The following is a 98,426-nucleotide window of genomic DNA, read 5'->3' as shown; positions in this document are numbered from 1 at the left end:
TTTATTAAAGAGGGTTTAGAGCAGGAAATCATCCAGAGATTTACCTTGTTCTTCAATGGCCTTTTTGATTACCGCTGGAGTGCGGCCTTGACCGGTCCAGGTTTTCAACTCGCCATTTTCATCGGTGTATTGGTATTTTGCCGGGCGCGCAGCACGTTTGGCTTTACCCGTAACCTTGGCTGAACCTAACGATTGAAGTAATTCGTTAGGATCAATACCATCGGCAATTAACATATCGCGATATTGCTGTAATTTGCGTGCACGTTCTTCGATTTCTGCCTGAGCCTGGTTTTCTTCTTCGCGGCGTTCATTTACCACGACTTCCAGTTTCTCCAGCATTTCTTCCAAAGTCTCCAGACTACATTCCCTTGCCTGGGCGCGCAGAGTACGGATGTTGTTTAGAATCTTCAGTGCTTCGCTCATTGTATTAATCTCGAAATAAATATTTATCGGTGATAGTACGCAGATAATAGAGTGCCATTTTCTTTTCTGCAATAGGCAGAATTGTAATATTGTTAAAATTTGGCTGATTTAAAACAGTAATCACGTTACTGCTGCAATATAAAAATGTTCTGTGCGGGTAATTGATTATGTTATCGAGAGTGGAGATAAATAGAGGCCAATCTATACCTGCGAACACACTCTAAAACATTATGGGCGTTTTTATATAACAAAATTGCTGAACATTTATTGGACATAACTTTGGGTTTCAGGCCATGCCAGCAGCTCAACATCATTGCCTGTGTTACAATAATTTTCAACGATTACAAACCGATGTCCAGGATACGAGGAGGGCCGAAATGGCTCAACTTTATTTTTATTATTCGGCAATGAATGCAGGAAAATCGACAGCGCTGCTGCAATCTTCATATAACTATCAAGAGCGCGGTATGCGTACTATGGTGTTTACGGCTGAAATAGATGACCGGTCGGGTCTCGGCAATGTCAGTTCCCGTATCGGCCTTTCCTCGCCGGCATTATTGTTTAATGAACATACGGATTTATTCCTGACCCTGGAGCAAGAACATCGGCAGCAAACTATTCATTGCGTACTTATTGATGAAAGTCAGTTTTTGAGTCGAGAACAGGTAGGTCAACTGTGCGATGTGGTCGATCAACTGGATATCCCGGTTTTATGTTATGGCCTCAGAACGGATTTTCGCGGTGAATTGTTTAGCGGAAGTCATTATTTATTGGCATGGGCCGACAAATTGATAGAGCTTAAGACGGTCTGTCATTGCGGGCGTAAAGCCAACCATGTATTGCGGCTTGATCAGAATGGAAAACCTGTCATTGAGGGGGCCCAGGTGGTTATAGGCGGGAATGAGAGTTATGTCTCCGTGTGCCGAAAACATTATAAAATTGCACTGGGGCTGACACGTAAAGAGAACGAGTAGTTGTTTCTTATGGCGGGGGATTTATATCCTCAATAATCCGAATTGCAGGCAAGCGACAAGTCAGTGAATCCCGATGCGCTTATTCCGATAAGTTATTTGGGTGAGTGACAAGTCTGCCGGGAGCAGATTAAACCCTGCTTGCTGCGTCCCCTACGGGGAGAGGCCCAGGGATGGGCGAATAATAAAGCCAATGCACCTGCAACTAAATCTGACGGTTATAGCTGTATTTACGCATATTAATAATCTGATAATGATTCCATCCGGTGATGGTCGGTGTGATGGCATGATTCCCGACGATGGTTAAGCGATGTTGAATTAAAGAAGATAACAATCTATCCGTGTTGTTTCTCAGGATAATGCGTGCGACATGAAATTGTATCTATCTCTTTCCATCCGTATTTTCTTTTACGCTTTGGTTAATGATTATTTCGAATATGGTATCAGGTCATCGTGTTGATACACGGTTATCTGGCACCGCAGGCCCATTAATCGTGTAGGGATTCCTGTCGATAGCGTCATGTTGCATAAATTAAGTTGCCGGAAGGCGACACGTGAGTGAATCCCGGTGAGTTGATCCGGTAGTGGCTTGGGTGAATGAACGCCGTCAGCGTCTTAGCACCGGATGTATGACGGGGATATATCTCTATATGCTTTGCCTTCTCCTGCTTGTTGTCGTGAATAAGCCGGTCGCGCGCGCAGGCGTGCAATACACGTTGTGGCACTCGTCTCTGATACACCGATGGGCGAGGGTTGTAGAACGTGTTGAGGCGTTATGGCGCCCGGTAGCAGGTTTATCATCGAGTGAACCGGCCAACCGCGAATGGGCTGCGTAAGCGGGGAATATTTCAGTCACTGGGGCATCAAGGTTGCCTGTTAGAGCGCCGCATAAAAAAATCCGCAACCTCGTTGAGATTACGGATTTTACTGTTCTGCCGGGGCAAGCGACCGGCTAGATTTGATTAACCGCTCACCTTACCGCATGGGCCATTTTTAGCATGACCGAGAAGAAAGATTAATTAACGGCTTTTTTTTCTTTCTTTTCTGCTTTTGCCGGTGCCGGTGCCGGTGCCGGTGCAGGTACCGCTTTGGCTTCAGTGACAGCATGCTCGGTAAACGGACGGCCGTAGAATGTGTCCAACAGAATCTGCTTCAATTCTGAGATCAGCGGATAACGCGGGTTGGCGCCGGTACACTGATCGTCGAACGCATCTTCAGACAGTTTGTCCACCTTGGACAGGAAATCCGCCTCCTGCACGCCGGCCTCACGAATAGAGGTGGGGATACCCAGTTCCTTCTTCATGCCTTCCAGCCACAACAGCAATTTTTCGATTTTCTGCGCGGTACGATCGCCAGGAGCGCTCAAGCCCAAATGGTCTGCCACTTCGGCATAACGACGGCGTGCCTGAGGACGGTCATACTGGCTGAATGCCGTCTGCTTGGTCGGGTTGTCGTTGGCGTTATAACGGATCACGTTAGCGATTAGCAGGGCATTGGCCAGCCCGTGCGGAATATGAAACTCGGAACCCAGTTTGTGAGCCATGGAGTGACAGACGCCGAGGAAGGCGTTGGCAAACGCGATACCGGCTATCGTGGCGGCGTTGTGAACACGCTCGCGTGCCACCGGGTTCTTGGCACCCTCGTTATAGCTTGCCGGCAGGTTTTCTTTCAGCAGTTTCAACGCCTGCAACGCCTGGCCGTCAGAGTATTCATTGGCCAGTACGGAGACGTAGGCTTCCAATGCATGGGTAACAGCATCGAGACCACCGAATGCGCACAGGGATTTCGGCATGTTCATTACCAGATTGGCATCGACGATAGCCATATCGGGTGTCAGCGCATAGTCGGCCAATGGATATTTCTGTCCGGTGGCGTCATCGGTCACTACGGCGAATGGCGTGACTTCTGAACCGGTGCCGGATGTCGTGGTAATGGCGATCATCTTCGCCTTGACGCCCATTTTCGGGAATTTATAGATACGCTTGCGGATATCCATGAAGCGCAAAGCCAGCTCTTCGAAGTGAGTATCCGGGTGTTCGTACATGACCCACATGATCTTGGCGGCATCCATTGGGGAACCACCACCCAGTGCGATAATGATGTCCGGTTTGAACGCATTAATTTGTTCGGCGCCTTTGCGCACGATGCTGAGTGTCGGATCCGCCTCTACTTCGAAGAACACGTCTGTTTCCAGGCCGTTTTGTTTCAGTACGGAAGTGATCTGATCAACATAGCCGTTATTAAACAGGAAACGGTCAGTGACGATGAAAGCACGTTTGGCGCCATCGCTGGCGACTTCTTCCAGCGCAATCGGTAATGAGCCGCGGCGGAAGTAGATCGATTTGGGAAGCTTGTGCCACAACATATTTTCCGCCCGTTTGGCTACGGTTTTACGGTTGATCAAGTGTTTCGGCCCGACGTTTTCCGAAATGGAGTTACCGCCCCAAGAGCCGCAACCCAGCGTCAGGGAAGGGGCCAGTTTGAAGTTGTACAGATCGCCGATACCGCCTTGCGATGCCGGGGTGTTGATCAAAATACGCGCGGTCTTCATCTTATCGCCAAAATAGCTGATGCGGCTGGACTGGTTGTCCTGATCGGTATAAAGGCAGGAGGTATGGCCGATACCGCCCATGGCGACCAGTTTTTCCGCTTTTTCAACTGCGTCTTCAAAATCTTTGGCCCGGTACATGGCCAGCGTCGGGGACAGTTTTTCATGGGCGAACGGTTCGGATTCGTCGGTTTTGCTGACTTCGCCGATCAGCACTTTGGTGCTGGCCGGAACGGTGAGTCCCGCCAGTTCGGCAATACGAGGCGCCGGTTGACCGACGATTGCGGCATTCAGCGCGCCGTTTTTCAACAGTACGCCTTGTACGGCGGTCAGTTCTTTATCTTTCAGCAGATAACCACCGTGGGTGGCAAAGCGTTCACGCACGGCATCATACGCAGAATCCACCACGATCACTGATTGTTCCGACGCACAGATAACGCCATTGTCGAAGGTTTTCGACATCAGGATGGAGGCGACAGCGCGTTTGATATCCGCCGTTTCATCGATAACGACCGGTGTATTGCCCGCGCCCACGCCGATGGCCGGTTTACCGGAGCTGTATGCCGCTTTCACCATCCCCGGGCCGCCTGTCGCCAGGATCAGGTTGATGTCGGGGTGATGCATCAATTGGTTGGAAAGCTCCACGGAAGGTTCGTCGATCCAGCCAATAATGTCTTTCGGCGCGCCAGCGGCAATCGCGGCTTGTAACACGAGATCCGCGGCTTTGTTCGTGGCGTTTTTCGCGCGAGGGTGTGGGGAGAAGATGATGCCATTGCGGGTTTTAAGGCTAATCAATGCCTTGAAGATTGCGGTGGAGGTTGGGTTGGTCGTTGGGACGATACCGCAAATAATACCGATGGGTTCTGCGATAGTGATGGTGCCAAAGGTATCATCCTCAGACAAGACGCCGCAGGTTTGTTCGTCTTTATAAGCGTTATAGATGTATTCGGAAGCAAAGTGATTCTTGATCACTTTATCTTCGATAATCCCCATGCCGGATTCCGCTACCGCCATTTTGGCCAACGGAATTCGGGCATCAGCAGCAGCTAATGCAGCCGCACGGAAGATTTTATCTACCTGCTCCTGCGTATAATTAGCAAATATATGCTGTGCTTTCTTCACTCGTTCGACCAAGGCGTTGAGTTCAGCAACGTTTGTTACGGCCATAATACTCTCCTGTAATGTTAAGCTCTTTCAGTCAATGGGCCGGATTACAGGCGAGTAACTCTCTCAATTACCTCGACGGGCGAAACGTCTCTGACGTCGGGTAATGTGAGGTTATCTCCATTGACTCAAAGCGCTTACTATGACACCTATAGCTGACAATTCATGTTATCTATACGGGTTTCTCAATGATTCCTAAAAATACGATCGACAACGTATATTAATTATTGTCTGTTTCAGTATGAATCCAGAATACTCGTTTGCTTACCCCGATTTTGTGATCGATATCTACAAATCTTCAAGCTGACTCCATTCAGCATCGCGTTTTCAATGATCAAATCCACAGGCATTCGTTGTTATTTGAATAAAATAATCGATTATTAAATCCATGTTATCTGTGTGTTTATCCCGTTATTTTAATAAAACATGGTTGATGATCACGTTAAATTCAGTGGAAAGAAGCGCGGAACATCATCACTAAAGCGATCAGAATTCCTAATGTTACCCATACATCGTCATGCTGTGGCGGAAATCGACAATATGACGTGGTGGCGAATCCCCAATGGGTTCCCCAGGATGAGGCTGCTCTGCATGAACCGGAACCGCCCCGGTGTTTCTCCTGATTGAATGGCGTCAGCTCAGCGGGGCCAATTTCATCCGGTAGGGGGGGGCCCGGAGGAAAAAGTCCGGCGACTACCAGGTTCCACCCAGACTTATCGCGTCTATGTATGCCATAACATCATTCAATTTATTAAATATATTTATGTTTATGTGCGAAATAAGCTCATCGAATATACCCGCTCAATCTATACTTTCTGTTTTACACATCAACGCTTGATTGCTTTTTTGTTGTTAATTTCGTCACATTGTCTGTTTCTTATGTTGAGAAAATGCCATGGAATGCCACGGTATTTTATCGTTCATTTTTGGGTCTTGGTTGGGATTAATTTTATAAAATTTGCTGATATATAAAAAAAATACTGTATATACCGCCACATTGTCCCCATGTATCCAGTTGTTTATGTATTCGGCTTGTTGTTTTGAAAAACACGTTTTGGCGCATATAAACGTAATAAAGAAATTTAAGTAACATTCTGCAAAACCTATTGGCGAATACAGATTCTTCTGATACGTTCGGCATCACATTATTACTCGTGATTGTTATGCATAAGTTAAATTTATTGCTTTTGCATATTGATTTGTGGCGGAGCAAATATTTTTAACGAAATATTTGGGTTTTGAGACAGTCGTGAACGCCTGCATTCACGCAGAGATATCAATGCAGATGATGATGTGTCTTTACCTTGTCTGACCCACATGTCGATCAATGAGTAAACGGGGAGAACCACTGTCGTAGACAACGCTGGCAGAGGTGTTTTGGGGTGCCGGAAAACCAGTGGTTTATCCCGACTAAGCGTCATTCGGTATGCAGGGTGCGTTGTCAGCTGGGGAAAGCGATAAAGGTTTTCTATGCTTAGGTGGGTTCTCTATTGCATAGCGCTGTTCTCGGCGGGCTGTAATAGCAGTCGTCAGCCTGAATCGCCGTCTCGCTGAAGTCGTTCCTTCAGTGACGCGATCGGCATGATGGGTAATCGCATGGGAAAAGGGTTACACGCGAAAAGCGTGATGACGGAAAAACAGGAGCAAGGTAACTAATGGTGACTAAAACAATTAAAAAGCGTTTGGCGATGGGAATTGTCGCCGCATTGACTGCGTCAGCAGGCGTCAACGCCTGGGCGGCTACCGTACCCGCCGGTGTGCAACTGGCAGAGAAGCAGGAGCTGGTACGTAATAACGGCTCGGAAGTGGCTTCACTGGATCCGCATAAAATCGAAGGCGTGCCCGAGTCCAACATTGCTCGTGATCTGCTGGAAGGGCTGTTGATGGTGACGCCAGACGGTCAGGTTGGGCCTGGCGTAGCGGAAAGCTGGGATAATAAAGACTACAAGGTCTGGACGTTCCATTTGCGTAAAAATGCCAAATGGTCAAACGGCGATCCGGTGACGGCACAAGATTTCGTCTACAGCTGGCAGCGCATTTCCGATCCGAAGACCGCCTCGCCTTATGCCAGTTACCTGCAATTCGGCCATATCGTGAATATCGATGATGTGGTTGCCGGCAAAAAATCCCCCGATACATTAGGCCTGAAAGCCATTGATGACCACACGCTGGAAGTCACACTGAGTGAAGCGGTGCCTTATTTCTATAAGCTGCTGGTGCATCCGTCTACCTATCCGGTCAACAAGAACGTTGTCGAGAAATTCGGCGATAAATGGACCCAACCCGAACACTGGGTCGGTAATGGCGCGTATAAACTGAAAGAGTGGGTCGTCAACGAAAAGCTGGTGGTGGAACGCAACCCGAATTACTGGGATAACGCGCATACGGTGATCAATCAGGTCACTTTCCTGCCGATTTCCTCTGAAGTGACGGATGTTAACCGTTACCGCAGCGGTGAAATCGATATGAGCTATACCAACCTGCCGATTGAGCTGTTCCAGAAGCTGAAAAAAGAGATCCCGAATGAAGTTAAGGTCAATCCTTACCTTTGCACCTACTATTACGAGATCAACAACCAGAAACCGCCGTTTACCGATGCGCGAGTCCGTCAGGCTCTGATTCTGGGGTTGGATCAGGATATTTTGACCAACAAGGTTAAAGGCCAGGGCGATACGCCGGCGTTTGGTTTCACTCCGCCGTATATCGATGGTTTGGACGGCAAACTGGCCGCGCCGGAGTGGGTAAGCTGGTCGCGTGAAAAACGCAATGCGGAAGCGAAGAAATTGCTGGCTGAAGCGGGTTTCACCGCAGAGAAACCGCTGACCCTCAATTTGCTGTACAACACCTCTGATCTGCACAAGAAACTGGCGATTGCGGCTTCATCCATTTGGAAAAACAATATCGGTGTGGATGTCAAACTGGAAAACCAGGAGTGGAAAACCTTCCTGGACAGTCGTCATCAGGGAACCTTTGACATCGCGCGGGCCGGTTGGTGTGCTGACTATAACGAGCCGTCAACCTTCCTGAACATCATGATTTCCGACAGCAGCAGCAACACTGCGCACTATAAAAGCCCGGCTTTCGATCAACTGATGGCCAACGCGTTGGTGGCGAAGACCGATGCCGAACGTTCCGATGCCTACAAACAGGCGGAAACCCTGCTGGAGAAAGAGGGGGCGATCGTTCCGGTTTACTATTATGCCAACACCCGTCTGGTGAAACCTTATGTCGGCGGTTTAACCGGCAAAGATCCGCTGGATAATCTCAAAGATAAAGATCTCTATATTATCAAGCATTAATGATAACGGGCCGCGTATTGTCGCGCGGCCCAATGTTGCCTGAATAATATACCCTACATCATTCGAGTTGCAGGCCAACACGTTAGTGTTGAACAACGCAATGTGGTGGCCCGTCAGGGCAAGGCTCATGATGAGCTTGGTCACGCGGCAAGTGGAGTGAATCCCGATGTGCTTACTCGGGTAAGTGATCCCGGTGAGCGACAACGCTGCCGGCCGGGTAATAAAGCCAACACACCTGCGACTTGAAGCATGACGGGTATGGAAGAGAATGTCAGACCGGTGTTATAGGTAAGGTCAATGTTAAAATTTATTTTCCGTCGTTGTCTGGAAGCCATCCCGACGCTGTTTATCCTGATCACCATTTCGTTCTTTATGATGCGTTTGGCGCCGGGAAGCCCGTTTACCGGAGAGCGTACCCTCCCGCCGGAAGTGCTGGCGAATATTGAAGCTAAGTATCATCTCAACGATCCCATGATGAAACAGTACGGCAACTATCTGGTTCAGTTGCTGCAGGGTGATTTTGGGCCTTCGTTTAAATACAAAGATTACTCGGTTAACGAACTGGTATCCCGGTCGTTTCCGGTCTCCGCCAAACTCGGGGCTGCCGCGTTTCTGCTGGCGGTGATTCTGGGTGTGACGTCCGGCGTAGTCGCCGCGTTGAATCAAAACAGCAAGTGGGACTATACGGTGATGGGGTTTGCCATGACCGGCGTGGTGATCCCAAGCTTTGTGGTCGCGCCGTTGCTGGTGCTGGTCTTTGCCATTACGTTGCGCTGGTTGCCGGGCGGCGGCTGGAATGGCGGCGCACCGAAATACATCATTTTGCCGATGGTGGCGTTGTCGCTGTCCTATATCGCCAGCATTGCGCGTATTACCCGCGGTTCCATGATTGAGGTGCTGCATTCGAACTTCATTCGCACCGCGCGGGCAAAAGGGCTGCCTCTGCGCCGCATTATTCTGCGACACGCGCTGAAACCGACGTTGCTGCCTGTACTGTCTTATATGGGGCCCGCATTTGTCGGCATTATCACCGGCTCTATGGTGATCGAAACGATTTTTGGCCTGCCCGGTATTGGTCAATTGTTTGTGAATGGTGCGCTGAACCGTGATTACTCGCTGGTGCTGAGCCTGACTATTCTGGTCGGGGCGCTGACTATTCTGTTCAATGCGGTCGTTGATGTGTTGTATGCCGTCATCGATCCGAAGATCCGTTACTGAGGTAGTGGCCTGATGTTTTTGAATAAACGCAACCGCGAAGCGCTGGATAATTTCGGCGAAAAACTGGAAGTCGAAGGGCGCAGCCTGTGGCAGGACGCGCGCCGTCGCTTTATGCATAACCGTGCGGCGCTGGCCAGCCTGTGCGTGCTGGCTCTGATTACGCTATTTGTCGTCTTCGGCCCGATGCTGGCGCCTTTCAACTATGCCGATACTGATTTCGGCATGATGTCTAATGCCCCTGATATGGCGTCCAAACACTATTTTGGCACTGATTCTTCCGGTCGCGACCTGCTGGTTCGAGTGGCGATTGGCGGCCGAATCTCTTTGATGGTCGGGGTGGCGGCGGCGTTGGTCGCCGTCGTCGTCGGTACGCTGTACGGGGCGTTATCCGGTTATATCGGGGGAAAAACAGACTCCGTCATGATGCGTCTGCTGGAGATCCTGAACTCTTTTCCGTTCATGTTTTTCGTCATCCTGCTGGTCACTCTGTTCGGCCAGAATATTCTGCTGATTTTCGTGGCTATCGGTATGGTGTCCTGGCTGGATATGGCCCGTATTGTGCGTGGCCAGACGCTGAGTCTCAAACGCAAGGAGTTCATTGAAGCGGCGCTGGTGTGCGGCGTATCTACCCGTAATATCGTGTTGCGACATATCGTGCCCAATGTGCTGGGCGTGGTGGTGGTCTACGCTTCATTGCTGGTGCCGAGCATGATTCTGTTTGAATCGTTCCTCAGTTTTCTGGGATTGGGAACCCAGGAGCCCTTAAGTAGCTGGGGGGCATTGCTGAATGACGGCGCCAACTCGATGGAAGTTTCTCCCTGGCTGTTGTTGTTTCCCGCTGTTTTTCTGGTGGTAACGCTGTTCTGTTTCAACTTTATCGGCGATGGCTTGCGTGATGCCCTCGACCCGAAAGATCGCTAAGGAGACGCTTCAACCATGATGAATATGTCAGAAAATCGCGAAGCGCTGCTTAACGTCAATGATTTACGAGTCACCTTTGCTACGCCGGACGGTGATGTCACCGCGGTCAACGACCTGAACTTTTCACTGAGCGCCGGCGAAACGCTGGGGATTGTCGGCGAATCCGGGTCGGGTAAGTCGCAAACGGCATTTGCGCTGATGGGGCTGCTGGCGGCCAATGGCCGGATTGGCGGATCGGCGCGCTTCAATGGGCGTGAAATCCTGAATCTGCCGGAGCGCGAGCTCAACCTGCTGCGGGCAGAAGAAATCGCAATGATTTTTCAGGATCCGATGACTTCGCTCAACCCTTATATGCGGGTCGGCGAGCAGCTGATGGAAGTGTTGATGCTGCACAAAAAGCTCGGCAAAGCGGAAGCATTCGAAGAGTCGGTGCGCATGTTGGATGCGGTGAAAATGCCGGAAGCCAGAAAGCGGATGCGTATGTATCCCCATGAATTTTCAGGCGGTATGCGGCAGCGTGTGATGATAGCGATGGCATTGTTGTGCCGTCCGAAGTTGCTGATTGCTGATGAGCCCACCACGGCACTGGATGTGACGGTTCAGGCGCAGATTATGACGCTGCTTAACGAACTGAAGCGCGAATTCAATACCGCCATCATCATGATCACCCATGATTTGGGCGTTGTTGCCGGTATCTGCGACAAAGTGCTGGTGATGTATGCCGGGCGAACGATGGAATACGGCTCCGCGCAGGAGATCTTCTACCAGCCGACCCACCCTTACTCCATCGGCCTGCTCAAAGCGGTGCCGCGACTGGATGAAGAAAACGAGGAACTGGCGACGATCCCAGGCAATCCGCCGAACCTGCTGCGTTTGCCCGCCGGATGTCCGTTCCAGCCGCGTTGCCCGTATGCCCAGGAACAATGCCATCAGGCGCCTACATTGACGCCGTTTGGTCAGGGGCGCCTGCGCGCCTGTTTCCGCAGCGTGGAGGAATTGGCATGAGTCAGCAGGAAAATACGAAGGTATTGCTGGAAGTCGACGAGCTTAAAGTGCATTTCGACATTCGCGACGACAAACAGTGGTTTTGGCAACCGGCCAAAAAACTCAAAGCGGTGGATGGCGTCACGCTGCGTCTGTACGAAGGGGAAACGCTGGGCGTCGTCGGTGAATCCGGCTGCGGCAAATCCACGCTGGCCCGCGCCATTATCGGTCTGGTTAAGGCAACCAGCGGGCGTATCAGCTGGCTGGGGAAAGACCTGCTCGGCATGAGTGATGCACAGTGGCGCGATGTTCGCAGTGATATTCAGATGATTTTCCAGGATCCGCTGGCGTCGCTGAACCCACGCATGACGATAGGCGAAATCATCGCTGAACCGTTGCGTACTTACCATCCGCAGATGTCGCGTCAGGATGTGAAGGATAAAGTCAAAGCGATGATGATGAAGGTGGGGCTGTTGCCGAACCTGATCAACCGCTATCCGCATGAGTTTTCCGGCGGGCAGTGCCAACGCATCGGTATCGCGCGTGCGCTGATTCTGGAGCCTAAGCTGATTATTTGCGACGAACCGGTATCGGCGCTGGATGTGTCCATTCAGGCTCAGGTGGTGAATTTGTTGCAGCAGTTACAGCGGGAGATGGGGCTATCGTTGATTTTTATTGCACATGATCTGTCTGTAGTGAAACACATTTCCGATCGCGTGCTGGTGATGTATCTGGGCCATGCGGTGGAACTGGGAACCTATGACGAGCTGTACCATAATCCCCAACATCCTTACACCAAAGCACTGATGTCGGCGGTTCCCATTCCCGATCCGGATAAGGAGCGCGATAAGCAGATTCAGTTGCTGGAGGGGGATTTGCCGTCGCCGATCAATCCGCCCAGCGGTTGTGTCTTCTGCACGCGCTGCCCGGTCGTCGGGCCTGAATGTGTGAAAACCCGGCCGGTGCTGGAGGGCAGTTTCCGCCATGCGGTGTCCTGCCTGAAGGTTGAGCCGATGGCGTAACACCATGATTGCCCGTCGAAAAAACACAAACGCCCCAAAAGGGGCGCTTGTGTCGTCAGGGCGGGAAGGCATTAAGTGACGGAGGAGTCACTCTTTCCACAGGATATGGCAAAGTTTGTGGTCTTTCTCGCGGCAAATCAGCACGCGGGCAAAGATATCGGTAATTTCATCGCCGTCTTTCTCCGCCAGGCCAATCACCACTTCAGCGAAAAAGTCAGGATTGAGGTCAAAATCAACGTGTTCCGCCCAATCTTCGGCCGGGTCGAACAGCTCTGCGCCGCCGCGTTCTTCAAACTGCAGATTGAACAGCAGGATGTCCGCAGGATCCAGGTTATCCGGCGCCAGTTCCAGAAAAATGTCATAGGCCTGTTCCAGCGTTTCGTCTTCGGTCAGGCGATTATTCAAATCCATAACGATGTCCCTGTTAAAACATGATGCGGTATTAGAGCATGAAGGTGGAAAGGATTACAGCAGCGGGCTGAAAAAGTAGAACAATCGCTCCACGATCAACTGCCAATACGGGCGTTTTTGCCATTTTCCCGCCTGTAAACGCTCGGAACGGAGCATGTAGTCCTCCTGTATACAGGCCAGATCACGGCCAAAACCGGCATCATCGATCAGCAGCGTGATTTCGAAGTTCAACCACAGGCTGCGCATGTCGAGATTGACGGTACCGACCAGGCTAAGTTGACCGTCAACCAGCACGCTTTTGGTATGCAGCAAGCCGTCTTTGAACAGATAAATATGTGCGCCTGCCGCCAGTAATTCACTGAAGAAGGCTTTGCAGGCCCATCCCACCATCATGGAGTCGTTTTTGTACGGCACGATAATGTTGACATCCACGCCGCGCTGGGCGGCAGTGCAGATAGCATGCAGCAAGTCATCGCTGGGGACGAAGTACGGGGTGGTCATGATCAACTGCTGGCGGGCGGAGTAAACCGCCGTCAGCAGCGCTTGATGGATCATATCTTCAGGATAACCCGGGCCGGAGGCGATGACCTGAATGGTATGGCCGCTTTCCTGCTCGAACGGCATGATGTTTACATCCGGAGCCGGGGGGAGCCGGCGTTGACCGGTTTCCATCTCCCAGTCCTGGCTGTAGATGATGCCCATCGTGGTTGCGACCGGGCCTTCGGTGCGAACCATCAGATCAATCCACTGGCCGACGCCGGACTCTTGTTTGAAATGGCGCGGGTCAACCATATTCATGCTGCCGGTATAGGCGATGCGATTATCGATCAGTATGACCTTGCGATGCTGGCGCAAATCCATACGTCGCAGAAAGGCACGCAAGATATTGACCTGCAGGGCTTCCACCACTTCAATACCCGCATTGCGCATAAGTGTCGGCTGAGTGCTGTGAAAAAAGTTTACGCTGCCGGCAGAATCCAGCAGGATCCGACACTTAACGCCGCGCTGCGCAGCGGACAGCAGGGCCGCCTGAATCTGCTCAACCAGCCCGCCTGACTGCCAGATATAAAACACCATCTCGATATTGTTGCGTGCCAGTTCGATATCCCGGAGCAGGGTTTTTATCGTGTCATCGAACGAGGTCAGCAACTGCAACTGATTGCCTTTGACCCCGGCAACCCCTTGACGGCGCTCACATAGCTGGAACAGCGAACGGGCCACTTCGCTATGTTCAGTGGCGAAAATGCGCTGGAATCCTTTTAGTTCGCGCAGCCATTGCGCCGTTGCCGGCCACATCTGACGAGCACGCTCGGCGCGCTGTTTACCGAGATGCAGTTCGCCAAGTAAGAGGTACGCAATAATGCCGACCAGCGGCAGAATATAAATGACCAGCAACCAGGCCATGGCCGAGGGAACTGCACGTCGTTTCATCAGAATTCGCAGTGTGATGCCGGCAATCAGCAGCCAGTAGCTGAAAACCAGCAAGCCACTCAACACGGTATAAAATGCTGTCATAGTCGCGATGTGCAGTTCCCTTTGGCTAAATAGTTCTTTTCAAAGTGTATGCATAGATTGTCAAAAGGTGAAAGTCCTTCTGGCTGAATAAAATAGCGACGTCTATCGAGAGAAATTCCGCTTTGGATGGTTTGGCGGTCAGAAGCAAGGGGATATAATGGCGGCGCACGTCGTTATAATCACGATTTTAATCACAAGAGTCAGCTATGAAACGCAGTCGCAATGAAGTCAGCCGTTGGCGTATGTTGCGCCAGGTTCAGCGCCGTCGGGCCCGTTGGTTGGAAGCGCAATCCCGCAGTTATCGCCATATCCGTCATATCCGTTTGTTGCAGGAAAAACTGCATCGTCGTTCCCATCTCTATGCGGTTGTCTACGAGTGGTGATGGTACCCGCGGGGGCCATCTCGCTGTTAATACGATGAATGGCAACCCCGCCCAGGCCTAAAACAATTAACTTGCCACTTCTACCTGTGGTGCGGAAACCGACACCCAGCGAGAACCTTGGTAGGATGCCGGTTTGCCGTAATCGCCGGCGTCAGCCGGTAACGGCGTGACATCGGATAGTGAGGGCTGGTCTGTATCACCGTCCTGCAGTTGTTTCGGCAATCTGAATTGTGCGACCGATATGTTCAATTGCTCCGCCTGTGCCAGCAAATGGTTAAAGGTCTCGGCGGACGCTTCTACCTGTAGCGCATTCTGCATAACGGTTTCATTCAGTGTGCGTATCCGGCCGGTGACTTCATGGATGCTGTCGTTCTGCTGCAGTGAAATATCGGTAATCTCATTCAGGAAGGTACTGGTACCTCGGGATGCCTGAATGATTTCCTGCAGACTGTCATTGAGGCGTTCTACCAGCCGGGAGCCCGTCGTCACGCTGTTATTGGATTCACGTATCAGCGTATTGATGTTTTGGGCGGAATGGCTGCTTTGTGAAGCCAGAGAGCCCACTTCCCGTGCTACAACCGCGAATCCACGGCCAAGTTCGCCGGCCCGAGCCGCTTCAATAGAAGCATTCAACGACAAAATGTGCGTCTGGAATGCCACGTTTTCGATCAGAGTGATGACTTCAGTCATCTCTTTACTGCGCCCGGAGATGGCGGTCATCGCCTGGCGAACGTCGTTCATCATGGTTTCGCCCTGTTCGGCGATATGGCTGGTTTCACCGGCATGATGGCCAGCTTGCTGGGTATAGCGAGCGTTCTGTTCCAGATGCTGGCTGAGCTGCATGATGTGCTCGGTGGTGACTTTCAGTTCCTGAGATTGCTTCTGCGCCTGTAATGACAGGGTCTGGTTATCGGTCGCCACATCATTGACGTTGTTCATCATGGTTTCCATTCCCCGGCGTACCTGGCTTATCAGCGCGACCAGACCGCCTTGCATCTGAATGACGCTTTGATTCAACTGATCTATCTCGCGGGTGGTGCGCTTTTCGACGCCGATATCGTGAGACAAATCGCCTGCGGCAATCAGTTGTAAATGTTCAGTGATGCGTTTGAGGGGACGAATAATCACTCGACTGACGCCAATCCAGACGATCAGCGAGATACACAGCAATAACCCCAGAATAGTAATGAACATGGTCTGGGTGGCATCGAGCCGACTAATCAGGCTTTGGGTATGTTGTGTCAAGCGGGCATCATTTTCCTGCAGATAACGGGCGTACTTTTGCGTGAACAGCGTTTGATACGCCTGAATGGGAATGGCGAAAAAAATATCGGTATCGTTGGTTTTTTAATGCCGTCCGCCAATTCCGCCAAACCGTTGTACAACTGTTGGTAGCTGTTGCGCAGTTCGGTGAAAGCGGGAGAGGCGGTATCCGCAGCCGAAAGACCGCCGAGCCGTTGGTAATACTCTTGCGAGCGTTTCAGCGATGCTTCGGCTTCGCTCATCAAACTGTTCCAACTGCCGACGGAGCCGGTAGTTTTATCAAACATCAGATAGATGCCGGCGCGGTTAAGTTTGTCACTGGCATTCATGGCTTCCATGCGAGCCTGATCCATCAATGCTTGTTGTTGCCTCAGTATTTCATTGGCGGCATTGTCCTGCCGCAGTTCGATCATGGTTCTTGAGATCATCCCTACCGATAGTAATTGCAGCAGGGAAAAGAGCCCGATAATCAGTAGCAAACCGGACAGAAAACTCAGACGGTACTGACGGCATCGGCGAAGAAAATGGGGACGTATCGACATAATAATGACCCTCTGAAGCGAAATTGCGGCCAACATAACACTGACAAATGACTGAAATATTTCAGTGGAAGTCATCTGATGGGAAACCCGCCGATTCCTTGACGGCGCGATGGATGACGGTGCCATCATTTGGGATACCGCGGATGATCTTGAGGGGAAAATACGGACGGCGATTTGAGGGTAGGAGTGAAGGACACCATTGATGATGTGTCCTTTTTATTTATGCTTGTTGGGTCTATGTGATGCTGAAAGTTTCTTTAAAACAAGGTATTAAAATACCTTTTTGAACGGTTTGATCACAACAGACGCATATACTCCAGCGGCAATGTAAGGATCAGCGTCAGCCCAACGTTGAGCTTCCGGCAGCGAAGCGAATTCAGCGATGACCACGGAGCCAGTGAAACCGGCAGAACCTGGATCCTCGCTGTCAACGGCGGGTAGCGGGCCGGCGGTCAGTAAACGGCCCTGATCGCGCAGGGTTTGCAGGCGGGCAAGGTGCGCGGGCCTGGCTTCAAGGCGCTGAGCCAGTGTGTCCGGCACATCAGTGGCATAAATAACGTACAGCATGCTAAACCTCATACTAGGAAGAATAATGAATGGTACGACCGTTTCATCATACTCAGTGGTCATGGAAGCACAATCCCTGATGCGCCATTACCTTGATCTGGCTAGGGAATCATGATCTTGTGAGCGGGTTAATCGCCAATTTGGTATTGAATATGATTGCTATTTGCATTTAAAATCGCGGCGAGAGAGGACACTATACCACTATGCCGCAAAAAACTTTTTTCCTGACTCGGCGTTATTCATGGCCATTGCTGGTTTCCGTGGGTATTCACGGTTCGCTGATTGCCGGGCTGTTATACGCATCATTCCTGAATTCTGTACAAATTCCGGCGGAAACGCCGCCAATGAAGGTGATGATGGTCAATGTCGCGCCGGAAGAGGCCGCGCCGGCGCCGCAACCGGTGCCGGAAAAAGTACCCGAGCCGCCGCCGGAGCTGGAGCCGGAGGTTAAGCCGGAACCGCCGCCGTTGCCAAAACCTGTGCCTGTACCACTACCGGAGCCCAAACCTCAACCTAAGCCAAAACCGAAGCCGGTTAAAAAAGTCGAGCCACCCAAAGAAACGCCCCAAACGTCGACACCGGCGCCGACGCAACCCGTCGTGCAGAATACGGCGCCGGTTCATCAGGCGCCGCCGCCTAATCCTCAGCCTTCCGGGCCGCGTCCGTTAAGCCGTGCGCAACCGGAGTATCCGGCGCGGGCGTTTGCATTGCGCATTGAGGGTAAAGTCAGAGTTCAGTTTGATGTGGATTCGAGCGGTCGCGTTGATAATGTTCAAATTTTGTCTGCCGAACCACGAAATATGTTCGAACGCGATATCAAACAGGCGATGCGCAAGTGGCGTTATGAAGAAAATAAACCCGCGACCGGGCTGGTGGTGACGATCGTTTTCAGAATCAACGGCGGCGCTGCGATGGAATAGCGCGCCGGTTCAACAACCTAAAAAGGCGCCCACAGGCGCCTTTTTCGTCTAAAAGGGAGCCATTATCACAGCGGTGTAAAATGACTTTTACCTTCGGGCAGTTCCCGTGGTTTCCCGTCCTCATCTATCGCGACATACGTAAACAGTGCTTCTGTTGCACGATAACGATGCCCGATGGGGTCGGATGACACCTTTTTTACCCACACTTCCACATTGACACTCATTGATGTCCGCCCGGTACGGACGCAACGGGCGTAGCAGCAGACGACATCACCCACCGCAACAGGTTTGAGAAAAGTCATTTCGTCTACTTTGACGGTCACTACCCGGCCTTCAGCAATCTCTTTCGCCAGTATGGCGCCGCCGATGTCCATCTGAGACATCAGCCATCCGCCAAAAATATCGCCGTTCGCATTGGTATCTGCTGGCATCGCCAACGTGCGCAACACCAGCTCTCCATGAGGGAATACGTCTTGTTTGCTCATAAGATTAATGAACCTGGTTGTGAGTAAAAAAATCCCATGTCAAAACAGGGTGGTTATTTATCGCTTTCACTTTTCGCCTTTTCCTGTTCGACAGGGAGGTGGCGATAAATGTAGATACCACACAGTAGAGTAAATACCAGCGTCATACCAGTCAGGCCAAATACTTTGAAATCGACCCAGATACTTTGCGGTAGCCAGAAAGCGATATAGATATTGGCCATTCCGCAAAGCAGGAAGAACATCGCCCAGGAGACGTTCAGCCGGGACCAGACCTGCAGCGGGAGCATGAGCTCCTTGCCAAGCATTTGCTGGATCAAGGGTTTTTTCATAATGAACTGGCTGAATAACAACGCGGCGGAAAACAGCGTGTAAATAATAGTCACCTTCCATTTAATGAACTGATCGTTATGGAAAATCAGCGTCAGGCTGCCAAAAATGGCCACCATGATGAAGGTGAGCAGCATCATTTTCTCGATTTTGCGATAGATCGCCCAGCTCAGGATTAACGCGACTGCTGTCGCCGCCACCAGAGCACCAGAGGCGACATAGATGTCGTAGAGTTTATAAACAACAAAAAACACGACAAGTGGAATAAAATCAATAAGTTGCTTCATTACATCTATCCGTTGCCTGATCTTGCATCATTATCTCGCCACCGGTGTGGCGGCGAGCGATCTCAGTAAGCGCTGATTATCGCTGTTTATACCGTCGGATTCCCGATTAATCATAACAATTTGCAGAAAATTACCTTGGTCAACAGATTGTCACCACCTGTCAGGCCTGGGTATGCGCTATTTATGACCGGATCAGCATATAAAGACGAAATAAATAAACCAGCAGCATCGCGGATAACAGGTTACTTATGCCGTTCAGGATAATCGCCATGGCTGTCGGCGACATCGTTGGCAATCTGGCTATCAACATCAGCACAGCCACTTTAACCAGCAACCACAGAATGATCGCCGGCGTGGTCAGACGGAAGTGCGCGAAAGCCAGTTTGCTACTGGCGCGCATTGACGCGAAGACCCCACTTTTTTCCGTGACGGCGATGATGGGCGACAGGCTGAATGCGATGGCTAACAGGATGCCAGGAACCACCAGCAACAACATACCCAACTGTATCAACAGCGTGCAGACCAGCATCAGGCCGAAAAGGCGGGGCAGAAACGGAACGGATGCGCTAATGGCTCGCAGCGCGCTGGTGTGTTGTCCGGCGGAAACAATATGCAGCAGGATCAGCATGGCGCCCGTCAAAACGGCGTTACCCAGCAAGGAGGAAAATGTTCCCGCAGCGGAAGCCCGGAGCAACACCCACTGTTGTTCCGGGGACATCTGCTGAATGATGTCGCCGATATCCGGACGTTCAATCGCCGAAAGATCGATATTGCTGTTGCTGAGCATCTGCAACTGTTCGCTACCGGGCATAAACGCATATCCGAGAAAAACGGCGATGAAGGCGGTCAACAAAGACAACAGAAGAATGCTGAGAAACTGGTTACGGGTAAAGTTCAGGGTGTCACGGTACAACCTGCTGGCCGTGATAGGCATGAAGACTCCTTGGAGGGTTGGCAACAAAATACCGCGCTATTGTAACCTGTTCGTCCATGTGTGGCACCCCGCCAGTGATGATCGATATCTGGCTATTTTTACTCTGTTTTATGTCATGGCATCCGGTAATGTTTCCTGCGTTAACGGTGGTAGGCCGTAATACGCTCGGGCGCGATCGCAGGCCGGGTAGGCCCGGCCTTGCTCACCAGACTGACTGAATTCGCGACACGGGCTCGGGCGCTGTTCATAAATGCGGCAGCGGACGGCGTGACCGATCTCCCCCTCCAGAGCGATGCAATGCGGTTGCCGGCAGTGGGTACCTTCCATACAGCGTAGAAACGGGGGAACTTGCTGCGTCAATTCGACAGGAACGCACCCGCCGCCATCAGTGGCTTCCGACCAGTAAAACGAAACACGAAAATAACCGCAGCAAGCGCCACATTGCATACAGGGATTTACGCTTCTACTCATGATTGGTTAATCCATCATCCATTATTGGTTTGCATCACGTGTAAATAAAAAATGTACTCCCGAATGCGCCGTCATGCCGTTATGGGTGAATGATATGCGCACATAATGCCTATTGGCACCGATTTTGATCTGAATCAATTATTTGTTTTTTGAAGAGTTATTGTGATTTGAGTAATGCCATAAATGGGTAAAAATTGTGTCGCTCTGTGATCTTGCTTCAAATAAAAATACCCCTGGGTGGGTATAGTTCGCCGGAACATTAACCTTATAAAAGGAGTGGGTAATGAAAAAGACCTCTTTGGTACTGATGGCGGCAGCTTTACTGCCAACTCTGGCGCAGGCTCATCAGGCTGGGGATGTAATTGTTCGTGCGGGGACGGCAACGGTACATCCGATGGAAAGCTCAGATAATGTGTTAGGGCTGGGATCCTTCAATGTTAACGACAATACCCAATTAGGGCTGACGCTCGGTTATATGGCTACCGATAATATCGGGGTTGAATTACTGGCGGCGACACCTTTCAAACACAAGGTCGGTGTGGGAAGTGTTGGCACTATCGCCGAAGTCAAACATCTGCCGCCGACGCTGATGGCTCAGTATTATTTCGGACAGAGCGCGGATAAGCTGCGTCCTTATTTGGGGCTTGGCGTTAACTACACCACATTCTTTGGTGAGAAATTTAATCAGACCGGGGAGAATGCCGGGTTGAGCGACCTGAGTCTGAAAAGCTCGTGGGGGGTAGCAGCCCAGGCTGGGTTGGATTACAACCTGAATAAAAACTGGTTGTTGAATATGTCAGTATGGTGGATGGATATCGACACCACCGTTAAATTCAAAGCGGGTGATTCGGAGCAGAGTATTAAAACACGTCTGGATCCCTGGGTATTTATGTTTGGATTCGGTTATAAATTCTGATCGTCAGATCATGGGGTAAAGAGATAAGCTATTTTCGCTGTTAGCAAGCAGTGTTGATAACTTGTTATGCTAATGGCGAACCGATTGTGATCGTAATAATAAATGCGGTGTCGACATCGGTGAATTTAAATAGCAAAAAGGCGGAATGATTATTCCGCCTTTTCTTTTACACGGGTCTTTCTTTTACCGATATCTTTTACCGATAGTATCCGGCTAAATATGCCGGGTATTATCAGAAGTTATATTGTACACCGACACGATAGCGGGTCTGGCGATGATCGCTGGTACCATCTTGCGCCACATTGCCCACTTCCATGTAAGGCTTCCAGTTTTTATCCCATTTGTAAGACAGCTTCACGTTATGGTCGAAGTTATCGCTGTCATTGTCGTAACGGTAATAGCTCACGCCTGCCTTGTTTGTCTTGGCATATTCCAGCTCATAGCCAATGGTGTAATCCTTCAGGAAGGTGTAATCGATGTTTCCGGTAATCGCATACCCGGATTCACTGGTGTCCTTTCCACTAACACCAATATTGCTGCTATAACGCTTAAAGTACGGGCGATAACGCAGAGACATGGTCAGGTCGCTGATGACATTCGCTTTCGCACGAACATAAGGACGGTAATTGGCGCTGGTAGAACTGGTTACATAAGACAAACCAGATTCCAGCGAAAAGGTCTTGTTAACGTTGTACAGGTAGCTGGCAATGACTTCAGTTTCATTGCTGACCATCTCATTATAGGGTTTGTTGGGGGTAGTTTGGCTTGTAGACGCGCCATTCTTCCATGAAGCTTCGGAAGACAAGCCGAAGCCATTGTCAAAACGATGAGAAATTAGCAAACGATCCCTGTGATCAGCTTTAGGGGTATCCTTCATTTCATGGCGGTAATCGATTGTTACAGCCATTGAACTCATGCTGACCAGAGAAGCTACCATCATCGTCAAAATTTTAAATTTCATTGTTATAACCCTCAGTGACACTCATTTATTTTTTAAGATTGCGTGACCTCAGAACCGTCACACAATTCAATTTTATTTGTATTCACTTACAAATATGTGCACAAGATCTCCATATTTAAAAAATGAAAAACCATTTCATTTATGTGATTTGTGTCTATTTACCATAGTAAAAATATATGCTTAGCATTAAAACACCGTTTCAATTATGTGGTGATTTAATTTTGTGTCTTTGTTGATAAATTGAAATTTAAAATTACAAATATTTTATATTTTAATATCAAAAAAATTGATTTATTTATTTTGTATTTAATTTTGTTGATTTTTCATTTTTCTTAAAAAAATCACAATTGTGAATTTTAATTTCTTTGAAACAAAAATGAAAGATATGGACAATCAGAAATGGACAGAACTCATCACGAGGCATGATGAAAGTACCTTGATAAAAGTACCTTGGTGAAAGGACATCGATGAACGTAGATAAAGCGGAAATTCCCGGCCGAATGGCCGGGATGAGAAAGATCTGGATGAATGAGAGGAACCGGGTCTAGCGAGGAAGCGTGGCGGCTTTCATCTGGCTGACGAAATCAGCCAGGCGCTGCAGCATATCTTCCGGTTGGGCATGATACTGCTCAATGATGTTGACAATGGCCGAACCGGAAATCGCCCCTGCGGCGCCAGCGTCCAGCACCTGACGAACCTGCCCAGGTTCAGAGATGCCAAAGCCTTGCAACGGCGGTGCTGCATGGTATTCCTGCAGTTTTTCCAGCAGATGATGTAATGGCAATTGCGCCCGTGTTTCCGTGCCGGTTACACCGGCTCGGGAGAGCAGATAGGTGTAGCCGCGCCCGTGAGAGGCGAGTTCTCGCAGTAAATCGTCATCGGCATTCGGCGGGCAGATGAAGATCGGCGCGATGCCGTGGCGCATCGCCGCGTGACGAAACGGCGCTGATTCTTCAATCGGCACGTCGGCCACGAGAACGGAATCTACGCCGGTGGCCGCGCAGCGTTGATAAAACGCATCAATGCCATTGCTGAACACTAAATTAGCGTACATCAGCAGCCCAATCGGCAGATCAGGGTATTTCTGTCGAATGGCGGCCAGCATTTCAAAACAGACGCCAGGCGTGACACCCGCAGCAAAGGCCCGCAGAGTCGCATTCTGGATCGTCGGGCCATCCGCCAGCGGATCGGAAAACGGGATCCCCAGTTCCAGCGCGTCGGCACCGGCAGCCACCAGTGTGTCAACAATGCGTAATGAAAGTTCAGGGGAGGGGTCGCCCAGCGTTACGAAGGGGACAAAAGCGCCTTCCTGTTTGTCCGCCAGACGTTTGAACAGCGCGTGGTAACGTTCCATTAGATTTCTCCCCGGGATTTCAGAATATCGTGAACCGTAAAAATGTCTTTATCACCGCGGCCAGACAGGTTAACCACCAGAATTTGTTCTTTCTCCGGTTCAGCCTTAATCATTTTCAGTGCGTGAGCCAGCGCGTGCGATGATTCCAGCGCAGGGATGATCCCTTCATGGCGGGAGAGTTCGCGAAAAGCGCTCAACGCTTCATCGTCGGTAATAGATACATAATCCGCCCGGCCAATGCTGTTCAGATAAGCGTGTTGCGGCCCTACGGAGGGGAAATCCAGCCCGGCGGAGATGGAGTAGGACTCTTCGATCTGGCCGTCTTCCGTCTGCATCATGGGCGACTTCATACCAAAGTAGATGCCGACCCGGCCATGCTTCAAAGGGGCGCCATGTTGACCGGTTTCAATGCCCAGCCCGGCAGGTTCCACACCTATTAAACGCACGGAGGGTTCATCGATAAAGTCGGCGAACATACCGATGGCATTGGAGCCGCCGCCTACACAGGCCAGCACGGCATCCGGCAACCGGCCTTCTTTTTCACGCACTTGCGCTTTGGTCTCTTCGCCAATCATGCGTTGGAATTCACGCACAATAGTTGGAAAGGGATGCGGGCCGGCCGCAGTACCCAGCAGATAATGAGCCTGTTCATAGCTGCCGGACCAGTCGCGTAACGCTTCGTTGCAGGCATCTTTCAATGTGGAAGAACCGCTATGCACCGGTATGACTTCGGCCCCCATCAGCCGCATGCGAAACACGTTCGGCGATTGCCGCTCCACGTCTTTGGCGCCCATGTAAATCCGACATTTCAGGCCCATCAGCGCACAGGCCAGTGCTGTTGCAACCCCATGCTGACCTGCGCCGGTTTCCGCGATGATTTCGGTTTTGCCCATGCGTTTCGCCAGCAACGCCTGACCGAGTACCTGGTTGGTTTTATGCGCGCCGCCGTGCAGCAAATCTTCTCGTTTCAGGTAGAGCCGGGTGCGGGTGCCGGCGGTCAGGTTCTTACAGAGCGTGAGCGCGGTGGGGCGGCCCGCATAATTTTTCAATAAGTCATTAAATTCTTGCTGGAATGCCGGGTCGCGACGGGCGCTGACAAAGGCTTCTTCCAACTGACGCAGGGCGGGCATCAGGATTTGTGGTACGTACTGACCACCAAACTCGCCAAAATAAGGATTAAGTAATGTCATGATCAACCTGTTCTCGTTATATCAGTGAAGTACGGTGCCGCTGCGCCTGGCGCAACGTGCGAAATACTGCGGCGATTTTTTGTGGATCCTTGACTCCGGGTTGCTGTTCTACGCCGGAATTAAAATCCAGCCCCGCGGCACCCAGCAGTGCTGCCGCTGGCGTATTTTCCGGTGAGAGACCGCCTGCCACCATCACGCGATCCAGCGAATGGCCGTCAAGCAGTGACCAGTCGAAAGTGCGTCCGCTGCCGCCTTGCGCATTATCGAGTAGAACGCGATCTACGTGTGGCATCGTCAACGGCGGCAACCCGGCGCCGACGCTCAATGCCTTCCAAATTCGGCACCGTTCGGGCAGTTGCTGACGCAGCGCGGCGATGAATGCCGCATCTTCGTCGCCATGCAGCTGTACGACGTCAAGCTGCAGGTCGGTGGCGGTGGTGACGATGTCGGTCACGGTCGCCTGGCGGAAAACGCCGACGTAGCGCAGAGGCGCCGCCGCCATGATGCTTTGCGCTTGTGACGTTGTCACATGACGTGGCGAGCCGGCGACAAAAATCAGCCCGCCGTATACCGCGCCAGCCTGAAAGGCCGTTGCCGCATCTTCCGGGCGCGTTAGCCCGCAGACCTTGTTGTCGCCCAGCACGACGCGGCGTACCGCCAATGTCAGGTCATCTTCCGCCATCAGGGAACTGCCGATCAAAAAGCCGTTCGCATACTGACTGAGTGCTTGTATCTGGGCGTACCGGCTGATACCGGACTCGCTGATGACGGTGACATCGGCAGGCAACTGCGGCGCCAGCGTGCGGGTGCGGTTGAGGTCGATGGAGAGATCGCGCAAATCGCGGTTATTGATACCCACCACACGCGCCTCCAGTGCAATGGCGCGCGCCAGTTCCTCCTCGTTGCTGACCTCTGTCAAAATCCCCATGTTCAGACTGTGCGCGACGGCGGCGAGCTGGCGGTAGCTATTGTCATCCAGCACGGACAGCATCAGCAGGATGGCATCGGCCTGGTAATAACGCGCCAGATAAATCTGGTAGGGCGAAATAATGAAATCTTTGCACAGTACCGGTTGCGGCACAGCCGCGCTGACCTTGGGCAGAAACGCGAAATCGCCTTGAAAATATTTTTCGTCCGTCAGTACGGAAATGGCGGAGGCGTAGTCCTGGTAAAACCTGGCGATGGCGACCGGATCAAAATCAGCACGGATCAACCCTTTGGAAGGCGACGCCTTTTTACATTCCAGAATGAATGCCGGGCTGGTCTGCCGCAACGCCTGATAAAAGTTGCGCGTGCTGGGAACAATCTGTGACTGAATGCTTTCCAGCGGCTGCTTTTGCTGCCGCTCGGCGAGCCATTGCGCTTTATCGCGCACGATTCTGGTGAGTACGGTTTCCTGCATTTCTCGCTTATCCTCTGGCGGCCAGATCCAATACTCGCTGATAGGCCCGGCCGCTGTGAATGACTTCTAACGCCTGCTGCGCGTTATGCTGCAGGTTCTCGTTGCCGAACAGTTTTAGCAGCAGTGCGACGTTGGCGGCGACTGCGGCGTTGTGGGCCGGTTGACCCTTACCCTGCAGCAAGCGCGCCAGAATATCACGGTTTTCTTCCGGAGCGCCGCCGCGCAGTGCATCCAGCGAGAAGCTGTCCAGCCCGAAATCACGATGTGTCAGGGTGTAGTTTTCAATGTGACCGTCGCGCAGTTCGGCCACCTGGGTCGGCGCATGAATGGCCACCTCATCCATACCGCCGCCGTGTACCACGGCCGCACGCTGATACCCCAGTACACGCAGCGTTTCGGCGATCGGTTGCACCAGCGTCGGGCTATAAACGCCGATCAGCGCCAGCGGTGGACGAGCCGGGTTAATCAACGGGCCCAGTACGTTGAAAACAGTGCGGGTTTTCAACTGCTGGCGAACCGGCATGGCATGGCGGAACCCCGTGTGGTACTGCGGGGCGAACAGAAAGCAGACCCCAAGGTCATCCAGCGCCTGACGCGCTGTTTCGGCCGGCATATCCAGTTTGATGCCGAAAGCCGCCAATAGATCCGACGAGCCGGAACGGCTTGAGACGCCGCGATTGCCGTGCTTGGCGACGTTGAGACCGCAGGCTGCCGCAACGAACGCGCTGGCCGTTGAGATGTTGATGCTGTTGGAGCCGTCGCCGCCGGTGCCGACAATATCGGCAAACGGATAGTCCGGACGCGGAAACGGTTTGGCGTCTTCCAACAGCGCGCTGGCGGCACCGGCGATTTCGTCCGGGTGTTCACCGCGCACCTTCATGCTGATCAGCGCAGCGGCTAACTGTGTGGGCTCCAGTTCGCCATGAATGATCGCGCTGAACAAGTGGTGGCTTTCTTGTTTGCTGAGCGTTTCGGCGCGATACAGCTTTTCCAGGGTATTTTGCATAAGAGCGTCCTTATTTAAGCCAGCGCCCAGGCCAGCGTTTGGTCGAGCAGGCGTGCACCGTGGGTCGTCAGAATGGATTCCGGGTGGAACTGGAAACCGCATACCCGATGTTCGTCATGACGAACTGCCATCACCATGCCATTGAAACTGGCATTGATGGTCAGTTCAGCGGGGATGTCGCTGCCGACCAGTGAATGGTAACGGGCGACCGGTAGCGGATTGGGCAGACCATCGAACATCCCCTGGCCGTCATGCTGAATGCTGGATGCCTTGCCGTGCAGAATTTCTCCTGCCTGGCCGACATGCCCGCCGTAGGTTTCCACGATGGCCTGATGCCCGAGGCAGATGCCGATGATCGGCAACTGTCCGCGCAGGCGGCGCAGCAACTCGGGCATGCACCCGGCTTCAGACGGCGTTCCCGGGCCGGGGGAGAGCATCAGCACCGGATTTTCCATGTGCTGCAGCCGCGCGATGATGGTGTCGGTCGGCAACTGGTTGCGGTATACCACGACACGGTGCCCGCTGGCGCGTAACTGATCGACCAGGTTATAGGTAAAGGAGTCGATATTATCGAGTAACAGAATGTCGGCCATCAGAAGACCTCCCTGGCATGGTGGGCACTGGCGATGGCGCGCAGTACCGCACGGGCTTTATTGCGGGTTTCATCGGCTTCCGCCTGCGGGTTGGAGTCCAATACCACGCCAGCGCCGGCCTGAACCGTGGCGATGCCATCCTCGACATAGGCGGAGCGGATAACGATGCAGGTGTCGAGATCGCCGCGGGCGGTGAAGTAGCCGACCGCGCCGCCGTAGCTGCCGCGTCGGGTTTTTTCACTGTCGGCGATGAGCTGCATGGCGCGAACCTTGGGCGCGCCGCTCAGGGTGCCCATATTCATGCAGGCGCGATAAGCGTGCAGGACGTCCAGATCGGCACGTAAGGTACCCACCACGCGCGACACCAGATGCATCACGAATGAGTAACGGTCGACTTTGGTCAGATCTGCCACATAGCGGCTGCCCGGCTCACAAATACGCGCCAGATCGTTACGCGCCAGATCGACCAGCATCAGATGCTCCGCCAGTTCTTTATGGTCGGTGCGCATTTCCAACTCGATGCGGCTATCCAGATCGCGATCCAGCGAGCCATCCGCCCGCCGACCGCGCGGCCGGGTTCCTGCAATGGGATAGATTTCGATCTGGCGGTTTTGCGCATCGTATTTGAGCGAGCTCTCCGGCGATGCGCCGAACAGCGTGAAATCCTGATCCTGCATGTAGAACATGTAAGGACTGGGATTGTTGTCTTTGAGCGTTTGATAGGCGGAAAGCGGCGACGGGCACGGTAACGAGAAGCGGCGTGACGGCACGACCTGGAAAATTTCGCCGATGCGGATGGCTTGTTGCATCTGGCGGACGACGGCGCCGTAATCTTCGTCGCTTTGATTACAGCTCAGCGACATGCTGGCTACGGTCTGGCTGGGCAGCGCCGGTGCCGGCTGGCGTAGCTGATGTTGTAATTGTTCTATCCGTTGCTGCAGACGCTGACGCTCGGCGGCGTCTTGTGTAAACAGGCTGGCTTGCAGGTGAGTGGCGCGCTGTTGATGGTCGACCACCAGCAGGATTTCCGCCAGATAAAAACAGTAATCCGGGCAACGTTGCTGTTGCGTCAGCGCAGGCAGGTTTTCAAAACCGGCGACCAAATCGTAGGCGAACAGTCCGCCGAAAAACATGGCTTCCCGTTCGCTGCCCGGGCATTTCACCAGCGTCAGTAATTGGCGCAGTGCGTCGAATACTGACAGTGAGCGCAGGCGGCTGTCTTCGTCCTGCAAGCTATCCACCGGAGGGAAAGTCAGCTCGCGGCTATTAGGGCGGGCTTCGACGATGGTCTCTGGCGGCAATGCCTGATCCAGCAGCGGCAACAGCGCGGCGCCATTGGCGGTCAACGCCTGAATGGACACCTGTTGCCCCAGCGCGGTGATACGCAAAGCGCTGTCGACAATCAGCAGGCTTTGCAGGTTTTGTTTGCTGTCGATTTCTGCGGATTCCAGCAACAGCGTGGCGGGTCGCGATCCGCAAAGCTGGTGGAACGTGGCGCTGGGGTCGTTGCGGTACTCCGCCTCGGCGCGCAGCAATTCAAGTTCAGGTTGTGGTGTTTGCATGGTGTTTATCCGTTTTTTACCCATAAAAAAACCCGCTCTTGGCGGGCTTGGGATGTTTGGCATGTCAGTCAATGGCTATGCGTAATCACTCCGCCCGCGATAGGGAGAAGCGCCACCAACCTGCGTTTTTCTTTGCTATGAAGCTGTCAGCGTACATTGCCATGTGAATGCTCATCCGTTGTGTTGAACTTGCGTACTAGTTAACTGGAACGGTGGATCGAAGTCAAGAGTCAATCCCGGTATTTATTTTCTGATGGTTTTTGAGGGCGATGATGCGCGGATGTTGACATCTGTTGACATCGCACCGGCAGTGGAACGATGCAACAGGATTGCATGACCGGGTTATCTTTTTGTTAACGTTGGTGGCATGATGCCGGCCTGCTTCAGTGAAATCACCTGCTAATGGAAAACGCCGTGTCAGAACATGCAACGCCTTCTCTCTCTTTTCCCGTCTATGATTTGCACAGCCATACCACAGCGTCTGACGGCGTATTGACACCTGCCGAGCTGGTGCGGCGGGCCGTGGATATGCGGGTCGGCGTGTTGGCGATTACCGATCACGATACTATCGCCGGCCTGCAGGAAGCGGAGGAAACCATTCGGCAGTCGTCATTACCGTTGAGACTGATATCAGGTGTAGAGATCTCGACCCTGTGGGAACACCACGAAATTCATATCGTTGGGCTCGGGGTTCAGTGCGGTCATCCAGCCTTGATGGGGTTGCTGCAAGAACAGGTCGTATGCCGTCGCGCTCGGGCTGAGGAGATTGCGCAACGTCTGGAAAAAGCGCATATAGTTGGTGCGCTGGCAGGCGCCTCCCGACTGGCTGCTGGCGGTATGGTGACACGGGCGCATTTTGCGCGTTATCTGGTGGAGCAGGGTAAAGCGGACACCCTCTCTCAGGTGTTCAAAAAGTACCTGGCCAAAGGAAAAACCGGTTATGTTCCTCCCCGGTGGTGTACAATAGCGCAGGCAGTCGACGCGATTCGCCAGTCCGGCGGTGTGGCGGTGCTGGCGCACCCAGGGCGTTACGATCTTAGTCCTAAGTGGTTGAAACGGCTGCTGGATCAGTTTGCTGGATGCGGCGGTGAGGCGATGGAAGTCGCTCAGTGTCAACAGGCGCCGGATGAACGAACTCAACTGGCGCGTTATGCGCTCGATTACCGCTTGCTCGGGTCTCAAGGATCGGATTTTCATCAGCCCTGCGCCTGGATTGAACTGGGCCGTAAACTATGGCTGCCTGGCGGGGTTGAACCGGTCTGGTCGCACCCGGCGCTAACCGGGGCAAGCATTTGAGATCCCCTTCCGGCGGTTTTACTCCCAACCCGTTGTGGTCTTGCCCAGCGGGTTGTGTGTTTATGGCGATATGAGGGAGAGTCATGAGTCAGTTTTTTTATATTCATCCGCAGAATCCACAGCCGCGGCTTATCGGCCAAAGCGTGGATATTCTGCGTAAAGGCGGCGTGATCGTCTATCCCACGGATTCCGGTTATGCATTGGGGTGCATGCTGGAAGATAAAACGGCGATGGAACGTATCTGCCGTATTCGCAACCTGGATCAACACCATAATTTTACGTTGATGTGCCGGGATCTGTCGGAATTGTCGTCCTATGCCTATGTCGATAACGCGGCATTCCGTCTGATCAAAAACAATACGCCGGGGAATTACACCTTTATCCTGAAAGCCACCAAGGAAGTCCCTCGCCGTCTGATGAACGATAAACGCAAGACCATTGGCATGCGCGTGCCGTCCAATCCGATCGCGCTGGAGCTACTGGCGGCGCTCAATGCACCGATGATGTCGACCACGCTGATGTTGCCGGGGAATGATTTTGCCGAATCTGATCCGGAAGAAATCCAGGAGCATCTGGGCAAACAGGTGGATTTGGTGATTCACGGCGGATTCCTTGGGCAGCAGCCAACGACCGTGATCGATTTGACCGAGCCGGCACCGCAGGTGGTGCGAGACGGTAGCGGCGACGTGACGCCGTTCCTGTAACTGACGGTGGGTATCAATCCGGTCGATACGAGAGATATTGAGGCGGCTTGTGCCAGGAATAACGTGCGATACAGCATCGTAGTGTAATGTTTTGCGACGACATAGGCAGTGTCTGACGGGATTGTCATGTTGCCGTTGATGTGCGACGAGCGGTACGACAAATGAGGTTACAGAGTAGACAAAACGCTGTATAATAGCCTGCAAAATAAATTTAAGTTATTGAATTTAAAGATATTTATCCATTCGACGCCTGTGAAGGCGACACTCAGAGGTTGCTCAATGAGCGAAAAACTACAGAAGGTGCTGGCGCGTTCCGGTCATGGTTCGCGCCGCGAAATTGAATCTATTATCCAGCAGGGCCGCGTCAGTGTGGATGGCAAAATCGCCACGCTGGGCGACCGTGTGGACGTCACCCGTGCAACGAAAATTCGTATTGACGGTCATGTCGTTACGGTACGCGAGACGGAAGAAACCGTATGCCGGGTGTTGATGTATTACAAACCGGAAGGTGAACTTTGTACCCGCAGCGATCCGGAGGGGCGTCCGACGGTGTTCGACCGTTTACCGCGCATTCAGGGGGCTCGCTGGATCGCTGTTGGTCGTCTGGATGTTAATACGTCTGGATTGTTGTTGTTCACCACCGATGGCGAACTGGCGAACCGACTGATGCACCCCAGCCGTGAAGTGGAGCGCGAATATGCCGTGCGTGTCTTTGGCGAGGTGGGGGATGACAAAATCCGTCAGTTGAGCAAAGGCGTTCAACTGGATGATGGGCCAGCGGCATTTCGCTCCATTCGCCATCAGGGCGGCGAGGGGCTGAATCAGTGGTATAACGTCACGCTGACTGAAGGCCGCAATCGCGAAGTTCGCCGCTTGTGGGAAGCTGTCGGGGTGCAGGTCAGCCGCCTGATTCGAGTCCGCTATGGCGATATCCAACTGCCGAAGGGGTTGCCTCGCGGCGGCTGGTCGGAAATGAGTCTGGAGGATGTCAACTACCTGCGCGAGTTGGTGCAGCTGTCGCCGGAAACCGTCAGTAAACTGCCGGTGGAGCGTGAGCGCCGTCGTCTTAAAGCCAACCAGATTCGTCGTGCGGTTAAACGTCACAGCTTGGTTGGAGCCCGCCGTAACGCACCGAAACGTAACGGGTAACTTGCCTGTCTCTGTCGCCGGCTCAGCCTTACGCTGTGCCGGCTGTTCTGCTCACCAGTCGATACCTTGCTGAGCCTGTATCCCAGCGTCAAACGCATGTTTCACCGGCCGCATTTCCGTAACGGTATCCGCCATTTCCTGTAATTCACGATGACAGCCGCGGCCGGTAATGATTACGCTTTGATGCGAAGGGCGCTGGCGCAGCGCGGCGATGATCGCCTCCAGCGGTAGATAATCGTAGCTGACCATATAAGTCAGTTCGTCCAGAACCACCAGATCGAGGGTTTGGTCTTTCAACATGCGATCGGCATGTTGCCAAACCTGTTGTGCGGCCCGTGTATCTGTTTGTCTGCTCTGTGTTTCCCAGGTAAAACCGGTAGACATGACCTGAAATTCCACGCCGTGTTGCTGCAACAGATTGCGTTCACCATTCGGCCATTCACCTTTGATGAACTGGATTATACCGGCGCGCAGACCGTGACCGACGGCGCGCGTGACAGTGCCGAATGCTGCGGTGGTTTTGCCTTTACCATTACCGGTAAACACCATGATGACTCCCCGAACATCGGTCGCCGCGGCGATTCGGGCGTCGACTTTTTCTTTCAGGCGCTGCTGTCGTTGTTGATGCCGTTCGTCACTCACTATTTGCCTCCTGCTGCAAAGCGTTACTGGGCCGCCCCGGGTTTTCTGCCGGGTTGGGCATCGAAGCTTATGCCGGTTTTACGGCGGCTGTCGTCACCCATCAGATACAGGTAGAGCGGCATGATATCCGCAGGTGTTTTCAGCTTATCGGGGTCTTCTGCAGGGAAGGCTGTCGCACGCATAGCGGTACGGGTTCCGCCTGGGTTGATGCAATTGACGCGCAGATGGCTATGGCGATATTCCTCCGCCAACACCTGCATCATGCCTTCCGTGGCGAATTTCGATACGGCATAGGCGCCCCAGTTGGCGCGGCCCTCACGACCAACGCTGGAACTGGTGAAAACCAGGGAGGGCGATGCGGCTTTCAGCAACAACGGCAGCAAGGCCTGAGTCAGCATGAAGGTCGCATTAACGTTGACTTGCATGACCTGATGCCAACTGTCGACTGATTGTTCCGGCATCGGGGCGACTTCTCCCAGTAACCCGGCATTGTGCAGTACGCCGTCCAGGTAGGGCTCATCCTGCTCAATCTGTCGGGCGATTTGCATGAAGTCTTCGTGGGACGCCGTCAACATATCGCAGGGGATGATCGTGCTGTGTACGCCCTGTTCCCGCAGGATCTGCCGCCCGACATCGTGCAGTTTGCTTTCCGTGCGCCCCAGCAAAAGAAGTCGCGCGCCGTAACGGGCATAGGTCAGCGCCGCTTCGCGTCCAATGCCGTCCCCGGCGCCAGTGACCAGGATAATGCGTTGTTTCAGCAAATCATTGGGAGGTTGATAATGCAAAATACAGTCCTCGTTATGTCGTCATCCCGTATCCGGTCCGTTGGCCATTCGGATGATGAAAAAAGGCGGAAGCGATTTTATGCCTGATGGAATAGGCATTTTCAATCAGATATCTGGCCTGTTGTGTCATCGATGCGGTAAAAAGCGGCACAAAGCGCAATTTCTATATGAAGATCATCGCTATTGCCGCCGTCATCAGTTAGGTTAGAGACTTAACGCGCGGTGTGTAAGCGCAATTGTTGATGATTAATCAACACCCTATCTTATATTGGTCAATGAAGGCGGTATTTGTGGAATTACTTTCTCAGTATGGTTTATTCCTGGCAAAAGTCGTCACCCTGGTGGTTGCGATTGGCGCATTAGTAGTCCTGACGGTGGGTGTGACGCAGCGCAAGCGCCACCGTAAAGGTGAGCTACAGGTGATTAATCTGGGCGAACAGTACCGGGAGATGCAGCAGGAAATGCAGTCCGCCGCCATGAGTGACGCCGAGCGCAAATTGCTGGAAAAGAAACAGAAAAAAGAAGAGAAAGAGAGCGCTAAACGGGATAAAAAGCGCGCTAAGCGCGGAGAGGAAAAACGGTTCAAGCCCTGTCTGTACGTGCTGGATTTCAATGGCAGTATGGATGCGGGTGAGGTTAGCTCCCTGCGCGAAGAGATATCGGCGGTGTTGGCGGTCGCCAGACCTGAAGATGAAGTGTTATTGCGGCTGGAAAGCCCCGGCGGCGTGGTGCATGGGTACGGGCTGGCCGCCTCTCAGTTGCAGCGCCTGCGGCAGAAGGGTATCCGGCTTACCGTCACGGTAGATAAGGTCGCCGCCAGCGGGGGCTACATGATGGCCTGCGTGGCAGACCGGATTGTTGCCGCCCCGTTTGCTATCATCGGCTCGATTGGCGTGGTAGCCCAGATCCCCAATTTCAACCGCTTCCTGAAGAATAAAGATATTGATGTGGAGTTGCACACCGCCGGGCAGTTCAAACGGACGTTAACGCTGTTTGGCGAAAATACCGACACGGGACGCGAGAAGTTTCGCGAGGAGTTGAATGAGACGCACGAGCTGTTCAAACAGTTTGTGAGCCAGATGCGCCCATCGCTGGATATAGAGGCGGTGGCAACGGGGGAGCACTGGTTTGGCTCGCAAGCCAAAGAGTTAGGGCTGGTGGATGTGATAGGCACCAGCGACGATTTGCTGATTGCTGAAATGGACAATCACGAGGTGCTGGCCGTGCGTTATACCCGACGTAAGCGTTTTCTGGATCGACTGACCGGCAGCGCAGGGGATTCGGCTGAGCGGCTGATGTTGCGTTGGTGGCAACGGGGTAATCAACCTCTGCTATAACAAAACGGCTCCCGCGGTTTTGTTATCCGCGGGAGCCGTTTGGCAATATATCGTTTTTTGACGATAGGTGATTATGAAGGCAATGGTTAGTCGGTCAGGTAATATTTTTCCGACAAAACATGCGCCAGATGTTTAAACATATTGAAGACGGCGGTTGTCTTTGTTGTCGGCAATCCGTCGATATCCAGAAAATATTCCCCCCGGAAAATCAGTACGCCGTTTTTCTGTTCCACATCGTTGGCAAACATGCCGTTCAAATAATCCTCATGATCTTTAATCAGTGTATTGGCCTCGGCCAGCAAGGCGTCGCGGGCGATTGGCATTTTTTTATCAATTGAATTGAAATCGGACATCTGACATTTACTCCTGCAAACATGCTTTCAATTATTGTAGCGCGCAAGATAATTTCACGGCAAACAAACCAGCGGCTCCTATAATTGGTTGCCGATAACGAAAGATATTCGGCGTTGGCGAAATCCGGGGTTACATGCTAATTAGGTTGCGTGACGTTATTTATCAGGTAGAGTGTGGAACTTTGCATCTTAAGGCGGAAGATTTTCTTTACGCCGTGACAGAACGGGTTGCGCTGTGGTTACAATGCGGCAAGGGCAACAAACGACTACTCCTGAGTGATCATGAGGTTGTGACGCGGCAGCCACGTCTGCTGTGATAACAGAACGATTTTTTCCCAGCCTCAGTGACTTGGGATGCGATGGAGTCATCTTGGACTGTGTCGCTGAAGAAAATTTATTTTTAGAGAATTCAGTAGGTAACAATATATATGGGTAAAGCTCTCGTTATCGTCGAGTCCCCGGCAAAAGCCAAAACGATTAATAAGTACCTTGGCAATGACTACGTGGTGAAATCCAGCGTCGGCCATGTGCGCGATTTGCCGACCAGTGGATCTGCCAGTAAGAAGAGTGCTGAGGCCGGCGAAGAAAAAGAAAAGAAGAAAGCGGCGAAACCGGTGAAAAAGGATGAAAAGTCCGCACTGGTGAATCGCATGGGGGTCGATCCTTATAGTGGCTGGAAAGCGCACTATGAAATCCTACCCGGTAAGGAAAAAGTCGTCTCCGAGCTGAAAGCGCTGGCGCAGAATGCCGATCATGTCTATCTCGCAACCGACCTTGACCGCGAGGGAGAGGCGATTGCCTGGCACTTGCGGGAAATTATTGGCGGCGATGATAAACGCTTCAGCCGTGTGGTTTTTAACGAAATCACCAAAAATGCCATCCGTCAGGCGTTCGAGCAGCCGGGTGAATTGAATACCGCCCGGGTGAACGCGCAGCAGGCGCGTCGGTTTATGGATCGCGTCGTCGGGTATATGGTTTCTCCGCTGCTGTGGAAGAAAATTGCCCGCGGGTTGTCCGCCGGTCGTGTACAGTCGGTGGCGGTGCGTCTGGTCGTTGAGCGTGAACGCGAGATCAAAGCGTTTGTACCGGAAGAGTTCTGGGAACTGCATGCCGATCTGCTGACGGGGGATGTCGCGCTGCAAATGCAGGTGACTCATCACAACGATAAACCGTTCAAACCGGTGAATCAGGCGCAGACGCAGGCTGCGGTAAGCTTGCTGGAAAGAGCGCGTTACGTGGTTGTCGAGCGGGAAGACAAACCGACCAGCAGTAAGCCCGGCGCGCCTTTCATTACCTCGACGTTACAACAGGCAGCCAGTACCCGTCTGGGGTTCGGCGTCAAGAAAACCATGATGATGGCTCAGCGTCTGTATGAGGCGGGCTACATTACCTATATGCGTACCGATTCCACCAACCTCAGCCAGGATGCGCTGAGTATGGCGCGTGATTATATCGGTCATCAATTCGGCAAGCGCTATCTGCCGGAAACCGCCAATTTATATGCCAGCAAGGAAAACTCCCAGGAAGCGCACGAAGCGATCCGTCCTTCCGATGTCACTGTGCTGTCTGAGCAGCTGGGCGATATGGAAACCGATGCTCAAAAGCTGTACCAGTTGATCTGGCGTCAGTTCGTGGCCTGTCAGATGACACCTGCACAGTATGATTCCACCACGCTGGTGGTCGGCGCGGGTGACTACCAGCTGCGCGCCAGGGGTCGCACGTTGCGTTTTGATGGTTGGACCAGAGTGATGTCGGCACTACGCAAGAGCGACGAAGACCGTACCTTGCCCGCCATCGAAGTCGGCCAGTCGCTGGAATTGGAAAAATTGTTGCCGAGCCAGCATTTTACCAAGCCGCCTGCACGCTACAGCGAAGCATCGTTGGTGAAAGAACTGGAAAAACGCGGCATCGGCCGGCCGTCCACCTATGCGGCCATTATTTCCACAATCCAGGATCGTGGTTATGTGCGGGTGGAAAACCGTCGTTTTTATGCTGAAAAAATGGGGGAAATCGTCACCGACCGGCTGGAGGAAAACTTCCGCGAGTTGATGAGCTACGATTTCACCGCGCGTATGGAAAACAGTTTAGATCTGGTCGCCAACAACCAGGCCGAATGGAAAGCGGTGCTGGATGAGTTTTTTGCTGAATTCAGCAACCAGTTGGAAACCGCCGAACTGGAGCCGGAGTCCGGGGGGATGAAGCCTAACCAGATGGTGTTGACCAGCATCGACTGCCCGACTTGCGGCCGCAAAATGGGGATTCGTACCGCCAGTACCGGTGTGTTTTTGGGCTGTTCCGGCTATGCGCTGCCGCCGAAAGAGCGCTGCAAAACGACGATCAACCTGATACCCGAAGCAGAAGTGCTGAACGTGCTGGAAGGGGATGAGGCGGAAACCAATGCTCTGCTCGCACGCCGCCGCTGCTCCAAATGTGGAACGGCGATGGATAGCTATCTGATTGATAATCAGCGCAAGCTCCATGTCTGTGGTAATAACCCGTCCTGCGATGGCTATGAAATTGAAGCAGGAGAATTCCGTCTGAAAGGATACGACGGCCCGATCGTCGAGTGTGAGAAATGCGGTTCTGAAATGCACCTGAAAATGGGGCGTTTCGGGAAGTATATGGCCTGTACTAACGACGGTTGCGGTAATACCCGTAAGATTCTGCGTAATGGCGAAGTGGCTCCGCCCAAAGAAGATCCGGTGCCGCTGCCGGAGCTGCCGTGCGAGAAGTCTGACGCATATTTTGTGTTGCGCGACGGCGCGGCGGGTGTGTTTTTGGCGGCGAATACGTTCCCGAAATCACGCGAAACCCGGGCGCCGCTGGTGGAAGAGCTGGTTCGTTTCCATGATCGGTTGCCGGAGAAGTTACGCTATCTGGCGGAGGCGCCGGTTAGCGATCCGCAAGGAAACAAAACGCTGGTGCGTTTTAGCCGCAAAACCAAGCAGCAATATGTCGCCTCGGAAAAGGATGGCAAGGCGACGGGATGGTCGGCCTTTTTTGTTGACGGCAAGTGGGTGGAGAACGTGAAGTAATCCGTATGACGCATAGGCCGTTGCATAGCGATAATGGCCAACCAGCGAGGTCTATGCGTGGGAATATTTGTTGTGCGACCCGATAAAGATTGGAAAGGGTGATATTGAGCCGATCTGATCAGTACGTGAAAAAGCCAGCCTTTGATCCAGGCTGGCTTTTTTATCATTGGGTAATGAATCTCGCACGCCTGCGGCCGATAACAGACATTGAGGTCATTGATTTTGAGCTAAGGCCGGTTCGTCTGATTGAAAATGGTTATATAAAATATTTTTTTATGATTAAATGTCATTTTAATGATAAAGAAACCATCGTGTATCTAACCGCAGTCAGACGACAACAGATAGCCTTAAATAATGAAAAATGTCGCGCGCATTACACAATTTGGAACGGGATAACTTATGAAACTGCAACAGCTTCGTTATATCGTTGAAGTTGTTAATCACAACCTGAATGTTTCCTCTACAGCCGAAGGGCTTTATACCTCGCAACCGGGTATCAGTAAGCAGGTCAGAATGCTGGAAGACGAGTTAGGCATTCAGATTTTTGCACGCAGCGGAAAGCATCTGACACAGGTCACGCCCGCCGGGCAGGAGATTATCCGCATCGCCCGTGAGGTGTTGTCGAAAGTGGATGCCATTAAGGCCGTCGCCGGTGAGCATACCTATCCTGATAAAGGTTCTCTGTACGTAGCGACGACCCACACGCAGGCGCGTTATGCGCTGCCGGATGTCATCAAGGGGTTCATCGAGCGCTATCCACGGGTTTCTCTGCATATGCATCAAGGGTCGCCGACGCAAATTGCCGAGGCTGTGGCGAAAGGCACCGCTGATTTCGCGATTGCGACCGAAGCGCTGCATTTGTACGAGGATTTGATCATGCTGCCTTGTTACCATTGGAATCGGGCTATTGTTGTGAAGCCCGATCATCCTTTGGCAGGTAAGGCGCATGTGTCGATTGAAGAGCTGGCCGCTTATCCATTGGTCACTTATACCTTTGGCTTTACGGGGCGTTCCGAACTGGATACAGCGTTCAATCGCACGGGGTTATCGCCACGGATTGTTTTTACCGCCACCGATGCTGATGTCATCAAAACCTATGTTCGCCTTGGTTTGGGGGTCGGTGTGATCGCCAACATGGCGGTAGATCCGATAAGCGACCCCGATTTGGTGACTATCAATGCTGACAACCTGTTCAGTTATAGCACCACGAAAATCGGTTTTCGCCGCAGTACCTTCCTTCGTAGTTATATGTATGATTTTATTAGGCGTTTTGCTCCCCATTTGACTCGCGATGTCGTGGATACGGCGGTTTCGCTGCGTTCGAATGAGGAAATCGAAGCCATGTTTCGGGATATCACGCTGCCGGTTAAGTGATGCGGATATTCGCTGCCATCGGTAAGCGCTGTGCGTGGTGTGTTATTCTTTTGATATAAAAATCAGGGGCATCCTATCGGGTGCCCCTGATTCGTTGTTCGGGGCGGCTACGGTTACTCGTAGACTTTTTCCTTAAATTCGCACAGATCTTCAATCAGGCAAGAGCCGCAACGTGGCTTACGGGCGATGCAGGTGTAACGGCCATGCAGGATGAGCCAGTGATGGCAATCCACTTTGAATTCATCGGGTACGACTTTCAGCAGTTTCTCTTCCACCTGTTCGACATTTTTCCCCGGTGCAAATTGGGTGCGATTGCAAACGCGAAAAATATGCGTATCCACAGCGATAGTGGGCCAGCCAAACGCTGTATTCAGCACGACATTGGCGGTCTTACGACCGACGCCCGGCAATGCTTCCAGCGCCGTGCGGTCTTCCGGCACCTGCCCCTGATGCCGCTCCAGCAGGATATGGCAGGTCTTAATGATGTTTTCCGCTTTGGTGTTGAACAACCCGATGGTTTTGATATAGCCCTTAATCCCCTCGGCGCCGAGTTCCAGCATAGCCTGCGGCGTGTTGGCGATGGCATAAAGTGTGGCGGTGGCCTTATTGACGCTGACATCCGTTGCCTGCGCCGATAGCAACACCGAGATAAGCAGCTCAAATGGCGTGTTGTAATGCAACTCCGTAGTGGGGTGCGGATCGTTATCCCGAAGACGTGTCAAAATACCGATCCGTTTTTCTTTATTCATTGGGTTCCGCCGTTGATATGTCCAGGTATCGGCGCCGGACGCACCGTGCTGGCGCGGCGTTGCCGGATTTTTTCATCAATAACATATTTTCCCGCCAGCAACAGCCCCAGACCGATAAAAGCGCCCGGCGGCAGGATCATCAGGAGAAACGGAGAATCCAGATGGACTATCTCAATACGCAACGCGCTGGCCCAGGAACCCAGCAGCAGGTCGGCGCCGTCGAATAGCGTACCGTTACCCAAAATTTCACGCAGCGCGCCCAGAACGAACATGGCGCAGGTCGCCCCCAGGCCGGTGAACAAGCCATCCAGCGCGGAGAGTAGAACGCCATTCTGGTAGGCGAAAGCTTCAGCGCGGCCCATGACGATGCAGTTGGTGACGATGAGCGGAATGAAGATCCCCAGCGACTGATAAAGACCATAGGCCCAGGCGTTCATCAGCATCTGCACGATGGTGACGACTGATGCGATAATCATCACATAAATGGGGATTCGAATCTCGGCCGGCATCCATCGCCGTAGCGCAGAAACCGTCGCGTTGGTGCAAAACAGAACCAGCGTGGTGGCCAGCCCCAGCCCCAGTGCGTTAGTCGCCGTCGAGGTCACGGCTAGCAGTGGGCATAATCCTAATAGCTGTACCAGCGCGGAGTTATTTTTCCACAGGCCCTGAAGGATAAGTTCCCGGATTGTCATGATGGCTGTACTCCACAGGCAGGCAGGGTGGTAATACGCGGCGGCAGGCTTTCCAGATACAACGCAGCGCGTTTGACGGCATTAACGACTGCGCGGGGCGTGATGGTGGCGCCAGTGAACTGATCGAACTGGCCGCCGTCCTTTTTCACTGCCCAACTGCCGTCATCACGGCTTTGCACCGTTTTACCGGTGAAATGCCGAATCCAGTTGGAAATACGAAGATCTATTTTGTCGCCCAGCCCCGGTGTTTCATGGTGTTCCGTCACTCGAGTACCCAACACCGTGCCGTGAAAATCGGCGCCGACAAGCAATTGAATGGCGCCGGAGTAGCCATCGGGCGCGGTGATTTCCAGCGCGGCAGCTATCGGTTCCCCCTGTTTGAACGCGATAAATACCCGGTGAGGCGCGGCAGATCCGAGCTCAGGGTCGGAAACCAGATAACAGGCACTCAGCATGTCGCTATCGTAGCGATCACGAGGAACGACTTGCTCCAGCAACGCGCGCTGCTGAGCCTGTGCCTGCCCGGAAATGGTGTCACGGGTAAGGGCATTGACCAACGCGGTCAATCCGGTCGTCAGGGCGGCGAACAGCGCCAGCGTCGTGGCGTGGCGGCGCATGGTGGTAAACAGCATGTTCAATCCTCAGCGGTGGCCGTAAGCTCTGGGCTTGGTGAAGTAATCAATCAACGGCACGGTAATATTGGCCAGTAAGACCGCAAAGGCGACACCATCCGGATAACCACCGTAGGTGCGGATGGTCCAGATCAGCGCGCCAATCAGGGTGCCGAAAATAAGCCGACCGCTGTTGGTGGTTGAGGCGGTGACAGGGTCGGTGGCGATGAAGAACGCGCCCAGCATGGTAGCGCCGGAGAATAGGTGCAACAGCGGCGGCGCATTGTGCTCCGGGTGCAGCGTCCAGCCGATGAAGGCGCATCCCGCCAGAGACAACAGCAGACTGCACGGAATATGCCAGTGAATGATGCGCAGTAGCATCAGCAGGAGGCCGCCGGCCAGAAATCCGGCGTTGACCCACTGCCAGCCTTCTCCGGCCAGCGGGCCGCGAAATAGCGGCTGATGCAGGATGGCCGTTGCCTCATGCCCGGAGCGCAGCCCGGTTTTAAACGCATCAAGCGGGGTAGCCTGGCTAATACCGTCAATCCCCTGAATCAGTTGGTGTGCTGACAACCCTGAGGTGTTGTGCCCGGTCAACCCGGTCAAGATGGTCAATAACGTGTCCTCAAACCCGACTGGCCACGCCTGTAACCCTGACGGCGGCAACCAACTGGTCATCTGTACCGGGAAAGAAACCAGCAGAACGACGTAGCCGACCATGGCCGGATTGAATGGGTTTTGCCCCAGACCGCCATACAATTGTTTGGCAATAATAATGGCGAACGCGGTGCCTGATACCACCATCCACCAGGGCGCCAGCGGCGGCAGGCTGATACCGAGCAACAGCGCGGTCAGCAGCGCTGAACTGTCCCGTAGCGCATCCCCTACCGGGCGTTTTCTTAGTGACAATGTCACTCCTTCGGCCATCAGCGCAGTCAGGCAGGCCAGCGCCACCTGAATCATATTGCCATAGCCGAAGAACCAGACCTGCGCGGCTATGCCGGGGATGCAGGCCGCAATCACCCAACGCATGATGCCGTGGGTACTTTGTCGATTATGAGTGAAGGGCGATGGTGCAATTCTGAAAGCCATTTATTCCTCTTGAGCCGCAGCAGCGGCTGCCTTGCGCGCTGTAACCCGGGCGATCGCCGCCGCGACGGCGGCTTTGCGCGGGTCTTCGTTTTCCGTGGACGGAAGCTCGCCACGGGCTACCGTATCGGGGGCTGACGGTGTGGGTGAGTCTGCGTCAGCCACCTGCTCGGCTTTACGTGCATTGATACGGGCGATCGCCGCCGCGACGGCGGCTTTGCGCGGGTCGACATCCGAGGTGGCTGTGGCCGGTGTCTCCGTGGGGCCAGGCGTTGCAGGCAAGGGGGCTTGCGCACAGCGTTCGGCAGCACTCGCCTGTGCTTTGCGGGCTTTGACACGCTCGATGGCGGCAGCCACGGCTGAGCGAGCATTATCCTCCGGCATATCCGCTGTTTTTTCCGCCAGTTTTTCTCGCGCTAATGCTTTCCGGGCTTCCCGTGTGGCGATGACGGCACTGTTGTCCGGCAGTTGTCCGGGCTGAATCGCGATAATCGGTGAGGGGGCTTCCGCCTGACGCTGGCGCACGCGCTCCAGCGCAGCCGTCACTGCCGCTTTATCGGTGCCGGAAAGGGTGGCGGCCGCGTGTTGATGACGTTGCTCGCGCGCCTGTTTTTCCCGCACCAGCCGCGCCTGCCGGGCTTCATATCGGGCTTTAGCCTTATTCGCCCGATGCGTTTCGACATCTAACGCCCGAATTTCCGCTTTTTCCTGCCGGTAATACTGCACCAATGGAATATTGCTGGGACACACATAAGCGCAGGCCCCGCATTCAATGCAGTCGAACAGATGGTGTTGACGCGCTTTTTCATGCTCATCACCGCGGCTGAACCAATACAGTTGTTGCGGCAATAACCCTGCCGGACAGGCGTCGGCACATTTGCTGCAGCGGATACAGGCTTTCTCTGCTTCCGGCGGCTGCAACTCGTCGCGGGACGGGGCCAGAATGCAGTTACTGATCTTGACGATGGGGACATCCAGCGCGGGCAGGGTGAAACCCATCAACGGGCCGCCCATGACCACCATCGGCTGGGTCGTCGTGACGTGGTAGCCGGCATGGCGCAGCAGGTGACGCACCGGCGTTCCCAGCCGGGCCCAGACGTTACCGGGGTGGCGCAGTGCATCGCCGGTCAGTGTCACGACACGTTCTGTCAGCGGTTCACCGTCGAGCACCGCGCGTTTAATGGCATAAACGGTACCGATGTTCTGCATCAGTACGCCAATCGATGCGGAGTGTTTGCCGAACGGGACTTCCTTGCCGGTCAGGATTTTGGTGAGCTGTTTGGCGCCGCCGGATGGGTATTTGGTGGGGATCACCCGCATCTGTATCCGGGGCAACGGTTTTAGCGCCTGCGTTAATGCGGTAATGGCTTCCGGTTTATTGTCTTCGATCCCCAGCAGAATGCGCCCCGGTTGTAACAGGTGGTCGAGAATATCGATACCTTGCACGATCTCCGCTGCGTGCTCCTGCATCAGACGATCGTCGGCGGTAATGTAGGGTTCGCACTCTGCGGCGTTGATGATGAGCGTATCGATACCGCGCAGGCCGCCTTGCAGTTTGGCGGCGGTGGGGAATCCTGCGCCGCCGAGACCGGCGATACCGGCCTGATGGAGATGCGCGAGCAACTGGTCAGGTGTGCTCTGGCGGTAATCCGGCAGTGTTTGCCGGTCGCACCAGCGATCTTGCCCGTCCGGAACGATGATAATGCTCAGTTCGGTCAGGCCTGATGGGTGGGTAGACATATGGTGACGGATGGCGAATACCGTGCCGGATGTCGGCGCGTGTACCGGCAACATCCGGCCGATGCCGCGGGTCAGCGGTTGACCGCGCACAACCGGGTCGCCGACTTTTACGCACAGCTCGCCTTCCGGCCCCAGATGCTGTTTAAGCGGAATAATAAAATAATCCGGCAACGGCATCTGCCGCAAAGGAATGCGACTTGACTGGGTTTTCATTTCAGGCGGATGGATACCGCCCGCAAAGTCCCAGATTCTGTCTTTGCGAAATATCGACAACAAATTAAGCATGGGTTTCTACCTGAATAACGCGCACCGGAATGGTTTCCAAATCCCATTTCCAGTCGGCGATCGTCGGCGTGAGCGGCCGCAGTTCGATACAGTCGGTCGGGCAAGGCGGTATGCACAGATCGCAGCCGGTGCACAGATCGCTGATCACGGTATGGATGGCGCGGGTGCTGCCGACAATCGCATCCACCGGGCAAGCCTGAATGCATTTGGTGCAACCGATACAGTTGCTTTCATCGATCCAGGCCACCTGCCGCTGCGGCTCCGGCGGAATATCGTCCGACAACGGCTGTGGGTCAATATTCAGACGCTCGGCCAGTTTTAACATCAACGGTTCGCCGCCCGGTACGCACTTGTTGATGTGTTCGCCATTCAGTGCAATGGCTTCGGCGTAAGGGCGGCATCCTGGGTAGCCGCATTGACCGCACTGGCTTTGAGGCAGGAGCGCTTCAACTTCTTCCGCCAACGGATTACTGTCGACGCGAAAGTAACGTGAGGCAAAGCCCAGAATGAGCCCGGAAATCAGCGCCAGAGCACAGAGCGCTGCGATAGCGATCCAAATTGCATCCATCAGAATTTCACCAATCCGGTAAAGCCCATAAAGGCTAACGACATCAGCCCGGCAGTGACCAGAGCGATGGAGGAGCCGCGGAACGGCGCAGGCACATCCGCAACGGTGATGCGCTCACGCAACGAAGCGAACAACACCATAACGAGAGAGAAACCTAGCGCTGCGCTGAAACCGTATACGGTGGACTGCAGAAAATTGTGCGACTGGTTCACGTTGAGCAGTGCGACGCCGAGGACGGCACAGTTAGTCGTGATCAGCGGCAGAAAGATCCCAAGCAGGCGGTAGAGTGTTGGGCTGGTCTTCCGGACGGCCAGTTCGGTGAACTGAACCACCACCGCCAGTACCAGAATAAACGCCAGCGTGCGCAGATAAACCAGGCTCAGCGGCAGCAGAATATAGGCGTTGACCAGCCACGCGAAAACCGACGCCACGGTCATGACAAACGTGGTGGCAAACCCCATGCCGATAGCGGTCTCGAGTTTTTTGGATACGCCCATGAAAGGGCAGAGTCCCAGAAATTTCACCAGGACGAAGTTGTTGACCAGGATAGTGCCAACAAATAACAGTATGTATTCGCTCATTGCAGTGCCTAACAACCAAAAACCCGCGTATTATCCGGCATTGTCGTCGGTTCGACAACTTACCCGAAGTAGGGATATTGAGCCGTTGTTGAGGTATGAAGCCTGCATGGTGCGTTTTTCAGCGATCAACACATCGTGTGGCGGCGGTTTTTTACTCGCAGAACCACTGATCAATGCGGTTCGGCGTCCATTGCGTGCTTAGTCGACAAAGCACTTAGACGACAAAGCACTTAGACGACAAAGCACTTAGACGACAAAGCACTTAGACGACAAAGTGCCAAACTGATTTTGGTACGCAGCCGACATCAAATAATTTTCCGCCTGCCGCTAATTCAGCGCGACGGTGATCGGCCGCTCGATACATATTGATAATTTCATGACTGTCGGTCAGAGAATAATTGAGATGGTCGAACAATTTTTCGAGACTTTCTGGTGTACTGACTTTTCTGAATTTAAGTAAATATTCGTAGACGCTCATTATGCAGCAATCAATAAATAAAAGGATGAAGGGAAATCAGTATATTCTTCCTTTTAAAACTGTCCATACCCAAATTCAAAAAGAAAGGTTATGGCAGGCTGTTAGTGACGGAAAGCATAATACCCCGCACCTTGATAGGTGTGCCGAATATAATGGCAAGAATAGGGGTTGGGTTAATGCTTAGCGCTATCATCAAAAAAAGAGTGAGCTATTTCTCAATTTTTTGATATTAAATTGATTTTTCTTGATTGTGTCTATTCTCAACCCTATTTCCCCTCCCGGATTTATCATTAAAAAAGCGCTTGGTGAATCATTGCGCAATGTTATGGCCGGGGGTGTTAATATGATTTATCAGCGAGACAGTTAATGATAATTAATATCTGAAATAACATAGTCGCTCGGGGAAGATAGCCTGGATTGGCTGTTTTCAACGGCTGAGATAGTCCGTGTATGAAAAACCAACATGTCTGCAAGTTAACGATAACGGGAATATTTCTTTTCGATTAATTAACGCTGTTAATTGGGCGATTAATTCCCGTGTTACGATTTTCACGTTTAATAACTTTACGGATGTTGCTGCGATAATTGCGAATGAAATGACGGTGCGATGATGTCGACTGCGGTCGTCAGTTAACATCATTGATGCGCATTGCCATTATTGCCGGCAAACTGAAATGGCGGAGGATGTTGCCAGGAAGCGAATGGCATAGTGCGAATAGATAGGATGGGTACCGCTCGGGGGCGCAGCACGGGGCCGTGCTGCGTATCGAGGATTAGCCGTGGCTATTCAGCCGGTAGTAGAGGTCGTTCCAGCGTAGCGCATCACGCAATGCCGGCAGTGTAGTGTCCTTGTCGATAACGGTTAATTCAATCTGATTCATTTCTGCGTATAAGCGCAAATACTCAAGATCCAGCGCCTGGGTAAAGACCGTATGATGCGCGCCGCCGGCGATGATCCAGGCTTCAGCGGCAACCTCTAACGACGGTTGGGCGCGCCACAGCGCGCGCGCCACCGGCAGTTTGGGCAGCGGATGCGGCTGTTCGACGGTATCCACCTGATTTACCAACAGACGGAAGCGGTCGCCCATATCGATCAACGAGGCATTGAGCGCGGCCCCCGCCGGTGTGGAGAAAATCAGCCGGGCGGGATCGGCTTTACCGCCGATACCGAGGTATTGGGCATCCAACAGGGGTTTTTCTTCTTTCGCGATGCTGGGACACACCTCCAACATGTGCGCGCCCACCACCATTTCATTGCCGGGCTCGAAGTGGTAGGTGTAATCCTCCATAAACGAGGTGCCGCCGGATAAACCGCCAGCCATGACTTTCATGATGCGCAGCAGCGCGGCGGTTTTCCAGTCGCCTTCGGCGCCGAAGCCGTATCCTTGCTGCATCAAACGTTGAACCGCCAGACCGGGTAGCTGCTTCAAACCATAGAGATTTTCGAAATTGGTCGTGAACGCCTTGAAGTGGCCCTGTTCCAGAAAACGCCGCAGGCCGATCTCGATGCGGGCGGCATCCAGCAGGTTCTGGCGTTTAGCGCCGTTTAACCTGAGCGCATCCGTCAGGATGTAACTGGTTTCATACTCTTCCACCAGGGCGTCGATATCGCCCTGACCGACGTCGTCCACCACGCCAACCAGATCACCCAGCCCCCAGGCGCTGACGGAATAGCCGAACTGGATCTGCGCGCTGACTTTATCCCCTTCGGTGACGGCAACTTCGCGCATGTTATCGCCGAAGCGCGCGATGCGAAGCTGGCGGCTTTCCTGCTGGGCGGCCGCTACCCGCATCCATTTGGCGATGCGCGCATGGGAACGGCTATCCTGCCAGTGGCCGACCACCACCTGATGCGACAGCCGCATCCGGGCGCCGATAAACCCGAACTCACGGCCGCCGTGTGCGGTCTGATTGAGGTTCATAAAATCCATATCCATGGTTTCCCAGGGAATATCGGCATTGAACTGGGTGTGGAATTGCAGCAATGGTTTGTTGAGGATGCGTAGCCCGCCGATCCACATTTTTGATGGCGAAAAAGTATGTAGCCAAGTCAGCAGACCGATGCAACTTTCCTGATGATTAGCGTCGCGGCATAGCGCGGTGATTTCGTCGGGGGTTTTCGCCAATGGCTTCAGCACCAGACGGACGGGCAGCCCGGCATCCCGGTTCAGCCCGTTGACGACCTTTTCCGCATTTTCCTTGACCTGCCGAAGCGACTCCGGGCCGTAGAGATGCTGGCTGCCAATCACAAACCAGACTTCAAGCTGCTTGAATTGTTCCATGATAACTCCTGTGTAGGCTCCCAGGGAGAAAGTAAACGGGGTTCTTCGCTGTCAATGTGTCCGTGGTGCCGTTGCGACCGCGTCATAGGCCGGTTCGGCGATACGACACCAGGACTGATAACGTTCATACCGTTGTTGGTAACAGGCGACGCGAGCGGGATCCGGCGTCAGCGTCCGTTCGATGCGGCTGGCCATATGCTGTTGCGCTGTCGGAATATCGGCGTGCACGCCTGCCGCGACGGCGGCGAAAATCGCCGCGCCTAGCGCGCAGCACTGATCGGACGCAACGATTTGCAGCGGTCGGTTCATCACGTCGGTGCAAACCTGCATGATGGCCGGGGATTTCCGGGCGATCCCCCCCAGCGCCAGCAGATTGTCCACCGGGATATGCTGCGATTCGAAACACTCCATGATGGCGCGGGCGCCGAATGCCGTGGCGGCAATAAAGCCGCCGAACAGCGTCGGCGCATCAGTGCCGAGATTGAGATCGGTAATCACGCCCTTCAGCCGCTGGTTAGCAAACGGCGTGCGGCGGCCGTTGAACCAGTCCAGCACCACGGGCAGGTGATCCAGCGTCGGGTTGTCGGCCCAGCGCTGTGTTAATTGCGCCAGCAGCCCGCTCTGTATTGTGTCGAGGCGCGGCGCCAGTTCCGGATATGTGACGGCTGCTTGCTGCAACGGCCAACTGAGCAGGCGGCCGAACCAGGCGTACATGTCGCCGAATGCCGATTGTCCCGCCTCCAGCCCAATAAAATCCGGGACGACGCTACCATTGACCTGGCCGCAGATCCCGGCAATGGTACGGTCGCCGACACGCGCATCATCAGCGATCAGGATGTCGCAGGTTGAGGTACCGATCACCTTCACCAGGGTATAGGGCTGCGCGCCGGCGCCGACGGCCCCCATATGGCAGTCGAACGCGCCGCCGGCGATCGTCACCTGCTCGGACAGCCCCAGACGCTGCGCCCAGAGCGGCGTTAACTTGCCGACCGGATGGTCGGCGGTCCAGGTGTCGGTGAACATCGGATAACGCAACGTTTCCGTCAGGCAGGGATCCAGCGCCTGCAAAAAATTCTGCGGCGGCAGTCCGCCCCAGGAAGGATGCCACAACGATTTGTGCCCGGCGCTGCAACGACCGCGCCGCAGGGTATCCGGCGCGGTGGTGCCGGAAAGCAGGGCGGGGATCCAGTCACACAGCTCAACCCAGGCCACCGCAGCCTGACGCACCGCCTGATCCGCGCGGGTTACATGCAGGATCTTGGCCCAGAACCATTCGGATGAATAAACGCCGCCGATGTAGCGGGTGTAGTCGGGGAACTGGCCGTCGTGGCAGAGCCGGTTGATGGCCTCGGCCTCTTCGATGGCGGTGTGATCCTTCCATAACACGAACATGGCGTTGGGGTTGTCGGCAAATTCCGGCCGCAGGGCGAGCACCGTACCCTGATCATCGATGGGAGCCGGCGTGGAACCGGTGGTATCGACGCCGATGGCCACAATCTGCTGCCGTTGCGTCGCCGACAGACGGGTGATTACCGCGCGCATCGCCTGTTCCATGGCTTCTATATAGTCCAGGGGATGATGACGGAATTGGTTGCTGGCGGGATGGCAGTATTTTCCCTGACGCCAGCGCGGATAGTAGACAACCTCGGTTTCCAGTTCCCGTCCTTGCTGGCAATCCACCGCCAGCGCACGGACAGAGTCGCTGCCAAAGTCGAGGCCCAGAGTAATCGCACCCGCACTCATCGTTCTGCTCCTGTAAGTCATGGGAGGTAATGCTGTTTACGATAGACAGGCCGTGGTGAGGTAGTGAGGAAGGGTTAGCTGGAAGTATGCATCTTTCTGCCATGGCGAGGGTTTTTGTGATGGCAGTCATAGGTTAATGGCAGGTTAAATTCGCTGAATATATGTATTAATCGGCTGTAGTTTCTGAATGTGATAACGCTCTCTATTCCTGCTCAAAATAACGGCTACAACTTACCGCGTCTGAGGACGCAGAGTGAGTAAAAACGATAACTGATTGTTTTTACTCAACTGTTAAAAGAACAATCTTACCGAAAGCGTTTACATGCAGGCCGATGCAACCGGATGTCGGCCCATGCAGGATAACAACGAGCGGAGAAAACCATGCATAAATTCACTAAGGTGCTGGCGGCGGTCGGACTGGCGGCAGTTATGTCACAATCGGCTATCGCCGAGACGATGAAGCTGGGGTTCCTGGTCAAACAGCCGGAGGAGCCCTGGTTCCAGACGGAGTGGCGATTCGCGGACAAGGCCGGTAAAGACCTGGGGTTTGATGTGATCAAAATCGCCGTGCCGGATGGCGAGAAAACCCTCAACGCCATCGACAGTCTGGCGGCCAGCGGCGCCAAAGGTTTTGTTATCTGTACCCCTGACCCGAAACTGGGGCCGGCTATTGTCGCCAAGGCGCGCAGCTATAACCTGAAAGTGGTGACGGTGGACGACCAGTTCGTCAACGCCAAAGGGCAACCGATGGATACGGTACCGCTGGTGATGATGGCGGCGACCAAAATCGGCGAACGTCAGGGCCAGGAACTGTGGAAGGAAATGAAAAAACGCGGCTGGAAACTGGAAGAGACCGCCGTGATGGCGATCACCGCCAACGAGCTGGATACCGCGCGCCGCCGCACGACCGGTTCTATGGATGCCCTGAAAACCGCCGGCTTCCCGGAAAAACAAATCTACCAGGTTCCCACCAAATCCAATGATATCCCCGGCGCGTTTGACGCGGGTAATTCGATGCTGGTGCAACATCCCAAAGTGAAAAACTGGCTGATTGTCGGCATGAACGACAACACCGTACTGGGCGGCGTTCGCGCGACCGAAGGCCAGGGCTTCAAGGCGGAAAACGTCATCGGTATCGGCATCAACGGGGTGGATGCGGTGAGCGAGCTGTCCAAGGCTCAACCGACCGGGTTCTATGGTTCGCTACTGCCGAGCCCGGATATCCACGGCTATAAAAGTATCCAGATGCTGTTCAATTGGGTGACGAAAGGCGCAGAACCACCGAAGTTCACCGAAGTGACGGAGGTGGTGCTGATTACCCGAGACAACTTTAAGACGGAACTGCAGAAAAAAGGCCTGATGTAAGGCGCGTCGCGTCACCGGCTGGTGGTGGCGTCCCGGTGACGCGAAAGCGCGGAAAATCGGTGTGCGAGGCGGCTCGCACACCGCCACCAGGATAACGACGGATAGGCATATTTTCTGTGTACAGCCAGGGTAAAGATGACATGCAGTATGCGCCCTTTAAAACGAGGAAGCCGAAATGACCGCATCGCCCTATTTATCGTTTCACGGCATAGGCAAAACATTTCCCGGCGTAAAGGCGCTGGATGACATCAGTTTCGACTGCCAGGCCGGGCAAATTCATGCGCTGATGGGGGAGAACGGGGCAGGAAAATCCACGTTGCTGAAAATTCTGAGCGGCAACTATGCCCCTTCGCAGGGGGAAATTCATATCAAAGGGCAACCGGTGCGCTTCAACAATACCATGGAAGCGCTAAACGCCGGTGTCGCCATTATCTATCAGGAACTGCATCTGGTACCGGAAATGACGGTGGTCGAAAACATCTATCTGGGGCAGTTGCCGCACAAAAGCGGCATCGTGAATTATTCGTTGCTGCGTTACGAATCCCGCCTGCAACTGGAACATCTGGGGCTGGATATCGACCCGGATACCCCGTTGAAATACCTCTCCATCGGCCAGTGGCAGATGGTGGAGATCGCCAAGGCGCTGGCGCGCAACGCCAAGATCATTGCGTTCGACGAGCCCACCAGTTCGCTTTCCGCCCGTGAGATTGAACAGTTGTTTCGTGTGATCCGGGAGTTGCGGGCCGAAGGCCGGGTCATCCTGTATGTGTCCCATCGCATGGAGGAGATTTTCACCCTCAGCGACGCGATTACCGTGTTCAAAGACGGCCGCTATGTGAATACTTTCGACGATGTGGCGCAGGTGAGCCATGAGCAATTGGTGCAGGCGATGGTCGGCCGCAATATCGGCGATATTTACGGTTATGCGGCGCGGCCGCATGGCGAAGAACGTCTGGTGCTGCGCGAGGTCAAGGCCACGGGCGTGAAATCGCCGGTATCGCTCAGCGTGCGCAGCGGGGAGATCGTCGGCCTGTTCGGGCTGGTGGGCGCAGGGCGCAGCGAGTTGATGAAAGCGTTGTTCGGCGCCACCGCCATGACCGGCGGCGAGGTGCTGCTGGATGGCCATCCCTTCCATGCTCGCACGCCCGGCGCCGCGATCCAGGCCGGGCTGATGCTGTGCCCGGAAGATCGCAAAGCCGACGGTATCATTCCGGTGCACTCGGTACGGGACAATATCAACATCAGCGCCCGTCGCAAACATATCAAAGGCGGTTTCATCATTAATGAGCCGTGGGAAGAAGCGAACGCCGAGCGTCATATCCAGTCATTGAATATCAAGACGCCCTCGGCGGAGCAATTGATCATGAATCTGTCCGGCGGCAACCAGCAGAAGGCCATTTTGGGGCGTTGGTTATCGGAGGAGATGAAAGTCATCATGCTGGACGAGCCGACGCGCGGCATTGATGTAGGCGCCAAGCACGAAATTTACCATGTGATTTATGAACTGGCCCGTCAGGGTATTGCGGTGTTGTTCGCCTCCAGCGACCTGCCTGAAGTGCTGGGGTTGGCGGATCGCATCGTGGTCATGCGTGAGGGCGCCGTCTCCGGCGAGCTGTCGCACGATGAGGCCAGCGAACAGAAGGTCCTGAGTCTGGCGATGTTGAAAACGACCGCCACTGAACCCGCGGTTGCCTGACCGCCAAGGAGTCGATAAATGTCTACAGTGAGTTCTCCTACCCACGCCAGCAAATCACAAGGCCTGAGCCTGTCCCGCATCTGGGATAACTACGGCATGTTGGTGGTGTTTGCGGCATTGTTCCTGGCTTGTATGTTATTCGTGCCGAATTTCGCCACCTTCGTCAACATGAAAGGGCTGGGGCTGGCGATTTCCATGTCTGGCATGGTGGCCTGCGGCATGTTGTTTTGTCTGGCCTCGGGGGATTTCGACCTGTCGGTCGCTTCGGTGATTGCCTGCGCCGGCGTGACCACCGCGGTGGTGATCAACATCAGTGAAAGCCTGTGGGTCGGCGTGGGCGCCGGGCTGTTGCTGGGGATGGCGTTCGGCCTGCTCAACGGGTTTGTTATCGCCCAGCTGAAAATTAACGCCCTGATCACCACGCTGGCCACGATGCAGATTGTGCGCGGTCTGGCGTACATCATCTCGGAGGGTAAAGCGGTGGGGATTGAAGACGAGCGTTTTTTCACCCTGGGCTATGCTAACTGGCTGGGATTACCGGCGCCGATCTGGCTAACCGCTATCTGTATGGTGCTGTTCGGGTTGCTGTTAAATAAGACGACCTTTGGCCGTAACACGCTGGCGATCGGCGGTAATGAGGAGGCGGCACGGTTGGCCGGGGTGCCAGTGGTGCGAACCAAAATCATTATTTTCGGCCTGTCCGGGCTGGTTTCCGCGGCGGCGGGCATCATCCTGGCGTCACGGATGACCAGCGGCCAGCCGATGACGTCGATTGGTTATGAGCTGATCGTGATTTCAGCTTGCGTACTGGGCGGCGTGTCACTGAAAGGCGGCATCGGCAAGATATCCTATGTGGTGGCTGGGGTGTTGATTCTGGGGACGGTGGAAAACGCCATGAACCTGCTGAATATTTCGCCCTTCGCCCAGTATGTGGTGCGTGGTCTGATCCTGCTGGCGGCGGTCATTTTCGACCGCTACAAACAATTGGCGAAGAAAACCGTCTGATCAGGGGAAGCCCCCGGGAATGGGATGAAGGATGATAATGGGCAGATGAACATTACCTTGATGAACATTACCTTGATGAATTTGCCTTGATGCGTATTGCTTTTCAGGAGGCCGAATGTATCACCGTATGGCGCATGAAACCCAGTCCAACCCGCTATTGCCCGGCTATGCGTTCAACGCTTATCTGGTCGCCGGATTGACGCCTATTTTGGCGGGCGGGCCATTGGATTTTTTCATCGACCGTCCCGATGGCATGAAGGGTTACATCATCAATCTGACTATCAAGGGGCAGGGGAAAGTGTTGGATGGCGATGAAACCTTTTATTGCAACCCGGGCGATCTGTTGCTGTTTCCGCCGCGTTCTCGCCACTACTACGGCCGCGCCCCCGGCAGTGATTGTTGGTATCACCGCTGGGTCTATTTCCGACCGCGCGCCTACTGGGCGGACTGGCTGGAATGGCACAGCCGGGGATGCGATGTCGGCCGGCTGACGCTGTCAAGCACTACCTTGTTGCAGGAGTTCGATCGGCTGTTTGTCCATATTGAACAGACGCATCGATCCGGGCGCCGGTTTTCTGAGGAACTGGCGATGAATCTGCTGGAGCGGTTGCTGATTCGGGCGATGGAAGAGGATCCACAAAGCCCGGAGCGCATTATGGATCCGCGCATTATTGAAGCTTGTCAGTATGTGACGGGGAATCTGGCGGGTGAACTGCGTATCGATGAGGTGGCGCGCCACGTCTGTTTGTCGCCGTCGCGGTTGGCGCATCTGTTCCGGGAGCAAGTTGGGGTGAATATTCTGCGCTGGCGCGAAGATCAGCGGGTGATACGTGCCAAGCTGTTGCTGCAGACGACACAGGAGTCCATCGCCACCATTGGCCGGGTGGTGGGCTATGACGATCAACTGTACTTTTCCCGTGTCTTTCGTAAGCGCGTTGGCGTCAGCCCGAGCGATTTTCGGCGCCGGCACAGTGAAATCCACCGGCCGACGGAGCCGTCGCCGGATGGCAAGTGGCGCGAGGATGCCGCGGAGAGCCCGCGGCTGGTGGTCGGTTCCTGAGCACGATTTACGGTAAGCCTGCTGAGAGTTGACCGGGTGCGGTGCTATACTCATTTTTCCATGACGATAGAGGGCCTGATATTCAGGCCCGGTTACTGAGGGGAAATATGTATGGCAGAAACTCTCCGAGTCGGGTTGCTAGGCTATGGTTATGCCAGTAAGACGTTTCACGCACCGCTGATCATTTCTACTCCCGGCCTGATGCTGGCGGCGGTGTCCAGCAGCGATGCCGACAAGGTTCATGCCGATTTGCCGTCTGTCCGCGTTGAACGCGAACCGCAAGCGTTGTTCAACGATCCTGATATTGATCTGATTGTGATCCCCACGCCTAACGATACCCATTTCCCGCTGGTGAAACAGGCTCTGGAAGCCGGCAAGCATGTGGTGGTGGATAAGCCGTTCACGGTGACGTTGTCACAAGCTAACGAGCTGAACCGGCTGGCGCAGAACCGGGGAAAATTACTCTCCGTCTTCCATAGTCGACGTTGGGACAGCGATTACCTGACGTTGCGGCAATTGTTGGGCACCGGCGTATTGGGCGATGTGGTGTATATGGAATCACACTTTGACCGTTACCGGCCGGAGGTGAGAAAACGCTGGCGCGAAGATGGCAGCGTCGGCAGCGGCATCTGGTACGATCTCGCGCCTCATTTAATCGACCAGGTTCTGCAACTGTTCGGGCAACCGGTATCTATCCAGGTGGATATGGCGCAACTGCGGCCGGGCAGCAAGTCGATCGACTATTTTCATGCCACGCTGCTGTATCCGTTGCGGCGAGTGGTGCTACATAGCACCATGCTGGCGGCGGCGGAAAGCGCGCGTTTTGTCGTTCATGGCACGCAGGGCAGCTACGTGAAGTTCGGGTTGGATCCGCAGGAAGGGCTGCTGAAAGAAGGGCAGCGTCCGGACGACCACGCCGAATGGGGGCAGGATCAACGCGACGGTGTGTTGACGGTGTGCCAGAACGGCGTTCTCGCACAGCAGACGATACCGACTATCCCCGGTCAGTATCAGGCGTACTATGCGGGTATCCGCGATGCAATACGGGGTGATGGCGAAAACCCGGTGCCCGCTGAGCAGGCAATCAAAGTGATGGAGTTGATCGAACTGGGGCTGGAGTCCTGGGAGCAGAAAAAGGCCATGACATTGAAGAACCATTGACCGGATGACCGCTAACGGTGTTGCCGTTGGCGGTAGCTACAGCCATTATGGGGGGGGCCGCCGACGTATTTTCCGTCGGTTTTTTCGATCCACCAGGAGACGCTGTTCATGAATATAAAAACCGGCATCGCACTCTCGCTCGCCGCCATCATCTCGCCTTGCGCCAATGCGTTGGATGCGTTCAACCCGGTTATTTCGAATATGTCCGTATTGTTTGATTTCAATCCGGCACGGGGTGATATCCAGATGCTGACCAGCAGAATCTACAATGACGATGGCTCGCTGGACTATGAAATGCATCTGCTGATGGATCGTCAGGGCTGCGTGACGGCATTCGGCGCGAAGAACGTGTCGGACCAGAAATTCACCGAGTTATTCCGAAAAGATCACGCATTGAAAGGCAAGGATGAGCGTGGCGAGGTGACATTGACTCTTGATGATAAGTGTCGATTCATCACGAAAACGGACGCCACCGGAACGGCTAAATTTACCTATGGCGAAAATGGGTTGATTAAATCCGTCTCTTCCGCGAAGACCGGGCAGACGGTGATGACGTATCAGTATGATACTTTCGGCATGCTAGCGGGCGTTGAGACGTTCATGAACGGAAAGACTTTCCTGCAAAATCGGCTCCAGTGCGATGTTGCTGGGGATAAACCCTTTGATTGCCTGTCCATGACGCGAGTTCAGGGGATAACGGTTGCCACCATCAAAATGAATTGCGACTACGATGACAATGGGCTGGCATATCAGTGCAACATGCTTTCTGTGTTGGGGCGCGGCGAGAAGCAAAAACTCCGCAAACAGCGCGTCAGCACTACGGTGACGTATTATCCTCGTACCGACATCATATAAACCCAAGGATTGTCCGTGCTGACATTGCCGATTCGCCAGGGTTAGGGGCGGTGGTTGACTGAGTGTTCAGGCTTTGAGGCGTAAGCTGTATTGCACGATACGTGAGGGATCGCCCAGGCGCCGCGTAACGTCAGGCAACAATAGCCGGGCAGCAACAATAAGTTGATAGCGCTAGAGGTTGTGTTTATGTTGATGTTTTGCAGCACTCTTTGCGGCAATGATGGATACACCCCAATAGCCGAATGTTTTCGACAGGCGATCCCAGGATCGCCTGTATTTTTAGTGGCAGAGGATGAAAGTACGTTATGACATGGTTTCAGCGCTTGAAGATTGACAAATTTTTGCTGGTTTTGATTAGTGTGGTGATCACCGCATCGATATTTCCCTGTGAAGGGGTTATCAAAGTCGTTTTCGAAAACTTGACGACGGCGGCCATCGCGCTGCTGTTTTTTATGCACGGCGCCAAGCTGTCCCGCGATGCCATTACCGCAGGGATGGGGCACTGGCGGCTTCATCTGGTGGTTTTCGCCAGCACCTTCATTCTGTTCCCTCTGCTCGGCATAGGTATGTCCTTTCTGTCGCCGCAAGTGCTGACGCCGAGCCTGTATCTTGGTTTTCTTTATCTGTGCGCGATGCCCGCTACTGTTCAGTCCGCCATTGCATTTACCTCCATGGCGGGCGGCAATGTGGCGGCGGCTATTTGTAGCGCGTCGTCTTCCAGCATTCTTGGCGTGTTCTTATCGCCGATTTTGGTGGGACTGTTGATGAATACCCAGGGGGCGCAGACCGACACGTTGCATGCCATCGGCGCTATTATCATGCAGTTGATGGTGCCTTTCGTTATTGGTCATCTGTCCCGCCCGCTGATCGGCAAGTGGGTCGATCGCCATCGTAAACTGATCAATATCACTGACCGGTCATCCATTTTGCTGGTGGTGTATGTGGCGTTCAGCGAAGCGGTGGTGCAGGGCATTTGGCATCAGATCAATGGTTGGTCGCTGCTGGCGGTGATGGCGGTGTCAGTAGTGCTGCTGGGGATTGTGATCTGCGTGACGACGTTAGCCGCCCGCAAGCTGGGATTCGATACTGCGGATGAGATTACCATTGTGTTTTGCGGTTCCAAAAAGAGCCTGGCCAACGGTATCCCCATGGCGAATGTACTGTTTCCGGCTGCGGCGGTGGGCACCATGGTGCTGCCGCTGATGATTTTTCATCAAATCCAACTGATGGTATGTGCGACGCTGGCCCAGCGTTACGCGAAAAAGACCTTGGCACAGAAAAGCGAAAAGCAGACCGGTTGAGACTGCATCACTCAGTTCGAATGATGCAATCGCTCGTTCTGCATTTATTTTGGTTGAGTGATAGTTTATTAATGTAATTACCTGTGCGTTCCCCATCGCGGGATACGCACAGGCGACGGATCGATTAATTACTTTTTGTGAGGATGCAATGCATAAAAAACCGCTTTTGGCTTTAACCCTGTTTAGTGCTCTTACTGTTTCCCAAGCCTACGCCGCCGATACGTTAACCTGTGTAACAACGGATGAAAAAGCCATCGCCGGGCTGTTCGAGCGTTGGAATCAGTCTCTCCAAAGCGGAGATGCGAAAAAAGTGAATGAGAATTACGCGGCGGATGCGGTGCTGCTGCCGACGCTTTCACCCAAAACGCGGAGAACCGCTGCCGAACGTATCGATTACTTTGAGCACTTCCTGCAGAAAAAACCGGTGGGGCAGATTGATAGCCGTACTATCCGAATTGGCTGTAACGAGGCGTTGGATATCGGTAATTACACCTTTACTTTTGGCGACAAATCCCAGGTCAAGGCGCGTTATACCTACACTTACGCCTGGAATGGCAGCCAATGGCTAATCACCAGCCACCATTCGTCGGTGCTGCCGGCAGAATAACTTTTTTGCTGTTGAGCGCAGAATAATCAAAGCGGATACCCCAGGGTATCCGCTTTGGTTTACGTCGGGAGGCGTTAGGCCTGGCGCTGGAGGACTCGCTGGCGGATACGCGCTTTTTCCTCTTCGGAAATGAAGGCAACGTTCAGACCGTTTTCCTGCGCCTGCCGCATATTTTCCTGCGTCAGCCCGGCCAGTGGCGCTGCCACTTCATATTCATGACCGATATCAATGCCCTGAACCGCAGGGTCGTCAGTGTTGATGGTGGCGGGAATGCCGTGGTGCAGGAAATGCACCAACGGATGTTCAGCCAATTCTTTGACGGTACTGGTCTGCAGATTGGAGGTCAGGCAGGATTCGATGCCGATTTGGCGCTCGGCCATATATTCCATCAATGTGCTGTCAATAATGGCGGTAACGCCGTGGCCGATGCGCTCGGCGCCCAGATGTTCAATCGCCTGCCAGATGCTTTCCGGCCCGACGGCTTCGCCGGCATGCACGGTAATATGCCAACCTGCATCTTTCGCCTGGTTGAAATGACCGGTGAATAACGAACCGGGGTAGCCCAGCTCATCGCCAGCCAGATCGACCGCAACAATCTGATCCCGATACGCCAGCAGCGCATCCAATTCCTGTTGACAAGCCTCGGTACCAAAGGTGCGGCTCATGATGCCGATCAGGTTGATGTCGACAGTGTGGTTGTAGTCGCGACAACCGGCGGCGATACCGTCAATCACGGCTTCAACGACACCCTGCAACGGCAGATTGTGGCTGCGCGCCATGTAATAGGGGGAAAAGCGCAGTTCCGCATAGTCCAGCCCGGCGTGAATAGCGTCCACGACGTTTTCATAAGCGACGCGCCGGCAGGCATCCAGCGAGCCGAGAACGGCAACGCCCCAGTCAAGTTTTTGCAGGAAACGCAGCAAATCGGGTTCATTGTTGACAACCTGAATATGCGGCAAGAGTGCAGTGACGTTGTTTCCGGGGAGGACAACGTTAAATTGGCGGCCCAGATCAAGAATGGTTTGAGGGCGGATGTTGCCATCAAGGTGGCGATGGATATCCGTCAAAGGAATACGCGGATCGATCATGTTATGCTCTTTATAAAAAAATCCATCAATTAAGTTACTGTCAAGTATAAGAATAAAACCTCGCGGTTTACCATCGAATAAACGAAAAGAGAGTGTTAATCCGTGGCATTGACGCTTGATGGGATAAGTATTAACCGCTGATGGCGGTGATGAAAAGGCACCCATTTGGGTGCCTTGCATTGATTATTTAGCCGTCGGTGTTGATGGTTCAGCCGGAGTTTGTGCGTCATCGTCGCCTTCTTCTTCCGTTCCTTCCTGCGTCGGTATGCTGATGAACGGTGCGAGGAATTCCGCCAGCGGAATCTTACGCGCGTTGAAAGTGACGAGACCATCCGCATACTGCAGCGTGCTGGTGATGGCGTTATTCTGGGTAACGGTCACTTGACTCATCTGGCCGATATTGGCCATCAGCTGTGTTTGTTGCCGGGCCATGGTCTCCGTCTGTTTCTTCTGCTCGTCGGATGTGGCTTTGGGCGCGGTCTGCACCATAAGCTCCGTGATCATATCCAGCGGTACGTTCAGCTTGGCGTCTACCTTCTTCACCGAATTGCGAAACAGCGTCTCTTCATCTGATTGGGCGGGGGCGGCTGGCGTCGCCGCGGCTTTTTGCAGCGGATCCGTCATATCGATCGCGAAAGTGAAGGTGCTTTCGCCCTTGGCGTTTTTCCAGCTCAGCGGCGCGACGCTGATGGTCGGATTGCCTTTTAGCAGCAAGGGCAGATTGTGCAGTACCACGGATGACAATTGTTGGGTATAGGCATCCGCCGTCGTGTTGTCGTCGATGTTTCTCAGCATCTCGCGATACGTTTTATGGTACTCGGTGGCAAACTGCTTGGCGCCCTTGCCGTCGAAGCCTGAGAAGTTGATATTCATCATCAGGCTACCCAGATTTTGATCGCGCCACATGATGGAACCGAGCGTCAGCGCGGACTTGCCAGCCAGATTAGTGGTGTCTTCCGATACCTGACTCGTCAGCGCCAAATCGTTAATGGTGACGCTGTCACCTTCCTGAATATCCAGCGCCAGTTTTTTCAGCGTCAGGGTGTTGTCGCCCAGATCAATATCGAACGTCCCTTTGTGGGTGTTGCTGGACAGCGCCATGCCCTGCAGCGACAGTTTTTCCGTTACCCCGTCAATCCGATTTTTCTCCATGAGCAGGCTGCCGAGGGTTCCGGAGATTTCGGCGGCGCGTAGATCGCTCGAGAGATTCAGTTGCAGACTGGCGCCGCTGAAATTGAGTTTTGTATCGGGGGATTGTGTATCCAGCGCAAGCAGCGTCACCGTGGAATGTGTATCGCCGTTATAGGAGATGCGGCTATCAGCCGAGATAAAGGGTTTGTTGCTGGTCATCTCAAACAATGGCTTTACGGCTTCCGTATTCGCCAGTTCAGCATGTACCGATGCCATGACCGGCGCCAGCGAGAACGGTCGAATCGGGAATGGCCCGTGGGATATCTCGGCGTTGACGACGATTTCTTTGTCGGCGGACGGCTCGCCTTCAGTCTGAACCACCAGAGCCAGCCGGCTGGTGAACACGCCACGCTGGTAGTCACGGTAGGCCACTTTCAGGCGGGAATTGGGGTAGTTGGTTTTTAATACGTTATTGAGGCTATCGGTGGCTTCACCAATATGCTTTTCAATCTGCTGCCCCGTTATCCAGGAAGCGCCGGTCCAGATAGCGCCAAGTGCAATGATAACGCCAACTGCCACTACGGTCTTTTTTGCCACGGTATAGTTCCTTGTTGATGAATGATGCCTGCACTCCGGCGAAGAAAGAGGCAGCCGTTATACGCTTAACGGTTGATTATAAACGCGGGCGATGTGCCCCTCACCCTGAACGCTGACTGTTGCATCATTAGCCGGAATAAAGCAGGACTCGCCCGGCGACAGCGTTACCGTCTGGTGGCCATTATCCAATAACGCTTTCCCGTTGATACAGAAAATAATCGCCGCACTGGATAACGTGATGGTTTGGGCTTGCTGATCCAGCGAGTGCAGGGAAAAGGCAAAGTCATCGACCGGGATCGGGAAGCGCAATTCGCTGGCGTTTTTTATCGGTCGGGTGAGCAAACTTTCCGCCGTTCTGCCGACAAATTTAACGTTGGCAACCAACTCGGGGATATCGATGTACTTGGGGGTTAACCCGGCGCGTAGCACATTGTCGGAATTAGCCATCACTTCCAGACCAACGCCATGGAGGTAGGCATGCGGCGTTTTTGCATGCAGGAACATGGCTTCGCCCGGCTGGAGCTGGACAACATTCAGCAGCAATGGAGAAAACAGCCCGCTGTCGTCGGGATAAAACTGCGCGATGAAACGTATGGTATCCCAGGGTTCACCCCGGTTTTTCTCCAGCAAGTCAAACAGCATGCCAAGCGCCCGGCGTTTTTCCTCGCCTGACATATTCAGCAGGCTCGAGAACAGAATAGACAGAGTATTACCGTCAGGCTGTTGCAGAAACGCGCCGATAGCCGGATGCGCATCGGCCAACGGGGTCAACTGGCGGATCATGTCCGATGATTCCCGGAAAGCATTCATGGCCAGAAACGGCGTCAGTGCAAATACCAATTCGGGTTTGTGGTTGGCATCTTTGTAATTACGTTCAGGCGAATCGAACGGAATGCCGGCGGCGTTTTCACGGGCATAACCTTCTTCGGCTGCGGATTTGGAAGGATGTACCTGAATAGAGAGCGGCTGTTCGGCGCAGAGTACCTTGAAAAGAAACGGTAATTCGCCGAAGCGGCGCGCCACGGCGTCACCCAGCGACGCGGATAAATCCGCAGTGATGCGATCGCGTAGATTGTGTTCGGCGGCATTGTTGTCAAGGACGAAAGAACTGCTTTTCGGATGCGCGCCCATCCACAGCTCCGCCATCGGCAACCCGTCAGGATTCGCAATGCCATAGAGCTCGGTCAAGGCGCGTTTGCTGCCCCAGGCATAGTGCTGAATGTTGTTGCGCATTTTTTGCATGACGGCTTCTCATTGTTAAATTAACGGTTAAATTTGGCCATGAATACGAGGGTTCAATCAGAGAAATATTGTGTCGTATTTATCAATAGCGGCCATGGTAATGCTTTATAAGCCATGATTCCAGAAGGATAAAATCCGTCAACTTGACGAAATGATGTTTATTGTGAAGGAGAAAACCGTGTCTATAACTCGAGTGGAAAAAGATTCTATGGGCGAAGTGTCTGTTCCCGCTGATAGATTGTGGGGCGCACAAACCCAGCGCTCGCTGGAGCACTTCCGTATTTCTGAAGAGAAAATGCCGGCCGCCCTGATTGCCGCGTTGGCGCGAACCAAACGGGCGGCCGCGCGTGTTAATTGTGACCTGGGATTGCTGCCGGCGGATCGGGCCGACGCCATTATTCATGCCGCTGACGAGGTTTTAGCTGGGGTGCACGGCGCCGAGTTTCCGCTGGCGATCTGGCAAACCGGCTCCGGTACGCAAACCAATATGAATATGAATGAAGTGTTGGCCAACCGAGCCAGCGAACTATTGGGGGGCGTTCGTGGCGGCGACCGGCGGGTTCACCCCAATGACGATGTCAATAAGAGTCAGAGTTCTAATGATGTTTTCCCGACGGCCATGCATGTTGCCGCCGTATCGGCCGTGCGGGAACATTTGATTCCGCAACTGACGGCTTTGCAGCATACGTTGGCCAATAAGGCCGGGCAGTTTCGGCATATTGTGAAAATCGGCCGTACCCATTTGCAGGATGCCACGCCATTAACCCTGGGGCAGGAAATATCCGGATGGTGCGCCATGTTGGAACACAGCCTCAGGCATATCGAAAACGCGCTTCCCCATTTATGTGAGCTGGCATTAGGAGGAACGGCGGTGGGAACCGGCCTGAATACGCATCCGGAATATGCGCGCCGCGTAGCGGAGGCGCTGGCCGAATTGACGGGGCATCCGTTTGTCTCGGCACCCAATAAGTTTGAAGCGCTGGCGACGTGCGATGCGCTGGTGCAAGGACATGGCGCGTTGAAGGGGCTGGCCGCTTCATTGATGAAAATCGCGAATGATGTGCGCTGGCTGGCTTCCGGGCCGCGCTGCGGTATCGGCGAGCTGCGTATTCCGGAAAATGAACCCGGCAGTTCAATCATGCCAGGCAAAGTGAATCCGACGCAGTGCGAGGCGTTGACCATGGTGTGCTGCCAGGTGATGGGGAATGATGTCGCGATCAACATGGGGGGCGCCTCCGGTAATTTTGAGCTCAATGTGTACCGGCCCATGATTATTCATAATTTTTTGCAATCAATCCGCCTGCTGGCCGACGGTATGAACAGTTTCAATGTCCATTGCGCCGTGGGGATTGAACCGGATCTGGCGCGTATCGATCACTTGTTGAACGATTCCCTGATGCTGGTGACGGCGCTAAATCCACACATCGGGTACGACAAGGCGGCGGAGATCGCCAAGCGTGCGCATCATGAAGGGCTGACGTTGAAAGCGGCGGCACTGAAACTGGGATATTTGACGGAATCCCAGTTTGATGAATGGGTTAGGCCGGAAAACATGGTCGGCAGCATGACGCGCGTGGACAGTAAAGGATGACGGCCTGCCCGAAACTAGCTCTCATCAACATAGAGATGCAGCCGGGGGATGATAAGCCGCAACGGTTTCGCCTGAGGTTTATGTCGATGTCGGATGTTATCGGCATCATAGTCCTCGAGTTCGCCGATAATCGGCATCATGCCTTCCTGGCATAGCACCAGCAGCGGTGATGGGCAGGGATACTGTACTTGTTTCTGCTCATCCGGATACCAGACCCGGGCAATCGGCTGTACTTTGACCGGGCGTTTGATTTTCAATATCGCACTGGCCGGTAGCGCGGTTATCTCATTAATTTCTGCAGCGATCAGCGATGCTCGCTGTTCTTTGCTGTAGGGCGCCACCGCACGGCCGGATTGCACGCTTTTTTCCAGATTTGCCAGCAGTTCTTCGCGCGTCAGATTTTTAATGATGTTTTTATTGGCCCAGCCAAAACGAACGGACGCGGGATCGGTCAGCATGATGACCTGACGATAAGCGCTTAATGTGATCAATCCACGAAGGTGGGTGTGTACAAAATCAAAGCGTTGCTCAGGCTCCAACCCGGATTCGACGGTAATAATCTGTTCCAGCTCAGACTTTAGCCGGTTGATTTTCGCGATCAGGTCGCTGGCGGCCTGGATTTCCTGTGGCTTCACGGCGAAACAAAGCACGCCGGGGAGGCGAATCGCCGATTTGCTGCTGACGCGCTCAGAATAATGGTGAATGAATAAGCGCCGGAAATGTTGTAGCCCCAAATCTCGCGCCGTTTCGCCGGTATGACGGCAAACCGCGATGCGGTTGACCGGGTCGTGTTCACAGCCTTTATCCACCGAGGGCAACGGATGAATACATCCCCCCAGATAGTGGAAAGACAAAAAGAGCTGTTGCATGTCTTTCAGCGCCATTTCCATGAGCCGAAAATGCGTCGTCATGCGTTCTATTAAATCGTATGCAGCCATAGAAACACCATATTAGTTACAACATACTGTTTATTTAAACTCAAAACCGCCTCCTCAAGCAACAGCAGATCGTACATCAGCTCAACAGGAAGAATAGGGCACGGTCTCTCGTCAAATATCCCCGTTTCAGTGCCGCCGCTTTCAACGTCAGCCCTTCATGATGCGCGCTTGGCGATCTCCGCCGCCTTGTCGCACCGATATGTGGATTTAGGGAACACAGAGACCGTAATGGGGTTATTTGTGAGTCAACGCATTAAGTTTGAAACCGATGAGTACGGCCATGAACAGCAGCAGGGATAAGAACACGACGACACCATTCCAGCCGTAGTGATACCAAAAGAATCCGCCGGTTGTTCCCGCCAGGCTGGAACCCAGATAGTAGAAAAACAGGTACATGGAGGCGGCCTGACCTTTGGCGCGTTGCGCACGCAGCCCAATCCAGCTGCTCGCCACCGAATGGGAGGCAAAGAAGCCAGCCGTGAACAACATCATGCCGAAGAAGACCGCAATCAACGAGTCGCACATCGTCACAAGCAATCCCAACAACATAAGCGCAGTAAAACCGACGAGTACCGGCCCGCGACCAAAACGGACAGTCATCGCGCCCGCGCGAGGAGAGGCGTAACTACCGGTCAGAAAAACCACGGACAGCATACCGACCACGGTTTGGCTCAGATGGTAAGGTTCAGCCAGCAGGCGGTAGCTAATATAGTTGAACAGCGTCACAAAAGACCCCATCAGCAGGAAACCTTCCACAAACAGCAGGGGCAGACCGGCATCCCGCCAGTGCAAACGGGCATTGATCAGCAAGGTTCGCGGCCGCAGGGAGCCGGCGCGAAAATGGCGGGACGCCGGCAACGCTCGCCAAAAAGTGATGGATGCGGCCAGGGCGATAAAACCGATCGCCGCCATGGCTATACGCCAGCCAAAAAAATCGGTCATGACCCCGGTCAGCAACCGACCGCTCATACCGCCAATCGAGTTGCCGCTGATATACAACCCCATGGAAAAGGCCACTACGCTCGGGTGAATTTCTTCGCTCAAATACGTCATCGCGACCGCGGCAACGCCGCTTAACGCTAAGCCGGTTAAGGCGCGCATCACCAGGATGGCGTGCCAGCTGGTCATAAAGCTGCATATCAGCGTACAGATTGCCGCCAACAGCAACGAAACCACCATGACGTTTTTACGTCCGATGGTATCGGACAAGGGGCCGGTAAACAGCAGCCCGATCGCCATCGTGATGGTGGATACCGACAAGGACAGGCTGCCGGTCGCCGGAGAAACATCAAACGCCAGCGACAACACCGGCAGAATCGGCTGAACGCAGTATAGAAGGGCAAAGGTAGCCAGGCCGGCGGAAAACAGCGCCAGCGTCACCCGAATGAACTGGGGCGTACCGCGGCTGATGAACGGAATTTTATAGGTCGAAATAGAGGTTTTACGTGGATATTGAATGTCATCAATGACAGAAGCGGACATTCCATGCGAAGACAGCGGGGTACTCAAAATAAATCCTTATCCGGAACAACGGCAAAAGCGTCAGTGAATGCATGATAGGATCCCGTCATTGTTTTGTATAATATATTAATAATTGACATTAATACTTTTAAAATATGAATATCGAACTCAGACATTTACGCTATTTCATTGCCGTCGCCGAAGAACTTCATTTCGGTCGGGCGGCGGAAAAACTCAATATTTCCCAACCGCCGTTAAGCCAACAGATTCAAATACTGGAAGAACAGGTGGGCGCCAGACTGCTGGAGCGCAATAACCGCAATGTCCGTCTTACACCGGCCGGCCAGCAATTTTTAAAAGAGTCCTGGGGAATCATCAATCAGGTCAATCAGGCGGCGGAGCGGGCGGCGCGCATCCAGCGGGGAGAACTGGGCGAGCTCAGTATCGGTTTTACATCCTCTGCGCCGTTCGTCAATAAAGTGTCGCGCAGTTTGCTGCATTTTCGCCAGGCCTATCCTGATGTTCACATCCAGATGCTGGAGATCAACACCAAGCAGCAGATCGAACCGCTGCTCAGCGGCAAGCTGGATCTGGGGGTCATGCGCAATAATCCGCTGCCCGATGCGTTGCACCACCAACTGTTATTGCATGAACCGATGGTTGCCGTGGTGCATGAAGAACATCCGCTGGCGTCATCGCCGGAGGAATGCATCAGCATCCAGCAACTGGCCAACGAGCCCTTTGTCTTTTTCTCACGCGAAGTAGGTACCGCGTTGTACGACGAAATCCTGACGCTGCTCAAAAAATACGATATCAAACCTTATATTACGCAGGAGGTGGGCGAGGCGATGACCATTATCGGTCTGGTTTCCTCCGGCTTGGGGGTGTCATTGTTGCCCGCGTCATTCCGTCGTATTCGGGTTGATGGCGTGAAATATCTATCCCTGAAAGAAAAGGATGCCATTAGCGAAATGTGGCTGGTGACACCGCAGCATCGGCCGTTGACCTCGGCCGCACAAACGCTAATTGCCTTAATGCTGAGCACCAGCAACAAAAAATATGTGCGTTAAATCACATATCGAATCAAATATTTGACGGCCCCCGGCAAAAGCTACACCATAGCCACAGTTTTTTATTTTGCAGCGTGAAAAATAACGTCACGCATAACCGCCAGGAGCCGTGCCAGAGTGATTGCCAGTGGTCAGCCCGGACACATCGATCAGATAAAACAGATGAATGCAGGAGGCGTGTATCGGCTGATTGATGAATATGGTCCCATCTCGCGCATTGAGTTATCCAAGAAGGCGCAGCTTGCACCGGCCAGTATTACGAAAATTGTGCGCGAACTGATGGATGCCCATCTGGTAAAGGAAACGGAATATCAGGAAATCGGCAGTCGCGGCCGGCCCGCTATCGGCCTGGTGCTGGATACTGATGCCTGGCACTACCTTTCCGTGCGCATCAGCCGCGAATGGGCGACGCTGGCGCTCCGTGATTTGAGCAGCAAACTGGTGGTGGAGGATGACGTTCCGCTACCGGCGCAACATGCGGAATCGCTGTTGGATCGGCTCCTCTCTGAAATTGACCACTTTTTTATTCGCCACCAGAAAAAGCTGGAACGTCTGACAGCCATCGCCATCACATCCCCCGGCATGGTGGATTCAACCACCGGCATCATTCATCGCATGCCGTTTTACAATATCGAAGACATGGCTATCGGCCCGGTGTTGACTGAACGGACTGGCGTGCCGGTTTACCTGCAACACGATATCTGCGCCTGGACGATGGCTGAGGCGCTGTTCGGCGCCGCCCGTGGATGCCGTAATATTATTCAGCTGGTGATCGACCACAATGTCGGGGCCGGGGTGATTACTGATGGGCGCATTCTGCATGCCGGCAGCCGTAATCTGGTGGAGATCGGCCATACGCAAGTTGATCCTTACGGTAAACGTTGTTACTGCGGTAATCACGGCTGTCTGGAAACGGTTGCCAGCACCGAGAGCATGCTGGAGCTGGCGCAGCAGCGGTTGAACGTGTCCATGAGCTCGATGCTGCACGGTTCGCCGCTCAGCGTCGAGTCGTTGTGTTCCGCCGCGCTAAACGGCGACCCGCTCGCCCGAGATATCATCATGGACGTCGGCAATAATGTGGGACGTATCGCCGCCATCATGGTTAATTTGTTCAACCCGGAAAAAATCCTGGTCGGCTCCCCGCTGAATCAGGCCGCCGATATCCTGTATCCCGCCATGATGGACTGCATCCGTCGGCAAGCGTTGCCAGCCTATAGCCATAATCTTCAAGTTACCGCCACGCATTTCTACAATCAGGGAACCATTCCCGGTGCCGCGCTGGTGAAAGACGCGCTCTACAACGGTTCATTGCTAATAAAACTGCTGCAAGGGTAGTGGACTGACAGACAAAACATTGAGCTAACGCAAGCTGCCCGCCAGGGGCATCGCCTAGACTTTTAACCTTGTAAGTATGTGCTTGTTTGAGGTTATTTTTTCAGGTGGGACCTGCCGGAGTGGTATTTTCATGTTAAAGCGTATTTTTGTTACAGGTACCGATACAGCCGTTGGTAAAACGATTGTATCCAAAGCGTTATTACAGGCGCTGACGAAGGCCGGCAAAACCGTGGCGGGTTATAAACCCATCGGCAAAGGCTGTACGGAGACGGAAGCAGGGCTGCGTAACAATGATGCGTTGATTCTGCAAGAAGCGTCGTCACTGACGCTGTCCTACGAACAGGTAAATCCAGTGGCGCTGATGGAAGATGAAATCAGCGCCAGCGAAGGGGTAATCCGCTATAGCGCCATGACGCAAGGCCTGAACCAGCTTGGCGAAATGGCGGACGTGGTGATCGTGGAAGGCAGCGGCGGTTGGCGGACGCTGATGAATGATATGCGTACTTATTCCGATTGGGTTATACAGGAACAACTGCCGGTGATTTTGGTGGTTGGCATTAAGCTGGGGTGCATCAATCATGCGTTGCTGACGGCGCAAGCGGTCATCAATGACGGGCTACCACTGGCTGGCTGGGTCGCTAACCGTATCAACCCGGGGCTTGCCAATTACGCTGAAATTATCCATGCCTTGCGTAAAAAGATCCCGGCGCCGCAGCTGGGCGAGTTGCCGTACCTGCCGCGTGCCAGCCAACGCGATTTATCGTCCTACATCGATCTGTCCGCGTTAATGCAATAAAGCGCCATGTCACAGCGATGACGCAACCAAACCCGCTCCCGGAGTCAAGCGTTCGCCTTCTCCGGGATCTTTTTGTCATCATGCCAGCAGACCGTTATTCCCTTAACATCATCGGGCATCCCTCAATGCTCGCCCATCCCATCGGCAGGTGTTGCCATCGGGGGGGATTTTTGCGTTTGCAAAAAATAAGCCTGACGAAAGTCAGGCTGGAAGAATAAAAACGTTAACGGGTGGACAACAATAATCAGGGCATCGCCGGGCGCCCGGTTCGGCGGTCAAGGCAGCGGGAGGTTTTGGCTTCCCAGTACGCATTAAAGTTGCTGCTGGCGTTACATTTTTCTTCGCCATCGATCGCACGTTCCACTTTATCGAATTCTTTTTCGGCGCGGCTGTTGACCTTTCGACGCAAATTGCGGGTGTCATTCCATTGCTCGCTACTTTGCCGTGCGGCTTCTTTGGACAGGGCGCTGTTGCCGTTTTCGATAATCACATGTTGCGTGGCTGCCTGTGCGGGCTGCCAGAGGCCGGCCATCAGCAAACCGGCCAGAGAAAAAAGTAAGTGACGAGATGTTTTCTGCATTGTTCACCCAGAGGACATTGTGTGAATGACGACGCGATTCCAGACATACCGGAAACGCCATAAAACTATAGCATCATTAAAGCGTTATGAAACCTTTACCTAAAGCTTACAGATGTTTCAAGTTGATGTATTCCGCATATCATCACACATTAGGCAGGACGGGGGAGGTTAATGACCATGCCGGATCGCACACCGGGCTGAAGCGCCTGAAACCTTATGCCAATCCGCATTCACTGCCTGTGTCTGCCGCGGTTCCCGATAAGGATTGCTCGCCAACATCGACGTAAAACATCCGTCAACGTAAAACATCCATCGACGTAAAACATCAGGTATGGCAAATGAGGGCGACAAAAAACGCCCTGGCGGGCGTTGACGGCAGAGGTAATCAGCGCCGGGGGAAATACCCACCGGCGTCGAAAATCATTCGTCGCGATGAACCTTCAACCCGGCATAGGTCTGGTTGACCGGCATCATTTCGAGCGTATTGATATTCACATGCGCGGGCAACGTCGCTACCCAGAATACGGCTTCCGCCACGTCGTCCGGCGTCAGCGGGTTGGCTTTGTCATAAGTCTGGCGCACTTTATCTTCATTACCTTTGAAACGCACCGCTGAAAATTCAGTGCCTCCTACCAGTCCCGGTTCGATGTTAGTGACCCGTACCTGGGTGCCGAACAGGTCGGTACGCAATCCTAAACTGAACTGACGGACAAACGCTTTGCTTGCACCGTAGACATTACCGCCGGCATAAGGCCAGTTGCCCGCCGTAGAGCCAATATTGATAACATGGCCGATATTCCGCGCCACCATGCTGGGCAATACAGCGTGGGTCATATACACCAGCCCTTTGTTATTGGTATCGATCATGGTTTCCCAATCATCGACTGAAGCCCGATGAGCCGGCTCCAGGCCCAGCGCCAATCCGGCGTTGTTCACCAAAACATCAATATGGCGCCATGCCTCAGGCAGCGCGGCAATCGCCTGTTCGACCGCCTTGCGATCGCGGACATCCAGACGCAGCACATGCACCGCTTCACCGAATTCCGCTTTCAATGAATCCAGACGTTCCTGACGGCGCCCGGTCGCGACGACCTGGTGTCCGGCCTTGATGAATTTCCGGGTAATCGACTCGCCAAATCCTGCGGTGGCGCCAGTGACTAAAATGATCATGCGTGTTTTCCTCTGACTGCGGTTTTTTACTTATCCTTTTCAATCAGGATGATAATACACCCGCCGGCGCAGGCGTCCTGACCGGTATGACTGTGGGCTACTTTACGCGAAAGATCCAGCCATACGTGTGTCGTCCTCGGAATAACAAAATATGACGTCAGTTCACCAGATAACAGGCAGCGCACTCACGCCGCGCAGGTTTGCCCGATGGTTGCGCTCCATACCGCTCTTCAGCAGGCGCATTTCCGGTAGGCGAGTCAGTAATACTTCCAGTGCGATCTCCATTTCCGCCAACGCCAGTCGGTAGCCCAGACAATGGTGAATACCGCCGCCAAAAGACAGCGCGCGTCCTTCCCGTCGCCGGATATTCAACACATCCGGGGCGGAAAATACCGCCGGATCATGATTGGCGGCGCCCAGGATCAGAAAAAAGCGGGTTCCCTGTGCGATGATATGGCCCTGCACATCGATATCATCCTGAGCGATACGATAGATCATCTGCACGGAGCTATCGTACCGAAGGCACTCCGTCACGGCGGCGGGTATCAGGGCGCGGTTCTGTCGCAGCAGTTCCAGTTCCATCGGATTGTCATGCAGAGCCAATACCGCATTGCATATCATGTTTGAGGTGGTTTCATGCCCAGCGATAAACAGCAGTATGACGTTGGCAATAATCTCATCATGCTGCAATCTGTCGCCGTTATTCTCACTGCGCAGAAAAAGCGACACCAGGTCATCACCGGCGTATTTTTGGCGGTCCATGATAAGGGCGCTGAAATAGTTGTACAACGCGGTGAATGCCTCCCCGGCACTCAGCAAATCCTGCTCCGTAATTTGCGGATCAAAGACCTTTACCAAGGTAGACGCCGCATTGCTAAACGCCTGAGCGTCTGACTCCGGCACGCCCAACATCCGACAGATAATGCGGGCCGGGAAAGGAAATGCAAACTCCTTTGCCAGATCGCAGCGTCCCCGTGCAATGAAAGTATCGACCAGCACATTAGCTGTCATGATCGCGGTATCCCTGATCAGTTGGATTTCTTTGCTACTGAACGACTTCATGACCAGCCCCCTCAGTCGGGTATGTTCCGGCGGATTCATGACCAGAAACATTTTGCTGATTCCCTTGAATACCGGTCGCTCAGCAACGTCATCACCAAAACGCAACCGAACGCTCTCCATATAGTTTTTGCCGACCCGGCGGTCGTTCAGTAGCGCCTCAATGATGGCGTGACTGCCGCTGATCATGACGTGATCGCCGGCTTGGATCAGCGGCCCCAGTGCATGGAGTTTCCGATAGAGAAGAAAAGGCTGGTCAGAATACTGTGGATTCATCAATTCATGAAGTTGCATACTCTTAGCTCCGGATCGAACGTGGTTAAAGGCACATTGGCGGAGGAACAAGTTTACTGAAGAAAAAATAACAAAATGTGATTATTTTGTTTTCGAAATATAACGTTACGCTGAGTCCCTGTCTGGACGGACGGATGACGGTATGATTTCGGCTGAGCGTTTCATCCCACCTGAACAAAACAAGGAACTCTGATGGAAAAGAGTAAGAGTCATCAACAAGCCGTTGAACAACAGTTCGGCAACCAGGCGCGGGCCTATCTCTCCAGCGCTGTACATGCACAAGGCGAAGACCTCAACGAACTGGCCCGGCGTTTTCTCGATACCCCTCAGGCACACGTACTGGATCTGGGATGCGGCGCCGGTCATGTCAGTTTTACCTTGGCCAGCCGGGTCGCGCAGGTTGTCGCCTGCGATTTGTCGCTCCGCATGCTGGAGGTTGTCGCTCAAACCTCAGCAGAGCGCGAATTGACGACCGTCACTACCCGCCAGGCGGTTGCCGAATCGCTCCCGTTCGCAGATGCAAGTTTTGATGCGGTCATCAGCCGGTATTCCGCACACCATTGGCAGGATGTCCCCCGCGCGTTGCGGGAAGTGAAGAGGGTGCTCAAGCCCGGCGGCGAGGCAATCTTTATCGATGTGGTCTCACCCGGGTATCCGATGCTGGATGTGTTTCTGCAAACCGTGGAAATGCTGCGGGATACGTCCCATGTGCGTGATTACGCCCCAGGAGAATGGTTGACCTTCTGCACCGAAGCCGGACTGAATATTAAATCGCTCACCACCGCCCGTCTGCCTTTGGAATTTCAGAGCTGGGTGGCACGCATGCGCACGCCGGACGCTTTCGTTGTCGCCATTCAGGCCCTGCAGAAAGCCGCATCGGCCCCGGTAAAACGTCATTACGACATTCAGGACGACGGATCGTTTACGGTAGATACGGCGTTTATTGTCGCTTCATGCTAACACCGGCGAACCGAACGGTTAGGGGCGGGCGCATTCCCCAGCGCTCGCCCCCAGTGCGTTCAAATGTGATGTATTCAGCCTCGTCAGGCTATCTCCCGCCGCTCATTTCCTGATTATCTGCTTCTACTGCCTCATAAAGGCGCTCCAGAATATCAGGAAATGCCGACTGCACCCGGTTCCAGCTTGGCACAAACGGTTTATCCCCCGGACTGTCGTTATAGACCTGTCCAGACAGGGTGATCACATCGGCAAACAGCTCCACCGCAGACTCTTCCGTATGCCGGTCAAAATGCAGGCCATTCATGCGGGCGTCATGCTCAAACGAATCGATCATATCCAGCGCCGTGCGATAGTAGGTCGCTCGCAGCACCCGAAACGAATCGGCGGTGATCCCAACGCCCTGAATCGCCAGTTTGCGATATAGCGCCTTGGTGATATCCATCGCCATGCGTTGCAAACCGGAAGTGGGGTCAGACTCGGACATGGGCTGATGCTTATGGTCGTAGTTATCGGCGATATCTACCTGACAGATACGACTGGTCGCCGTACCGCGATGAATTTCCGACAAGACGCCTATCTCCAGCCCCCAATCGCTGGGAATACGCAGGTTACGCAGGATGTGGCTACGCATGGCGAATTCGCCGGACAGCGGATAGCGAAAACTGCGCATATATTCCAGGTAATCCGAATTGCCATACACGTTTTGCAACGATTTTAGCAACGGGAAAACCAGCAAACGACCAACACGGCCATTCAATTTTCCATCAGCGACCCGGGCGTAATAACCTTTGCAAAAGTCGTAATGAAAGTGCGGATTGGCGATGGGATAGAGCAGCCGCGCCAGCAGGTTGCGGTCATAAGTGACAATGTCACAATCGTGCAATGCAATGCAGGACGTGCGTCTGGAGGCCAGTGTATAACCGACGCAAAACCATACATTGCGCCCTTTCCCGGCCTCCATCGGCGCTAATTCCCGTTCCACAAGCTCTTGGCTGAGTTTGGTCAACCGTGGGCCGTCATTCCACAGAATCCGATGACGCTGGGGCAGGCGGGAAAAAAACTCGTGGGCGAAGCAAAACTGTTCCGCGTCAGCCCGGTCAAGCCCAATCACAATCTCCCCCAGATAGGGAACCTGCGCCAGTTCGTCAATAATTTTTCCCAGCGCCGGCCCTTCCAATTCGGAGAACAGGGAAGGGAGGATTAACCCCATACTGTTCTGGCCAGAGAAAACCTGTAGGTCATATTCCAGTTCTTCGACATTACGGTGGGTAAGATTATGGAAATTGGTGATGATGCCATCCTGATAAAACTCACTCATAGCAGTCGCTCCCTTAACAAAAATCCGCGTCATTGACGCAGAACAAGAGTCACGTTGGTCATATTGACAACGCGATATGATCCAGACCTTCGCGCCACCCTGCGGGCCCAGTCTGTTGAGTACGGTAATAACGCCCCTGGAACTCTGGTGACAACGTCACTTTATCACTCACGTACCCACGGATGACGACGGCGTAATCCATTGCCTCCAGTAAAGAAATATCGTTAGGCCCATCGCCCAGACCGATGACGAAAAAAAGGCGTTCTTCCCGCTGCCGGTACTGCGACAGCAACCAGTGAACGGCGGCACCTTTACTGACCGAATGGCTCATCACATGGCAGAAACGGCCGCCTTCAGTCAGTGCGAGCTGATAATGCGCCAGACAACGGACAAACTCCGCCATGGCCTCGGCACTGTCTTGCCAAATTAGCGGCTCCGAAGCCAGCCGCTGCCGGGCCAACGCCGCCAACGGCTGGCTCAAACCGGTCGCCTGAGCCACCTGCGTGGCATCCATATCGGCAAATCCGGTGAATGCAAACCGGTGGTGGGCGCGCAACTCCTGCAAACAACGGCAAATTGCCTGATAGTCGGTCGCCATAACGTGCTGCGGAAAAGCAGGGTGATCATTCCAGTCGGCTGGAAGGGTAATTGCTGCGCCGTTTTCCGCGATGAATGGCGCGCCATCCAACCCCAATTTCTGCTGCAACGGGCAGAGTTCCGCAGCAGTCTTGCTGCTGGTCATCACCACCGGGACATGGTGCGCTTTTAACCGAGCCAGCCATTCGGCAGCAGGCGACCAGTCATACGAGTGATGATCCAGCAACGATCCGTCGAGATCGGTAAAAATCATCCAGTCCGATGTGATTCCAGGCATATTTTCTCCTGCTTATGGATATAAAAACCTGCGGGACACTGCCGGAGGAAAGGCGGATAGAAAACCACAGAGACTTATCAATCAGATAGTTATGATGAGAATAATTAGACTTTGCTCTATAAGCCTATGCATTGACCGGCGTTTGCGCAAATCGAATACGGCCAAATAGTGATAGGAGATAGTTATCACCAGATGCACCACGGCAGCAAAACAACCACCGGATGAAGGATTGACGCTGACCAAAAGATTGATCCAGTCGGAACACCAGAATTATCCAAACTCGATATTGGTTCGCATAATGTATATTATGTTAAATTAACGAATCCCATATCGACAAGCGTAACGCCTCGGTTATGGCGAGTCCAGATCCCCCCACTCGGCGATCTGGATCGCAGCTGTATTAATCCTCCGTCAATGCATCATAGACATTGCGCAGCCTGGTTCTCAGGTAAAGAACCGCTTTGTGTTTGCGGGACAACAACGTCTGAACGCTGACACCGGTTTCTTCGGCCAAGTCGTTATAGCTGTAGCCCTACAACTCGGTTTTTTCGAACACTTCACGTTGTGCGGATGGCAACACCGATAAAGCGGTATCCAGTTCGTCCCACAACAACGCTTTTAAATACTCGTCTTCCGGCGTTTGCGGTACGCCAAACAACGTTTCCGCCAGTTCATCTTCCGGAAAATACCCGTCATCATCGTCTTCGACGAAATATCCAGATAACGGCAACTCCCGCTTTTTACGTGCGCGGTCGATCATTTCATTACGTGCGGCACGAAACAACCAGGCGGCGACGTTCTCCACCGGTTGTTCCACCTTCATTAACTGATAGGTAACTTCCTGCAAAATGTCATCGGCATCATCTCGTACCGCCGTTCGGCCACGGATGAAGGCCATCAGCCGAGACTGACAAGCTTTGATTGCTGAAATCAGCAGCGACTCCCCCGCCATTTCGGCTTTCATCTCGCTCACTCAGCTTCCGAACAAACAGCACGGCCCCAATCAGCAACGGTTTCGCGAATCGAGATCCACGACGGTGCCCACACATACCAATACCTCTCATCATATTTCTACCTCATTACATTAACGGTTCATGACTTCTGATGTAGTAGACGAATGAGCGATAACAATATTGCTGAAAAATCGAAAAAAATATTCAAAAATAAACACCCAACCTTACTCATTTCAAATAAAAATTAATATATTCAATATGATATGAGTATATATTATCAATGATCCGTGCAAACCTGACTGGATGCTCTGGCTTAAAGTGAGTGAAATATTTCGTCTGGAGAGAGAAAAATCACCAATAATAAATTGACTTATTATTATTTTTATATTTTTTCAATAAAATTGAAATTAAATTAATTTTTTAATGAAACATCGTTTTGTGACAATGCGGCATATATTCCTCATGGCGTTCATATAGAGTCGATTGACCTCAATATGCAGGATGCAGCGTGAGCAGAGCGCCCTCCGCTCACAACAATAACCGAAGGAATGGTTTCTCCTTTCCAACGTAATTCACAGCCACAGGCTGTTAGCCATACTTCTGCTATTTCAATCTTTAGCCGGTTCTTTTTGTCGGTAATGCAAGATGAAAGATGCATTTTGAGGAAGACGGGATATACGACTTTCTAACGTTATGAGGCAAGAAATGGAAAAACGACACCTTTTCGTCTCCACGGCTTTGGCTGCGCTCGCGCTTGTCAACAGCAATGTGGCATTTGCGGCGGATTGCAGTTCCGATACCAATAGCGGGATCGATGGAGCAAGCCGCGTTTATTACGTGTCGCCGACAGGTAGCAGCAGCAATAGCGGCAATAGTTTCAGCGCGCCGATGAGTTTCTCCGCCGCATTGTCGGCGGTTAATCCCGGCGAAATGATCTTATTGAAACCCGGCACCTACACTGTGACCTATACGGCAAGCAAGGCGAATACCATCAAGTTCAGTAAGTCCGGCAGTAGCGGTTCGCCGATTTATGTCGTCGCGGCTAACTGCGGCAAGGCCGTGTTTGACTTCTCCTTCCCGGCCGATCAATGGGTTCAGGCGTCCTATGGCTTCTATGTGACGGGAAACTACTGGTATTTCAAAGGGGTTGAAGTCACACGCGCCGGTTATCAAGGGGCTTATGTTACTGGCAGCCACAATACGTTTGAAAATACTGCGTTTCACCACAACCGCAATACCGGCCTTGAAATCAACAACGGTGGCTCTTACAACACAGTTCTCAACTCTGATGCCTACCGTAATTATGATCCCAAGAAAAACGGCAGCATGGCGGACGGTTTTGGCCCCAAACAGAAACAAGGGCCAGGCAACCGTTTCGTTGGTTGTCGTGCGTGGGAAAACTCGGATGACGGCTTCGATCTGTATGACACCACGGAAAAAGTGGTCATCGAAAACAGCTGGGCATTTCGTAATGGCATCGACTTCTGGAGTGACAGCTCGTTTGCCGGCAACGGCAACGGATTCAAACTGGGAGGAAACAAGGCGGCCGGAAACCATCGCATTACCAGGTCGGTCGCCTTCAGCAACGTCAGTAAAGGCTTCGACCAAAATAACAACACGGGTAGTGTAACCGTCGTCAACAACGTTTCGTACAAGAACGGCATCAACTATGGTTTCGGCAATGATGTTGCCTCCGGGCAGAAGCACTATTTCCGTAACAATGTCTCACTGTCTGGTTCAGTGACCGTTAGCAATGCTGATGCTAAATATAACTCCTGGGATACAGGGCCGGCTGCAACGTCGTCCGATTTCGCCAGCCTGGATACCACGCTGGCCACGGTCGCTCGCGACAGCGACGGTTCCTTGCAAGAAAATGCTTTATTTCGCCTGTCGGCCGACTCCAAGCTGATTAACGCAGGTACCAAGGTAGATGGAATCAGCTATCTGGGCAGCGCTCCAGACTTGGGGGCTTTTGAGAAGAACTGATCGCCGTTAATGAGCCGACTCAGAATAACAATGGTGTTGTTGGCGCATAATGTGTCAGGTTGATGTCTAAAAAACAACGGGGGAGGCGCCAGTATGGAACCACCCCCGCATTTCTCTGAGCAAACGGCAACAATAGCTGCCTGCGTTCTGGTTTCAGCAATTACCCACAAGTACCGACCAACGTCCAGGAACCGTCACTGCCCGGTACCGAGGCGGTGTACCAGTTAGCGCTGTACAGTGTCCCCTGGTAGACCATCTGTTCACCTGCATTGTTATGCGTATATTCACCGCCTGACCAATCCTTACTGACCCAATTGGGGTAAACGTTGACATTACTGCAACTGACCGTAGTTGCCGTTGTCGCCGTACTGTCGGCAGTTGTGGTTGTGGTCGAAGCCGAGGTTCCGGTATCGCTGGAACTTGTGCTGGCGCTCGCTGAACTGCATGAGCTGCTGGATGTCTCTGCATCCCCGGATGAAGAGCTCCCTGTTGCGGTACTGCTGGTACTGGTTCCGGTGTTATAAGGCCAGTTCTGAATAATTTCCTTCACCTTTTTGCCGGACTCGGTCAGGGTCAGCGAGTCGGGATAATATGTCGACGCCCCTTCATCTTTATCATTCAACGCCCAGTTGGCGTTGCTGATGTTGTTATCGCGCATAAATGTCACCCAGGTGTCGACCGAACTGGCGTTCACACCACCGTTACCATCTGCGTTGACCGCGCCCCACTCGGTGACAAACAGCGCAATGCCATTATTCAGCGCCTTCAGTGCTTTGTTCCGTAATGATTCGCCATGAGTTCCCGCATAAAAGTGCAATGTATAAGCGATATTGGTGCCGCTAATCGGGTTCAGCGAAGCCTCATCGACATCCTGCGACCAGGTCGGTGTCCCGACGATGATCAAATTGTCTGAGTCAATAGCACGAATAGCGGAAATAACGGCTTCCGCATAAGGCTTTATGGTATTCCCCCACGAAACTTGCAGCGGCTCATTATAAATTTCATAAATAATGTTGGGTTTATCGCCATATTTTTTCGCCATTTCCTGAAAGAAACTAATGGCTTCATTTTGATTATCTTCTGCATGATGCGAATGCCAGTCGATAATGACATACATATCGTTGGCAATTGCAGCATCGACTACTTTTTCTACTTTCGCCTTGTTGCCAGAAGGATCCTGCAAATAACCACCGCTTTCCTGAACGCCCATGGCTGCACGGACAATACTGGCGCCCCACTCGCTTTTCAGCCTGGCGACAGTTTCTGCGGTATAGAATTTCTCACCACCCCAACCGTTATTGCTCCAGAACAGACTGTTTCCTGCAAAACTCTTAACCTGCTCTCCCGCATAGATTTTATTCCCATTGACAGATAAAGGCTCGACGCTAGCCATCACTGTGCCGGAAAAACACGTCATCACTAAGCCGAAACAGACAGTGGCGAGGGAAAAATGTCTATGGGAAATAATTTTTTCACGACTGAGAAAAGTAGTTTTATTTAAATCAAGCAATGACATATATGAATCTCCGTTTCATATGAAGAGATATTGATTTCATATAAAGATAATTTAGAAATATAAGACATTCCATTCACCATAATTCATTATTGATATGGTTAATATTAAGCAAAATATTTTATAGTTGATAATTCCCATCAAATCCAGTTAGTTTTTAACATTCGGAATTATCATAGATGTGGCATGATATGTTTTATACTGCTTCCGTATTATCCACAGCCCCGGTAATCAATAATCCATGAGGGTTGTAGCACTCCTTTGAATTTTCTAACCGTCCAATAGAAGAAAAATGCCAAACTCGACTGTTTTCCCTGCATGAAGCAAAAGGCACGTTTTTACGTATCTCTCAGCACCTCAATCAAATGACATTGTCAGACTACAATCGTGCATCATGCCTAATAACTCCACGCTGGATCACATACTGACAACAATCTCATACTTTATACCGGCTACACTATGATCAGGTCGCCCCACTCACAGCAAGAAAATATTCAGCACCATGCTTAACGGGGAACTGACCAGAAAACAATCTTGTTCAACATAGTGCTGTTAGCAAAACAGTGTTCAATAACCTGTGTTCAACGACTCCACCAGGATGTGCATAATGACGACTCCACAGCAGAAAAAAGCGCCAGCTATATTGGCACTTTCCGCACTTGGCATCGTATTCGGGGATATTGGTACCAGCCCGCTTTATACTTTTAACAGCGTATTGAAACTGGCAGGCGGCACTAACCGTCCGGAAATTGTACTCGGTTTGCTCTCTTTGCTGTTTTGGACATTAGTCCTCGTGACATCGATAAAATACGCGCTGTTTGCCATGCGCATAGACAATAGAGGAGAAGGCGGCATTCTGGCACTCATGTCGCTGTTGGTGAAATTTCACTCCAAACGACAGCGATGGATCATTGCTGCTGGTCTGCTGGGTGCCGCTTTTATCTACGGTGATGGTGTTATCACGCCAGCCATTTCTGTACTTTCCGCGCTTGAAGGCCTGGAACTGGCGCTTCCCACCACAGCCGATTACATCCTGCCGCTGACGATGTTTATCCTGATTCTATTATTCTCCATTCAACCGTTGGGCACGGCCAGAATCAGCCGCTTCTTTGCACCAGTGATGATCGTGTGGTTTAGCGTACTCGCACTCCTGGGGATCAGGGGCATCATGATGAACCCCTATGTTCTGCTGGCGCTGAACCCTCTTTACGCACTGGAATTTTTCATTGCCGACGGGTTGACCAGCTTCTTGGTATTGGGGGGTGTATTCCTGTGCGTCACCGGTGCCGAAGCACTGTATGCCGATATGGGCCATTTCGGCCGCAAACCGATCTGGATTGCCTGGTATACCATCGCACTTCCCAGCCTGGTGCTGAATTACGCCGGCCAAGCGGCGTTAATCCTCTCCGGCGCCGACGTTAGCAACAATATTTTCTACCGCTTGTGTCCACCCTCGCTGCAAATGCCGCTGGTTATTCTGTCGACACTGGCCACGATTATAGCCAGCCAGGCTATTATCACGGGCGCATTCTCCATGACCCGGCAGGCTATCCAACTGGGCTGGCTACCCAGAATGAAAATCAAGCAAACTACGGAAGACAGTTTTGGTCAGATTTACATCGGTACCATCAACTGGTTGTTGATGGTGGTGACACTAACGCTGGTCATGTTTTTCCAATCGTCGGAACGGCTGGCGGCGGCTTACGGCATCGCGGTTTCTCTGACCATGTTGATGACCTCGTTCTTGCTGTACTCCGCAATGCGCCAGATTTGGCGTTGGAACCGGGTGACAAGTCTGTCAGTAGCCGGAATATTCATCCTGATTGATACCAGTTTTACCGTCGCCAACACCATCAAAATTATTGAAGGCGGTTATGTTCCACTGTTGCTGGCGATGCTGATTTTCGCGGTAATGTTCGTATGGCGTCAGGGCGTTAATCGCGTTGCCCGCACGGTCGCCGAAAAGAATCTCTCTGTTGAGGATTTCCTCTCTTCAATTGAAGACAACGGCATCGCTCGTGTTCCTGGCGTTGGCGTATTCCTGACGCGAACTCAGGGTGTTGCACCACCCGTCATGCGCTGGCATGTCAAACGCAATCAGTCGCTGCATGACAAAATCATTGCCTTGACTATTCAGGTTCTGGATGTTCCCCGTGTCAGCGCCGAACATAAACTGGATCTAACTGAAAAGTATCCTGGATTCTGGCAAGGGGTGGCCTACTACGGTTTTATGGAAAAACCCAATGTGCCGGAGTTGTTGAAAAACACATCACCGCTGGAACGTTGCCCGGATCATGAGTCGGTGACTTACTACATCGGTCACGAGTCGATCGTAGCGAAAGAAAGCCGCGACGCGCTGCCCCGCTGGCAATCACACACATTTGCCTGGATGGTGCGCAATTGTTTACATATTACTGAGCACTATCAATTACCGGGCAATCAGGTCATTGAGATAGGCCGACGTATCGCCATTTGATTCCTGCCGCCAGCCAGGGACGGTTGTAGCGGCCATCTATATTCAGTGTACCAAGATGCCCACCTGAAGAATCCCGGCAGATGATCGACCAGATGTTCAGACAGGCGTTTGGGTATATCCTCATTAGTATGTTGTAACTAATTTATTATGCATTTCATTATTCATAAATTCCGCGATGACCCATCGCCGCTCCTGCTCGCTAACGAATCCGCATGAACCACTGGCAGAACGATAGCGCTGAATAGACGGATAAAACACCGTTCAGGCATAGTAGTCGAATTCCCATGCAATCGAGCCCTGCCCGGCGAGCCGTTCGCCGTAAAAAACTGGTGCAGATCAAACATTCAGAGCAAACAGAATGGCTGGAAAATCATTACCATCGCGTTACGGCCGAGGGATCTTGCTGTACGTCGCCGTTATGTTACAGACAGCATGCAGTTCTCCGCGCCAATCCGCCGACGAACTAGCGGCATCCGGTGGGCTCACGCCTCAAACGATAGTTGGTGGCACCTTTACACTGGCAGCGTACACACGTCTACAACAACCGCAGGGAACGATTACGTTTTACATTGAAGGCGATGGTTTTGCCTGGATTAATAAAACAGCCCCCTCTCCCGACCCAACGCCCCGACAGGCGCTCGGCCTGGCTCTGGCCGCAAAAGACGATAGCGCCAACGTAGTCTATCTCGCTCGGCCCTGTCAGTTTATTCCCCTGAATAAAAACCCCGTCTGCAACGTCTCCTACTGGACAGACAAACGCTTTGCGGAAGAAATCATCGATAGTATGAATCAGGCAATCAGCAACTATGTCCAGCAAATGTCCGCGCCCGGTATCAATATGGTCGGTTACTCCGGCGGTGGAAATGTTGCAGCCCTGATCGCCGCCCGTCGTACTGACGTGCGTTCGCTACGAACAGTGGCAGGCAATCTGGATCATTACGCCGTCAATCAATACCATCAGGTATCGGCCATGCCGGAATCTGAAAACGCCGTAGATATCGCCCAACATATCGCTTCCATCCCCCAGATCCATTTCAGCGGCAGCGAAGATTCAATCGTGCCAACCTGGATAGCTCGCCGATTCGTCAGTCTTGAAGGTGGCAACTGTAGCCAGGTGCACATGGTAGAAGGAATGGAGCATACCAGTGCCTGGAATGAAATCTGGCCGACATTACTCGCCATCCCCTTGCCGTGTGCGCCCTGATGACTTCCATAGGGAATGCAGCCAATGAAGTGTAACTGCCGGGGGAAACCGAGACCGAACAGGCTCCATCCGTGGAAGCCTGAAGAGCCGTTAGAGCACGGCCAATGTCTTGCTGATCGTCTGCACGTAGGGTGTGGTCGGGCGGCCGAGTAAAGTGCGGAGCACATTTTGATCGTCAAACAGAGCGCCTTTTTCCGCGCCGGCGTCAGAGTCCGCAATCAGATCGGCAAAGGCCACAGGCAGGCCAGTCTGCTGTAGCGCATTGGAAAATTCAGACGGGGAAAGGTTTACGTACTGCAGCGGTTTGCCGCTTTGTCTGGCGATTTCCGACGTGAATGCCGCCAGTGTGTAACTGTTATCTCCGGCTAATTCGTAGACCTTTCCTGCCTGACCATCCAGTTGCAGCACGATGGAAGCGGCATCGGCATAATCCTGACGCGACGCCGACGCAATTCGGCCCTCGCCGGCCGCACCGATAAACGCGCCATGCGCCAACGCAGGCGCAATGCTGGCGGCATAGTTTTCGGTATACCAGCCATTACGCAGCAAAACATAAGGAATACCGGATACTTTCAGCGCGTCTTCCGTTGCCAGGTGTTCCGCTGCCAGCCCCAGCGGCGAACGATCCGCGTGTAGCAAGCTGGTATACACAATCAACTTAACGCCTGCTTTTTTCGCGGCGGCAATCACCGCCTTATGTTGCTCTTCCCGTTTTCCAACCTCACTCGAGGAGATCAACAGTAACTTTTCTACCCCCGCAAACGCAGTTTCGAGCGTAGCCGGTACATCATAGTCGGCACGTCGAACCACAACCCCCTGCGCTGCCAGATCTGAGGCTTTGCCGGGGTCACGCACTGCAGCAACAATCTGATCTTCCGATACCGTTTTCACCAGCGCATCAATGACCAGACGGCCTAATTGGCCTGTCGCCCCTGTAATCGCAATCATCGCGAACTCCTTAGTGAGAAAAACGAACGGTGTCTGTCTTATTTTCCTATAACGCCCAATCAGACAGACCATCGCGCACAGCTTATGTCCATCGCTAACTTTTAGTAAGTACCCACCTGCATGTTAGTATGGAAAAACCGATAGTTCCCGTGCAACACCACAGTTTTTTACGAATTGCCGATCCCGCTCACATCCGTAAAACAGAACTCGCTGCTAATTGCATCAACTCAAGTAACCGCTTCCATTATGCGTGTCCGGCTATTCCTGTCACGCCATACTTATGCGATATTGCTCCGTCAGTACGCTGATGACGCAAATATTTGTCATATTTGTCACTTCTTCATGGGTTTGATTCGTTATCATCAGAATTACAATCGCAGACTACACATGACTTTCTGCCTTGGTTGTCTATAACAAAGGGTCTCTTTGGCGTGGCAAAACTATTTTTACGCAGTGGCAATTTAGACGATTTTCTTGCGTTGGGAGAAAACGGTCAGCCGGTATACCTCTCGGCGCTCCAGTTACGGGAAACGCTGCGTCTTCGCAAGCAGCAGTCAATCGCTGACTGCCTGGCCATTCCCCAATCCAACGAGGATGGCGATCGTATCGACTGGTATTCCCCCTTCAACGGTAAAATCACATCCTGGATGGCGGCAAGCGACGAACAACGCGAACAGGCGCTGGCGCTGCTGGAGCAGTACCAGAACACCGTTGCCGACATCAGCGAGAACGCGCAACGCTCGGAAAAGTCGGCCCAGAAACTGTTCGGCGTGTTATTGGCAAAGGCGTTCCAGTTTCCTGGCGCCAACCACGTCTATCTGGTGGACGATAAACCGGTCATCACTTTTTGGGGCTTCGTCAACCTCGGCAAGAAATCCCGCGCCGATGCGCTGGAATGCCTAAGGCCGGTGGAACCAGAGCCGATTGAGCCGCAGGAAGAACCGATACCCGAGCCGCAGGAAAAAATCGAACCAACCCTTACACCGGCTGAACTGCCGACGGAAGAGCCGGCGCTCGAACCGGAGCCGGTCTTCACCCTTCCCGACACCGTCGCAGAACCGGTGCCGGCTGCGCTGACGAAACGCCGGGTCTGGACCAGTATCTGGTGGTTGGTGCCGTGCACGGCGTTACTGGCGACGCTGGTATTCCAGATCCGCGGCTGCGTTTCCCCGTCGGCGCCGGAACACCCTCCCGCTACGGCGACCGGCGCCAAACCGGAAAAACGGGTACTGGAAACCCCGACGCCGGCGGACAAGTCCACCGAACCGCTTCCGTTGCCGACGCTACCGCTGGAGAAATCGTCGCTCGCGCCGGCACCCGCCCTCGTTCCCGCAATACCGGAGAAAACGGCGGAAGAGAAAGCCGCCGAGGCGGCGGCGCATGCAGATATGGGCCCCGCCCCCAAAGGCGCGCTGCTGATGCCACTTGAGTCCGTAAAAATGGGGTCAATCCGTTTCCTCGACGGCAGCTGGCAAGCGGCGGTGAACGTCAAAAATCCGCTGACCGGCAGACCGCCGGTGTTGAAATATCAGATTCGAGACGGCAAAGGCCGGGTCAGATTCACTTATGGCGAGGGGATAACCTGTCAGGCTGAGGTCGAAGCCGGCTTGCACCAGTCCGGAAATCTGGTGATCAATAGCCGCTATCGCGCCCGTTGCAGCAATGGTTCCCGTTATCCGATGCCGGAAATCATCTGTGTCAGACAGGATGCCAGCGATATCGCCGAATGTAAGGGGCGCTACGATGCCGACACTGTCCTACCGATGACGATCAAGCGTGAGAGCAAATAACCATGCTGGCAACAATTATTGATTATAAACAACAGATTACGCTGATTCAGAACAGTGGTATCCAGTTCATTGACTTTGCCCTGAAGCTGACGACACAGGCGGACTTCGCCAACCGGTTTGTCCGTAAAAGCGCCAATGGCCCGCTGCTGCGGTTAATTTTCAACGAAAACAACGGGCGCTATGTGCTGCCGGGCGACGCGCAAGTGTTGCCGGAAGCCGTCAACCCGGAATCAAGCTTTACACTTGAGCAATCGCTGCGGTTAATGAATCACGTCTGGTTGCCGCTGCCGTTTTTCCGTTTCAACCCGCCGCGTACTTTTATGGAAGGCCCCAACAACTGGGCCAGGTTTCAGGTGTTGACGCTGGACGAACCGGATGACGACGGCAACACGCATCGCATCTGTCTGGCGTTCGATACTCGCGTTTACCCGGAAAACGACAACGACGAATCGCTGGTTCCGACGGAAAATGATATTCACGCCGGGCGCCTGTTCACCCTGGCTTATCACAGCGACGAACTGTTCGACTTCCTCGACCAGACTTGGGTCGACGGCTGGTTGCGCGAAATTTTTTCCCAGCAGGCCATGCAGGTGGAACACCGCAAACCGCGGGATGTCCGCCAGAATCTGCGGGAGTTCGAATATCAGGCCCACTACCTCAATCTTCTGGATGTGCTGGGTACCTTGCTGAACCTGCCGGAGATTCGTCTCACCAGCGGCACATTGCAAGAGCCCGCCATCAACGTTGATCTGATCCTCGACGTCGGAAACTCTCATACGGCCGGCATTCTGGTTGAAGATCACGCCGATGAAAGCAATGGGCTCAAACAAACCTACGAGTTGCAGATCCGCGATCTCGGTGAACCGCACCATCTCTACAACGAACTGTTCGACAGTCGCGTGGAGTTCGCTCAGGCCAACTTCGGCAAACAGAATTTTTCTTTTGAAAGCGGCCGCGACGATGCCTTCGTCTGGCCTTCGATTACCCGAGTGGGGCGCGAGGCCAGCCGCCTGGCGCTGACGCGCCAGGGTACCGAAGGTTCCAGCGGCATTTCCAGCCCGCGCCGTTATCTGTGGGACGAAGAACCTTATGCGCCGGGCTGGCGGTTCAGCCAGAGCGTCGGCCAACGCCAGCAGGAGCCGCTGGCGACCGCCATGCCGCTGACCATGCTGGTGAACGACGAGGGGCAACCGCTGTTCAGCCTGCCGACAGACGACCGGCTGCCGGTGTTCAGCCCGCACTATAGCCGCAGTTCAGTCATGACCTTCATGCTCTCCGAACTGTTGGCCCAGGCATTGATGCAGATGAACAGCCCGGCGCAGCGTCTGAAGATGATCCACACCAATGCGCCACGTCAGTTGCGCAATATTATTCTGACGCTGCCCTCCGCCATGCCGAAACCGGAGCGGGAAATCTTCCGCCGCCGCATGTACGAAGCGATCGGCCTGGTCTGGAAAGCCATGGGATGGCACCCCGCCGACGACGATTTCCTCACCGAAGATGACCGACATCTAAGCCGCGTTCCTGTGCCGCAGGTGCAGATGGAATGGGACGAAGCCACCTGCGGCCAGATGGTGTATCTCTACAACGAGGCGCAGGTCAATTTCGGCGGTCGCGCCGAAGCCTTCTTCGCCAGTATGGCCCGGCCGGATAAAGAGTTGGCGGAAGACGAACAACCCGGCAAAACGCTGCGTATCGCCTCCATCGATATCGGCGGCGGCACTACCGATCTCGCGATTACACAATACTGGCTGGACGACGGCGTCGGCAGCAATGTCAAAATCATTCCCCGCCTGCTATTCCGCGAAGGTTTCAAGGTTGCCGGCGACGACATCCTGCTGGATGTGATTCAACTGTATGTTCTGCCTGCGTTGCAGGCCGCGCTGAAGAAGGCCGGGCTTAACACGCCGGATAGCCTGATGACCCGGTTGTTCGGCAGCGAAGGGCGCATGGACGGCCAGTTGACGCTGCGCCAGCAGGTCACGCTGCAGATCTTCATCCCGATCGCGCAGGCGATACTGGAAGCATACGAACGGTTTGATCCGCTTGATCTGAATGCGGAAATCGACACCACGTTCGGTGAGCTGCTGTCCCAGCGCCCAACCCGTAAAGTGCTGGAATATGTGAATAACGAAGCACAACGGGAATTGCCGGACGCCGAAACGGCGTTCGATATCCTGCAGGTGCCGCTGATCCTGCGGCTGAGCAAGCTGCATGGCGAATTCCTGTCCAACCGGATGAATATCACCCAGCACCTGCGCCTGATGTCCGAAGTCGTTTCGCTCTATGCTTGCGACGTCCTGCTGCTGACCGGTCGCCCGTCCCGCTTCCCGGGTATTCAGGCGTTGTTCCGTCATCTGCAACCGCTGCCGATCAATCGCATGATGTCGCTGGATGGCTACCACACCAGCGACTGGTACCCCTTCAACAAACGTGGACGCATCGAAAATCCGAAGTCCACCGCTGCGGTCGGCGCGATGCTGTGCCTGCTGGCGCTCGATTTGCGCCTGCCCGGTTTTTACTTCAAGGCCGGGGATTTCCAACCCTACTCCACCGTGCGTTATCTGGGGATGCTGGACAGCAGCAACGTATTGACTACCGACAACGTGTACTACAACGATATTGATCTGGATGACGCCGCGTTCACGCTGGACAAGCAACCGGGCTTCGAAATGCGCGGTTCGCTGTGTCTCGGATTCCGTCAATTGGACAACGAACGTTGGCCCGCCTCGCCGCTTTACACACTCTCGATTGTTGATCCCGAACTGGCGCGCAAGGTGGCGGGCGACAGCGTGCTGCATGTGCGTTTGAAAGTCGTACATGGCGAAGAGCACCAGACGCCGGAGCGTTTTGATATCGCCGAAGCCGTGGTCGGCGATCGCTACCCCGTCGCCCCCCACCAGCTACGGCTGAAACTCAACACGCTGGCCAGTACCGGCTCCGGCATTACGCATTACTGGATCGACAGCGGGAGCGTATTCAAGAAATGAAAGCCCTAACGCCCAAACAGCTATCGAGCCGCCTCAGCCGGCAATTGCAATCCGTCGCCGACGGCGTGGATCAGGCCATCGCCTGGGTAGAAGAAACCCGGCGCAATGTGCCCCGTCTGGATATGGAGGCCGATCGCCTGATCGTGAAGCTGCGGCGCTGTCGCAATAAAACCCACGGCCTTGCCGACGCCTCGCTGAAAGAGATCGCCATGGGGCTGTTCGGCCTGGCGCAGGCCGGGAAATCCTACCTGATGGCGTCGCTGGCGGCCGGCGAAAACAGCCGGCTGGAAACCTCGATCGGCGGGCTGACGCTGGATTATCAGAAAAACATCAATCCGTACAATCAGCAGGCCGCGTTTGTTACCCGTTTCACCCGCCAGGTAGAGGGCAAAAATACGCCCAACCCGGTGCAGTTGCTGTTACTGAACGAAGCGGATATCGCCCGCATTCTGGTGCACGCCTACCTGCATGATTTCGCAAAAAACGATCGTCAGGATTGGGATGAACAGCATATCGCGGAGCATCTGAAGACGTTCTCACTGCATCGACAACAGGAGCAGGTTCCTGGTCTCAACAGCGATGACGTCGTTGCACTGTGGGATTATCTGCTACGCCATGACGCCAAACGGCAGAAACCGTTGGAAAGCAAATTTTGGCCGTTGGCGGTGGAGCTGGCGCCTCATCTCAGCATTGATGATCGCGCCAGTCTGTTTTCGGTCTTGTGGGGTGAGCGGGCCGATATTACCGCCGCTTATCGCCAGTTCGCCCATTCACTGGAACAGCTTTCCGGCGCACGCAAAGTATTGGCGCCCATCAGCATCCTGGTGGATGAAACCCTGCTGCCGGACAACGGCATCTTCAACGCCAGCCAGCTCGACCGGCTCAACACGCCTTCCGACCCCGGCGTGCAGGTTCGCCCAATGGTCAACGGTCGCGCCGCCAAAAGTACCGAATTGTCGTTGGCTGAACTCACCATGCTGATCGCCGAATTGCAAATCCCATTGATGGCGCCACCCCGTGAGTCATTGTTTGAACAGGTCGATCTGCTGGATTTCCCCGGTTTCAGCCAGCAAGACGATGAACAGGAACATGACGAGGACAATCCGGAACAGATCCTGCGCGCCCGGCCGCACCCGTTGGCGCGTATTCTGCTGCGGGCCAAGCGCGCTTATCTGCTGGAGCGTTATACCGATAATCAGGAAATGAACCTGCTGATGGTCTGTACCGCCGCCGCCTGCAAGGCGGACGTCAGGATCGTGGGCAAAGCGCTGGATTACTGGGTTCGTCACACACAGGGAGAGAATCCGCAGATTCGTAGCCATCGGAAACCGGGGCTGATTTGGTCGGTGACTCGCTTCGATCGGCGCTTTACGCACGGGCAGAACAATGACGAAGCCGTCCAGCGTTACGTCGGCAATCCCGGCGATACCTGGGGCACCATGCTGGCGATGGACAAACGCGGCGTCAACCGCATGGCGGCCTGGCTCGATGCCGAAGTGCGACGTGAGGTGAAACTCGGGCGGATCAGCGAGCAGTTGGGCGAATTGCAACGCGAACTCTCGGACAACCTGCTCGGCAGTTGGTACCAGCCGACCGGCTCCGATGACCCGGCGCGCAAACAACAGATCGCGGAAACCATGTTGCGGGCCTTGCAAACACGCACCGGCGTACACGGCGAACTGCTGGAGCGCATGCTGCCTTCACGCGATGAACTCCGTCGGCTGTACTTGCAACAGGAACCGCCGCAGCACAACTTCGTCGCTTATCAGGAAACACCGGATGCCGCCGCGCCGCCAGCTAATTTCGAGCCGTTCGGCGTCGGTCTGGATATCGACCTGTTCGGCGATGAAGCCGGTCAGGATGATGACGCGCCGCGTCCGCAGCTGCCGGCACCGACCGAAGAGGAGATTGCCGAAAGCCGCAGTTACGAAGCGGAATTCGCCCGCAACCTCTACCGTTACTGGATTACCCACCTGCGTAATCTGCCGGAAAACCCTGCGATGATTGAGTTGCTGGGCATCACGCGCCCGACTATCGAAATGTTGGTGGAAGAGTTAATTACCGCCAGTATCCGGCTGCGTATCGAGGATAACCTGCAAGGCATGCTGGCGGACTCCGAGCAACTGGGCGTCAATCGGGAAAACAAGGCCGATCGTCAGGTTTCTCGCGCGTTGACCGTACTGGGCGATTTTGTCGCCTGGCTGGGGTTTCAACAGGTGCCGGAAGCCAATCGACCGGACAGCCGCGTCAACAAGGGGCACAAAATCTTCGCCAAACCGGAGAAACCAGCCGGCAGTTTCGGCACCTCGCGCCGCCTGACCAAACTGTCCGTGACGCCAACCAACAATACCGCGTACTACATTTACGACTGGCTGATCGGCCTTAACGAGATGATTATCCAGAACGCCGGTTACTCCGCGGGTCGCGAAATCAAACCCAAGCAACGTGAAAAGCTGGGGAACATCCTGACGCAAATCAAACCGGCCGACGCATAACCTCCGCAACGCCCTCCCCGCATCAGGCTGCTGATGCGGGGTATCCACAGCCTGCTGATGCCCCCTCCGGCTACATGTTAAAAACCGGTCGCTCATCATTAATACCGCGGTTTTTAACCAGAGAGATCGCATCTCAGTCATGATTTTTTCGCTGATTCACTCAGGTATCAGGAGTTAGCGCCCGGATACCGCCCGTTTAGTTCAACAAGGCGACGGGCATCGCAAGCGCCTTGCGCTGCTTTTCAGTCAGGTAATCATAGCGGTCATAGTGTTTCGAACTGACATCGTTAACAGCCTGATTCTGAATGACTCATCATCAAAACAGCATGATTTTATAACCACCAAACTTGCGAAAGTGCTTTCGGCAAACCATAGTTGATTTTGCTATCTGATTATAAGTTGATAGCGTTTTTGGTTATTTGGTTGTTCTTTTTCGCCCGGTTTATACCCACCCCTATGGGTGGGTACACTCAACAGTCGCTACGGCTTCATGTTCCGGCTGAGTTCCGTGGGTTTTCAGGATGAAAACCGCCACACAGCAAGGAGACGACCACATCAGGTCATATGCGGGTCGACACGGGTCTTCTCCCGTCGGATACGCAATATCGCCGCGGTCTTGTTCCAGGTGCAGCATCATGCATAACGACACAGCCCCCGAAAGAACATCGTCGACAGGTAATTCACCGTTATCCGATAACGGCTATCACGGTTTCCTGGTGCTATCCGCCCTGCTTACCGGTTTCAGCGAACGGGAACTCGCCGAGAGCAAGCTTGGGCCTGATTACTTCGACGAGCTACAACGTCAAGCGCCCCGCGCCTTGACAACATTGCTCAATGCTTATGCTCAACAGGCCAATCATCCGTCTCACTGCCTGGCCTGGCTGGAAAAACGCATTCTCCCCTCGGCCTCGTTGGGGCCGCTGGCACAGGGCATCATCCGTCTTTGGTTTACCGGGCAATGGTTTCCATTGCAAACCCGTGAAGTAATCCATCCGATTTATCACGGCGACGCCGCCGACCGGGATGAGCTGATCTGGCAGGCTATTCATGCGCACTTGCCGCCATCCCGCGCCACATCCGGCATCAGTAACGAAGCGTCCACCGATGAATAGCGCTCGCAGGAACGAACGCCGGTTCGACAACCACATGGTTGAACACTTAAGAATCGCTATCTGGTGGGGCGGAAAACAGGGTAAGGCAGGCCACCGCACCGCCGTCGGTCGTCACAAGCCGCGCGCGCTATCCTGGCGGACGTAAACGGAATGTGCCCCAGTACACGTTAAACGGTAAAAATACGCTACAAAAGATGATGATATTCGGGTTTCATGCTAGGAATAAATGTATAAGACTGATTGCACTCTTCGGCATTGCAAGACCGACCAAAACGGATCGTTACCATGAACTTAAATGACCAAAACACACAGCAAGATCTGGAAACATTCTTCAGGGAAAACGGCTATGTCAAACTAAACAGCCATAAGGATCTAGCGCACGAGTTGGAGGACATCAGAGTTCTGTTGCAGCAGGCCATGGCGCTGGAACATGCCCTCATCCCCCCTTATCTAACCATGCTTTATACGCTGGATGACGACATGGATCCGCGCGTTTCTGAAGTGATTCACTCCGTCGTTATCGAAGAAATGCTCCATTTTGTCCTCGCAGGCAACCTGCTCAACGCCATCGGCGGCACGCCCGCCGTGAATGATCCTCATTTTCTGCCCGACTATCCGGCAACACTGCCTTTCGGTATCGACGATCTGGAAATTCAACTGCATCCCTTCTCACAACTCGCCGTCCATCAGGCCATGCAGGTTGAACATCCCAAATATGTCCGCCCGGAAGTGATCACCAGCCATGTCTGCACCGACATGTCTATCGGCGAATACTATGTTTATATCGAATCCCGGTTGCGTGCCGCCGTGGAAAGCTTCGGGGAAAAAGCCGTGTTTTGCGGCGATCCGGAGCGCCAGTTAACAACCGAGCAATTTTGCAACGGCTCATACGGCGAACTGGTGCAAGTTATCGATCTGGACAGCGCGATCAAAGCGCTGCGCACCATTTGCGATCAAGGGGAAGGTTCGCCACACAATATCTGGCGTGGTTCAGATAACGATGTCGCGCATTACTACCGGTTCAACGAAATCTATTGCGAGCGCCTCTACACCGCCGGCGATACTATCGCCAGCGGCCCGACCGGCGATGCGCTCCACATTCCCTGGGATAAAGCGGTAAAAACCCACAGTGGCTCCAAAGTGAGTGACTATCCCGAAAGTGAGCTGCGCAAAGCCGTCGTCCGCTTTAACCGTCGTTACAGCGAACTGTTGGAAAACTTGCAACTGGCGCTGTCCGGCCGTCCGTTGAAACTGACCCCCGCCATCATGTCCATGGCGTCGATGCGCGATGATTTCCGCGCGATTGTCGCCCATCCATTCCCCGGCGACAGCGAATACCACGCCGCGCCGACCTTTGAATACACACCGCCGCCGCCGCCGCGTTTTCAGGCCAAAAGCCAGGCGGTGGTGTTCGCCAATAATCAGGCTACGCTGGAACGTCTCAGTCAGGCCTATGCCGCCGGTGATCTGCCGATGGCGCTAACCTGTCTGAGCGAGCAGTTGGTCTGGGATATGACCGGCCCGGTAGACGTGCCCTATACCGGGGTGTTCTACGGCCACGAAGGCTTCTCCCGTTTCTGGTCATTAATGGGCCAGACGGTGGAGTTCAGCAGCGAAGTGGTGGAAAAAATCTTCTTCAGCGAAAACCAGGCCATGTCCTACGGCAGCCAGCAGGGCATCACCCGAACGACACGCCTGCCTTACAGTTACGACTGGGCTATCCGTTATGAATTCACGGACGATCATCGCATCCGGCTGATGCGCAACTACTTCAACCCAATGAAGATTCAGGCCGCACTGGCAGGATCGCCACAAAAACCCCGCTCCTTTATCAACAAAGAATGACCATCAGGCTCCATATCCGCTACGGGTATGGAGCCTTTGCTGTCCCTGCCCGGCCTCTCTCCCCGAAAAGATCTACTGCCTGAGCCTGAAAAACGGTTCCACGATGGACTGAACAGCAGGAATAGCGGCCGCGATATGCATCTGCCCCTGCCGGTTGTCGCCGTGATAGCGCACGGCCAGCCCGGCCTCGGCGCAAATCACCGCGCCGGCGGCGATATCCCATACGCTGGTATAGCGTTCGATATACCCATCAGTATACCCCAGTGCTGCAAAACCCAGCCCAACCGTCGCACAACGGTACTTCGCCACGGGCCAGCCTTCATCACGCAGGCTCCCATCCACTATCGCGATTTCCGATGCCGCCCAACACTGACTCTCCCCCAGCCCGACCAGCCGAACCTCCGGAAACAGCACCTGCCGTCGGTATGGCAGACCATTACACCAGGCGCCGCAACCCAGCGCCGCTGACACCGTGAGGTTCAACATCGGCAACGCGATCGTCCCGACCATCGCTAACCCATTTTCCACATACCCCAGCGAAATCCCCCACAGCGGCAGTCCGCGTAAAAAGTTGGTCGTACCGTCAATCGGGTCGATTGCCCAAAAGGTATCGCCGACCTCGCCGCCCATTTCTTCTCCCAGAATAGCGTCTTGCGGGAAAGCCTGTTGCAGGCGTTCCCGAATGAGCCGCTCAACCTGACGATCAGCGTCAGAGGCAAAATCGTTGGCGGATTTTTCGTCGATCGTCATGCGACTCCGTTCGGCAAACAATCGCTTTGCCAGACTGGCGGCGTCATCCACGATCTTATTGGCGTTTTCGAAACGTACTTGAAGTTCGGACATCATGACCTCCATTGACATCGGCAGACTCAGAAAGCCCGATCCAGGAGATCGGGAATGTCAGACAGGATGGTCTGTGCCCCCTGACTCAACAACCGTTTGGCTTGTGCCGCATCATTGATGATGGCGACGGCATACTCGACACCGCTCTGCGCCAAACGCTGCTGCGCTTCATCATCCAGCAGATCCGCCAAACAATGCAGAATCTGACAGTGCGTTTCCTGCAACAATCGCCACGGATCCTGCGGCGGCACCACCACCGCAAACGCACGCGGTACGTCCGGCATTAACCGCGCCGACGCCTGAATGGCGCGCACGGAGAAACTGGACAAAAACAGCCGCTCGCGATTCGCCGGCCACATCTGCTTCAGCACCGCAATCGCCGTTTCGGCAGTTTCCACATCGTCGCCGGCGGTGGGCTTCAGTTCTAACTGCAAGCCGATGTCCAACGCCAGTACGCACTCGATCAACTCCTCCAACGTCGGCACCCTGACACCGGCGAATTCTGCGCCGAACCCGGCGCGCGCCTCCAGCCGACGGATTTCCGCCAGCGTCAGCCCCGCCACCAACCCACGGCCGTTGGTGGTG

Annotated in this window: 78 protein-coding genes, 4 pseudogenes and 1 other annotated feature; of the genes and pseudogenes, 37 read left to right on the top strand and 45 right to left on the bottom strand. The window is 53.7% G+C overall.

Going from position 1 to position 98,426, the window contains the following annotated elements; genetic code table 11:
- Positions 1–15 precede the first annotated feature (15 nt).
- The gene (gene hns / locus DPA2511_RS10090) at positions 16–423 is read right to left on the bottom strand and encodes a histone-like nucleoid-structuring protein H-NS (RefSeq protein ID WP_012765564.1); all 408 of its coding nucleotides are present in this window, start codon (positions 421–423) and stop codon (positions 16–18) included.
- Between the two features lie 377 nt (positions 424–800).
- Between hns and DPA2511_RS10085 the strand changes: the two genes are divergently transcribed.
- The gene (locus DPA2511_RS10085) at positions 801–1,397 is read left to right on the top strand and encodes a thymidine kinase (RefSeq protein WP_012765563.1); all 597 of its coding nucleotides are present in this window, start codon (positions 801–803) and stop codon (positions 1,395–1,397) included.
- Between the two features lie 1,012 nt (positions 1,398–2,409).
- Here DPA2511_RS10085 and adhE read toward each other — a convergent pair.
- Positions 2,410–5,109, bottom strand: a complete 2,700-nt coding sequence (gene adhE / locus DPA2511_RS10080) for a bifunctional acetaldehyde-CoA/alcohol dehydrogenase (RefSeq protein ID WP_023638296.1) — start codon at positions 5,107–5,109, stop codon at positions 2,410–2,412.
- Between the two features lie 1,652 nt (positions 5,110–6,761).
- Here adhE and oppA point away from each other — a divergent pair.
- The 5 genes from oppA (at position 6,762) to oppF (ending at position 12,550) form a co-directional block, all read left to right on the top strand.
- The gene (oppA, locus tag DPA2511_RS10075; RefSeq protein ID WP_012765561.1) at positions 6,762–8,405 is read left to right on the top strand and encodes an oligopeptide ABC transporter substrate-binding protein OppA; all 1,644 of its coding nucleotides are present in this window, start codon (positions 6,762–6,764) and stop codon (positions 8,403–8,405) included.
- Positions 8,406–8,702: 297 nt separating this feature from the next.
- Positions 8,703–9,623, top strand: a complete 921-nt coding sequence (gene oppB, locus DPA2511_RS10070) for an oligopeptide ABC transporter permease OppB (RefSeq protein ID WP_012765560.1) — start codon at positions 8,703–8,705, stop codon at positions 9,621–9,623.
- 12 nt (positions 9,624–9,635) lie between these two features.
- Positions 9,636–10,544: an oligopeptide ABC transporter permease OppC gene (gene oppC / locus DPA2511_RS10065; protein WP_012765559.1), complete on the top strand. Its 909-nt coding sequence runs from the start codon at positions 9,636–9,638 to the stop codon at positions 10,542–10,544.
- A 15-nt stretch (positions 10,545–10,559) separates the two neighbouring features.
- Entirely contained in the window at positions 10,560–11,549 is a 990-nt protein-coding gene (gene oppD / locus DPA2511_RS10060) for an ABC transporter ATP-binding protein (protein WP_012765558.1), read from the top strand.
- Entirely contained in the window at positions 11,546–12,550 is a 1,005-nt protein-coding gene (oppF, locus tag DPA2511_RS10055) for a murein tripeptide/oligopeptide ABC transporter ATP binding protein OppF (protein ID WP_012765557.1), read from the top strand. Before oppD ends, oppF begins: the two co-directional genes overlap by 4 nt.
- Before the next feature lie 87 nt (positions 12,551–12,637).
- Here the strand turns inward: oppF and DPA2511_RS10050 are convergent, their stop codons facing one another.
- Together DPA2511_RS10050 and cls are read right to left on the bottom strand one after the other, a co-directional pair.
- Positions 12,638–12,967: an HI1450 family dsDNA-mimic protein gene (locus DPA2511_RS10050; protein WP_026595169.1), complete on the bottom strand. Its 330-nt coding sequence runs from the start codon at positions 12,965–12,967 to the stop codon at positions 12,638–12,640.
- A gap of 48 nt (positions 12,968–13,015) precedes the next feature.
- Complete coding sequence (gene cls / locus DPA2511_RS10045; protein ID WP_012765555.1) at positions 13,016–14,476, bottom strand: cardiolipin synthase; 1,461 nt, start codon at positions 14,474–14,476, stop codon at positions 13,016–13,018.
- 206 nt (positions 14,477–14,682) lie between these two features.
- Here cls and DPA2511_RS23435 point away from each other — a divergent pair, with 206 nt between their 5' ends.
- Positions 14,683–14,859, top strand: coding sequence for a YciY family protein (locus DPA2511_RS23435; RefSeq protein ID WP_012765554.1), 177 nt, complete (start codon positions 14,683–14,685; stop codon positions 14,857–14,859).
- Positions 14,860–14,925: 66 nt separating this feature from the next.
- On the opposite strand, the pseudogene DPA2511_RS21515 reads toward DPA2511_RS23435, so the two are convergent.
- Positions 14,926–16,664, bottom strand: a pseudogene (locus DPA2511_RS21515) (methyl-accepting chemotaxis protein).
- Between the two features lie 270 nt (positions 16,665–16,934).
- Positions 16,935–17,231 (bottom strand): YciI family protein, encoded by a 297-nt coding sequence (locus DPA2511_RS10030; RefSeq protein ID WP_012765552.1) that lies wholly within the window; start codon positions 17,229–17,231, stop codon positions 16,935–16,937.
- 203 nt (positions 17,232–17,434) lie between these two features.
- Here DPA2511_RS10030 and tonB point away from each other — a divergent pair, with 203 nt between their 5' ends.
- Positions 17,435–18,151, top strand: a complete 717-nt coding sequence (gene tonB, locus DPA2511_RS10025; protein ID WP_012765551.1) for a TonB system transport protein TonB — start codon at positions 17,435–17,437, stop codon at positions 18,149–18,151.
- Between the two features lie 65 nt (positions 18,152–18,216).
- Here tonB and yciA read toward each other — a convergent pair whose 3' ends face one another.
- From yciA to DPA2511_RS10005, 4 genes are all read right to left on the bottom strand, one after another.
- Complete coding sequence (yciA, locus tag DPA2511_RS10020) at positions 18,217–18,636, bottom strand: acyl-CoA thioester hydrolase YciA (RefSeq protein WP_012765550.1); 420 nt, start codon at positions 18,634–18,636, stop codon at positions 18,217–18,219.
- 53 nt (positions 18,637–18,689) lie between these two features.
- A complete protein-coding gene (locus DPA2511_RS10015) occupies positions 18,690–19,250 on the bottom strand; it encodes a septation protein A (RefSeq protein WP_012765549.1) in 561 nt (186 codons plus the stop codon).
- A 181-nt stretch (positions 19,251–19,431) separates the two neighbouring features.
- Positions 19,432–20,184 carry a YciC family protein gene (locus tag DPA2511_RS10010; RefSeq protein WP_012765548.1) on the bottom strand — a complete coding sequence of 251 codons (753 nt, stop codon included), beginning with the start codon at positions 20,182–20,184 and terminating at the stop codon, positions 19,432–19,434.
- A 108-nt stretch (positions 20,185–20,292) separates the two neighbouring features.
- Positions 20,293–20,655, bottom strand: coding sequence for a YkgJ family cysteine cluster protein (locus DPA2511_RS10005; RefSeq protein WP_012765547.1), 363 nt, complete (start codon positions 20,653–20,655; stop codon positions 20,293–20,295).
- Positions 20,656–20,938: 283 nt separating this feature from the next.
- Here DPA2511_RS10005 and ompW point away from each other — a divergent pair, with 283 nt between their 5' ends.
- Positions 20,939–21,571, top strand: a complete 633-nt coding sequence (gene ompW, locus DPA2511_RS10000) for an outer membrane protein OmpW (RefSeq protein ID WP_012765546.1) — start codon at positions 20,939–20,941, stop codon at positions 21,569–21,571.
- 232 nt (positions 21,572–21,803) lie between these two features.
- Here ompW and DPA2511_RS09995 read toward each other — a convergent pair whose 3' ends face one another.
- From DPA2511_RS09995 to DPA2511_RS09960, 6 genes and pseudogenes are all read right to left on the bottom strand, one after another.
- Complete coding sequence (locus DPA2511_RS09995; protein WP_012765545.1) at positions 21,804–22,532, bottom strand: oligogalacturonate-specific porin KdgM family protein; 729 nt, start codon at positions 22,530–22,532, stop codon at positions 21,804–21,806.
- Positions 22,533–23,076: 544 nt separating this feature from the next.
- A complete protein-coding gene (gene trpA / locus DPA2511_RS09985) occupies positions 23,077–23,886 on the bottom strand; it encodes a tryptophan synthase subunit alpha (protein WP_012765544.1) in 810 nt (269 codons plus the stop codon).
- Positions 23,886–25,079, bottom strand: a complete 1,194-nt coding sequence (trpB, locus tag DPA2511_RS09980; protein ID WP_194250225.1) for a tryptophan synthase subunit beta — start codon at positions 25,077–25,079, stop codon at positions 23,886–23,888. The genes trpA and trpB overlap by 1 nt, the downstream gene beginning before the upstream one ends.
- A gap of 13 nt (positions 25,080–25,092) precedes the next feature.
- Positions 25,093–26,478: a bifunctional indole-3-glycerol-phosphate synthase TrpC/phosphoribosylanthranilate isomerase TrpF gene (trpCF, locus tag DPA2511_RS09975; protein ID WP_012765542.1), complete on the bottom strand. Its 1,386-nt coding sequence runs from the start codon at positions 26,476–26,478 to the stop codon at positions 25,093–25,095.
- Between the two features lie 7 nt (positions 26,479–26,485).
- A pseudogene (gene trpD / locus DPA2511_RS23905) lies at positions 26,486–28,077 on the bottom strand (bifunctional anthranilate synthase glutamate amidotransferase component TrpG/anthranilate phosphoribosyltransferase TrpD).
- A complete protein-coding gene (locus tag DPA2511_RS09960; protein WP_012765539.1) occupies positions 28,077–29,639 on the bottom strand; it encodes an anthranilate synthase component 1 in 1,563 nt (520 codons plus the stop codon). Before DPA2511_RS09960 ends, trpD begins: the two are co-directional and overlap by 1 nt.
- Positions 29,640–29,661: 22 nt before the next feature.
- Positions 29,662–29,763 (bottom strand) — a sequence feature (Trp leader region).
- Between the two features lie 278 nt (positions 29,764–30,041).
- Between DPA2511_RS09960 and rnm the strand changes: the two genes are divergently transcribed.
- The 3 genes from rnm (at position 30,042) to rluB (ending at position 32,788) form a co-directional block, all read left to right on the top strand.
- The gene (gene rnm, locus DPA2511_RS09955) at positions 30,042–30,935 is read left to right on the top strand and encodes an RNase RNM (RefSeq protein ID WP_012765538.1); all 894 of its coding nucleotides are present in this window, start codon (positions 30,042–30,044) and stop codon (positions 30,933–30,935) included.
- Positions 30,936–31,018: 83 nt separating this feature from the next.
- Complete coding sequence (locus DPA2511_RS09950; RefSeq protein ID WP_012765537.1) at positions 31,019–31,639, top strand: L-threonylcarbamoyladenylate synthase; 621 nt, start codon at positions 31,019–31,021, stop codon at positions 31,637–31,639.
- A gap of 279 nt (positions 31,640–31,918) precedes the next feature.
- Positions 31,919–32,788: a 23S rRNA pseudouridine(2605) synthase RluB gene (gene rluB, locus DPA2511_RS09945; protein WP_012765536.1), complete on the top strand. Its 870-nt coding sequence runs from the start codon at positions 31,919–31,921 to the stop codon at positions 32,786–32,788.
- Positions 32,789–32,839: 51 nt separating this feature from the next.
- Here rluB and cobO read toward each other — a convergent pair whose 3' ends face one another.
- Positions 32,840–33,430, bottom strand: a complete 591-nt coding sequence (gene cobO, locus DPA2511_RS09940) for a cob(I)yrinic acid a,c-diamide adenosyltransferase (protein ID WP_012765535.1) — start codon at positions 33,428–33,430, stop codon at positions 32,840–32,842.
- A 23-nt stretch (positions 33,431–33,453) separates the two neighbouring features.
- Complete coding sequence (locus DPA2511_RS09935; RefSeq protein WP_012765534.1) at positions 33,454–34,215, bottom strand: YciK family oxidoreductase; 762 nt, start codon at positions 34,213–34,215, stop codon at positions 33,454–33,456.
- A 290-nt stretch (positions 34,216–34,505) separates the two neighbouring features.
- Here DPA2511_RS09935 and sohB point away from each other — a divergent pair, with 290 nt between their 5' ends.
- On the top strand, positions 34,506–35,552 hold the full coding sequence (gene sohB / locus DPA2511_RS09930) for a protease SohB (protein WP_012765533.1): 1,047 nt from the start codon (positions 34,506–34,508) through the stop codon (positions 35,550–35,552).
- An 86-nt stretch (positions 35,553–35,638) separates the two neighbouring features.
- Here sohB and DPA2511_RS09925 read toward each other — a convergent pair whose 3' ends face one another.
- Positions 35,639–35,905, bottom strand: a complete 267-nt coding sequence (locus DPA2511_RS09925) for a YciN family protein (RefSeq protein WP_012765532.1) — start codon at positions 35,903–35,905, stop codon at positions 35,639–35,641.
- 428 nt (positions 35,906–36,333) lie between these two features.
- On the opposite strand from DPA2511_RS09925, the gene topA reads away from it, so the two are divergent.
- From topA to cysB, 3 genes are all read left to right on the top strand, one after another.
- Complete coding sequence (gene topA, locus DPA2511_RS09920) at positions 36,334–38,940, top strand: type I DNA topoisomerase (protein WP_012765531.1); 2,607 nt, start codon at positions 36,334–36,336, stop codon at positions 38,938–38,940.
- Between the two features lie 125 nt (positions 38,941–39,065).
- On the top strand, positions 39,066–39,371 hold the full coding sequence (locus DPA2511_RS23695) for a hypothetical protein (RefSeq protein ID WP_194250213.1): 306 nt from the start codon (positions 39,066–39,068) through the stop codon (positions 39,369–39,371).
- Positions 39,340–40,314, top strand: coding sequence for an HTH-type transcriptional regulator CysB (gene cysB / locus DPA2511_RS09915; protein WP_012765530.1), 975 nt, complete (start codon positions 39,340–39,342; stop codon positions 40,312–40,314). The genes DPA2511_RS23695 and cysB overlap by 32 nt, the downstream gene beginning before the upstream one ends.
- A gap of 113 nt (positions 40,315–40,427) precedes the next feature.
- Here the strand turns inward: cysB and nth are convergent, their stop codons facing one another.
- From nth to DPA2511_RS09870, 10 genes are all read right to left on the bottom strand, one after another.
- The gene (gene nth, locus DPA2511_RS09910; protein WP_012765529.1) at positions 40,428–41,063 is read right to left on the bottom strand and encodes an endonuclease III; all 636 of its coding nucleotides are present in this window, start codon (positions 41,061–41,063) and stop codon (positions 40,428–40,430) included.
- Positions 41,060–41,755: an electron transport complex subunit E gene (locus DPA2511_RS09905; protein ID WP_012765528.1), complete on the bottom strand. Its 696-nt coding sequence runs from the start codon at positions 41,753–41,755 to the stop codon at positions 41,060–41,062. The genes nth and DPA2511_RS09905 overlap by 4 nt, the downstream gene beginning before the upstream one ends.
- Positions 41,752–42,384: an electron transport complex subunit RsxG gene (gene rsxG / locus DPA2511_RS09900; protein ID WP_153247141.1), complete on the bottom strand. Its 633-nt coding sequence runs from the start codon at positions 42,382–42,384 to the stop codon at positions 41,752–41,754. The genes DPA2511_RS09905 and rsxG overlap by 4 nt, the downstream gene beginning before the upstream one ends.
- Before the next feature lie 12 nt (positions 42,385–42,396).
- Positions 42,397–43,458, bottom strand: a complete 1,062-nt coding sequence (gene rsxD / locus DPA2511_RS09895) for an electron transport complex subunit RsxD (RefSeq protein ID WP_012765526.1) — start codon at positions 43,456–43,458, stop codon at positions 42,397–42,399.
- A complete protein-coding gene (rsxC, locus tag DPA2511_RS09890; RefSeq protein ID WP_012765525.1) occupies positions 43,459–45,480 on the bottom strand; it encodes an electron transport complex subunit RsxC in 2,022 nt (673 codons plus the stop codon). It abuts the gene before it with no gap.
- Entirely contained in the window at positions 45,473–46,048 is a 576-nt protein-coding gene (rsxB, locus tag DPA2511_RS09885) for an electron transport complex subunit RsxB (protein ID WP_012765524.1), read from the bottom strand. Before rsxB ends, rsxC begins: the two co-directional genes overlap by 8 nt.
- Positions 46,048–46,629 carry an electron transport complex subunit RsxA gene (gene rsxA / locus DPA2511_RS09880; protein ID WP_012765523.1) on the bottom strand — a complete coding sequence of 194 codons (582 nt, stop codon included), beginning with the start codon at positions 46,627–46,629 and terminating at the stop codon, positions 46,048–46,050. Before rsxA ends, rsxB begins: the two co-directional genes overlap by 1 nt.
- Positions 46,630–46,891: 262 nt before the next feature.
- A complete protein-coding gene (gene ydgT / locus DPA2511_RS22800; protein ID WP_012765522.1) occupies positions 46,892–47,107 on the bottom strand; it encodes a transcription modulator YdgT in 216 nt (71 codons plus the stop codon).
- A 773-nt stretch (positions 47,108–47,880) separates the two neighbouring features.
- A complete protein-coding gene (gene araA, locus DPA2511_RS09875) occupies positions 47,881–49,389 on the bottom strand; it encodes an L-arabinose isomerase (protein WP_012765521.1) in 1,509 nt (502 codons plus the stop codon).
- A 51-nt stretch (positions 49,390–49,440) separates the two neighbouring features.
- A complete protein-coding gene (locus DPA2511_RS09870; RefSeq protein ID WP_012765520.1) occupies positions 49,441–51,132 on the bottom strand; it encodes a ribulokinase in 1,692 nt (563 codons plus the stop codon).
- Positions 51,133–51,513: 381 nt separating this feature from the next.
- Between DPA2511_RS09870 and DPA2511_RS09865 the strand changes: the two genes are divergently transcribed.
- From DPA2511_RS09865 to DPA2511_RS09830, 8 genes are all read left to right on the top strand, one after another.
- Positions 51,514–52,497: an arabinose ABC transporter substrate-binding protein gene (locus tag DPA2511_RS09865; RefSeq protein ID WP_012765519.1), complete on the top strand. Its 984-nt coding sequence runs from the start codon at positions 51,514–51,516 to the stop codon at positions 52,495–52,497.
- A 175-nt stretch (positions 52,498–52,672) separates the two neighbouring features.
- Positions 52,673–54,193 carry an L-arabinose ABC transporter ATP-binding protein AraG gene (araG, locus tag DPA2511_RS09860; protein WP_012765518.1) on the top strand — a complete coding sequence of 507 codons (1,521 nt, stop codon included), beginning with the start codon at positions 52,673–52,675 and terminating at the stop codon, positions 54,191–54,193.
- A gap of 18 nt (positions 54,194–54,211) precedes the next feature.
- Positions 54,212–55,198, top strand: a complete 987-nt coding sequence (gene araH / locus DPA2511_RS09855; RefSeq protein WP_012765517.1) for an L-arabinose ABC transporter permease AraH — start codon at positions 54,212–54,214, stop codon at positions 55,196–55,198.
- Positions 55,199–55,313: 115 nt separating this feature from the next.
- Positions 55,314–56,258, top strand: a complete 945-nt coding sequence (araC, locus tag DPA2511_RS09850; protein ID WP_012765516.1) for an arabinose operon transcriptional regulator AraC — start codon at positions 55,314–55,316, stop codon at positions 56,256–56,258.
- Between the two features lie 111 nt (positions 56,259–56,369).
- Complete coding sequence (locus tag DPA2511_RS09845; RefSeq protein ID WP_012765515.1) at positions 56,370–57,419, top strand: oxidoreductase; 1,050 nt, start codon at positions 56,370–56,372, stop codon at positions 57,417–57,419.
- A gap of 108 nt (positions 57,420–57,527) precedes the next feature.
- Positions 57,528–58,274, top strand: coding sequence for a YnfC family lipoprotein (locus tag DPA2511_RS09840; protein WP_012765514.1), 747 nt, complete (start codon positions 57,528–57,530; stop codon positions 58,272–58,274).
- 305 nt (positions 58,275–58,579) lie between these two features.
- Positions 58,580–59,575: a bile acid:sodium symporter family protein gene (locus tag DPA2511_RS09835; protein WP_012765513.1), complete on the top strand. Its 996-nt coding sequence runs from the start codon at positions 58,580–58,582 to the stop codon at positions 59,573–59,575.
- A gap of 148 nt (positions 59,576–59,723) precedes the next feature.
- Positions 59,724–60,182, top strand: coding sequence for an SgcJ/EcaC family oxidoreductase (locus DPA2511_RS09830; RefSeq protein WP_012765512.1), 459 nt, complete (start codon positions 59,724–59,726; stop codon positions 60,180–60,182).
- Between the two features lie 74 nt (positions 60,183–60,256).
- On the opposite strand, the gene add is transcribed toward DPA2511_RS09830, so the two are convergent.
- The 3 genes from add to manA all read right to left on the bottom strand — a co-directional run bounded on the left by add (position 60,257) and on the right by manA (position 64,240).
- On the bottom strand, positions 60,257–61,270 hold the full coding sequence (gene add / locus DPA2511_RS09825; protein ID WP_012765511.1) for an adenosine deaminase: 1,014 nt from the start codon (positions 61,268–61,270) through the stop codon (positions 60,257–60,259).
- A gap of 183 nt (positions 61,271–61,453) precedes the next feature.
- Positions 61,454–62,998, bottom strand: a complete 1,545-nt coding sequence (locus DPA2511_RS09820) for a YdgA family protein (protein ID WP_012765510.1) — start codon at positions 62,996–62,998, stop codon at positions 61,454–61,456.
- A gap of 57 nt (positions 62,999–63,055) precedes the next feature.
- On the bottom strand, positions 63,056–64,240 hold the full coding sequence (manA, locus tag DPA2511_RS09815) for a mannose-6-phosphate isomerase (protein ID WP_012765509.1): 1,185 nt from the start codon (positions 64,238–64,240) through the stop codon (positions 63,056–63,058).
- Positions 64,241–64,418: 178 nt separating this feature from the next.
- Here manA and fumC point away from each other — a divergent pair, with 178 nt between their 5' ends.
- Complete coding sequence (fumC, locus tag DPA2511_RS09810) at positions 64,419–65,831, top strand: class II fumarate hydratase (RefSeq protein ID WP_012765508.1); 1,413 nt, start codon at positions 64,419–64,421, stop codon at positions 65,829–65,831.
- 14 nt (positions 65,832–65,845) lie between these two features.
- Here the strand turns inward: fumC and tus are convergent, their stop codons facing one another.
- The 3 genes and pseudogenes from tus to DPA2511_RS09800 form a co-directional block, all read right to left on the bottom strand.
- On the bottom strand, positions 65,846–66,769 hold the full coding sequence (gene tus, locus DPA2511_RS09805) for a DNA replication terminus site-binding protein (RefSeq protein ID WP_012765507.1): 924 nt from the start codon (positions 66,767–66,769) through the stop codon (positions 65,846–65,848).
- A 76-nt stretch (positions 66,770–66,845) separates the two neighbouring features.
- Positions 66,846–66,980, bottom strand: a pseudogene (locus DPA2511_RS23900) (hypothetical protein); the annotation flags it as partial.
- 23 nt (positions 66,981–67,003) lie between these two features.
- Complete coding sequence (locus DPA2511_RS09800) at positions 67,004–68,251, bottom strand: MFS transporter (RefSeq protein ID WP_035049644.1); 1,248 nt, start codon at positions 68,249–68,251, stop codon at positions 67,004–67,006.
- A gap of 134 nt (positions 68,252–68,385) precedes the next feature.
- On the opposite strand from DPA2511_RS09800, the gene DPA2511_RS09795 reads away from it, so the two are divergent.
- The 3 genes from DPA2511_RS09795 to bioD all read left to right on the top strand — a co-directional run bounded on the left by DPA2511_RS09795 (position 68,386) and on the right by bioD (position 71,431).
- Entirely contained in the window at positions 68,386–69,300 is a 915-nt protein-coding gene (locus DPA2511_RS09795; protein WP_012765505.1) for a LysR family transcriptional regulator, read from the top strand.
- A gap of 117 nt (positions 69,301–69,417) precedes the next feature.
- Positions 69,418–70,635, top strand: coding sequence for a sugar metabolism global transcriptional regulator Mlc (gene mlc, locus DPA2511_RS09790; RefSeq protein WP_012765504.1), 1,218 nt, complete (start codon positions 69,418–69,420; stop codon positions 70,633–70,635).
- Between the two features lie 130 nt (positions 70,636–70,765).
- On the top strand, positions 70,766–71,431 hold the full coding sequence (bioD, locus tag DPA2511_RS09785; RefSeq protein ID WP_012765503.1) for a dethiobiotin synthase: 666 nt from the start codon (positions 70,766–70,768) through the stop codon (positions 71,429–71,431).
- Between the two features lie 244 nt (positions 71,432–71,675).
- Here bioD and DPA2511_RS09780 read toward each other — a convergent pair whose 3' ends face one another.
- From DPA2511_RS09780 to DPA2511_RS09770, 3 genes are all read right to left on the bottom strand, one after another.
- Positions 71,676–72,011, bottom strand: coding sequence for a DUF1283 family protein (locus DPA2511_RS09780; protein ID WP_012765502.1), 336 nt, complete (start codon positions 72,009–72,011; stop codon positions 71,676–71,678).
- A 420-nt stretch (positions 72,012–72,431) separates the two neighbouring features.
- On the bottom strand, positions 72,432–73,181 hold the full coding sequence (gene ydfG, locus DPA2511_RS09775) for a bifunctional NADP-dependent 3-hydroxy acid dehydrogenase/3-hydroxypropionate dehydrogenase YdfG (protein WP_012765501.1): 750 nt from the start codon (positions 73,179–73,181) through the stop codon (positions 72,432–72,434).
- Positions 73,182–73,343: 162 nt separating this feature from the next.
- Positions 73,344–74,534 carry a cytochrome P450 gene (locus DPA2511_RS09770; protein WP_012765500.1) on the bottom strand — a complete coding sequence of 397 codons (1,191 nt, stop codon included), beginning with the start codon at positions 74,532–74,534 and terminating at the stop codon, positions 73,344–73,346.
- A 192-nt stretch (positions 74,535–74,726) separates the two neighbouring features.
- On the opposite strand from DPA2511_RS09770, the gene DPA2511_RS09765 reads away from it, so the two are divergent.
- Positions 74,727–75,494 (top strand): class I SAM-dependent methyltransferase, encoded by a 768-nt coding sequence (locus DPA2511_RS09765; protein ID WP_012765499.1) that lies wholly within the window; start codon positions 74,727–74,729, stop codon positions 75,492–75,494.
- Between the two features lie 88 nt (positions 75,495–75,582).
- On the opposite strand, the gene DPA2511_RS09760 is transcribed toward DPA2511_RS09765, so the two are convergent.
- From DPA2511_RS09760 to DPA2511_RS21510, 3 genes and pseudogenes are all read right to left on the bottom strand, one after another.
- On the bottom strand, positions 75,583–76,812 hold the full coding sequence (locus tag DPA2511_RS09760) for a glycosyltransferase family protein (RefSeq protein ID WP_012765498.1): 1,230 nt from the start codon (positions 76,810–76,812) through the stop codon (positions 75,583–75,585).
- A 58-nt stretch (positions 76,813–76,870) separates the two neighbouring features.
- Positions 76,871–77,686 carry a mannosyl-3-phosphoglycerate phosphatase-related protein gene (locus DPA2511_RS09755; protein ID WP_012765497.1) on the bottom strand — a complete coding sequence of 272 codons (816 nt, stop codon included), beginning with the start codon at positions 77,684–77,686 and terminating at the stop codon, positions 76,871–76,873.
- A 400-nt stretch (positions 77,687–78,086) separates the two neighbouring features.
- Positions 78,087–78,650 (bottom strand): annotated as a pseudogene (locus tag DPA2511_RS21510) (RNA polymerase sigma factor).
- Positions 78,651–79,344: 694 nt separating this feature from the next.
- On the opposite strand from DPA2511_RS21510, the gene DPA2511_RS09745 reads away from it, so the two are divergent.
- Positions 79,345–80,625, top strand: a complete 1,281-nt coding sequence (locus tag DPA2511_RS09745; RefSeq protein ID WP_012765496.1) for a right-handed parallel beta-helix repeat-containing protein — start codon at positions 79,345–79,347, stop codon at positions 80,623–80,625.
- 160 nt (positions 80,626–80,785) lie between these two features.
- Here DPA2511_RS09745 and DPA2511_RS09740 read toward each other — a convergent pair whose 3' ends face one another.
- A complete protein-coding gene (locus DPA2511_RS09740; protein WP_012765495.1) occupies positions 80,786–82,141 on the bottom strand; it encodes a cellulase family glycosylhydrolase in 1,356 nt (451 codons plus the stop codon).
- A gap of 604 nt (positions 82,142–82,745) precedes the next feature.
- Between DPA2511_RS09740 and DPA2511_RS09735 the strand changes: the two genes are divergently transcribed.
- Positions 82,746–84,614 carry a potassium transporter Kup gene (locus tag DPA2511_RS09735; protein ID WP_012765494.1) on the top strand — a complete coding sequence of 623 codons (1,869 nt, stop codon included), beginning with the start codon at positions 82,746–82,748 and terminating at the stop codon, positions 84,612–84,614.
- A gap of 358 nt (positions 84,615–84,972) precedes the next feature.
- A complete protein-coding gene (locus tag DPA2511_RS09730) occupies positions 84,973–85,818 on the top strand; it encodes an alpha/beta hydrolase family protein (protein WP_012765493.1) in 846 nt (281 codons plus the stop codon).
- Between the two features lie 90 nt (positions 85,819–85,908).
- Here the strand turns inward: DPA2511_RS09730 and DPA2511_RS09725 are convergent, their stop codons facing one another.
- The gene (locus tag DPA2511_RS09725; RefSeq protein WP_012765492.1) at positions 85,909–86,766 is read right to left on the bottom strand and encodes an SDR family oxidoreductase; all 858 of its coding nucleotides are present in this window, start codon (positions 86,764–86,766) and stop codon (positions 85,909–85,911) included.
- 431 nt (positions 86,767–87,197) lie between these two features.
- On the opposite strand from DPA2511_RS09725, the gene DPA2511_RS09720 reads away from it, so the two are divergent.
- The 5 genes from DPA2511_RS09720 (at position 87,198) to DPA2511_RS09700 (ending at position 96,998) form a co-directional block, all read left to right on the top strand.
- Positions 87,198–88,556, top strand: coding sequence for an SrfA family protein (locus tag DPA2511_RS09720; protein ID WP_012765491.1), 1,359 nt, complete (start codon positions 87,198–87,200; stop codon positions 88,554–88,556).
- 2 nt (positions 88,557–88,558) lie between these two features.
- On the top strand, positions 88,559–91,546 hold the full coding sequence (locus DPA2511_RS09715; RefSeq protein WP_012765490.1) for a virulence factor SrfB: 2,988 nt from the start codon (positions 88,559–88,561) through the stop codon (positions 91,544–91,546).
- Complete coding sequence (locus tag DPA2511_RS09710; protein ID WP_012765489.1) at positions 91,543–94,041, top strand: putative virulence factor; 2,499 nt, start codon at positions 91,543–91,545, stop codon at positions 94,039–94,041. The genes DPA2511_RS09715 and DPA2511_RS09710 overlap by 4 nt, the downstream gene beginning before the upstream one ends.
- A gap of 635 nt (positions 94,042–94,676) precedes the next feature.
- The gene (locus DPA2511_RS21505) at positions 94,677–95,153 is read left to right on the top strand and encodes a hypothetical protein (RefSeq protein ID WP_012765488.1); all 477 of its coding nucleotides are present in this window, start codon (positions 94,677–94,679) and stop codon (positions 95,151–95,153) included.
- 285 nt (positions 95,154–95,438) lie between these two features.
- Positions 95,439–96,998, top strand: coding sequence for a ferritin-like domain-containing protein (locus tag DPA2511_RS09700; RefSeq protein ID WP_012765487.1), 1,560 nt, complete (start codon positions 95,439–95,441; stop codon positions 96,996–96,998).
- Positions 96,999–97,070: 72 nt separating this feature from the next.
- Here DPA2511_RS09700 and DPA2511_RS09695 read toward each other — a convergent pair whose 3' ends face one another.
- Positions 97,071–97,844 carry an inositol monophosphatase family protein gene (locus DPA2511_RS09695; RefSeq protein ID WP_226376643.1) on the bottom strand — a complete coding sequence of 258 codons (774 nt, stop codon included), beginning with the start codon at positions 97,842–97,844 and terminating at the stop codon, positions 97,071–97,073.
- Between the two features lie 23 nt (positions 97,845–97,867).
- On the bottom strand, positions 97,868–98,426 hold a 559-nt coding region (locus DPA2511_RS22795; RefSeq protein ID WP_035049638.1), incomplete at its 5' end, for a glycerophosphodiester phosphodiesterase family protein.

Origin of the sequence: Musicola paradisiaca NCPPB 2511, from assembly GCF_000400505.1 — a bacterium.
GTDB classification, from domain to species: domain Bacteria; phylum Pseudomonadota; class Gammaproteobacteria; order Enterobacterales; family Enterobacteriaceae; genus Musicola; species Musicola paradisiaca.
Note: the sequence above shows the minus strand (reverse complement) of the source record. Positions and strands in the feature narration are given on the sequence as shown.

What these genes read in the sequence shown, in the direction of transcription:
- hns (WP_012765564.1), bottom strand. Translation starts at nt 423, where the DNA reads ATGAGCGAAGCACTGAAGATTCTAAACAACATCCGTACTCTGCGCGCC.
- DPA2511_RS10085 (WP_012765563.1), top strand. Translation starts at nt 801, where the DNA reads ATGGCTCAACTTTATTTTTATTATTCGGCAATGAATGCAGGAAAATCG.
- adhE (WP_023638296.1), bottom strand. Translation starts at nt 5,109, where the DNA reads ATGGCCGTAACAAACGTTGCTGAACTCAACGCCTTGGTCGAACGAGTG.
- oppA (WP_012765561.1), top strand. Translation starts at nt 6,762, where the DNA reads ATGGTGACTAAAACAATTAAAAAGCGTTTGGCGATGGGAATTGTCGCC.
- oppB (WP_012765560.1), top strand. Translation starts at nt 8,703, where the DNA reads ATGTTAAAATTTATTTTCCGTCGTTGTCTGGAAGCCATCCCGACGCTG.
- oppC (WP_012765559.1), top strand. Translation starts at nt 9,636, where the DNA reads ATGTTTTTGAATAAACGCAACCGCGAAGCGCTGGATAATTTCGGCGAA.
- oppD (WP_012765558.1), top strand. Translation starts at nt 10,560, where the DNA reads ATGATGAATATGTCAGAAAATCGCGAAGCGCTGCTTAACGTCAATGAT.
- oppF (WP_012765557.1), top strand. Translation starts at nt 11,546, where the DNA reads ATGAGTCAGCAGGAAAATACGAAGGTATTGCTGGAAGTCGACGAGCTT.
- cls (WP_012765555.1), bottom strand. Translation starts at nt 14,476, where the DNA reads ATGACAGCATTTTATACCGTGTTGAGTGGCTTGCTGGTTTTCAGCTAC.
- DPA2511_RS23435 (WP_012765554.1), top strand. Translation starts at nt 14,683, where the DNA reads ATGAAACGCAGTCGCAATGAAGTCAGCCGTTGGCGTATGTTGCGCCAG.
- DPA2511_RS10030 (WP_012765552.1), bottom strand. Translation starts at nt 17,231, where the DNA reads ATGCTGTACGTTATTTATGCCACTGATGTGCCGGACACACTGGCTCAG.
- tonB (WP_012765551.1), top strand. Translation starts at nt 17,435, where the DNA reads ATGCCGCAAAAAACTTTTTTCCTGACTCGGCGTTATTCATGGCCATTG.
- yciA (WP_012765550.1), bottom strand. Translation starts at nt 18,636, where the DNA reads ATGAGCAAACAAGACGTATTCCCTCATGGAGAGCTGGTGTTGCGCACG.
- DPA2511_RS10015 (WP_012765549.1), bottom strand. Translation starts at nt 19,250, where the DNA reads ATGAAGCAACTTATTGATTTTATTCCACTTGTCGTGTTTTTTGTTGTT.
- DPA2511_RS10010 (WP_012765548.1), bottom strand. Translation starts at nt 20,184, where the DNA reads ATGCCTATCACGGCCAGCAGGTTGTACCGTGACACCCTGAACTTTACC.
- DPA2511_RS10005 (WP_012765547.1), bottom strand. Translation starts at nt 20,655, where the DNA reads ATGAGTAGAAGCGTAAATCCCTGTATGCAATGTGGCGCTTGCTGCGGT.
- ompW (WP_012765546.1), top strand. Translation starts at nt 20,939, where the DNA reads ATGAAAAAGACCTCTTTGGTACTGATGGCGGCAGCTTTACTGCCAACT.
- DPA2511_RS09995 (WP_012765545.1), bottom strand. Translation starts at nt 22,532, where the DNA reads ATGAAATTTAAAATTTTGACGATGATGGTAGCTTCTCTGGTCAGCATG.
- trpA (WP_012765544.1), bottom strand. Translation starts at nt 23,886, where the DNA reads ATGGAACGTTACCACGCGCTGTTCAAACGTCTGGCGGACAAACAGGAA.
- trpCF (WP_012765542.1), bottom strand. Translation starts at nt 26,478, where the DNA reads ATGCAGGAAACCGTACTCACCAGAATCGTGCGCGATAAAGCGCAATGG.
- DPA2511_RS09960 (WP_012765539.1), bottom strand. Translation starts at nt 29,639, where the DNA reads ATGCAAACACCACAACCTGAACTTGAATTGCTGCGCGCCGAGGCGGAG.
- rnm (WP_012765538.1), top strand. Translation starts at nt 30,042, where the DNA reads ATGGAAAACGCCGTGTCAGAACATGCAACGCCTTCTCTCTCTTTTCCC.
- DPA2511_RS09950 (WP_012765537.1), top strand. Translation starts at nt 31,019, where the DNA reads ATGAGTCAGTTTTTTTATATTCATCCGCAGAATCCACAGCCGCGGCTT.
- rluB (WP_012765536.1), top strand. Translation starts at nt 31,919, where the DNA reads ATGAGCGAAAAACTACAGAAGGTGCTGGCGCGTTCCGGTCATGGTTCG.
- DPA2511_RS09925 (WP_012765532.1), bottom strand. Translation starts at nt 35,905, where the DNA reads ATGTCCGATTTCAATTCAATTGATAAAAAAATGCCAATCGCCCGCGAC.
- topA (WP_012765531.1), top strand. Translation starts at nt 36,334, where the DNA reads ATGGGTAAAGCTCTCGTTATCGTCGAGTCCCCGGCAAAAGCCAAAACG.
- cysB (WP_012765530.1), top strand. Translation starts at nt 39,340, where the DNA reads ATGAAACTGCAACAGCTTCGTTATATCGTTGAAGTTGTTAATCACAAC.
- nth (WP_012765529.1), bottom strand. Translation starts at nt 41,063, where the DNA reads ATGAATAAAGAAAAACGGATCGGTATTTTGACACGTCTTCGGGATAAC.
- DPA2511_RS09905 (WP_012765528.1), bottom strand. Translation starts at nt 41,755, where the DNA reads ATGACAATCCGGGAACTTATCCTTCAGGGCCTGTGGAAAAATAACTCC.
- rsxD (WP_012765526.1), bottom strand. Translation starts at nt 43,458, where the DNA reads ATGGCTTTCAGAATTGCACCATCGCCCTTCACTCATAATCGACAAAGT.
- rsxC (WP_012765525.1), bottom strand. Translation starts at nt 45,480, where the DNA reads ATGCTTAATTTGTTGTCGATATTTCGCAAAGACAGAATCTGGGACTTT.
- rsxB (WP_012765524.1), bottom strand. Translation starts at nt 46,048, where the DNA reads ATGGATGCAATTTGGATCGCTATCGCAGCGCTCTGTGCTCTGGCGCTG.
- rsxA (WP_012765523.1), bottom strand. Translation starts at nt 46,629, where the DNA reads ATGAGCGAATACATACTGTTATTTGTTGGCACTATCCTGGTCAACAAC.
- ydgT (WP_012765522.1), bottom strand. Translation starts at nt 47,107, where the DNA reads ATGAGCGTCTACGAATATTTACTTAAATTCAGAAAAGTCAGTACACCA.
- araA (WP_012765521.1), bottom strand. Translation starts at nt 49,389, where the DNA reads ATGGAACAATTCAAGCAGCTTGAAGTCTGGTTTGTGATTGGCAGCCAG.
- DPA2511_RS09870 (WP_012765520.1), bottom strand. Translation starts at nt 51,132, where the DNA reads ATGAGTGCGGGTGCGATTACTCTGGGCCTCGACTTTGGCAGCGACTCT.
- DPA2511_RS09865 (WP_012765519.1), top strand. Translation starts at nt 51,514, where the DNA reads ATGCATAAATTCACTAAGGTGCTGGCGGCGGTCGGACTGGCGGCAGTT.
- araG (WP_012765518.1), top strand. Translation starts at nt 52,673, where the DNA reads ATGACCGCATCGCCCTATTTATCGTTTCACGGCATAGGCAAAACATTT.
- araH (WP_012765517.1), top strand. Translation starts at nt 54,212, where the DNA reads ATGTCTACAGTGAGTTCTCCTACCCACGCCAGCAAATCACAAGGCCTG.
- araC (WP_012765516.1), top strand. Translation starts at nt 55,314, where the DNA reads ATGTATCACCGTATGGCGCATGAAACCCAGTCCAACCCGCTATTGCCC.
- DPA2511_RS09845 (WP_012765515.1), top strand. Translation starts at nt 56,370, where the DNA reads ATGGCAGAAACTCTCCGAGTCGGGTTGCTAGGCTATGGTTATGCCAGT.
- DPA2511_RS09840 (WP_012765514.1), top strand. Translation starts at nt 57,528, where the DNA reads ATGAATATAAAAACCGGCATCGCACTCTCGCTCGCCGCCATCATCTCG.
- DPA2511_RS09835 (WP_012765513.1), top strand. Translation starts at nt 58,580, where the DNA reads ATGACATGGTTTCAGCGCTTGAAGATTGACAAATTTTTGCTGGTTTTG.
- DPA2511_RS09830 (WP_012765512.1), top strand. Translation starts at nt 59,724, where the DNA reads ATGCATAAAAAACCGCTTTTGGCTTTAACCCTGTTTAGTGCTCTTACT.
- add (WP_012765511.1), bottom strand. Translation starts at nt 61,270, where the DNA reads ATGATCGATCCGCGTATTCCTTTGACGGATATCCATCGCCACCTTGAT.
- manA (WP_012765509.1), bottom strand. Translation starts at nt 64,240, where the DNA reads ATGCAAAAAATGCGCAACAACATTCAGCACTATGCCTGGGGCAGCAAA.
- tus (WP_012765507.1), bottom strand. Translation starts at nt 66,769, where the DNA reads ATGGCTGCATACGATTTAATAGAACGCATGACGACGCATTTTCGGCTC.
- DPA2511_RS09800 (WP_035049644.1), bottom strand. Translation starts at nt 68,251, where the DNA reads ATGTCCGCTTCTGTCATTGATGACATTCAATATCCACGTAAAACCTCT.
- DPA2511_RS09795 (WP_012765505.1), top strand. Translation starts at nt 68,386, where the DNA reads ATGAATATCGAACTCAGACATTTACGCTATTTCATTGCCGTCGCCGAA.
- bioD (WP_012765503.1), top strand. Translation starts at nt 70,766, where the DNA reads ATGTTAAAGCGTATTTTTGTTACAGGTACCGATACAGCCGTTGGTAAA.
- DPA2511_RS09780 (WP_012765502.1), bottom strand. Translation starts at nt 72,011, where the DNA reads ATGCAGAAAACATCTCGTCACTTACTTTTTTCTCTGGCCGGTTTGCTG.
- ydfG (WP_012765501.1), bottom strand. Translation starts at nt 73,181, where the DNA reads ATGATCATTTTAGTCACTGGCGCCACCGCAGGATTTGGCGAGTCGATT.
- DPA2511_RS09770 (WP_012765500.1), bottom strand. Translation starts at nt 74,534, where the DNA reads ATGCAACTTCATGAATTGATGAATCCACAGTATTCTGACCAGCCTTTT.
- DPA2511_RS09765 (WP_012765499.1), top strand. Translation starts at nt 74,727, where the DNA reads ATGGAAAAGAGTAAGAGTCATCAACAAGCCGTTGAACAACAGTTCGGC.
- DPA2511_RS09760 (WP_012765498.1), bottom strand. Translation starts at nt 76,812, where the DNA reads ATGAGTGAGTTTTATCAGGATGGCATCATCACCAATTTCCATAATCTT.
- DPA2511_RS09755 (WP_012765497.1), bottom strand. Translation starts at nt 77,686, where the DNA reads ATGCCTGGAATCACATCGGACTGGATGATTTTTACCGATCTCGACGGA.
- DPA2511_RS09745 (WP_012765496.1), top strand. Translation starts at nt 79,345, where the DNA reads ATGGAAAAACGACACCTTTTCGTCTCCACGGCTTTGGCTGCGCTCGCG.
- DPA2511_RS09740 (WP_012765495.1), bottom strand. Translation starts at nt 82,141, where the DNA reads ATGTCATTGCTTGATTTAAATAAAACTACTTTTCTCAGTCGTGAAAAA.
- DPA2511_RS09735 (WP_012765494.1), top strand. Translation starts at nt 82,746, where the DNA reads ATGACGACTCCACAGCAGAAAAAAGCGCCAGCTATATTGGCACTTTCC.
- DPA2511_RS09730 (WP_012765493.1), top strand. Translation starts at nt 84,973, where the DNA reads ATGGCTGGAAAATCATTACCATCGCGTTACGGCCGAGGGATCTTGCTG.
- DPA2511_RS09725 (WP_012765492.1), bottom strand. Translation starts at nt 86,766, where the DNA reads ATGATTGCGATTACAGGGGCGACAGGCCAATTAGGCCGTCTGGTCATT.
- DPA2511_RS09715 (WP_012765490.1), top strand. Translation starts at nt 88,559, where the DNA reads ATGCTGGCAACAATTATTGATTATAAACAACAGATTACGCTGATTCAG.
- DPA2511_RS09710 (WP_012765489.1), top strand. Translation starts at nt 91,543, where the DNA reads ATGAAAGCCCTAACGCCCAAACAGCTATCGAGCCGCCTCAGCCGGCAA.
- DPA2511_RS21505 (WP_012765488.1), top strand. Translation starts at nt 94,677, where the DNA reads ATGCATAACGACACAGCCCCCGAAAGAACATCGTCGACAGGTAATTCA.
- DPA2511_RS09700 (WP_012765487.1), top strand. Translation starts at nt 95,439, where the DNA reads ATGAACTTAAATGACCAAAACACACAGCAAGATCTGGAAACATTCTTC.
- DPA2511_RS09695 (WP_226376643.1), bottom strand. Translation starts at nt 97,844, where the DNA reads ATGATGTCCGAACTTCAAGTACGTTTCGAAAACGCCAATAAGATCGTG.